The organism is Deltaproteobacteria bacterium (genome assembly GCA_029858205.1).
Taxonomy (GTDB): Bacteria; Desulfobacterota; GWC2-55-46; order GWC2-55-46; family DRQE01; genus JAOUFM01.
This window is the reverse complement of the sequence record JAOUFM010000007.1, coordinates 1-104427: the sequence shown is the minus strand read 5'-3', so window position 1 is coordinate 104427 and position 104427 is coordinate 1. Positions and strand designations below refer to the sequence as shown.

General features: G+C 52.6%; 90 protein-coding genes. 19 read left to right on the top strand and 71 right to left on the bottom strand.

Annotated features, from left to right (window positions below):
* Positions 1-60: 60 nt before the first annotated feature.
* From OEV59_07125 to OEV59_07110, 4 genes are all read right to left on the bottom strand, one after another.
* Positions 61-1161 carry a type IV pilus twitching motility protein PilT gene (locus tag OEV59_07125; GenBank protein MDH4227510.1) on the bottom strand — a complete coding sequence of 367 codons (1101 nt, stop codon included), beginning with the start codon at positions 1159-1161 and terminating at the stop codon, positions 61-63.
* A gap of 117 nt (positions 1162-1278) precedes the next feature.
* Positions 1279-2985, bottom strand: a complete 1707-nt coding sequence (gene pilB / locus OEV59_07120; GenBank protein MDH4227509.1) for a type IV-A pilus assembly ATPase PilB — start codon at positions 2983-2985, stop codon at positions 1279-1281.
* 212 nt (positions 2986-3197) lie between these two features.
* Positions 3198-4115 carry a UDP-3-O-acyl-N-acetylglucosamine deacetylase gene (gene lpxC / locus OEV59_07115; protein MDH4227508.1) on the bottom strand — a complete coding sequence of 306 codons (918 nt, stop codon included), beginning with the start codon at positions 4113-4115 and terminating at the stop codon, positions 3198-3200.
* 260 nt (positions 4116-4375) lie between these two features.
* On the bottom strand, positions 4376-5719 hold the full coding sequence (locus OEV59_07110; GenBank protein ID MDH4227507.1) for an FG-GAP repeat protein: 1344 nt from the start codon (positions 5717-5719) through the stop codon (positions 4376-4378).
* 112 nt (positions 5720-5831) lie between these two features.
* Here OEV59_07110 and OEV59_07105 point away from each other — a divergent pair, with 112 nt between their 5' ends.
* Complete coding sequence (locus tag OEV59_07105; GenBank protein ID MDH4227506.1) at positions 5832-7022, top strand: class I SAM-dependent rRNA methyltransferase; 1191 nt, start codon at positions 5832-5834, stop codon at positions 7020-7022.
* 588 nt (positions 7023-7610) lie between these two features.
* Here the strand turns inward: OEV59_07105 and OEV59_07100 are convergent.
* Genes OEV59_07100 through selA form a run of 3 tightly spaced genes read right to left on the bottom strand, consistent with a single transcriptional unit; the run spans position 7611 to position 13146 of the window.
* Entirely contained in the window at positions 7611-8519 is a 909-nt protein-coding gene (locus OEV59_07100; protein ID MDH4227505.1) for a DUF3108 domain-containing protein, read from the bottom strand.
* Between the two features lie 23 nt (positions 8520-8542).
* Entirely contained in the window at positions 8543-11752 is a 3210-nt protein-coding gene (locus tag OEV59_07095) for an EAL domain-containing protein (GenBank protein ID MDH4227504.1), read from the bottom strand.
* Between the two features lie 32 nt (positions 11753-11784).
* Positions 11785-13146 carry an L-seryl-tRNA(Sec) selenium transferase gene (gene selA / locus OEV59_07090; GenBank protein MDH4227503.1) on the bottom strand — a complete coding sequence of 454 codons (1362 nt, stop codon included), beginning with the start codon at positions 13144-13146 and terminating at the stop codon, positions 11785-11787.
* Between the two features lie 119 nt (positions 13147-13265).
* Here selA and OEV59_07085 point away from each other — a divergent pair, with 119 nt between their 5' ends.
* Both OEV59_07085 and mazG read left to right on the top strand, forming a co-directional pair.
* A complete protein-coding gene (locus OEV59_07085; GenBank protein MDH4227502.1) occupies positions 13266-13475 on the top strand; it encodes a hypothetical protein in 210 nt (69 codons plus the stop codon).
* A 76-nt stretch (positions 13476-13551) separates the two neighbouring features.
* Positions 13552-14355 carry a nucleoside triphosphate pyrophosphohydrolase gene (gene mazG, locus OEV59_07080; GenBank protein ID MDH4227501.1) on the top strand — a complete coding sequence of 268 codons (804 nt, stop codon included), beginning with the start codon at positions 13552-13554 and terminating at the stop codon, positions 14353-14355.
* Positions 14356-14514: 159 nt separating this feature from the next.
* On the opposite strand, the gene murJ is transcribed toward mazG, so the two are convergent.
* Entirely contained in the window at positions 14515-16098 is a 1584-nt protein-coding gene (gene murJ, locus OEV59_07075; GenBank protein ID MDH4227500.1) for a murein biosynthesis integral membrane protein MurJ, read from the bottom strand.
* A 106-nt stretch (positions 16099-16204) separates the two neighbouring features.
* On the opposite strand from murJ, the gene rpsT reads away from it, so the two are divergent.
* The gene (rpsT, locus tag OEV59_07070; protein ID MDH4227499.1) at positions 16205-16474 is read left to right on the top strand and encodes a 30S ribosomal protein S20; all 270 of its coding nucleotides are present in this window, start codon (positions 16205-16207) and stop codon (positions 16472-16474) included.
* 68 nt (positions 16475-16542) lie between these two features.
* On the opposite strand, the gene holA is transcribed toward rpsT, so the two are convergent.
* From holA to leuS, 3 genes are read right to left on the bottom strand one after another with little or no spacing between them, the layout of a single operon-like run.
* Positions 16543-17544: a DNA polymerase III subunit delta gene (holA, locus tag OEV59_07065; protein MDH4227498.1), complete on the bottom strand. Its 1002-nt coding sequence runs from the start codon at positions 17542-17544 to the stop codon at positions 16543-16545.
* Positions 17545-18057 carry an LPS assembly lipoprotein LptE gene (lptE, locus tag OEV59_07060; GenBank protein MDH4227497.1) on the bottom strand — a complete coding sequence of 171 codons (513 nt, stop codon included), beginning with the start codon at positions 18055-18057 and terminating at the stop codon, positions 17545-17547.
* The gene (gene leuS / locus OEV59_07055) at positions 18054-20618 is read right to left on the bottom strand and encodes a leucine--tRNA ligase (protein ID MDH4227496.1); all 2565 of its coding nucleotides are present in this window, start codon (positions 20616-20618) and stop codon (positions 18054-18056) included. Before leuS ends, lptE begins: the two co-directional genes overlap by 4 nt.
* A gap of 171 nt (positions 20619-20789) precedes the next feature.
* On the opposite strand from leuS, the gene OEV59_07050 reads away from it, so the two are divergent.
* Positions 20790-22373 (top strand): hypothetical protein, encoded by a 1584-nt coding sequence (locus tag OEV59_07050; protein ID MDH4227495.1) that lies wholly within the window; start codon positions 20790-20792, stop codon positions 22371-22373.
* Positions 22374-22391: 18 nt separating this feature from the next.
* The gene (locus OEV59_07045) at positions 22392-23891 is read left to right on the top strand and encodes a lysozyme inhibitor LprI family protein (protein ID MDH4227494.1); all 1500 of its coding nucleotides are present in this window, start codon (positions 22392-22394) and stop codon (positions 23889-23891) included.
* A 44-nt stretch (positions 23892-23935) separates the two neighbouring features.
* On the opposite strand, the gene OEV59_07040 is transcribed toward OEV59_07045, so the two are convergent.
* From OEV59_07040 to OEV59_07020, 5 genes are all read right to left on the bottom strand, one after another.
* Complete coding sequence (locus OEV59_07040) at positions 23936-24451, bottom strand: hypothetical protein (protein MDH4227493.1); 516 nt, start codon at positions 24449-24451, stop codon at positions 23936-23938.
* A 49-nt stretch (positions 24452-24500) separates the two neighbouring features.
* Positions 24501-25706, bottom strand: a complete 1206-nt coding sequence (locus tag OEV59_07035; protein ID MDH4227492.1) for an ATP-binding protein — start codon at positions 25704-25706, stop codon at positions 24501-24503.
* 242 nt (positions 25707-25948) lie between these two features.
* The gene (locus OEV59_07030; protein MDH4227491.1) at positions 25949-27163 is read right to left on the bottom strand and encodes a hypothetical protein; all 1215 of its coding nucleotides are present in this window, start codon (positions 27161-27163) and stop codon (positions 25949-25951) included.
* A gap of 34 nt (positions 27164-27197) precedes the next feature.
* Positions 27198-28889: a proline--tRNA ligase gene (locus OEV59_07025; GenBank protein MDH4227490.1), complete on the bottom strand. Its 1692-nt coding sequence runs from the start codon at positions 28887-28889 to the stop codon at positions 27198-27200.
* A 35-nt stretch (positions 28890-28924) separates the two neighbouring features.
* Positions 28925-30850 carry a SurA N-terminal domain-containing protein gene (locus OEV59_07020; GenBank protein ID MDH4227489.1) on the bottom strand — a complete coding sequence of 642 codons (1926 nt, stop codon included), beginning with the start codon at positions 30848-30850 and terminating at the stop codon, positions 28925-28927.
* Positions 30851-31073: 223 nt separating this feature from the next.
* Between OEV59_07020 and OEV59_07015 the strand changes: the two genes are divergently transcribed.
* From OEV59_07015 to alaS, 12 genes are all read left to right on the top strand, one after another.
* Positions 31074-32108: a rod shape-determining protein gene (locus OEV59_07015; GenBank protein ID MDH4227488.1), complete on the top strand. Its 1035-nt coding sequence runs from the start codon at positions 31074-31076 to the stop codon at positions 32106-32108.
* A gap of 32 nt (positions 32109-32140) precedes the next feature.
* Positions 32141-33049 carry a rod shape-determining protein MreC gene (gene mreC / locus OEV59_07010; protein MDH4227487.1) on the top strand — a complete coding sequence of 303 codons (909 nt, stop codon included), beginning with the start codon at positions 32141-32143 and terminating at the stop codon, positions 33047-33049.
* Positions 33046-33537, top strand: coding sequence for a rod shape-determining protein MreD (mreD, locus tag OEV59_07005; protein ID MDH4227486.1), 492 nt, complete (start codon positions 33046-33048; stop codon positions 33535-33537). Before mreC ends, mreD begins: the two co-directional genes overlap by 4 nt.
* A complete protein-coding gene (gene mrdA, locus OEV59_07000) occupies positions 33534-35546 on the top strand; it encodes a penicillin-binding protein 2 (GenBank protein MDH4227485.1) in 2013 nt (670 codons plus the stop codon). The genes mreD and mrdA overlap by 4 nt, the downstream gene beginning before the upstream one ends.
* Positions 35539-36630, top strand: coding sequence for a rod shape-determining protein RodA (rodA, locus tag OEV59_06995; GenBank protein ID MDH4227484.1), 1092 nt, complete (start codon positions 35539-35541; stop codon positions 36628-36630). The genes mrdA and rodA overlap by 8 nt, the downstream gene beginning before the upstream one ends.
* A gap of 47 nt (positions 36631-36677) precedes the next feature.
* Positions 36678-37115 carry a phosphatidylglycerophosphatase A gene (locus tag OEV59_06990; GenBank protein ID MDH4227483.1) on the top strand — a complete coding sequence of 146 codons (438 nt, stop codon included), beginning with the start codon at positions 36678-36680 and terminating at the stop codon, positions 37113-37115.
* Complete coding sequence (locus OEV59_06985; protein ID MDH4227482.1) at positions 37112-37588, top strand: nicotinamide-nucleotide amidohydrolase family protein; 477 nt, start codon at positions 37112-37114, stop codon at positions 37586-37588. Before OEV59_06990 ends, OEV59_06985 begins: the two co-directional genes overlap by 4 nt.
* Positions 37589-37594: 6 nt before the next feature.
* Positions 37595-38167 carry an RNA 2',3'-cyclic phosphodiesterase gene (gene thpR / locus OEV59_06980; protein ID MDH4227481.1) on the top strand — a complete coding sequence of 191 codons (573 nt, stop codon included), beginning with the start codon at positions 37595-37597 and terminating at the stop codon, positions 38165-38167.
* 43 nt (positions 38168-38210) lie between these two features.
* Positions 38211-39269, top strand: coding sequence for a recombinase RecA (gene recA, locus OEV59_06975; GenBank protein MDH4227480.1), 1059 nt, complete (start codon positions 38211-38213; stop codon positions 39267-39269).
* Between the two features lies 1 nt (position 39270).
* On the top strand, positions 39271-40476 hold the full coding sequence (locus OEV59_06970; GenBank protein MDH4227479.1) for a type IV pilus twitching motility protein PilT: 1206 nt from the start codon (positions 39271-39273) through the stop codon (positions 40474-40476).
* A gap of 69 nt (positions 40477-40545) precedes the next feature.
* Positions 40546-40986 carry a recombination regulator RecX gene (locus OEV59_06965; protein MDH4227478.1) on the top strand — a complete coding sequence of 147 codons (441 nt, stop codon included), beginning with the start codon at positions 40546-40548 and terminating at the stop codon, positions 40984-40986.
* Positions 40987-41007: 21 nt separating this feature from the next.
* The gene (alaS, locus tag OEV59_06960; GenBank protein MDH4227477.1) at positions 41008-43659 is read left to right on the top strand and encodes an alanine--tRNA ligase; all 2652 of its coding nucleotides are present in this window, start codon (positions 41008-41010) and stop codon (positions 43657-43659) included.
* Positions 43660-43756: 97 nt separating this feature from the next.
* Here the strand turns inward: alaS and OEV59_06955 are convergent, their stop codons facing one another.
* The 35 genes from OEV59_06955 to OEV59_06785 all read right to left on the bottom strand — a co-directional run bounded on the left by OEV59_06955 (position 43757) and on the right by OEV59_06785 (position 77656).
* Entirely contained in the window at positions 43757-44482 is a 726-nt protein-coding gene (locus tag OEV59_06955; GenBank protein ID MDH4227476.1) for a tetratricopeptide repeat protein, read from the bottom strand.
* Positions 44483-44596: 114 nt separating this feature from the next.
* Positions 44597-45361, bottom strand: coding sequence for an outer membrane protein assembly factor BamD (locus tag OEV59_06950; protein MDH4227475.1), 765 nt, complete (start codon positions 45359-45361; stop codon positions 44597-44599).
* A 135-nt stretch (positions 45362-45496) separates the two neighbouring features.
* A complete protein-coding gene (gene ahcY / locus OEV59_06945) occupies positions 45497-46756 on the bottom strand; it encodes an adenosylhomocysteinase (GenBank protein ID MDH4227474.1) in 1260 nt (419 codons plus the stop codon).
* 60 nt (positions 46757-46816) lie between these two features.
* Positions 46817-47977 (bottom strand): methionine adenosyltransferase, encoded by a 1161-nt coding sequence (gene metK / locus OEV59_06940; protein ID MDH4227473.1) that lies wholly within the window; start codon positions 47975-47977, stop codon positions 46817-46819.
* Positions 47978-48136: 159 nt separating this feature from the next.
* Positions 48137-49915, bottom strand: coding sequence for a phosphoenolpyruvate--protein phosphotransferase (gene ptsP / locus OEV59_06935; GenBank protein ID MDH4227472.1), 1779 nt, complete (start codon positions 49913-49915; stop codon positions 48137-48139).
* Positions 49915-50181, bottom strand: coding sequence for an HPr family phosphocarrier protein (locus tag OEV59_06930; GenBank protein ID MDH4227471.1), 267 nt, complete (start codon positions 50179-50181; stop codon positions 49915-49917). Before OEV59_06930 ends, ptsP begins: the two co-directional genes overlap by 1 nt.
* Before the next feature lie 19 nt (positions 50182-50200).
* A complete protein-coding gene (locus OEV59_06925) occupies positions 50201-50674 on the bottom strand; it encodes a PTS sugar transporter subunit IIB (GenBank protein MDH4227470.1) in 474 nt (157 codons plus the stop codon).
* Positions 50671-51078 carry a PTS sugar transporter subunit IIA gene (locus OEV59_06920; GenBank protein ID MDH4227469.1) on the bottom strand — a complete coding sequence of 136 codons (408 nt, stop codon included), beginning with the start codon at positions 51076-51078 and terminating at the stop codon, positions 50671-50673. Before OEV59_06920 ends, OEV59_06925 begins: the two co-directional genes overlap by 4 nt.
* A gap of 42 nt (positions 51079-51120) precedes the next feature.
* Positions 51121-51981 carry an RNase adapter RapZ gene (gene rapZ / locus OEV59_06915; protein MDH4227468.1) on the bottom strand — a complete coding sequence of 287 codons (861 nt, stop codon included), beginning with the start codon at positions 51979-51981 and terminating at the stop codon, positions 51121-51123.
* Positions 51978-52949, bottom strand: a complete 972-nt coding sequence (gene hprK, locus OEV59_06910) for an HPr(Ser) kinase/phosphatase (GenBank protein ID MDH4227467.1) — start codon at positions 52947-52949, stop codon at positions 51978-51980. Before hprK ends, rapZ begins: the two co-directional genes overlap by 4 nt.
* 41 nt (positions 52950-52990) lie before the next feature.
* The gene (locus tag OEV59_06905; protein MDH4227466.1) at positions 52991-53470 is read right to left on the bottom strand and encodes a PTS sugar transporter subunit IIA; all 480 of its coding nucleotides are present in this window, start codon (positions 53468-53470) and stop codon (positions 52991-52993) included.
* A 64-nt stretch (positions 53471-53534) separates the two neighbouring features.
* Positions 53535-53879, bottom strand: a complete 345-nt coding sequence (gene raiA / locus OEV59_06900; protein MDH4227465.1) for a ribosome-associated translation inhibitor RaiA — start codon at positions 53877-53879, stop codon at positions 53535-53537.
* Between the two features lie 124 nt (positions 53880-54003).
* The gene (gene rpoN, locus OEV59_06895) at positions 54004-55455 is read right to left on the bottom strand and encodes an RNA polymerase factor sigma-54 (GenBank protein ID MDH4227464.1); all 1452 of its coding nucleotides are present in this window, start codon (positions 55453-55455) and stop codon (positions 54004-54006) included.
* Positions 55456-55467: 12 nt separating this feature from the next.
* Positions 55468-56187: an LPS export ABC transporter ATP-binding protein gene (lptB, locus tag OEV59_06890; protein MDH4227463.1), complete on the bottom strand. Its 720-nt coding sequence runs from the start codon at positions 56185-56187 to the stop codon at positions 55468-55470.
* Positions 56159-56749 carry a hypothetical protein gene (locus OEV59_06885; protein ID MDH4227462.1) on the bottom strand — a complete coding sequence of 197 codons (591 nt, stop codon included), beginning with the start codon at positions 56747-56749 and terminating at the stop codon, positions 56159-56161. The genes lptB and OEV59_06885 overlap by 29 nt, the downstream gene beginning before the upstream one ends.
* Before the next feature lie 14 nt (positions 56750-56763).
* On the bottom strand, positions 56764-57351 hold the full coding sequence (lptC, locus tag OEV59_06880; protein MDH4227461.1) for an LPS export ABC transporter periplasmic protein LptC: 588 nt from the start codon (positions 57349-57351) through the stop codon (positions 56764-56766).
* Between the two features lie 110 nt (positions 57352-57461).
* The gene (locus tag OEV59_06875; protein MDH4227460.1) at positions 57462-58001 is read right to left on the bottom strand and encodes an HAD hydrolase family protein; all 540 of its coding nucleotides are present in this window, start codon (positions 57999-58001) and stop codon (positions 57462-57464) included.
* An 8-nt stretch (positions 58002-58009) separates the two neighbouring features.
* Positions 58010-59320, bottom strand: coding sequence for a hypothetical protein (locus OEV59_06870; GenBank protein ID MDH4227459.1), 1311 nt, complete (start codon positions 59318-59320; stop codon positions 58010-58012).
* Positions 59321-59367: 47 nt separating this feature from the next.
* Positions 59368-61437 carry a DUF1926 domain-containing protein gene (locus OEV59_06865; protein MDH4227458.1) on the bottom strand — a complete coding sequence of 690 codons (2070 nt, stop codon included), beginning with the start codon at positions 61435-61437 and terminating at the stop codon, positions 59368-59370.
* A gap of 33 nt (positions 61438-61470) precedes the next feature.
* Positions 61471-62748 (bottom strand): (Fe-S)-binding protein, encoded by a 1278-nt coding sequence (locus OEV59_06860; GenBank protein MDH4227457.1) that lies wholly within the window; start codon positions 62746-62748, stop codon positions 61471-61473.
* Positions 62749-62751: 3 nt separating this feature from the next.
* Positions 62752-64164, bottom strand: coding sequence for an FAD-binding protein (locus OEV59_06855; protein ID MDH4227456.1), 1413 nt, complete (start codon positions 64162-64164; stop codon positions 62752-62754).
* A 20-nt stretch (positions 64165-64184) separates the two neighbouring features.
* Positions 64185-64853, bottom strand: a complete 669-nt coding sequence (locus OEV59_06850) for a response regulator transcription factor (protein ID MDH4227455.1) — start codon at positions 64851-64853, stop codon at positions 64185-64187.
* 25 nt (positions 64854-64878) lie between these two features.
* A complete protein-coding gene (locus tag OEV59_06845; protein MDH4227454.1) occupies positions 64879-66135 on the bottom strand; it encodes an insulinase family protein in 1257 nt (418 codons plus the stop codon).
* Positions 66136-66219: 84 nt separating this feature from the next.
* Positions 66220-68316 (bottom strand): polyribonucleotide nucleotidyltransferase, encoded by a 2097-nt coding sequence (pnp, locus tag OEV59_06840; protein ID MDH4227453.1) that lies wholly within the window; start codon positions 68314-68316, stop codon positions 66220-66222.
* A 147-nt stretch (positions 68317-68463) separates the two neighbouring features.
* On the bottom strand, positions 68464-68730 hold the full coding sequence (rpsO, locus tag OEV59_06835; GenBank protein ID MDH4227452.1) for a 30S ribosomal protein S15: 267 nt from the start codon (positions 68728-68730) through the stop codon (positions 68464-68466).
* 98 nt (positions 68731-68828) lie between these two features.
* On the bottom strand, positions 68829-69551 hold the full coding sequence (gene truB, locus OEV59_06830; protein MDH4227451.1) for a tRNA pseudouridine(55) synthase TruB: 723 nt from the start codon (positions 69549-69551) through the stop codon (positions 68829-68831).
* A gap of 5 nt (positions 69552-69556) precedes the next feature.
* Positions 69557-70525, bottom strand: a complete 969-nt coding sequence (locus tag OEV59_06825) for a bifunctional oligoribonuclease/PAP phosphatase NrnA (protein MDH4227450.1) — start codon at positions 70523-70525, stop codon at positions 69557-69559.
* A 5-nt stretch (positions 70526-70530) separates the two neighbouring features.
* The gene (rbfA, locus tag OEV59_06820) at positions 70531-70905 is read right to left on the bottom strand and encodes a 30S ribosome-binding factor RbfA (protein MDH4227449.1); all 375 of its coding nucleotides are present in this window, start codon (positions 70903-70905) and stop codon (positions 70531-70533) included.
* Positions 70902-71222, bottom strand: coding sequence for a DUF503 domain-containing protein (locus OEV59_06815; protein ID MDH4227448.1), 321 nt, complete (start codon positions 71220-71222; stop codon positions 70902-70904). Before OEV59_06815 ends, rbfA begins: the two co-directional genes overlap by 4 nt.
* 49 nt (positions 71223-71271) lie before the next feature.
* Entirely contained in the window at positions 71272-73608 is a 2337-nt protein-coding gene (infB, locus tag OEV59_06810; GenBank protein MDH4227447.1) for a translation initiation factor IF-2, read from the bottom strand.
* A 45-nt stretch (positions 73609-73653) separates the two neighbouring features.
* Positions 73654-73905: a YlxR family protein gene (locus OEV59_06805; GenBank protein ID MDH4227446.1), complete on the bottom strand. Its 252-nt coding sequence runs from the start codon at positions 73903-73905 to the stop codon at positions 73654-73656.
* The gene (nusA, locus tag OEV59_06800; GenBank protein MDH4227445.1) at positions 73905-75224 is read right to left on the bottom strand and encodes a transcription termination factor NusA; all 1320 of its coding nucleotides are present in this window, start codon (positions 75222-75224) and stop codon (positions 73905-73907) included. The genes OEV59_06805 and nusA overlap by 1 nt, the downstream gene beginning before the upstream one ends.
* Positions 75225-75245: 21 nt before the next feature.
* Positions 75246-75710: a ribosome maturation factor RimP gene (locus tag OEV59_06795; protein MDH4227444.1), complete on the bottom strand. Its 465-nt coding sequence runs from the start codon at positions 75708-75710 to the stop codon at positions 75246-75248.
* Positions 75711-75844: 134 nt separating this feature from the next.
* The gene (locus OEV59_06790) at positions 75845-76897 is read right to left on the bottom strand and encodes a CapA family protein (GenBank protein MDH4227443.1); all 1053 of its coding nucleotides are present in this window, start codon (positions 76895-76897) and stop codon (positions 75845-75847) included.
* Between the two features lie 75 nt (positions 76898-76972).
* Entirely contained in the window at positions 76973-77656 is a 684-nt protein-coding gene (locus tag OEV59_06785; GenBank protein ID MDH4227442.1) for a class I SAM-dependent methyltransferase, read from the bottom strand.
* Between the two features lie 155 nt (positions 77657-77811).
* Between OEV59_06785 and OEV59_06780 the strand changes: the two genes are divergently transcribed.
* The gene (locus OEV59_06780) at positions 77812-78432 is read left to right on the top strand and encodes a hypothetical protein (GenBank protein ID MDH4227441.1); all 621 of its coding nucleotides are present in this window, start codon (positions 77812-77814) and stop codon (positions 78430-78432) included.
* 29 nt (positions 78433-78461) lie between these two features.
* Here the strand turns inward: OEV59_06780 and OEV59_06775 are convergent, their stop codons facing one another.
* From OEV59_06775 to OEV59_06680, 20 genes are all read right to left on the bottom strand, one after another.
* Entirely contained in the window at positions 78462-79073 is a 612-nt protein-coding gene (locus OEV59_06775) for a peptidylprolyl isomerase (GenBank protein MDH4227440.1), read from the bottom strand.
* Between the two features lie 55 nt (positions 79074-79128).
* Positions 79129-80556: an HD domain-containing protein gene (locus tag OEV59_06770; GenBank protein ID MDH4227439.1), complete on the bottom strand. Its 1428-nt coding sequence runs from the start codon at positions 80554-80556 to the stop codon at positions 79129-79131.
* 56 nt (positions 80557-80612) lie between these two features.
* The gene (locus OEV59_06765; GenBank protein ID MDH4227438.1) at positions 80613-82409 is read right to left on the bottom strand and encodes a tetratricopeptide repeat protein; all 1797 of its coding nucleotides are present in this window, start codon (positions 82407-82409) and stop codon (positions 80613-80615) included.
* Positions 82409-83248 (bottom strand): lipoate--protein ligase family protein, encoded by an 840-nt coding sequence (locus tag OEV59_06760; protein ID MDH4227437.1) that lies wholly within the window; start codon positions 83246-83248, stop codon positions 82409-82411. The genes OEV59_06765 and OEV59_06760 overlap by 1 nt, the downstream gene beginning before the upstream one ends.
* Positions 83249-83265: 17 nt before the next feature.
* Positions 83266-84600, bottom strand: coding sequence for an acetyl-CoA carboxylase biotin carboxylase subunit (gene accC / locus OEV59_06755; protein MDH4227436.1), 1335 nt, complete (start codon positions 84598-84600; stop codon positions 83266-83268).
* Positions 84601-84689: 89 nt separating this feature from the next.
* A complete protein-coding gene (gene accB / locus OEV59_06750; protein MDH4227435.1) occupies positions 84690-85142 on the bottom strand; it encodes an acetyl-CoA carboxylase biotin carboxyl carrier protein in 453 nt (150 codons plus the stop codon).
* Positions 85143-85158: 16 nt separating this feature from the next.
* Positions 85159-86238 (bottom strand): Xaa-Pro peptidase family protein, encoded by a 1080-nt coding sequence (locus tag OEV59_06745; GenBank protein ID MDH4227434.1) that lies wholly within the window; start codon positions 86236-86238, stop codon positions 85159-85161.
* A gap of 16 nt (positions 86239-86254) precedes the next feature.
* Positions 86255-86620, bottom strand: a complete 366-nt coding sequence (locus OEV59_06740) for a roadblock/LC7 domain-containing protein (protein MDH4227433.1) — start codon at positions 86618-86620, stop codon at positions 86255-86257.
* A 19-nt stretch (positions 86621-86639) separates the two neighbouring features.
* A complete protein-coding gene (locus tag OEV59_06735) occupies positions 86640-86846 on the bottom strand; it encodes a hypothetical protein (GenBank protein ID MDH4227432.1) in 207 nt (68 codons plus the stop codon).
* Between the two features lie 68 nt (positions 86847-86914).
* Positions 86915-88018 (bottom strand): 3-dehydroquinate synthase, encoded by a 1104-nt coding sequence (gene aroB, locus OEV59_06730; protein ID MDH4227431.1) that lies wholly within the window; start codon positions 88016-88018, stop codon positions 86915-86917.
* Between the two features lie 25 nt (positions 88019-88043).
* Positions 88044-88550 carry a shikimate kinase gene (locus OEV59_06725; protein ID MDH4227430.1) on the bottom strand — a complete coding sequence of 169 codons (507 nt, stop codon included), beginning with the start codon at positions 88548-88550 and terminating at the stop codon, positions 88044-88046.
* A 39-nt stretch (positions 88551-88589) separates the two neighbouring features.
* Positions 88590-89783 carry a chorismate synthase gene (gene aroC, locus OEV59_06720; protein ID MDH4227429.1) on the bottom strand — a complete coding sequence of 398 codons (1194 nt, stop codon included), beginning with the start codon at positions 89781-89783 and terminating at the stop codon, positions 88590-88592.
* Between the two features lie 61 nt (positions 89784-89844).
* The gene (gene pilQ, locus OEV59_06715) at positions 89845-92526 is read right to left on the bottom strand and encodes a type IV pilus secretin PilQ (GenBank protein ID MDH4227428.1); all 2682 of its coding nucleotides are present in this window, start codon (positions 92524-92526) and stop codon (positions 89845-89847) included.
* A gap of 49 nt (positions 92527-92575) precedes the next feature.
* Complete coding sequence (locus OEV59_06710; GenBank protein ID MDH4227427.1) at positions 92576-93118, bottom strand: pilus assembly protein PilP; 543 nt, start codon at positions 93116-93118, stop codon at positions 92576-92578.
* Positions 93119-93124: 6 nt separating this feature from the next.
* Positions 93125-93793: a type 4a pilus biogenesis protein PilO gene (locus OEV59_06705; protein ID MDH4227426.1), complete on the bottom strand. Its 669-nt coding sequence runs from the start codon at positions 93791-93793 to the stop codon at positions 93125-93127.
* 11 nt (positions 93794-93804) lie between these two features.
* Positions 93805-94356: a PilN domain-containing protein gene (locus OEV59_06700; protein MDH4227425.1), complete on the bottom strand. Its 552-nt coding sequence runs from the start codon at positions 94354-94356 to the stop codon at positions 93805-93807.
* Positions 94353-95420, bottom strand: coding sequence for a pilus assembly protein PilM (locus tag OEV59_06695; GenBank protein ID MDH4227424.1), 1068 nt, complete (start codon positions 95418-95420; stop codon positions 94353-94355). The genes OEV59_06700 and OEV59_06695 overlap by 4 nt, the downstream gene beginning before the upstream one ends.
* An 18-nt stretch (positions 95421-95438) precedes the next feature.
* Positions 95439-95636 (bottom strand): helix-turn-helix domain-containing protein, encoded by a 198-nt coding sequence (locus tag OEV59_06690; GenBank protein ID MDH4227423.1) that lies wholly within the window; start codon positions 95634-95636, stop codon positions 95439-95441.
* 243 nt (positions 95637-95879) lie between these two features.
* Positions 95880-97271, bottom strand: a complete 1392-nt coding sequence (locus OEV59_06685; protein MDH4227422.1) for a pilus assembly PilX N-terminal domain-containing protein — start codon at positions 97269-97271, stop codon at positions 95880-95882.
* Between the two features lie 56 nt (positions 97272-97327).
* Positions 97328-104374 carry a hypothetical protein gene (locus tag OEV59_06680; protein ID MDH4227421.1) on the bottom strand — a complete coding sequence of 2349 codons (7047 nt, stop codon included), beginning with the start codon at positions 104372-104374 and terminating at the stop codon, positions 97328-97330.
* Between the last annotated feature and the right edge of the window lie 53 nt (positions 104375-104427).

Genomic DNA, 104427 nt, shown 5'->3' with positions numbered 1-104427 from the left:
TTGAAAGGGCTGATATGTCGGCATATCAGCCCTTTCAAATCAAATATACGTATAGTGCTTTTACGGCCTTTTGGGAGGGGCAGAACCAGGCATGCCGGCCTTTATCAATCCGGCGTTCATCAGCATGGTTCTTAACTCGTCGGGGTCCGAACTCCTGCCAAACGCGTCGTCGAGCGTTATGGATCTCTTCATGAAATGATTCACCAGCGACTGATTGAGCGTCTGCATGCCGAACTTAGACTGCCCGACCTGCATCTGGGAATATATCTGATGTACCTTGTCTTCGCGGATAAGGTTCCTTATTGCCGGATTAGGCACCATGATTTCCAGTCCCATCACGCGGCCCTTGCCGTCGGCCTTGGGGATAAGGATTTGCGACATAACACCCTCGAGCACGAAAGAAAGCTGCGCCCTTATCTGCGGCTGCTGGTGCGACGGAAAAACGTCGACAACCCTGTTTATGGTCTGCGCGCAGGAATTCGTGTGCAGCGTGCCGAAACAAAGGTGTCCGGTCTCTGCTATTGTCAGCGCCGTTTCTATCGTTTCCATGTCCCTGAGCTCTCCAAGAAGCACGACGTCAGGGTCCTGCCTTAGAACCGACTTTATGGCCTTCTTAAAGCTGTGAGTGTCGGCGCCGACCTCTCTCTGATTGATAAGAGACTTCTTGGACTGGTGTATGAACTCTATAGGATCTTCGATGGTGACGATGTGGTCTGGCCTCTCCTCGTTGACCATGTTTATCATGGCCGCAAGGGTCGTGGACTTTCCGCTTCCGGTCGGGCCTGTAACAAGCACGAGCCCCCTGGGCTTTCTGGCAAGCTCCTCGACAACAGGAGGCAGATTAAGTTCCTTAACGGTCTTTATGGTGAACGGAATGGCCCTGAAAACTCCGGCAACAGCGCCGCGCTGCATAAAGACGTTACCCCTGAACCTCGAGAGCCCCTTTATGCCAAACGAAAAGTCGAGTTCGTTTTCCTCTTCGAACTGGTGCTTCTGGTTATCCGAAAGTATCGAATAGCAAATCTGCTTGGTCTCTATCGGGGATAACGGTGGGGTGTTTAGCATCGGGTTCAAATGCCCGTTTACCCTCATCCTTGGCGAAGAACCGGTGGTTATATGCAGGTCGGAGCCGCCTTTTTCTATAAGCAGCCTGAGAAGCATCTGTATGTCCAGCTTCTGCGGTGGCGGAGCCGGAGCTCCTGCTGCCGGCGGTATTCCCATGCCCTGATCCATTTATCTTACCTTCCTTTGTGTTATTTACCTTCCAGACAGCAAGCCTTAATCGGCCATCGTAACCCTTATTACCTCTTCCATATTGGCAACACCCTCTGCCACCTTGCCAAGACCGCTCATCCTTAGAGACTTAATGCCGTCCTTTATCATCTGCCTCTTGATCTCAGCGGTAGAGCCTCCGTTCAAAACGAGCTCTTTTAAATTGTCGGTAAACGGCATGACCTCGTAGAGCGCGATCCTGCCCTTGTTGCCCGAGCCTCCGCACTCGGCGCATCCCTTGCCCTTGTAACACTGTATGCCCTTTGCGACCTGGTCCGGAGTAAACCCTATCTCGAGAAGCGTGTTCTTTGGAACATCGACAGGCTCTTTGCACGCAACGCATATCTTACGCGCGAGCCTCTGCGCGAGTATCAGGTTACAGGCCGAAGAAACGAGGAACGGCTCGATACCCATGTTTAGAAGCCTGTTGACAGTCGACGGAGCGTCGTTTGTGTGAAGTGTTGAGAGCACCAGGTGCCCTGTGAGAGCGGCCTTGATGGCGATTTCCGCTGTTTCGTAGTCCCTTATCTCGCCGACCATGATGATATCGGGGTCCTGCCTAAGAAAGCTCCTAAGGGCGGCTGCGAAGTTAAGCCCTATGTCGTCGTGCATCTGGCACTGATTTATGCCCATGAGGTTGAACTCGACCGGGTCTTCGGCGGTGGAGATGTTCTCGGTGACCTGGTTAAGCTCGGAAAGAGCCGAGTAAAGCGTCGTCGTCTTTCCGCTTCCGGTCGGGCCGGTAACGAGCACGATGCCCCAGGGCTTATGTATGGCGTGCTTAAAGTCGTCAAGAGCCTTTTGCTCGAACCCGAGCTTGGTCATGTCGAGTTGAAGGTTGCTCTTATCGAGAAGCCTAAGACAGACCTTTTCGCCAAAGAGTGTCGGCAAAACAGAGACGCGGTAGTCCATCTCCTTATTTTTTCCGAGTTTAAGCTTGATTCTTCCGTCCTGCGGAAGCCTTCTCTCTGCTATGTCAAGCTGGCTAAGGATTTTTATTCTCGACACTATGGCGTTTCGAAGCTTCATCGGCGGTCTCATTATCTCCGAGAGAACGCCGTCTATCCTAAGCCTTACTCTGAAGGCCTTTTCATACGGCTCGATGTGTATGTCGCTCGCCCTCTTTTTGATTGCGTCGGTGAGAATGAAGTTAACGAGCTTAACAACGGGGGCGTCGTCGACTTCCTTTGCAAGGGCCTTGACGTCCACGTTGTCCTCGTCCTGGACAACGTCTATGTCGCCGTCGAACTCGTTTAGCACGTCGTCCATGCCGATTTCTTCCATGGCAGGGGCAGCATAGGCTGACTCTATGGCGTCGAGGATGGCGGTCTCGGAGGCAACAACGCTCTCGACATTGTAGCCTGTCAAAAACTTTACGTCCTCGATGACGAATATGTTCGAAGGATCCGCCATGGCCACTACAAGGGTGGCGCCGGTGCGGCTTACGGGAAGTATCTGGTATTTTTTACAGACGTCCTGCGGTATGAGCCTTACTATTTCCTGGTCAAGCTCGGTTGTTGCAAGGTCTATGGACGGGATTCCGTACTGCTTACTAAGGAAATTCGTCAGGTCCGCTTCCTTAAGGTACCCGAGCTTCGTAAGATTATAGCCGAGGCGCCCTCCGCTTTTCTTTTGCTCATCTATGCCCTTTGCAAGTTGTTCCGTGGTAATTATTTTCTCTCTTACCAGCAATTCGCCTATTCTATCGGACATATTTCGGACACCTCTTTTTATATAAGATATAAGGTAAGTTAAAGGCTAGGCGCAGACACATGGTGCTAATCATTATAATATTACAGGAAATCAGCCGCGGGTGTCAAGCTAATTGTCCTTGTTTTCCCTTGTAAATCCCGACGATATACGAAGGAATGCCAATCTCTGACAAAAAACGTCCGCCTTGGCGGACAAGGCCTAATAAATGGGAATCAGGCATTTACTACGGCAGCAGGCGGCGGGTGTATTATGGAATTGTCGTCCCTTAGCTCCACGTACTCCCAGTTTGCCGGTGTAGCGGCTATTGCTGTAGCGAGCTTTGCATTAAGTCCGTGGCCGGACTTATAGGCCTTTACCCTGCCTATAAGCGGATACCCGGCAAGCGAAATATCGCCTACGAGGTCAAGCACCTTGTGGCGGACAAACTCGTCCGGGTAGCGAAGCCCGCCATCGTTCATTATGAGGTTCTCGTCTATTACAACGGCATTGTCGAGCGTGCCGCCACGGGCAAGACCGTGTTTACGAAGCATTTCAACGTCCTTAAGAAAACCGAAGGTTCTCGCTTCCATAACCTCGGCCTTGAAACTCTCTTTAGTAAGGTTTAAATAACATGTCTGGCGGTCCAGGCTTCTGTGGTTAAAGTCCATGGTGTACTCGATTGTGAGAAGCTCATCCGCCTCTCTCTTTCTAAACGGCAGTATGCACACAAAACGGTCACCGTCGTCTATGCGTATGGCCTTTTTGATGCGTATGAAGCGGCGCTTTGCGTTGAGCCTTCTTAGCCCTACTCTCTCGATTGCCTTCACTATGTCGGCCGAGCTGCCATCTAGCACCGGAACCTCTGGCGCGTTCACCTCGACAATGGCATTATCGACGCCGGTTGCGTAGAACGCCGCGAGCATGTGCTCGATAGTCGAAATAGTAGCGTTGCCGATACCTATTGTGGTTGCGTAATCGGTCTTCAAAATGTTCGTATAGTCGGCCTTTATAAACGGGCTTTCCGGCAGGTCTACGCGCTTAAAGACTATGCCTTCGGTATCGGACGGTAGCACTCTCACGTGCGACAAAGCGCCTGTATGAACCCCTACGCCTGTGAATTCTATACTGTTTGCAATGGTATGCTGATACATAGTATCTATATTATAGCAAACTTCGTGCCACATAGCAATTCTTTTAAAAATCAAGCAGTTATAAAATAATTCTCATATTGCACTGTATCATAAAAACCACACAAAGGACTCCCATTCTCTTTTTTGCAACATGGTGTTCTGCCATTCCCTTGCCCTAAAAAACAAACAGCTGCGGCCTTATCAGGTCGCAGCCGGAGATGAAAAAGTTTTTCACCTACACGGGATTTTCCAGGCAGACTTCCCTTGCAACGCAACGCGGCTTAAAACCCTACCACATACGCCGAGCCGTTCCATTTATACACATAAGCAGAGCCCTGATCGGTATTCGTGCCAACATCATCTAAAAACGCGCCGACAACAATAATAGAGCCGTCGGATGATGCAGAAACCGATATACCTAAACTACTTCTCATAGCGCCATCAAGTGGTGTAAGCTTGACCTCTGACCATGACTCTCCGTTCCATTTATACACATACGCCGAGCCTTGATTTTTATTCTCTCCCTTGACAAAATAAGGCGCACCAATAACAACTATAGAGCCGTCTTGCGATATAGAGACCGACATACCGAATCTGTCGTATTCCTCCCCACCAGGTGAAGCAATCTTTGTTTCCTGCCAAGAGTTTCCTGTCCACCTATATACATACGCTAACCCCGAATTGCCATTATCGTCGCTCATTGGTGCGCCTACAACAACCATAGTGCCGTCGGACAATACCGAGACCGAACCACCAAACGAGTCATACGCTGCGCCGTCCGATGCCGTAAGTTTGGTCTCATTCCACGAACTTCCATTCCATTTATACACATACGCCGAGCCCTGCTCGGTATTCGCGTCAACGTCGTCCGATGGCGCACCGACAACAATAGTAGAGCCGTCGGCTGACGCATAGACCGATACACCAAACCAGTCGCCTTCATCGCCATCAGACGCAACAAGTTTAGTCTCATTCCACGAACTTCCATTCCATTTATACACATACGCCGAGCCCTGATTCACATTAACGCCAACATCACCCTTATACGCACCGACAACCACCATAGCACCATCAGAAGATACCGCAACCGACCAGCCAAAATAATCCACCGCAGCGCCGTCCGATGCCATAAGCTTGGTCTCATTCCATGAACTTTCGTTCCATTTATATACATACACGGCGCCGGAGTCACGGCCATTAATGTCATCTTCATGCGCACCAACAACAACCGTAGAACCATCGGAAGATACAGAAACCGAATTACCAAACTGATCGCCTCCACGGCCATCCGAGGCAACAAGTCTTGTTTCCGACCACGAGCTTCCATTCCATCTATACACATAAGCCGAGCCCTGATCGGTATTCACGTCAACGTCGTCGAAAAGCGCGCCGACAACAATAGTAGAGCCGTCGGCCGACGCAGAAACCGACAGACCGAACCAATCGTTTGCCGAGCCATCCGAGGCAACAAGCTTGCCGGGATAAACCATCGACACAGGCTTATCCGCGCAGGACGGCAACACCATGCACAGCAGCGCCAAAACAATACACTCAAGACCAAAGGACTTTTTCGCGTTCTTCACAACCCCCTCCTTTGCAACATGCCGCATTCCACGCATTTTCATTATCTCGGCATACCACCGCACTTACCACGGCAATTATACTACTCCCAAGCCTTCCGGCGAAGCAAAATATTTTCGCAATATAATGACAACGTATGATAGAATCCTACAAACAATGAACGCGAAAATAAAAATAACCGACAGGTGCGCAAAAAGGCTTAAGGCAGGGCATCTCTGGGTCTATGATAACGAAATCGCAGGAATCACGGGCGGCGCCCTTACCGACGGAGCAGACGCTGACTTCGTGGACTCGCGGGGAAAGTTCATAGCCAGGGGCTACGTAAATAGGAAATCCAAGATAGCCGGACGAGTCCTGACATTCAGACCCGAAGACACGGGAGAAAAATTCCTGAAAACAAGAATCGAGGCTTCAATAAAACGCAGAGCAGACCTCGGCTACGATGTTCTAAAAGGCACGTACAGAGTGGTATTTAGCGAAGGAGACCTGCTCCCGGGGCTCATTGTCGACAAATACAAAGACGTCGTCGTAATACAGCTACTTTCGCTTGGCATGGACGTGCGTAGAAGCGCAATCGTCAAAATACTAAAGGACATATTCTCGCCTGCTGCGATAATAGAAAAAAGCGATTCATCTGTGCGCGAAAAAGAAGGGCTAAAGACCGTAAAGGAAGTCGTTTACGGCACACTGCCCTCTCCTCTTATATTGGAGACCGATGGCGTGTCCTTCGAGGTCGACCCGCTAGAAGGGCAAAAAACAGGGTTCTACCTTGACCAGGCTGAAAACAGGCGCGTCATCGAGCCGTATGTTAAGAATAAGCGCGTGCTCGACGCATTCACCAACACAGGTTCGTTCGCAATATACGCCGTTAACTACAACGCTACGTCAGTTGACGCAGTGGAGGATTCGAAAAAGGCATTCGAGGGGCTAAAAAGAAACGTCGCGCTAAACAAGATGGACAGCGCTATTAACTGCCTTCGCGCCGACTCCTTCGACCTGCTACGCGAAAAAGCGGCTGCAGGAGAAAAATACGGCGCAGTAATACTCGACCCGCCGTCGTTTTTAAAGACCAAAGATAGGCGCGAAGGCGCATTACGCGGCTACAAGGACATAAACCTGTACGGCTTGAAACTTCTGGAGGACGGCGGCTTTCTAATCACTGCCTCGTGCTCGCATAACGTAACGCTTGGCGCGTTCCTGGACGTATTAAACGACGCTGCCTCTGACGCGGACTCGCTGCTCGACATACTCGAGATGCGGACACAATCAAAGGACCACCCGGTGCTATTATCCATGCCCGAGACGCATTACTTGAAGTTCGTTATTGCGAGGAAGATGGGGAGGTAATATTACCTCCCCCATACACTTCCGCCGACCTTTTCAATCGTCCTGCCGCCAAAGTAGAACACGATAACCGTCTGCATAACGTCTTTATGCAGCTCGGTAAAGACTACCTGCCCAAACCCGAAGTACGGGGCAAGGAGCGTAAGAGTCTATGCCTTGCTTGGTGTCCAAGAAAAACCTCCACAGATGCCGATTGTAGTGCGTATCATGCACATTACAAAAATCATCATGAAGATAAACAAATGTCCTGCAAAACGTTACCCTGCTTGAGCATAAAACCAATACGCGGCTGTGCATTCAATAGAAACCGCTAAAATCACTGTATTTAAGGATTTTTCGACGTTAAAATGTTTTATTTCGCAAGCAAACTTATTTTTTAGCTACCGACTGAAAACAGCCGTCATATTCAATTTTCGATTGCTTATATTATATCATTTATTTATGTGTGTGTAAAGCACATTCTTCGAAAGCGCCCCGTGGACTACAAAGCCGGAGTATCCGGCTCCACTCCATAAAAAAATGCCGCTGCCGGCGGCACCCAGCCGGCAGCGGCGCAACATGGCGCCGCAACAATGTAGAAAAAAAATAACTTTACTCGGAAGGTTTTCCCGAAACGGCCTTCTTGGGCCTGGTAGCGCCGGTAAGCGCGCCCTTTACGTCGCCAAAGAGCATTATGTCCTTGGCCACGGTGGCCTTGGGGGCCATGGCAGGATCAAAGAGTATCTCTATATTGCCGGAAGAAGAATCGAGAAACTCCTTATCGAGCTTCACGTAGGCGTAGTACCCTTCTCCGTTAGCCTTTAAATAACGCGCATCGTAATCCTTGGACGAAATAAGGCTTAGCAAAAGCTCTATGTCCTCGCCGTCCTTCTTCCTTGGAATGGTCTTTATCCTGTACTCGGAGCCGGCCTTTATGGGGCCGTAGACGCCGTAGCGGAAATTATAGAAAGCGCAAAGCGGATCGTCGAAGGATTCGCCTTCCTTAAACGTCAGCACAAACGACCTTCTGTGCTCGCCGTTCTTCCACTGGTCTACCTGGACGCTTCGCTTAGCATAATCGAATACAAAGGTCTTTTTCGTGAGCTTTGAGCCGAGTTTGGTAACCTCTTCGTACTCAAGCGTCCTGAAACGCCTGCCTCCGTCGGTTTCCTCTAAAAGCGCTGTAAAAGTGTCCTCTCTGTGCCTAAGCCCCGGAACCCAGGAAAGCACACCAGTTGTATGCGCCGAAAGAACGGCCTTGTAACGGCCATTTCCAACGGAAGATATGCCTACAGAGGCCTCGGCTGCCTTCTTGAAATACCAGAAGCTTACGCGGTAGCCGTAGAGCTCGCCGTCGTAGGCATCGCCTATGGAAGACACAGCAGGCTTTGGCGCTGCCGCAGGCGCAGCGGCAGCCGTCGCGCCCGAGCCGCGCGTAGAGGAAGGAACACCGACCACCAAAAGAGCTGCTGCAAGAAACGCAGTGGCGGCAAACCTGTATTTACCTGAAAAAAAAATCATGCGCATCCTTCCCGGAAATGCCTCTAATCAAGGTCCTTGAACGGAGCCGGACGCCCGACATGATAGCCCTGGGCGTAGTCAACACTGAACTCCTTCAAAAGGTTAAGAGAAGCCTCGTTCTCCACGAACTCGGCTATGGTCTTTACGTTCATGCCTCTGGCGATTTCGGCAATGGATTTTACAAGAAGCTGGTCTTTGGGAGAGGTGTCGAGTTTTCTTACGAACGAGCCGTCTATCTTTATGTAACTCACGTTCAACTCCCTGAGATAGGCAAATGACGTGAAGCCGACGCCGAAATCATCGAGCGAAAAATGGCAACCCACGCTCCTAAGGTCGTCTATAAAGCCTTTGGCGAGCTTAATATCCTGCACCATGGCCGTCTCGGTTATTTCAAACACTATGCACGAAGGATCTACTCCTGACTTCTTTATCGTTTCTTTCAAATAAATAAGCGTCTCCTCCTCGCCTATCATGCGGCCAGAGAGATTTACCGAGAACGTGACCTTGCGCCCGGCCTTGTTAAGTTTAAGCATGGTGTCAAGGGACTTCTCAAAGACCATGTTGTTGACCTGCGCTATAAGGCCAAAGCGCTCGGCCGTGTCTATGAACTCGCCAGGCATGACTATGCCGCCGGAAGCATCGCGAAGCCTCGCAAGCGCTTCGTAGTGCGATACCTCGCCGGTCTCGATATTCATTATGGGCTGGAACCAGGGCTCGAAGCGGTTATTGTCAACGGCCTCGATTATCATGTCTTTACGGGTAAGCCTGTCACGCATCTGCTCGAGAACTCCGTCCTCTTCCTTATACAGACGCGCTCTGTTCCTGCCAAGCTCCTTTGCTCTATAACACGCGGCATCGGCCTTGGAGAGGAGCTTTCTTGCGGAATCGCCGTGGCTCGGATAAAGCGCGCACCCGATGCTTGCAGTGAGTTTGCCGGATATCTCGACAGGGTTATAGTGCTCTATGCAGCCTCTAAGATATTCGGCGGCAGCAACGGCCTGCGCCTCGCCAAGCCCTGGCAAAAAGACGGCGAACTCGTCGGCGCTGAGCCTCGAGAGTATTACGCCGCTCGATACGTCCTTAACGAACGGGAACTCCTGCGAGGTAAGCTTATTCTCAACAAGCCTTGCTATCCTTACGAGCACGGAATCGCCCATGCCGTGGCCGTAGGTGTTATTGATGAACTTGAACTGGTCAAGGTCGAATATCATGAGAACCCCGACGCCTTCGGGGCCTTCGGCGCCGTCGCCAAGCGCGAGCCAGGAATCCACTATATGTATGAAATGCTGCCTGTTATAGAGGCCTGTAAGCTCGTCATGATAGCTAAGGTAGCGCATCTTTTCCTCGGCCTGCATCCTGTCGGTCACGTCTTCCTGTATGGCGAGGTAATGCGTTATAGCGCCCTTGTCGTCCCTTATCGGAGAGATGATGCTCGATACCCAGAAGTACTCGCCGTTCTTCTTCTTATTCTTAAAGACGCCGCGCCAGGTCTTACCCGAAGATATGGTATTCCAGAGTTTCTTATAATCCTCGGCCGATGTGTCGCCGGAGGCAACGATAGTCGGATACTTTCCGATACACTCCTCCCTCGAATACCCGGAAATGTTTTCGAAGGTGGGGTTCACATACTCAATTTTGCCAATCGAATCTGTTATGAACACAAGGTTGATGCTCTGCTCTATGACCATAGTGAGCTTTTTAAGCTCGTACTCGCTTCTTCTGGCTTCTGTAACGTCCTGCACAGTGCCGGTCATCTTGACGGGCTTGCCATTATTAAACGTTACCTCGGCTTCCTCATGAACAATCCGCTCTTCACCGGTAACGGTTATAAGTCTGTGGTCTATAGAGTACGGCTTTTCGTTGGCAAGCGCGGCATTTACGGAATCTATGACATATTGCCTGTCGTCCGGGTGCACTCTCTCGAGAAACGCGTCGTAGGTCTCCTTGAACTCGTAGGGATCTATGCCAAATATACGGTATATCTCAGGGGACCAGTGAAGGTCGCCTGTAACGATATTCCAGTCCCAGTTGCCCATGTGCGCAACGCGCTGCGCGTTAAGCAGGCTTGCCTCGCTTTTCTTTATCTCCGCGGTGCGCTCACGTATGTCGACTGTCATGGAATTAAAGGCATCGACAAGGCGTCCGATTTCGTCGGACGTGGTCACGGGAAGCGCGATATCGTAATCGCCTTTTGCAAGTTTCTCGGAAGCGACAACAAGACTGTCGAGCGGGCGTATAACATACTTAAGGAATAAATAATAAAGAAGGAACATCAGGAGAACGGCAATAAAGGCGGCTATCAAAACGCTTCTAAGTATCTCGTTAATCGGCCTAAGTACCTCGCGCTCGTCGATTTCGGTAAGGAGCGTCCAGCTAAGCTCGGGCAGGCACATGGAAACGCCGCCGACACGCATACCCCTGTAATCGTCGTAGTACCCCTTCATCTCCTTCGACTCGTTAACGCAGGCATTGACAGGCAAAGTATCGACCTTAGCCTTTAATATGACGTCTGGCAGAAACCGCGAGCTCGTTAGAAAATGCTTATGGTCGTCAACAAGATATATCTCAAGGGTTTCCCTTGACCCTTTGCCGTAGCTTATGGCGCCGTGCCGGGCAAGAAAAGCTCCGCTTACAAGGGAATCGAGCTCATCGAACTTTATATCGTTTACGAGCACGCCTATTACAGCGCCGGTGTCGACATCTCGCACAGGGGTCGCAACTTCTATATTGGCAATGTCTTGCCCCTCGCCCCCGTGATGGTCTTCGAGAAATACCGTCCGAACGACACCTTTCTTAAATACGTCTTCGTCAAAATAATTTTTCCCGACATTTCGCTTGTCGGTCGAGGCAACGACCCTGCCCTTCAAATCAAGCACGTTTATATAGAGGAGCGTCTTATCGAGCACTATTTTGTTTTTAACAAGGTGCGCGGAAAGTGCGGCCCCTGAGCCGCCGCGCTTTAACTCACGCCGTATGAGGCCGTCGCTTGCGAAGTCCTCGGCCCTTCGCTTGCTCATCTCTATAAAAGAATACACCAGGGCCTCGTAACCCTCGGCAGTTACAAGGAGCTCTTCGAGTGTGGTATTAAGAAGCTTTTGTTTTGTGCTTGTATAAGTATAGAGAAAGGCGACGGCCATCGGCAGCAGCAGTATGAAAACCGCTATAAGGGCCTTTCTTGCCAGAGAGTCTCCGTATTTCCACATATCCCAATCCTCGATAATAATCGCTGTCACTAATCAGCGTCAAAAATACCAGGCCAATAAAATTACGAAGGGCAAACGTCGGTTGCAGCGTCAACGGTTCTCATATCAAGCATGAACCTGTCTTTATGTATACGGCCGACTATCGGGGTGGCAGCGCCCAAAAATAGCGCGGACACCGCGCCTGCATTCTTCTCCGGGTGCGTCACTATAACCACCTTCGTCGGTATCGTGTGCCCTGGAAGAGAGCCGCTCCCGACCTGGCTCTCCGAGTCCTCGACAGTTATAGAGTACGAAGCCCCGAGCTTCACCTTTATGAGGCCTGCTGCCTCGATGGCCAGTTTCCCGATATCATCCATGCTTCTCGAAAGATACTTAAAGGCCGGAAGCCTTTCCTTCAACGTCTCGGGCGAAAGATAGAGCCGAAGAGTAGCCTCAAGCGCTGCGATAGTAAGCTTATCAAGCCTCAAGGCGCGCTTCAAGGGATTCTTCCTTATCATGTCAACGAACTTCTTCTTTCCCACTATGAGCCCTGCCTGCGGGCCTCCGAGAAGCTTATCGCCGCTAAAGGTTACGATATCTGCGCCAAGAGAGACCCTCTCCTTTACTATAGGCTCCTTCTTAAGGCCGTATGCCGATATGTCGACAAGAGAGCCGCTTCCAAGGTCCTCTACAACGGCAATATTACGCCTCTTGCCTATGTCGACAAGCTCACCCAGCCCGACCTCGGAGGAAAAACCTACGATATCGAAGTTGCTCTTATGCGCCTTGAATAAAAGCGCGGTAGAGCCGGTTATTGCCTCTTCGAAGTCCTTCTTGTGCGTCCTGTTGGTGGTGCCGACCTCTTTAAGTATACACCCGCTTTTTTCAATTACCTCCGGAAGCCGAAACGAACCGCCTATCTCTATCAGCTCGCCCCTGGATATAACGACCTCGCGGCCCATGGCAAGCGTATTTAGCGTTATAAGCACTGCAGCTGCGTTGTTGTTGACCGCGCAGGCAGCCTCGGCTCCGGTAAGCTCCTTTAAAAGCTCCTCGATACGCGAGTCACGCTCTCCGCGAGAGGCCCTGCCGATGTCGAACTCGACGTCCACCGGGCCCGAGGCTGCAATCGTTAGCGCCTCGACCGCCTCTTTTGCAAGGATTGCGCGGCCAAGGTTCGTGTGCAGCACCGTGCCGCTCGCGTTAATAACGCGCCTTAAGGTGTCGGAAGAAAGCCTCTCGACGCGTTCCTTGACAAGCGCGCCGATGACAGCATCGGAAACGTCGGTAACAAGGCCGCTTAGAACGCCTGCCCTAAGGTGCTCAAGTGCTTCCCGGACAGCAGCCGTAAGCACACCCCTGCCAACCGTCGCCGAATAAGAGGACGACAACGATGACAGCACCTTCTCTACAGAGGGAAGCTCCCTTAAAATGTCTTTTTTCATGGGATATAAAAGAAAAACCGGCAGATAAAATAATCCGCCGTACCGCTTGGAATCATACCACATAGTAAGCCTCGCCGCAATAGTTTGATTTCCCCGGCGCTTTATGCCATAATAGGGTCATGAAGAAAACACTTTGCGCATTTATACTATTGGCAGCCGTAACAATCTTTATTACCGGATGCGGAGATAAAAAGGAAAAGCCCTCCGGCGAGCCTACGGGCTCTACAACAGGCGTTCCGAACTATTCCGGCGTAATGGAGAAGGTTCACGATAAGGCCGGTAAGGTAAATGAAAGCGTTGAAAAGAAAGATGCCTTACTAAAAGAGTAACAAAGACACTCCTTTAACATTTATATACAAATCGCAACCGCTCAAGACCGCCCAAGCAAAAAGCCAATAAAAACAAATGGATGAGCTAAAACTCAAAGAACTCGTATCACTTATGGCAAGGCTTAGGGCCACGGACGGCTGCCCCTGGGACAGGGAGCAGGACTTATCCACACTCATCCCCTTTATAATCGAAGAAGCCCATGAAGTGGTGGCAGCAATAGAGTCAGGTTCAAAGGATGCGCTAAAAGAGGAACTCGGAGACCTGTTATTTCAGGTCGTATTCGCGTCACAACTTGCAAGCGAGGCAAATGAGTTCACAATAAAGGACGTTATCGAAGAAAATATTTCAAAGATGACGCGCAGACACCCTCATGTGTTTGGAGATGCAAGCGCTGAAACGTCAAAAGAAGTACTTTTAAAATGGGATGAAATAAAAAAAGCCGAGGAAAAGAAAAAAAATCACGGCGGATACCTCTCGAATGTGCCGGAAACCCTTCCCTCACTCCTTAGAGCGCACAAAATAAGTAAAAAAGCCGCGAAAACAGGCTTCGATTGGAGATCCACCGAAGAAGTCATGGATAAGCTCGAAGAGGAATTAAACGAGTTCAAAGACGCGCTAAAACGCAAAGATACGAAGAATGTGGAGGAAGAACTCGGAGATATTCTCTTCGCGCTCGTCAATGTTGCAAGGTTTGTCGAAGTAAATCCGGAAGAAGCGCTTAGAAAAACCATCGGAAGGTTCATGTACCGCTTTCATTTCATAGAGAAATCGCTCGAAGAGAAAAATAAATCGCTCTCGAACTCCTCTCTAGACGAAATGGAAGCGCTTTGGAATGAAGCAAAGCAAAAAGAAAAAAACAAAGCTATTTCGGACGGTTAAAAGGTTCTCCCCAAAAGCTGTGGAAAAGCTGTTCAAAACAACCCATGACACAACCATATTAAAAACGTTTTATCAAGGTTTTTGCAAGAATGCTTATTTTTTGGGCAGTAGTTAATCTATAAAAATCAAGCTGTTAGCCTGTTTTTCATGCGTTTTCAATTACAGCCGGATTTTCCCTTGCAGCGCCTTGGCTTTTTCCTTTAGCAATCCACAGACAAAATCGAACTCGCGCACCTTAAATAACGCCGACATGGCCGCGTAAATGCCTATTCCAAGCGCTATAGCGCCTGATAACAGCGCGGTCTTGCCGAAAAACGACAGCGCATGCCAGTCGAACATAGCCGTAAAGCGGTACACAGCCACCCCCATAACCACGGAAGCAAGCATCGATACACCGAAATCCCTCCAATCCGCCACGTTAAAGAAGGCGCCAAGACGTTTATACAGCACAAGGGCCAAGAGAACCGTATTAAAGAACGCGGAAAGCGATGCTGCAAACGCAAGTCCGCCGTGCTTTAAGGGACCTACAAGGGCGACACACATTGCAATGTTGAAAATAAAGGCGAAAAACGACAGTATCACAGGCGTCTTCGTGTCCTTTAACGAATAAAACACGGAAACAAGCACCCTCGATATGGCAACAGGCACTATTCCAACTGCAAAAAACAGAAGCGCTACGGCCGTCTGCTTCGCGTCATACGGGCTAAACTCGCCTCTTACGAACAAAATATCGGTTATCGGATACGCAAGCGCCATCAGCCCGGCCGTTGCGGGAAGGCAGATAAAATTGGACAGCTTTACAGCATTGGAAAGCGCGCCGGAAAACGCAGCGGCGTCGTTACGCGAGGCGTGCATAGACAATGCCGGCAGGGCAGCGGTTGCAAGGGATACGCCAAACACGCCAAGGGGCAGCTCCATAAGGCGTGTTGCATAGTACAGATACGACACGCTTCCCTCGCTAAGGCCTGAGGCAAATCTTAGTATAATTACTACGTTTAGCTGGTAAATACCCAATCCTATTGCAGAATATATGAGAAGCTTGAGAACCTTCCATACCCCGGGATCCCTAAACGCAAACGCTATCCCCGGCAGCATCCCGAACTTCTTTAGGTACGGCAACTGCACAAGAAGCTGCAGCAGCCCGCCAACGAGCACCGAAGCGGCAAGCGCGTGCGCCGGGCTCTCCACAAACGGCGCAACTATCAGGACAGAGCCTATCATGGAGATGTTCAATAGCACCGGCGATATCGCAGGCGCAAAGAAGTGCCTTAGCGCATTGAGAACTCCCATGGCCACGGCCATAAGGCCGACAAACACCATGTACGGGAACATTATCTGCGTAAGGCGAACCGTAAGACCGAACTTCTCCGGGTTATCCGCAAACCCGGGCGTTATAAGGCGCACAAGCGGCTCGGAAAACCATATGCAAAGCGCGGTAACAACTACCAGGACAACGAAAAAGAAGGTCGTAAACCTCGAAACAAAGACCCTGGCCTCCTCCTTCGAGTTCTTTTCGATATAATCGGTAAATACCGGCACAAAAGAGCTTGTGAGCGCGCCCTCGCCAAGAAGACGGCGTAGAAGGTTGGAGACCGGAAGCGCCGCTAAAAAGGCGTCCGCAGCCATGCCAGCGCCGAAAAACCACGCAATCACCGCATCCCTCACATACCCGAGGACGCGGCTAAGCATAGTCGCACTGCCGACTATGCCGGCTGCCTTCACCATGCGCCGCTTATCGCTCATCTAAACTCCCCTCTTTTAAGCAAAACCGGCCAACATACCGAAGGCCTTGACAATATTCGAAAAAAATAATATCATAATAGCTTAACAAATACCGGAGGTATATAGCTTGGCAAACAATAAATCAGCAATCAAGAGGCACGCGCAGAGCATAAAAAGGAACTCGAGAAACTCTGCCTACAAATCCCAGATAAGAACCGCTGCCAAAAAGGTCGTGGATGCCGTCAAAAACGGCGACTCGGACTGGGCAAAGAGCAAGCTCGCGGAGGTGCGCACCCTTCTCGACAAGTCCGTTACAAAAGGCGTTCTTCACAGAAACAACGCCTCGCGCCGCATCTCAAGGCTCGTGACCGCAGTCAACACGCTTGGCGCAAAGTAATTAACCGCACGGCCATGACAACCTGAAAACGCAAGCCCCGTAAAAGGGCGCTTGCGTTTCTTTTTGCTTTAAGCGCGTCCACCTGCCACTGCTACGCCGCGCCCGGAAGAAAGGGCCAGGGCCATGTAACTCATCGCCACAGGCCCGGGAAGCTTGTCATTCGACTTTACTCCCAAAATAACCTCCCTTAGCCTGACCAAAAGGCCCAGAAGCTCGGCCTCGCTCGCCTGTTTCGACAACTGCAGATAAAGCGGGATATTATCGAGTGGCACCTTTGCCTCCCTCACTATGCCCCACTTATCCAATCCGCGCGCAGAGGCCGCAGCGGTCCTCAACACTGCCCTTATCTGCCAGGCCATGGCCCCGACAACAGCAAGCATGTCCTCATCGACAAGCGTGAGCGCGATTCTAAGGGCAGCCTTTCTGTCCTTTCTTATCACCGCAGAGGCAAGGTCAAAGGCGCTTGCCTCGTTAACGCCAACGACAGAGGCGGCGACATCGGTATCCCCTATCGCATCCGCATCGCCAACGAAAAGCACGAGCTTCTCAAGCTCTCCTTTTATATCGGCTAGCCGCGTCCCTGTTGCGTTTAAAAGCCTCTCAAGCGCCGGGCTTCCTATGGTCTTGCCCCTCTCCTTTAGAAACGCCGTCACCCACTTATCGAGGGCCGGGCGCTTTAGCTTCATGCACTCTTTCGCATACCCCTTTTCCTTTATAAGCGCGTGCAGGGCGGACTTCTTCACCCTTAGATACTCATCATCGGAAATAAGCACGAGGCAGGTGGAGGCAGAAGGCTTCTCAAGATAGCGCATGAGCGGCTCGGTCTGCTTCTCCTTTAGCCCCTCGGCCCCTGTAACGACTATCATGCGCATCGAGGAAAAGGCCGGCATGGTGTTGGCAACTGCCACTACCTCGGACATATCGAGGCCCTTCACCGCGTATTTGTTGAAATTAAGCGAGGCCATGGGCCCCGCGAGCACGGCTTTCTTTACGGACTCAACCGTCTCGGTCTTAAGATATTCCTCGTCTCCGAAGAGATAGTATACGGGCTTTATGTTCTTAGTATCCATTTAAAACCTTACCGAGAACCTTTCCCTTATAAGCCGCGCCATCTTGTGCGCGATTTCCCTGAATGCCTCTGTTTCGTTTTCCCTGGTGGCCGTGACGTTAGAGGTATCCACCTTAAAGTCCTCGAAGTCCTCGAAGGCCTCATCCCAAAGAGAGGCGGTCTCTCCCTTTTTAACGAGCCTTACCGAGGCCGATACAGTAAGCCTGTACTCGCTTACAACGCTATTCTCGGTAAATGCAACTGGAGTTAGTCTATAATGAGTTATCACGCCATCGAGCCTTGCATCGGCATTCTCGGTATCCGTAACCTTTATCATGTTCACAAGCTCGTCTGCAACACGTGTTGACAATATGCCCTCGATACCAGCCCTGAAGGTCATATTCCCAAACACAGGCACAGCTACCGAGCGTATCCCCGCTCCAAGGGGCTCGGGCTTGACGGAGGCAGGGCCGTAGCCGCAGCCGGCGATAAAAAAGAGCGCCGCCAGTATGACGATGTTTTTTCTGAAAATCACGCTACCACCATGTTAAGGAGTTTATTTGGCACGTACACGACCTTCCGTAGCGTCTTGTCTTTTATATGTGCGCCTATTTTGTCATCGGCAAAGGCAGCCTCTTTCGCAGCCTCCTCGCTAGCACCTGTAGGAAGAGAGAGCTTGCCGCGAACCTTGCCGTTTACCTGCACAACCACCTCTACCTCGTCTACTTCGAGAGCAGCCTCATTATACGACGGCCAGGCTGTCTCGTACACGCGCTTATTGGCGCCAAGCACTGCCCAAAGCTCTTCGGTAACATGCGGCGCGAACGGAGAGAGAAGAAGAATAACGGCATCGAGCGCAGCCCTAAGCACTGCCTTTTCCTCCACACTTTCCTTACCAGCCTCCCACTGATAAAGCAGATTGACAAGCTCCATAATGGAACTGACCGCCGTGTTGAAATGGTATCTCTTCTCTATGTCCTCTGTGACCTTCTTTATTGTCTTGTGTGTTGCGTGGTGCACGGTCTTAAGATATCCGGAAAGCTGCCCTGAACCGGCGTAAGGCCTGACTCCCTTTACAGTTGCCGCATTATCATTAACAAGCCTCCATACCCTGCCTATGAAGCGCGAGGCTCCGTCAACGCCGTCGATATTCCAATCAAGGTCCTTCTCAGGAGGAGCGGCAAAGAGCGTAAAAAGGCGTGTCGTATCAGCGCCGTAGCGCTCGATTATGCCGTCTGGGTCTACCGTATTCTTTTTACTCTTGCTCATCTTCTCGACAGCGCCGTAAGTAACGGCCTTGCCGCAGTGAGCGCATTTATCGTCTTTAACCTCGTCAGGGCTCACGTACCCGTGCTCAGGGCACTTGGAGGTCCGCATGCAGACCATGCCCTGGGTTAGAAGGTTCTCGAAAGGCTCATCTGCCGTATGAAGCCCAAGGTCTCGAAGCGCCTTTGTAAAAAACCTCGAATAGAGTAGATGCAGCACTGCGTGCTCTATGCCGCCGATATAGCGGTCAACGGGCATCCATCTCTTGGCCGAGTCCTTTGTAAAGGGTAGCGTTGTATCCTTTGGCGAAAGGTAGCGGAGAAAATACCACGACGAATCGACGAACGTGTCCATGGTGTCGGTCTCTCTTCTCGCGTCACCCTTGCATTTGGGGCATTTTGCTTTGACAAAACTCTCGTGCGCCTCAAGCGGAGACCTTCCGCTTCCCGTAAGTTTCACGTCTTCGGGCAACACTACAGGCAAGTTTTCGTACGGAACGGGCACTGTGCCGCATTTGTCGCAGTAAATAAACGGTATGGGGCAGCCCCAGTAACGCTGACGCGATATGCCCCAGTCGCGAAGCCTTCTGGTTATTGTCTTTACCCCAAGCTTATTTTTCTCAAGGTGCTCGACTATTTTTTCCTTTGCAGTATTGCTATCAAGCCCGTCAAAGCCCTTTGAATTAACCATCACGCCTGGCTCTACATACGCCTCGGTCATCTTTGCTACCTCAAGCGTCTTGCCCGGAGGATTAATCACAACCTTTATGTCGATATTGTATTTCTTCGCAAACTCGAAATCACGCTGGTCGTGCGCAGGCACTGCCATAACAGCCCCTGTGCCGTATTCCATCAAAACGAAGTTCGCGGCGTAGACAGGAATCTCAGCTCCTGTAAGAGGGTTCTTACAAAACGCGCCCGTAAACACGCCCTCTTTCTCAGCTACACCTTCCCTGTCCCGCATTGTTTCGTTCCTGATTCTCTCGACAAAGGCATTAACCTCTGCCTTCTTATCAGCAGTTGTTATCCGACTAACAAGCGGATGTTCCGGGGCAAGGCTCATGAAGGTAGTGCCAAAAAGCGTATCCGGCCTTGTTGTGAAGATCCTGATTTTCTCGCTGCTTCCAACTACCGGAAAGTCAACCTCAGCGCCGATACTTCTGCCTATCCAGTTACGCTGCATCACAAGAACTTTTTCCGGCCAGCCCGGAAGCTTTTCAGTATGGTCAAGCAATTCGTCGGCGTATTCGGTAATCTTAAAGAACCACTGCTCGAGCTTTTTCTGCTCGACAGTAGACTCGCACCTCCAGCAAAGCCCTTCCTCGACCTGTTCGTTTGCGAGCACGGTCGAGCACTTGGGGCACCAATTGACGTTAGAAAGTTTCTTGTACGCAAGACCTTTTTCGTAGAATTTCAAAAAAATCCACTGATTCCACTTATAGTAATCGGGCAAACAGGTGGCGACCTCTCTCTCCCAATCGTAGCTAAGGCCCATGCGCTTTAGCTGCTTCTTCATGAAGGCTATGTTTTCGTGCGTCCATTTGGCAGGATGCACCTTGTTCTGAATGGCCGCGTTCTCTGCAGGAAGGCCGAAAGAATCCCACCCCATTGGGTGAAGAACGCTTTTACCGCGCATGTGCATAAAGCGCGCTATGACGTCGCCTATCGTATAATTACGAACATGCCCCATGTGGATCTTCCCGGACGGGTACGGAAACATCTCAAGGACGTAGTACTTATCGCCCGAGTCCCTGGTGGCAAAGGCCTTGTTATCGGCCCATGTCCTTTGCCATTTCTCTTCTATTGCCTTGTGGTCGTATCTTTCGGTTATTTCAGCCATCGTTAGCGCAAAACTCCTTCAATGTAATCAATTAGACTTTTTAACACATAACCGCTTGATTATCAAATGGAAAACCGGGCAGCACGGCCTGCTCTCCATCCTTGACCCAGAGGCAAACAAAAGATTATAATTACTGCGTCTCTAATCCAAGGAGGCCTCTTCGTGAGATACCTATCTATTCTGACTTTTCTTATTACACTATTCGCTGCCGCGCCCTCGCACGCGGGGCTGTACGCAAAGGACTTCAACAAATGGGAAGACTCCTGGAGCTTCGACGAAAGCAGTTGGGACTACGTATACTACGGCGAGATAGCTATAAACAATTGCAAAAATAATATCTGCGACTTCGAACTAAACTCCGCATCCGGAACTACTGCGCCCAGCTCATGCGAAATACACGACGGACGCATTCAAATCAATGGAAATAAAGGCAAGCTTATAGCCTTTGACAAAGACGAGGAATATATCGAGGGATATTTCACAGACAACATAAAAACACACGTCAGCGAATGCCTCCAATTCGAACTCGACGAAGAGAATGCGGTTTTAAAAGTGCTGTCCGACGCTTACTGCCTGAAGTTTTTTTGCGGGGCCAGGACATCTATAGCTTCGCAAAACTACACATCGAGGTTCTTAAAAAAGAAGAGCGAGGAAAACAAAACCTACAAAACAAGCTATAAGTGCGAAAACCTCTCGGACTGGTTCAAGATAATGGTTTGCCAGGACGAGGAACTGGCGTACCTCGACTTATTATTAAAGGAAACTTACGACTACAGAAAAGCCACTACCGGAAAAAAAGACATGGCTGAGATGGACACATGGCTTCAAAACTACAGCAGCGGCAAAGGTTACGATAAAGACTACATAGACAAGATATACAGGCTTGCTGCCGTCTCCACTTATTTGACCCACTCGCAAAAGCCGCAGGAAGCGGTTATAGCCAAATCCGGCGGACTCAACACGCTATGGTGGATTTACACCGACAATGCTTACGGCAACGTCTACAAGGCCGAGTGGAAAGACTACACGCCCTATGCCGGAAATATCGACCTAAAACCAGGCGAGGTCGGGTTCCACCGCAGCTTCGGCATCGACAACTGCAAAAACAACACCTGCGACTTCCATATACAGATCGAGATGGAAGGCCTGCCGAGCAGCTACGAACTCCTGTTCGAGGGTTTCGGCACAATAAAGGCCGAAACCACAAAAACAGCCGTGGCAACAAATATAATTTTCAAGAATAAAAACATCGCCACAAGCAACACCTTAGGCACCCCTGATGAGCCCGACGCGCCGAATGAGCCCGACGCGCCCTGGAATCACTTCCGGTCGATAACGGAAACAACATGCTCTTTCGAGTTGATAAATTTTCCGACCGTCGATAAACTCGTAATACGGCAAACACAGCCTTCGGGATGCAAAATACCGGAATACTTTTTCACCCAATTAAAATCCAAAGCCCGTGAGGACTTCCTGTTATTCAACACCAGCTACGACTGCTACAAAGCAGGCAATCTTGCCGAAAAGACCGTTTGCGCCGTGGAAACGCTGGCGAACCTCGACCTTGAGCTTGCAAAGCTCTACAAGGACGCATCCGCCATATCGCCGCAGATAAAAGCCTCGCAGAAAGAATGGATAAAAAAGAAAAACTCGTGCAAGGACAAAGAAAGCTGCATAGAGTATGAGTACAAGCGCCGCATCATAGATTTGTATAAAATCATACGGACAAAGAACGCAAAAAAATAACGCCCCGGAGAGACATCGATGACAAAACTTGCCGCTGCCGTGACTTTTCTTATTACCCTGCTTACCGCCCTGCCCTCGCATGCGGGGCTGTACTCAAAAGACCTAAACCTCTGGGAAGGCAAGTGGGAATTGTCAGATAGCGGCAGGGAAAACTCCGGAACAATAGACATACAGGGCTGTAAGGATAATGTCTGCAGAATCGACGCTGGCGTGTACCACCAGGGGCCGATGACGCAGGATTCGTGCGAGTTCTACGGCGCAAAGCTCTCCATATCCGGAGCCAAGGCATCGCTTACCGCGCTCGGGGACGGGCAGACAACTGCCAAAGATAATAACAACAAAGACATCCCTCTTGCCGAGTGCGTAAGCCTCCGGCTAAACGAGGAAAAAGGCCTCATCGAGCTCATAATCAGCGAAAACTGCTTGCCCGAGGCATTTTGCTCAAAGCCTGCAAAGGCAAGCCTGCATTCGGGGAGCTTCAAGGCAGCGCACTTTCTGGCGACAAAGGACAGAGCGACACATAAGGCAAGCTATAAGTGCGAGGACCTCACTAAACACATGGACATCCTGATATGCACGGACAAGGAGCTTGCATCGCTAGACTCGGAGCTTAATGAGGCGTATAAATACGCAAAGGACTCGGGTAAGGACAACGCCTCCTCTCAAAAAGACTGGCTAAAGAAACGCGACTTACTCTACTCTCACGACAACGCAAAAGAGAAAATAGCGCGCTCATACGCAGACAGGATATATGAACTCCAAAGCAGAGCGCCCTACAAAGCACCGGCAGCCGAAAGCGCTTCGCCAAACGACAAGACTGGCGCGCTTGCATGGATAGGCACAGGCTCCGTGGCTGCAGCAGAAAAAGAAATCCCAAACGAAGGAACATACGACATCACAAGAGAGATAACCATAGACAACTGCAAGGGAAGCGTGTGCGAACTTAGCATGACCATATACATGTCTGCATCTGGCGTGTACTCCGGAGACCCTGCCCCGGCATTCTCGGCAACCGGTGTTTTTACGCCGGAATCTCCTGATAAAGGCACGGCAAAGAACCTGAAGTTCACAAAAATATATTCCGATACCGCGCTTCCTTTGCCGGAACTAAAGAATGCGACGTGCGCGCTCGTACTCGAGCACTTGGCTGCCACTAAAGAAGTATCGGTAAAGGCAGCGCCCAAGCCCGCATGTATACTGCCGGAATACCTGCTCGCAGGCCTTGGAGCAGCGAAAAGGGAGGCGGTAACCTTCTACGCGCCGGGCTACGATTGCAGCAAGGCTTCGACAATCGGGGAAAAGGCCGTGTGCACAGATAAAACACTTGCGAGCCTGGACATGGAACTAACCACACTCTACAAAAAAACTTCCGCATCAAAAGACGTAAAGGCCGGACAAAAGGCATGGATGGCCAGGAAAAACGCCTGCGGCGCCGATAAAAACTGCCTCGGATACGAGTATAAGCGGCGCATAATAGAGTTATATAAAGCGCTTAGGGCAAGCGGCGCAAAAAAATAGCGCCCTCCTCCGCACGGAGGAGAGCGCGAAAATTATTCTAAAGTCTACTTCTGCTCTGCCTTTATTCCGGCAATTGCCGCTACCCCCGTGAGCAACAGCCCGATTACGATAGAGAAGCCGCCAATCATCGAGAAGTTCGAGGCCCAGTACATGCCAAAGACCGAGGCAAGGTAAAGAACACCGGAATGAAAGAGCGCGCCGATAAGAAACAGTATGCAGAGCACGGTCTTGAACTTAGCGTCTATATCGAGCTTCATCACAACAAGCCCTGCAACGATATTTAGAAGCGCTTCGAGGTTGCCGTGCGCGTGAGCAGCGCTGCCGACAAACCCGAGCTTGTTTACCCCCTGCAGATAAACCACTATCGACTCGAAAGCCGATGTAGCGGCCCTGTCGCCGCCTGTCTGCGCGTAGGTCTCTACGGCGTCGGAAGCGGATTTTAAAAGCCCTGCATTGGCGCCCTTGCCCTTTACAAGGACTAGGGGCCCAAGCACTGCCGTGCAGGCAAAATAAAAGAAACCGAATACGATGTTGATCTTACCGTTGAACCAGTTTTTCATAATGTTATTTTAGCACAAGTTTTCCGGTTGGCAATAGAATATAGGAATGCTACCTCATCCCCACCCAATTACCGTTTTCATCATAATTATAGGAACGGTCAAAGCCGCATGCGTTCCAAACGGAATCAAAAATAGGACGTAGGGCTTTTGCTGTTATATTTTTATCCAACAGAGCTTCATAATCCTCAACAAAAATCTCAGGCAAAACCAACAAATCACGGTCAATAGGATTGCCACCACTCAAACGATAATCAACCGACAAACAAACACCATGCACTCCTATAATGGTGACAAACATCACTAATGGGCCTGCTATTCCTAACGCCTTCAACACAGTAATATATCTTATAACACCTTTAATAATATATTCCTCATACGCAGTGCCTGGAATAAACCACTTGCCGTCTTTCTCTCTTGTTAAATCCGCACAAACAGATTCCACCAAACCATTGCGAAAAAGCAAAGCATACGATTCCGCTGCCGACCGCCCCTGACGATACTCCAAATTACTACCAGCACTGTTATAAGTAATAAAACCATCTAAATTGTACATATTGCTATACCCGCTACTTCCAATAGGTGCCATTACTGAAATCGCCTTTTCTTTCAAAACAGACACTTCAAAACATCTACCTGTTGTAAAAGAATCTACTGGCAAAATGTGCAGCACTAGCTTGGCGCCCTCTATCAATCTCACAGCGGACTTATTTGCAATAATTTTCCCCAATCTACCATCTTTAAAACGCCTTATCTTCTCCGGCACCGCTTCGGAAAGTAAAAAAGACGCTCTAATTTCTGAAACGTCCATCTGATGCTTTCCGGCACTATTTCTAACAAAAAACCGCGTTGAGCCGCCGAAATCAACCATATGAGGCGCATTCCAACTATTCGGCACACGAATCAAAAGTATCGGGCCTTTTGAGCCGCCTTCGATTAACCTCATCCTTAAACCCTGCACTCGAGGTTTAAGACATGTTCGGACAATATTTTCCAGGCGACTCTGTTCGGCGTCGAGATTCCCCTCTAAACCCAACATCTCCTGGGGAAGTCCATCGGTTTCCGAAACACCGTATAACAAATCTCCTCCGCCTGCATTTGCAAAAGAAGAGATATCAGCCAAGAATTCCTTTTTGTCGCTATCGGAATTACCGGGCAAAGTCTGTTTGTAGTCGATAGTCCGGCATTCGCGCACCTTATTCTCGATGAGCGATTCGATATCGGCTTTCGAAATAGTATCGATGGATTTAGAAATCATAGCGCTGGTTCCACAGGAACAGGGAATGCCCTCCCGTTCGTTCTGTTGTGTATCATACAATAGCAACAACCTGATTTGTGTATAATAAAATACGTTTTATTATACACAACAACTCCCAAGACCTATCAAAAAGCTCCGGATGCGAGGCGCCGAGGAGCGACGAATGAGGCGTATTCCGTATATACGCCGCAGTGAGGAGCGACGAAGGCAACAAAGCAGACGGACTTTTGGAGAGGTCTTGCCTACTTCGCGCCCCTCTCCTTTAACCATTCCTTATGTTCCCTGCTCTTGACAAAGCCGGAATAGACCTCGATGTCCTTTAAATCCTTCATCTCTATACCAAGATTCCTCTCGATAGAGAGCAGCAGGCGTTTTGTTTCCTTATAGTCTTTTTCTTCAAGCGACAGAGTAATCAGAAACCAGTACGCGTCCTCGAGATACATGTCGTTTTGAAGCGCCCTGCTCGCATCGGCCCTGGACTTAACCTTGTCGCCCGCGTCGTAGTATATCTTCCCCTTCACGAGCGAAAGATACGGATCCCCGCCAAGCGACGCGTCCAGTCGCTCCGCGCACTTAACGGCATCGGCGTACATGCCCTTTGTCCAGTAGTAATCGAGAAGCAGCACATCCAGCGCAGGGTCTTCGGGGTAAAGTTTCATGAAACGCTCTACAGTCGAACCGTACCCCTCGCTGTCCTCGAGCGCGATAAGCAGCCTCAGACGGTGCATGAGGAAGTTCTTCTCATCCCTTAACTCCACAGGAAGACCATCGTGTATATCCAGCGCGGCCTTGAAGTTGCCTAACTTGGTCTCATCGAACATCTTCGTAATGGGGCCAAGGTGCTTGATAAACTCGCTCTCCTTACCGGCAAGCTTCTCAAACGAACTCTTATTATCCTCGTATATCATGGGTGTGACGATGCGGCGCACGGACTCGCTTATCCTCTCGCCTATGGCAGCCACATATATATCCGCTATCCTTATCTTGCCGGAGGAATCCTCTACGAGGTAGAGCTCGTGATAGTTTAGGCCTCCGCTTGAATCTATCAGCCTGAAAAGGGCCGTTGGCGCAGCGCCCGGGTTCCTAAACCTAAGAAACCTGTAGCTGCCGCCTCCACCGGGGAAAAACCTCTGGCTCCATGGAGACTTCGCGAGCCCTCGCTTGAATCCTTCGCCAAAGCCGCCTCGAAACTTCTCGCTCGGCTTAAAGCCCTTCATCGCCTCCGTGAGGATTGCTTCCACATCGACGCGTTCGTCAAAAAACTCGCCTCTACCGGCGGTTACCGCATCCTCGAGGGCAAATACGAACTCGATGTGCTTATTGCCCTGCGCGGAACCGGCGGCAACGGCAAACGGCGCGGCAAGACATAGCGCTAACAGCGCGCCCAAAACCGCGGCTATGGACAAAGATATAACCCTCACGCACACCTCCGGGCAGTGCCTTCTTGATGTTGTCACGTAAAATTCCGGCATAACGCCGGCAGATAACGGCTTATTTCGAAGCCTCGGCAAGTACACCATCGAGCTTGACAAGACGCGGAGCGGCATCTCTCCTGCCCTTCATCTCGACGGAGCCTTCCTTAAGCGTCTTTGCGCTGACCGTAATACGCAGCGGTATGCCGATTAAGTCCGAGTCCTTGAACTTTACCCCTGCTCTCTCGTCGCGGTCGTCATAGAGAACGTCGAAGCCTTCTTTTTTAAGGTTTTCATACAGGGCATCCGAGGCCTTTTTCGTTTCCTCGTCGTTCACGTTCACTGGCACAAGGTGCACATCGAACGGAGAAAGCGGCTTTGGCCAGATTATGCCCGCATCGTCGTGGTTCTGCTCTATGGCAGCTGCCGCAGTCCTGCCAATCCCTATGCCGTAGCAGCCCATGATAATCGGCCTCTCAACGCCTTTTTCATCAAGGAACTTAGCACCCATTGACACACTGTACTTTGTCCCGAGCTTGAATATGTGGCCGACCTCGATACCGCGCCTTATATCGAACGAACCCGAACACCTCGGGCACGGATCTCCTGCGACCGCTATGCGAAGGTCAACATACCTGGCCTTAAAGTCGCGTTCAGGGGTGACGTTCCTTAAATGGCAATCCGCCTCGTTAGCGCCAGTAACGCCGTCCTCTATATCAAGCACGCTATAATCGGCATAGATATCGGCCTTTAATCCAACAGGCCCGGCAAACCCCGAGGGCGCCCCTGTTACCTTCTTTACCGTATCCTCGTCAGCAAGCGTAAGGGTCTCGACTTTGAGGAGCCTTTTGAGCTTGTTTTCGTTGATATCAAGATCGCCGCGCACCAGGGCAACAACACTTCCCTTGTCATGGGAATATATAAGGGTCTTTATGAGGTTTTTCGGTTTAGTCTTTAAAAACACTGCGACTTCTTCAACTGTCTTTTTGCCTGGTGTTGCTACTTTTTCAACTGCCCTGGCGCTCTCCTGCCTGGGCTTCATATCCTTTGGCGCCCTTACCTCTGCCCTCTCTATATTGGCAGCGTAGGAGCACGCGTTACAGCTCGCTATGGCGTCCTCTCCTGTATCAGCCAGCACCGTGAATTCATGCGAAAAGGAACCGCCTATGGGCCCTGTCTCAGCCTCAACAGCCCTGAACTCGAGGCCGCAGCGCTCGAATATGCGGCAATACGTATCGTGCATATTCTTATACTCGCGCTCGGCACATTCGTCGGTAGAATGGAACGAGTACGCGTCCTTCATTATGAACTCTCTGCCACGCATAAGGCCAAAGCGCGGGCGTATCTCGTCACGGAACTTGGTCTGTATCTGATAGAGGTTCAACGGAAGGTCGCGGTAAGAGCGGACTTCATTTCTTACCATGTCGGTGATTATCTCCTCGTGCGTGGGGCCAAGGCAGAAGTCCCTATCGTGGCGGTCCTTTAGCCTTAGAAGCTCCTTGCCGTAGAAGCCCCACCTGCCGCTCTCCTGCCAAAGCTCTGCCGGGAGCACCACAGGCATCTCGACTTCCTGGGCTCCGGAGCGGTTCATCTCTTCCCTTACTATCTTCTCGACGTTCTGTATGACGCGAAGCCCCATAGGCAGCAGGTTATATATGCCTGCCGCCACCTTCCTTATCATGCCGGCCCTGACCATGAGCTTGTGGCTCACGACCTCGGCATCGGAGGGCGACTCCTTAAGTGTCGGTAAAAACATCCTCGTTACTCTCATCTATACCATCCCCTCGCAAAGCCAGTAAAGTCGCGCTACAGGTAGTTCTCGTTCACCTTTATCTTTGCCTTGGCCTTTGCATCCTCGAGCCACTTGTCCATTGCCTCTTTCTTCTTAACCGTCAGCAGCCAATCGGCAACCGAGGTCTTCTTTGCCTCGAAGCCGCTCATGTCAGCTGCCTTCGCATCGCCGAAGGCAAGCACGTAGAACGACCCTGCCGACTCAATGGGCTCGCGGTAATAGGGGTTCTCCTTGCTAAGCGCAAACAGGTCGTCGTTTCTTACGCCCGATAGCTTAAGCTCCGGTATCGCGCCCTTTGAGTACGACGTATATGCCGTCTTCCCGGACTTAAGGCCAAGCTTCTTTGCTGCCTCGTCAATGCTCATACCGCCCTTTAAAAGCTCCAATAACTCGGAAGCCTTTGCCGAAGCGGCCTTTACTGCCTTCTCGGCCTTTGCCATGTCCTTTACAGAGGCCATTATATCCTTTATAGGCGGCACGTGGCGGTCTATCCTGTCGAGCACCTTAGCCACGTAGAGCCTGCTGCCCTCGTCTATAATGCCTGTCACAGCGCCCTTGTCCGTCATAAATACTGCGTCTGCAATGCCCTTGTGCTTTAGTAGTTCCGCATTAGCGTCATTCTCGGTTATAAATCCTGTTTCTACAACAACCGCTCCTCGCTTTGAAGCCTCGGTCTTTATCTTTGCAACGGACGACTCGGCCCTTAGCACGCCGGCAATCTCCTCTACAAGCCTGCCAGCGGCATCCGTTGACTTTATGGTCTTCAATACCGAGCCTATTTCAGCCTTAACACTATCAAAGGTCTTTACGCTCTCCTGCTTTATGGCCTCGAGCTTTATCACATGCAGCCCGAAGTCCGTTTCCACGACAGGGCTTGTCTCGCCTATCTTAAGCATGCTCACGGCATTGGCAAACGGCGCAACCATCTGCTCGAGCCTGAGGTACCCGAGGTCACCGCCCTCGGCAGCGCTGCCGGGGTCGTCGGAAAACTCCTTTGCAAGAACAGCGAAGTCCTCGCCCTTTTTAAGGCGCTCGACGATGCCGTCCATCTTAGTTTTCTTTGAAGCCTTGTCCTTTTCATCCACCTTGCCAGAAGCGTCCCTGTTGACCCTCAAAAGAATGTGGCGGGCCTTGAACTCCGCGGGCAGCCGGTACTTCTCGATATTCTCGGTATAATAATCCTTCATATCCTTATCTGTGACTTTTACAGACCTTGCGGCAACGGCCTTGTCTATAGACGCGTACACGGCCTTGACCTTGTCCGGAACCATGAAGGCATCGCCGTTTACCTTTAGATACTCCGCGGCCTCGGCATCGGTAACGGTCATCTGGGACTTAAAGCCAGAGGGCGCGGCCTCTGCGTACTTAAACGATATCTCGCGGTTCTGCTTACCGTAGAGCGTCTTCACATCATCGTCTGTCACCTTTATGTCTGCGATAACGCGCTCCCTTAACTTCCTGATGATAAGCTCCTCCTTAACGCTCTCCTCATAGTCCTCGGGTTTTACGCCACTTGAAGAAAGTATGTTCAGATAGAGGTTCAGGTCATAGGCGCCGTCCTTCTGAAATATCTGGTTCTTCATTATCTCGTTTCGAACATCGTCCCTGCCGGCCTCGACACCTTCCTTCTTGGCCATGGTCAGTATGAGTGTCCTGTTTATGAGCATGTCGCCGACGGTTTTACGCAAATTGAGCTTTTCGAGCATCTTCGAGTCGAGCTTGTCGCCGTACATGTACTTATAATTATCGAGCTCTCTTTTGTAAGCCGCGTTATAGGCCGAGGCCGGTATCTTAACGCCGTTGACTGTTGCAAAGAGCGACTTCTCGCTATCCACGTTGCCGGGCGGCCCGAGACCAAAGAACAAAAACACAAGTATTATGACCGCAAATACAACGAGCAGCAGCGTTGAATTGCGCCTTTTCCGCATAAATTCGAGCATTTATCAAAAACCTCCTTGAGATATTTTACAATCCTTCACAAAAGCACCGCCAAAACAATACGCTTCGATACCATGCGCCGTGTTCCGGGGTTTTGGACAAGGCAGTATGTTAATAGATTTTCTACATAAATTCAACCATTTTGAAAAATTTTCCGCTTGCCAAGCGCCGAACCAATCTGATACGATAAAGAAATATTTCGGGTAATAACCTACAAGGAGAACCATGTTTAACTATCTACTCGGTCTTTTCTCAAACGATCTCGCAATAGATCTTGGCACGGCAAGCACCCTTATATTCGTAAAAGGCAAAGGCATCGTGATAAACGAGCCCTCGGTCGTTGCCGTTAAACGCAGCGAAGGCGGCGCCAAGAAAGTTCTCGCGGTCGGCAAAGAGGCAAAGGCTATGCTCGGAAAAACTCCTGGCAACATCTCTGCCATTCGCCCCCTAAAGGACGGCGTCATCGCCGACTTCGAGGTAACGGAAGAAATGCTAAAGTACTTCATCGCGAAAGTGCATAACCGGCGCCTTCTCGTAAGGCCGCGCATCATCGTCGGAGTGCCATCCGGCATAACGCAGGTAGAGATGAGGGCCGTCAGAGAATCGGCGTACTCGGCCGGAGCCGGTGAGGTCTACCTTATAGAAGAGCCAATGGCCGCCGCAATCGGCGCCGGGCTGCCAATCACCGAACCATCCGCCAACATGATAGTCGACATCGGCGGCGGAACCTCCGAGATAGCTGTCATATCGCTCTACGGAATAGTCAGGGCGAAGTCGCTTCGCGTCGGAGGCGACAAGTTCGACGAGGCCATAGTGCAGTATATCAAGAGAAAGTTCAACCTCGCCATAGGCACCGGCGTAGCGGAGACGATAAAGATGGAGTACGGCCTGTGTCTTCCGGAGGACGAGGTCGTGATGATGGAGATAAAGGGCTCGAACCTCGTAACCGGCATACCGGCGACGATAGAGATATCCTCGCACGAGATACGCGAGGCACTAAACGAGCCGCTAAATGCCCTGGTCGAGGCCATAAAGCAGGTGCTGGAGACCACACCGCCGGAACTCGCCGCAGACATGGTGGATAAAGGCATCGTGCTTGCCGGAGGCGGCGCTCTCATGAAGAACCTTGACGTGATACTCAGGGACGAAACAAAGCTGCCCGTGACAATAGCCGAGGACCCGCTCACCTGCGTTGTCAAAGGCGCCGGAAAAGCCCTCGATGACATCAAGCTTATAAGGGAAGTCACAATTCCCAACTAAAAGCAATGCTTGCCTACCTCAAGAGATACCATGTGCTTTTCGTATCGGTATTTCTATCGCTGATATCGCTCCACATGGTAACGACCTCGGAGCGTGGAACTGGCGGCGAGAGAATCGTCGGCACGGTCATCCTCGCCGTATCGAGGCCCATACAGCAGGTAAGCTCTTCCACCGGCAGCGCCATAGCCGGCGTATGGAACGGTTACATATACCTTATTGGCCTAAGAGACGAGAACGCCGGGCTAAAAAACAAAGTCGACGAACTCACCGCAGAAAACAACGCGCTCAAAGAAACCCTCATCCACGCAAAGAGAGCTGAAGAGCTCGGCATATACTCGCGCGGACTGCAGGAACAAACCACTGCCACTGTCACAGCCGATATAGTGGCATTTAGCGGCCTTAACCTGGGCGGCGGCTGGGCAAGGACGTTCCTGGTAAACAAGGGCATCAAAGACGGCATAGACACGGACATGGCGGTAGTAACGCCGGAGGGCGTCATCGGCCGCGTGGTAGAGGTAACGAGGTCTACGTCCAGGGTACTGCTACTGACGGACCCGCGGTCGAACATAGACGTAACCATCCAGAGAACCCGCGTAAAGGGCGTTGTCGAAGGCGACAACACAGGGGCGCTTCGCTTAAATTACGTAAAAATGCTCGATGACGCGGCCAAGGACGATGTCGTTATTACCGCAGGGCTCGCAGGCATATACCCAAAGGGCCTTATCGTAGGAAAGGTAGCGGAAGTACGGGAGTCCGAGGATAAGTTCTTCAAGAACATAATCGTCAACCCGGCGGCAGACATAACCAAAATAGAAAGCGTGCTCATAATAACCAGCCGCCAGAGCCTGCCACTAAATACCGAGGAGAAAGAGAAAAAGGCCAAAAACAAGGGGCAAAAGCCCAAGCCAGCGCCGCAGCCGCCTTTGGGGAAAAAGACATGAAGGACTACATAACATACATACCGGTAGCGCTCGTGTTCCTCTCCATAAAGACCACGATTGCGCCATCTATACCGCTGCCAGACGTCGTGCTCCTCTCTGTCTTCTACACGGCATATAACCGCCCGTCCGCATCGGGCGCGTTCCTCGCCTTCTGCCTGGGCTACATCGAGGACACGTTCTACGGCAACGTAATCGGCTCCACCTCCTTCGCCTTCGCCGTGCTCTACGGCGTCACGTACCTTATCAGATTGAAGCTGCGCTTCGAATCAACGCCCGTGAAGGCCGCGGCCTCGGCCGTTGCCGCGCTCTCAAAGGGCATATGCACGCTCCTGGTCCTTAACTCTATCGGCATACAGGCAACATCGTTTCTGCTCCACACGGTGCCGGTAGCGGCCTTTACCGGCATACTCGCGCCCTTTATCTTCAACCTCTTCGACAGGCTCCCTGCGCCAAAGCTCTACGGCCATACGAATAAGGACTCCATATGAGCGGATTCATCGGAGAAAAGGATCCGGCAGAGCTAAGAGCAAGAACAGTCTGGGTAACAGGCCTCGTCATAGCCGCGTTCATAATCATCGCCGGAAGGCTCTGGCACCTGCAGCTTATGAACTCCGACTACTTCGGCGACCTCTCCATGAACAACAGGATACGCCTCATAAAGAACTACGCGGCAAGAGGGATGGTCTACGACGCAAACGGAACGCTTCTTGCCGAAAATAAGCCTAGCTTCACCCTCTACGTCGTACCCGAAGACGTAAACGACATGGACTTTACGCGCACTTTCCTCTCAACGCGCGCAGGCATAGACCCTAAATACCTGGACGACAAAATCGCCAAGGAAAAGAAAAAGCGCGCCCCCTATAACCCCATCAAGATAAAAAGCGACATCGGATGGGATGAAATGGCTGCCATTACCATGCACGAGTACGAGCTGCACGGCGTGTATGTCGAGGCCGAGCCGAGAAGAACCTATATCGAAGGCGCAGAGGCCATGGCCCACGTGCTGGGCTACGTCTCCGAGATAAACTCAACCGAGCTTGTCAGCATGAACGCGGACGCCGGGGGTGTCTACGCGCCAGGCGATTTCATAGGAAAGTTCGGCATGGAGAGCTCCTTCGAGGCAACGCTAAAAGGCGTGCACGGCGGCAGACAGGTCGAGGTCGACGCGCACGGCCGCCCGATAAGAACGATAAAGAAGATTGCCCCCTCGCCCGGACACACCGTGCGCCTTACCATAGACTACCCAACACAAAGGGCCGCGTGGGAAGGCCTTGGAAAAGAGCGCGGAGCGGTCGTTGCCATAGACCCGAAAAGCGGCAGGATTCTTGCGCTAGTTAGCACGCCGTCGTTTCCTCCTGACCTGATGTCATACGGCATATCCGAAGAAGACTGGAAAACGCTTACCGAGGACGAGGCAGACCCGCTTACGAACCGGGCGGTACAGGGCTCTTACCCCCCTGCCTCCACTTTCAAGCCGGTAACCGCGCTCGCAGCTCTTGAAACAGGCACTATCAAACCCGATACAAAGATATATTCAGGCGGCTCATTCAGGTTCGGCAACAGAGACTTCAGGGACTGGAAGCCATCCGGGCACGGCTCCATCAACGTGCACAGGGCCATAGTGGAATCCTCCGACACATTCTTCTACCAGGCAGGGCTTAAGACAGGCGTCGACAACATAGCTAAATACGCAAAGGACTTTGGGCTTGGCGAAAAAACCGGCATCAAATTAAGAGGCGAACAGGTCGGGCTCATACCGACCAAAGACTGGAAGATGAAGACCTACGGCAAGCAGTGGATAGAAGGCGAGACCATTCCCATAACCGTTGGACAAGGCTACGTGCTCGCCACCCCTCTCCAGCTTGCGATACTCTACGCTGCCATAGCCAACGGCGGCGACGTCTACGCCCCCGGGTTCATCGAGAGCATAGAGTCAGTTAACGGCGAGGTCATAGAACAATTCATGCCAAAAATACGGCGCACACTGGACGCATCCCCGGAAAATATCGAGGTCGTGAGAAATGCGCTCAGAGGCGTTGTAATCGAGGAAGGCGGCACAGCAGGCTCCATAAACGACCCCTCTCTAAAGATAGCCGGAAAGACCGGCACAGCGCAGGTAAGAAGAATGACCGAAAGAATCCGCGACATATCTAAAATAGCATACAAGAACCGCGACCACGCGCTCTTTGTCGGGTTTGCGCCGTTTGACGACCCGAAAATCGCCGTTGCCGTCATCGTAGAGCACGGAGGGTTCGGAGCAAGGGCAGCGGCCCCTGTTGCGCTAAAGGTCATACGCGCGTACCTTAAAAAGGACGCTATAACCGAACAGGCAAAACCGGTAATTCAAAAAACGGAAAAGACAGCGCCTTCGAAGGCTACGGCGCCTGCCCAGGCCGAAAATACCGCGCCCGCAGACAAAAAACCGGCCGAAGGCACGGCAGCGCCTGAGGCGGCAGTGCTGCCGGAAAAAAAGAAAACGGAAGAAGCGCATGATTGACCGCCGCCATTTGTCGCAAATAGACTTTTTTCTCGTTGCCGTGACCTTCTCGCTCGCCGTCATCGGGCTCTTTAACATCTACAGCGCAACGAGGCTCGAAGACACTCCTTTCTACGCAAAGCAGCTTACGTGGTTCATAATCGGCCTTATCGTTTCGCTGCCGCTTATCCTCATAAGCTACTCGACAATCGAGAAGTTCGCGTACCACATCTACGGCATATCAATTGCAAGCCTCGTTCTGGTGCTCATCGCCGGCACGAGAATAGCAGGGGCAAAGAGGTGGCTCTCGCTCGGGTTCATGAACATACAGCCCTCGGAACTGGCAAAAATCGCCCTCATAATAGCGCTTGCAGCATACCTCTCCAAGAAAAAGGCCGACAGATGGGGGCTCGGCATAAGGGAACTCATCATACCGGGGCTAATATTCATCGTGCCGTTTCTTCTCATAGCAAAGCAACCAGACCTCGGCACAGGGTTAATACTTGCGGCAATAGCCGTCTCGATGATACTCATAGTCAGGGTAACCTGGGTAGCACTCATCCTGACATGCGTGTCCATGGCCGCATTCATACCATTTGCATGGCGCTTCCTCAAGGACTATCAAAAGGCGCGGCTTTTAAGCTTCATAGACCCGTCCATGGATCCGCTGGGCTCCGGATACCACACATTCCAATCCAAGATTGCCATAGGCTCCGGCGGCTTCACCGGCAAAGGTTACCTGCAGGGCACACAGGGCTCGCTATACTTTCTGCCCGAACACCACACGGACTTCGTCTTCCCTGTCTTTGCGGAAGAATGGGGGTTCCTGGGCGCAATCGTCGTCATGTTCCTTTTCATGGTGCTCATACTTCGCGGCATAGACATCGCAAACAAATCAAAGGACCGCTTCGGCTTTCTCCTGGCATTTGGCTTCACGGCTTTGATATTCTGGCACGTCACAATGAACGCCTTCATGGTCATCGGGTTTTTGCCGGTCGTTGGAGTGCCCATGCCGTTTCTAAGCTACGGAGGGTCGTTTCTCCTCTCTACAATGATAGCTATCGCGCTCTTAATCAACATCCACATGAGGAGGTTCATGTTCTAAAACATGCCATGACCGCCCCTATGAACACGCCAAAAAATCGCGCCATAATGTTTTTCGCATCGGGCACGTACCTGGGATACATGCCTGTGGCCTCCGGCACCTTCGGCACGCTCTGGGGCATACCGGTATTTTTCGGCATATCGAAGCTCGTAACCCCGGCTGCGGTTGTCGTGGTAGCTGCGATCATTATCGTCAGCATATACCTGGCAGACGAGGCCGCAAAGCTGCTCGGGAAAAAAGACCCCGGCAAGGTCGTTTGCGACGAAATAGCCGGGTTTGCCGCGGCAACCCTGTTTATCCCCTTCAACTTGACCAACGTAATATTAAGCTTTATTCTTTTCAGGTTTTTTGATATCCTTAAACCCTACCCCGTGGGCCTGCTAGACAAGCGGGTGCCGGGGGGATTGGGAATCGTTTTGGATGACGTGGCAGCAGGGATATACGCAAATATACTTGCCCAGGTCGTCATAAAATACGTTTTATGAGCGCACGCGAGGCAAAGATACTGGCAAAGATAATGGCTGCCTCCGGAGAAACGCTTGCGCTGGCGGAATCGTGCACAGGCGGGCTCATCGGCGCCATGCTTACGGAAGTGCCCGGAAGCTCAAAGTGGTTTCAAGGCTCGATAGTGGCATACGGTAACGGCGTAAAGACAAATATCCTCGACGTAAAGGCTTCGGTAATAAGAAAAAGCGGCGCGGTATCAGAGCAAACCGCAGCGCTTATGGCAAAAGGGGCGCTAAAAAAACTGAAAGCCGGCTACGCCGCGGCTGTTACCGGCATCGCAGGCCCTTCTGGCGGCACAAAAGACAAGCCCGTAGGAACGGTATATATAGCAGTTTGCGACAGAAAAAGGCTTCGCGTCCAAAGGTTCAACTTCAAAGGCTCGAGAACGGCAATCAGGAAAAAGACCGCTTCAAAAGCCGTTTGGTTGCTTAAAAAGTTCATAGCCGGCTAGGTAGTTTTGGCAAAGATACGGGCCTTTATAGCGATAGAGATACCGGAAGAAACAAAAAAAGGCCTGAAGCGTCTTCTTGAGACACTTAAAACGCTCTGCCCTATCAAGGCAATATCATGGTCGAAGCCGGAAACCATGCACGTTACGATAAAGTTCCTCGGCGACATCGAGGATGCTGACATAGAGAAGATATCGCGAACACTGCAGGAAGCGGCAAAACATGCGACGGAGTTCGATATCACGGCCAAAGGAATCGGCGCATTCCCCTCGCCCAAATCTCCACGGGTAGTATGGGTGGGCATAGACGGCAGCGGGGCGCTAAAAAGCCTGCATGCCGCGATTGACAAAGGGCTTGCCCAACTGGCAATCCCAAAGAACGATAAACCGTTCTCCCCTCACCTGACGCTTTGCAGGGTCAGGGAGAAAGCGGCTGGAAAAGGAATACGCGAGGCAATCGAAAAACCGGACGTAAAGTTCGAGGCCGCGTGGAAGGTAACGGAAATAACGCTCTTTAAAAGCGCGCTGAAACCAGACGGCGCGCTGCACACGCCGCTTAGTACCGTAAAGCTTGGAGGATAGAGACTTGGCAAAAGAAACCAAAAAAAGCGCCGGAGAACAACCAATGTCAGCAAAACAGCCGCAGCAGGCAACCGCAGCCCAAGCGTCCACAAAGGGCAAGGCCATAGAGCTTGCCATAACGCAGATTGAAAAGCAGTTTGGCAAGGGCGCTATCATGCGCCTTGGCGAAGGCGTACAGACAGCAGAGATAGCGACCATACCAAGCGGCTCGCCTTCCCTGGACATAGCGCTTGGCATCGGCGGAGTGCCGCGCGGAAGGATAGTGGAGATATACGGCCCCGAGTCGTCCGGCAAGACAACCCTTACGCTCCACATAGCCGCCGAGGCGCAAAAAACCGGCGGCACCGTGGCGTTCGTGGACGCGGAGCACGCCCTTGACATCGAATACGCGAAAAAGCTTGGCGTCAACCCAGACGAGCTCCTTCTCTCGCAGCCGGACACCGGAGAGCAGGCCCTTGAAATAGCGGACATGCTCGTTAGAAGCGGCGCAGTGGACCTTATAGTAATAGACTCGGTAGCAGCACTTGTGCCAAAGGCCGAAATAGAGGGTGAGATGGGAGACTCCCACATGGGGCTCCAGGCACGCCTTATGAGCCAGGCCCTTAGAAAGCTCACCGCGACCATCAGCAAAAGCAAAACCTGCATGATATTCATAAACCAGATACGCCATAAAATAGGCGTGTTCTACGGAAGCCCGGAAACGACCACCGGAGGAAATGCCCTTAAGTTTTACGCGTCGCTTAGAATGGACATCCGTAAGACCGGGCAGATAAAGAACGGCGATGAAATCATCGGCAACAGGACGAGAGTAAAGGTGGTAAAGAACAAGCTTGCTCCGCCTTTTAGAGAGGCAGAGTTCGACATAATATTCAACGAGGGCATATCCAAGGAAGGCGACCTTATAGACCTCGGCGTAGTCTCTAACGTCATCGAAAAAAGCGGCTCCTGGTTCTCCTACGGCAGCGAACGTATCGGCCAGGGCAGAGAGGCCGCAAAGACGTTTCTAAAGGAAAACCCGCAGAAGGCAAAAGAGCTCTCGGCAAAGATATTCGAACACTTTGGCATAGGCAAACCTACGACCACAAAGAAGGAGGAAAAATAAAATGTCTACACCGGCCCCTATCGATTTGGCATCAATCCTTAACCAGGCCGTCAAGGAACAGGCCTCTGACGTGCACATAAAGTCCGGGCTTCCGCCCATCATGAGGGTTTACGGAAAGCTCATCCCTCTAAAGAACCATCCGCGGTTGTCGCCGGAAGACGTGCTCCAGGCGGCGATGAAGATAATGAACGACACGCAAAAGGAAGTCTACAAAAAAAGCCACCAGGCAGATATCGCGTACAGCGTTCCCGGGCTTGGAAGGTTCAGGGTTAACATATTCCAGCAGCGCGGCGCGGCTGGAATAGTGCTAAGGGTCATCCCGGTGCAGATACTCACCTTCGAAGAGCTCCATCTGCCCAAGGTGCTCGAAAAAATCGCGCAGGAAATGCGCGGCCTCATTCTCGTAACCGGCATCACCGGAAGCGGAAAGTCCACCACCCTCGCCTCCGTGCTCGACCACATAAACAACAACCGCTCGTGCAACGTCATCAGCATCGAAGACCCCATAGAGTTCCTTCACAGGGATAAACGCTGCATCATAAATCAGAGGGAAATAGGCGTTGACACCAACAGCTTCGCAGAGGCGCTAAGAGGCGCGCTAAGACAAGACCCCGACGTCATCATGGTCGGAGAGATGAGGGACGTGGAAACAATAGAAATCGCCCTCACCGCGGCAGAGACAGGGCACCTTGTGCTCTCAACGCTCCACACAATCGACGCGATGGAAACAGTAAACCGCATAGTCTCAGTCTTCCCTCCGTACCAGCAAAAGCAAATAAGAATACAGCTTGCCGGAGTCCTAAAGGCCGTCATCTCGCAGCGCTTGCTGCCAAAGGTGGACGGCACGTCGAGAGTTCCGGCAGTCGAGGTTCTGGTCAGTACATCAAGGGTCAGAGAATGCATCGTGGACAAGGAGAAAACAAAGGAAATCCACGACGCCATATCAAAGGGCTTTACCACGTACGGCATGCAGACATTCGACCAATCTATCATGTCGCTTCTGAAGAAGGGACACATCGACTACGACGAGGCCATTAGACAGGCAACCAACCCCGACGACTTCGCCCTCAAATTCAAGGGCATATCCGGCGGAGACGATTCGAGCGTTTGGGGTGAGGGCGGCGGAGAGCCAAGCGGCGGCACCGGCGGCGGCACTGCCGGCGGCGGCACAGGCGCTGGCGGCTCCTCGGGTATCGAACGCTTCTAAGGCATGCCGCGCGCTAAGTCTGACGGCGCCGGACGGCCAAGGGTATCGGCCTTTGACAGTGCGCTGAGAATGCTAGCCCTTAGAGCGCACTCAGAGGCGGAAATACGCGAAAAACTCGTAAAAAAGGGCTTTGACGGCGAAGAACAGGATACTGCCGTCAAACGCCTCAAGGAACACGGCTACATAAACGACGAAAACTTCGCTCTAAACCTCGCCTCAAGCAGACTACGCTCGAAAAACTGGGGCATGCTCAAGATTCAGGCCGAGCTCAGGCGCAAAGGCGTTGCCGACGAGACAGTAAAGACCGCGACCGCCTCGATTGGCAAGGACGACGAGCTCGCTTCGGCGATAGAGGCTGCCGGGCGGTACAGAAAAAAGAACGCCAAACGGGCACGCGAAATGCCCGAGAGGGAATTTGAGATGCGCACAGCAAGGTTCCTTGCCTCGCGCGGTTTTTCGTACGACGCCATAAAGGCGGCAATAAAAAGCAGCGCCGACGACGGCGAATAAAAGACTTACGGTGGAATAAGGATGCGAGCAAAAGACATTAGAAGGAAATTCCTCGAATACTTTAAGGACAAAAACCACTCTCCCGTAGACTCATCTGCCCTTATCCCGGAAGCAGACCCGACACTTCTCTTTACAAACGCCGGCATGGTGCAGTTCAAACGCGTCTTCACCGGCGAGGATAAACGCCCCTATACGCGCGCTGCAAGCTGCCAGAAGTGCGTGCGCGCCGGAGGCAAACACAACGACCTCGAAAACGTCGGAAGGACCGCGAGGCATCATACATTCTTCGAGATGCTCGGGAACTTCTCCTTTGGCGACTACTTCAAGACCGAAGCCATAGAGTATGCCTGGGAATTCCTTACAAAGGAAATGAAACTTCCCTCCGACAAACTCTACGCAACGGTATTTACCGAGGACGACGAGGCAGCGGAAATCTGGAAAGATAAAATCAAGCTCCCCTCCTCTAAAATAGTACGGCTTGGCGAGAAAGACAACTTCTGGAGCATGGGAGATACAGGCCCCTGCGGCCCGTGCTCGGAGATACTCATAGACCAGGGGCAAGACATAGGCTGCGGCAAGCCGTCCTGTTCCGTCGGATGCGACTGCGACAGGTTCCTTGAGATATGGAACCTCGTGTTCATGCAATTTAACAGGGACGAAAAGGGCGCCATGACGCCGCTTCCAAAACCCAGTATAGACACGGGAATGGGGCTTGAAAGGCTCTCTTGCGTCGTGCAGGGAAAAAAGAGCAACTACGACACAGACCTCTTTGCGCCTATAATAGCGGCAATCGAAGATGCATCAGGCGTGAGATACGGCAAAGACAGCGAAAAGGACGTGTCCATAAAGGCAATCGCAGACCACGCAAGGGCAACGGCATTCCTTATATGCGACGGCCTGTTGCCGTCTAACGAAGGACGCGGCTACGTGCTTCGCCGCATAATGCGCAGGGCCATACGCCACGGCAGCTTCCTCGGATTAACCGAGCCGTTTCTCTACAAGGCCGCTCTCGCTGTCATTGACACGATGAAGGACGCGTACCCCACTCTTGGCCGTTCAGTTGAAATAATAAAGAACGCGACGGTTAGCGAAGAGGAACGTTTCCTCGAAACCCTCGAGCGCGGGCTCTCGATGCTTAACGAAGAAGTAGCCTCAATGAAAAAAGCCAAAAAGACCGTTGTCGACGGCGCCTTCTCTTTTAAGCTCTACGACACATACGGCTTCCCCATAGATCTCACCGCCGATATAGTCAAAAAGGACGGCTTCTCGGTCGACGAGGACGGCTTCACTACAGAGATGGAAAAGCAAAAGGAAATGGCCAGGCAGTCGTGGAAAGGCATGGCCGAGGGCTCGGTTGGCGAGGCAGGCTACTCTGTGCTCGTAGAAAAAGGCCTTACCTCCGTGTTCACGGGCTACCACATGGACGTGACATCAAGTAAGATAAGCGGCATTCTCAAGAACGGCGCTCTCGCGGAAAGCGCCAAGAAGGGCGACAAGGTGGCAATAACAACGCCGGAAACCCCCTTCTACGCCGAAGGCGGCGGACAATCAGGCGATACGGGCGTAATCATAGGCAAAGGCTTCAGTATACGCGTGCTAGACACCAAAAAGGCATCGGAGAAGCTGTTTGTCCACATCTGCACAGTTGAAGAAGGCGCTATAACCGCAGGGTTGGACGCGGAGCTTATCCCTGACCTCGAAAAACGCGCAGCAACCTGCAGAAACCACACTGCCACGCATCTTCTGCACTCGACACTTAGAAACGTGCTCGGCAAACACGTAAGACAGGCAGGCTCGCTCGTCACCCCCGAGGGTTTCCGCTTCGACTTTAACCATTTTTCGCCTCTAACGCGCGAGGACATACGCGCCATGGAAGAGAGAATAAATGCCGTAATACGCGAAAATATTCCGGTAACGACCGAGATACTTTCCCACAAGACGGCGATAGAAAAAGGCGCCCTCGCCTTTTTCGGTGAAAAGTACGGGGACACAGTTCGCATGGTCACCGTGCCAGGCGTGAGCGCCGAGCTTTGCGGCGGCACGCACGTTGCCATGACAGGCGACATAGGGCTCATAAAAATAACCTCCGAGGGCTCGGTTGCATCAGGGGTAAGGAGAATCGAGGCCACTACAGGCGACGGCGCGATAAAGTCGTTTAACCTCGCCGAGGACACGCTAAACGAAATAGCAGCCGTGCTAAAGGGCTCCAGGGCCGACGTTAAGGACAAAGTCTTAAAACTCATCGAGTCGCAGCGGGAGATCGAGAGAGAGCTTTCATCTATAAAGAGCAAAAAGGACTCGGGCCTTGCCGATACGCTAGCAAAGAGCTCTATCGATGTGCTAGGCGTAAACCTCGTTGCCGCTGTCGTTGAGGCCGACGCAACAGAGGCGCTAAGAACCATTTCCGACGCGCTAAAGGCCAACGCAAAGCAAAGTGTCGTTGTGCTTGCGGCTGCAATAGACGGCAAGGCAATGCTGCTTGCATCTGTCACACCCGACATAACAAAGCGCATCAGTGCCGGAGAAATAATAAAGCGCCTTGCCCCGATGATTGGCGGCAAGGGCGGCGGAAAGCCAGACATGGCGCAGGCCGGAGGTAAGGATACAAGCAGGATTACAGAGGCCATAAAGGCCGCAAAGGACACGGTCGAAGAACTCTTGAAGGGCAAATAGCACAGCCCCCCCTGCCAGACGCCGCATTGCATCCAATAAAAAAGGCCCTGTCTCTTTGACAGGGCCTTTAATTCTTTTACTATCCAATACGCCGCGCTTACTTCTTTTTCTTATCTAGCATGGCAAGGTACATATTGGCGAGCTTGTGGCCCGGGTTCTTGCTAAGCACCTTTAGCCACTCCTCCTTGGCGCTACCCTCGTCTCCGGAGGTATAATGCGTTAGCCCAAGCTGCACGTACGCAGGCCAGTACTCTTTTCTGATATCTATGGCATCCTTGAAGCACTTTATGGCCTTCCCTATCTCCTTTGTGTCCCTGTAAACGGTACCGAGGGCGACCTTTATATCCACAAAATCGGGTCGAAGCTTAAGCGCCATGCCGTACTCATAAACAGCCTCGTCGTAACGCCCTACGTCCTTATAGATGTTACCGAGCTCAGCGTGCATGTTCGCGAGCTTGCCCTTCACGTACGGGTCAAGGTATGCGTCCTTATCCTTTGCGCTTTTATCAGGTTCCGCTACAGAGGTCTTTGCCAGGGCATATACCTCCTGCGCCTTGTCGAACTGCCCGAGCTCGTTATAAACAACGGCCAGGTTAAGAGACGCTTCGGTATAACGTGGATTTAGCCGGATGGCCTGGGAAAAGGCCCTTATGGCCTCGTCGTTGCGGTTTGCGTTATAGTAAATGATGCCGAGCATGTTATGGATGTCGGCAAAGGTCGCCTTCTCCTTCACCACCTTTTCAAGGTGCACAAGGGCTTCGGCGTAGTTATTTTCCCTGAATGTTTTCTTGCCAAGCTCGTAGTGTTCCTGCCAATCTGCCATCTCAAAGCCCCCTAAGTTGGAATTTTACCGACGTAGCAAGCACGCGCCGGCAGGAAACCTTAAAATACCACAATAAACTCGGTTACGGCAAGCACAAATGCCACGCGGTCAAGGCTAACTTCCCTGCTGCGCCGATATCCTGTTTCTTGCCTTTGAAACATAGCGGCTCTCAGGGTATGAATTAACGAGAGATAAATACGCCTCGTCGGCAAGCCTTGTTTCCCCGAGTTTGCCATAGGTCTCGCCTATGAAGAAAAGGGCCGAATCCGAAAAACCCGAATCCGGGTACTGGTCAAGAAGATACCCGAACCTCAAGAGAGCGCCCTTATAGTTTTTTGCCTTTAGATAAAACCTGCCTACGATGAGCTCGTTTTCGGCAAGACGTTTCTTTATAAATACCACCATGTCAGCGGCCTTTGGCGCGTACACGCCGCCAGGATAATCCCTGGTAAGGTCCTCGAAGGCTATGAGGGCCTTTTTCGCTGACGCCAGGTCGCGGTCAACGGGCCCCATCTCTAGAAAATTGCTCATGCCCTTCTGAAATAGCGCGTACTCGGCCCTCGGGTGCCCGGGGTGCATGGAGTAGAAGTTCGTGTAATAAAGGGCCGCGCTCTCGTACTCCTCCTTGGTATAATACACGTCCGCAAGTATGAGCATGGCCTCGACTGCCTCTGGGCTAAGCGGGTCGCTCTCGAGTATGGCCTTGAAGTTGGTCTCCGACTCCCCGTACATACCGGCAAAATAACTGCTCATACCCTTTTCGAAATACACGGGCGCCGGCAGATACGCGTCTTTCTTCGGGGCGCACCCCGAAACCGCGCCAACCGCCAGAACTATCAATATGAAAGCGAGCTTTTTTTTCATGGTGTCTATACGCATACGGGCCTTTGTGCCAACGCGCGGAAGCCGCGCGTACCGTGCAAAAGGCCCGTTATATTCGATTATCCGGCCTATTCTTTTATTATATCAAAAACAGCCGGCATTGGCAACGGCTGCAAAAAACGCCGCCAATTGCTATGTGCCCATCTCCCATGACGCGAGGTACTTTTTCTGCTCGGCCGTGAGAACGTCTATCTTTACGCCAAGCGTTATGAGCTTCATCCTGGCGATTTCCTTGTCTATCTCCTCGGGAACGGTGTAGACTTCACGCTCGAGCTTCGCGCCCCTCTGGACAAGATACGCAGCGCTCATGGCCTGGTTGGCAAAGCTCATGTCCATGACACTTGCCGGGTGGCCTTCGGCGCTCGCAAGATTAACAAGGCGGCCTTCTGCAAGGACGTATATGCGCTGCCCTTCCTTTATCACATGCTCCTCGGTAAATTCGCGTATCTCTCTCCTCTTTTTCGTAAGCTTTCTAAGGCCGTCAAGGCCTAGCTCCACGTTAAAGTGACCGGAGTTCGAAACGATTGCGCCGTCCTTCATCTTGGCAAAGTGCTCTTTGCGTATTACGTTGATATTGCCGGTGACCGTGCAGAAGAAATCCCCTTCCCTGGACGCGTCGGCTATGGGCATTACGCGGAAGCCGTCCATTACGGCCTCGAGCGCCTTTATCGGGTCTATCTCGGTTACGATGACGTTTGCGCCCATGCCTCTGGCCCTCATCGCCACACCCTTGCCGCACCAGCCGTAGCCGCACACGACGAACACAGAGCCTGCAAGAAGCCTGTTAGTAGCCCTTATGATGCCGTCTATGGTGGATTGTCCGGTGCCGTAGCGGTTGTCGAAGAAGTGCTTGGTGGCGGCGTCGTTAACGGCGATTACCGGGAACTTGAGTAACCCCTGCTTTGCAAGGGCCTTGAGCCTGATGACTCCGGTAGTCGTTTCCTCGGTAGAGCCGACGATATTGGCTGCTTCCTTTTTCCTTGTCGTATGAAGAAGGGAGACAAGGTCAGCGCCGTCGTCCATCGTGATGTTGGGCTGCTTATCTAGCACTATGTTCAAGTGCTTGTAATATGTCTTGTTGTCCTCGCCCTTTATGGCGTAGGTGGATATGCCAAAATGCTTTACAAGGGATGCGGCAACGTCGTCTTGCGTGCTAAGCGGGTTGGATGCGCAAAGAGAAACATCTGCGCCTCCGGCCTTTAGCGCTATCATCAGATTGGCCGTCTCGGTCGTTACGTGAAGGCACGCGGCTATCTTTACGCCCTTCAACGTCTTCTTGGCGGCAAAGTTCTTCTGTATGCGCCTGAGTACCGGCATGTCCATCTCTGCCCACTCGATCCTCTTTCTGCCCTTATCGGCAAGCTTCATGTCCTTTACGTCAAACTTTTTCATCGTTCCTCCGAAATGTTTTTTTATAAATCCGTCAAACGGCCCGCGCGCGGGCCACAGTTCCTACTTAAGCCCTGCGTCTGCCTTAAGGGCAGCGGCCTTGTCGGTCTTTTCCCAGGTAAAGCCCTCTTCGTTCCTGCCAAAGTGGCCGTACGCCGCGGTCTTTCTGTATATCGGCCTAAGGAGATTGAGGCCGCTGATGATGTCTGCCGGCTTCATTTTAAAATGCTTACTTACGAGCTTCTCTATCTTATCGACCGCCACCTTCTCTGTTCCGAAGGTATCGACCATGACGCTTACCGGGTCAGCCACACCGATTGCGTAGGCAAGCTGCACCTCGCACTCGGAGGCAAGCCCTGCGGCAACGATGTTCTTTGCAACGTATCTTGCCATATAAGAGGCAGAGCGGTCGACCTTAGAGGGGTCCTTACCAGAGAACGCGCCGCCGCCGTGGCTGCCGTGGCCGCCGTAGGTGTCGACTATGATTTTTCTTCCGGTAACGCCGCAGTCGCCGTGAGGGCCGCCTATCTCGAAACGCCCGGTCGGGTTGATGTGATACTTGGTATCCTTCTTTAAAAGGTTTGCCGGGATGACCTTCTTCACTACCTCTTCCATCACGCCTTCGATTAAATCCTTTTGCGATACCTCGGGCGTGTGCTGCGTGGAAACAACGATTGTATCTACAGACACGGGCCTCGAGTCCTTGTACTGTATGGTCACCTGGCTCTTGCCATCTGGCCTAAGATACTTAAGCACCCCTGTCTTTCTTGCCTCCGCAAGCCTCTTTGTAAGCCTGTGGGAGAAAACGATCGGCATCGGCATCAGCTCTTCGGTGTGGTCGCATGCGTAACCGAACATGAGCCCCTGGTCTCCGGCGCCCTGCTCCTTTTCCTTACCCTCGTCTACACCCATGGCAATGTCAGGTGACTGTTTGCCAACGGTAACGATAACGCCGCAGCTCTCGTAATCAAACCTCATGCCCGAGCCTTCGTAGCCGATTTCCTTTATGGTCTGCCTCGCGACTTCCTGGTAGTTTACCGTCGTCTTGCTGGTGATTTCGCCGGCTATTACTACAAGCCCGGTCGTAACAAGCGTTTCACAGGCAACACGGCTCTTGGGATCGCCCGTAAGGTGCGCATCCAGGACCGCGTCGGATATCTGGTCAGATACCTTGTCAGGATGCCCTTCTGTAACGGATTCGGATGTAAAAAGATACTCACTCATTTGGTGTCATTCTCCTTAATTGTATTATCGTAAAGACCTACGGAATTCAATATTATTGAATATTTTCGGGTATTTGTCAATATTTTTCAGGTGATTTCAGGGGATAAAAAGAACCAGTGGGGTAAGGATGGGCCGCGCACGGCAGGGCCCTGGGGCCGCCTACATCATGTACTCTTCCTTATAAAAGTCCGCTAGATGCGACACAAGGCATGCCTCTATCTCCTTTGCGGTCTTCATGGCAAATACCTTGACGGTAAGCTCCATGGACTCGCCGTAACTTACCGAGCGGATAAGCTTTTTGACCTTCAAAACCGAAAAGGCGTTCATGCTGAGCTTGGTTATGCCCATGCCCAGGAATAAAAGCGCGTACTCCGGCTCCCCGGCCATCTCGCCGCACACGCTTACCTCTATGCCGCGCCTCTTGGCGGCATCGACAACACCCTTTATCAACCTGAGTATTGCAGGATGAAGCGGCTCATAGAGATACGCGACATGCTCATTTACCCTGTCTATGGCTATCGAATACTGCACCAGGTCGTTCGTGCCAATCGAGAAGAAATCGGCCTCCTCGGCAAGTATGTCGGCTATGGCAGCGGCAGACGGGACCTCTATCATTATACCGACCTCGACCTTTTCATCGAAACCGTGGCCCTCGGCGCGAAGTTCTTCTCTGGCCTCGTTTAAAACAGCCTTGGCCCTCATAAGCTCTTCAAGCCCCGATATCATCGGGAACATTATCTTTATCTTGCCAAATGCGCTAGCCCGAAGTATCGCGCGAAGCTGCGTCTTGAATATCTCCCTGTGCCTAAGGCTAAACCGTATGGCGCGAAGCCCAAGCGCAGGGTTGGTCTCGCCGAAATCCTCGCCGTGCTTCAATACCTTGTCTCCGCCGACATCGAGCGTGCGGATAACCACCGGCCTGCCCTCCAGCTTCTTTACAACGTATCTGTAGGCCGCAAGGTGCTCCTCCTCTGTAGGAAGCTCCTTTCTGTCAAGATAGAGAAACTCCGTCCTGTAGAGCCCTATACCGTCAACCCCGTGCTCAACGAGCGATGATATTTCGTCTACGATTTCCATGTTGCCCTGTATGCTTACAACCTTGCCGTCGGTTGTTTCGGCCGGCAAATCGTTATACTGATGCAGCATCTGCTGGTACTTCTCGTACCTCTGGCGCCGCTTCCTGTATACGGCCGTAATGCTCTCGGAAGGATTGACTATGACAGTGCCGGTGGAGCCGTCCACTATCACGGTATCACCTGTTTCGGCAAGCCTGGTAACGCGCTCGAGCCCGACTACGGCCGGTATGTCGAGGGCTCTGCCCATGATGGCCGTATGGGAGGTCTTTCCGCCGACATCGGTCAAAAAGGCAAGCACCTTGCCCTTTACCATCTGTGCCGTGTCGGTCGGAGAAATATCGTGCGCTATGACGACAACCGGCGAATCTATGGACGCTATGCCGTGGTACTCTTTTCCCGAGAGGTTCATGATTATCCTGTCGACGATGTGCGCTATATCGGAACTGCGCTCCTTGAAGTACTTGTCGTCAACGCCCTCGAATATTCTGAGTATGCCGTCGAGCACGGTCATCAGGGCCCACTCGGCGTTCTTTCTCTCGTTCTTTACAAGGCGCACGGTGTCGTTGATGAGCGTCTGGTCGTTTATCATCATTATGTGCGCGTCTATTATCGCAAGATGCTCTTTTCCAAGGGCCTCTTTAGCAAGAAGCTTTCTGACGTCGTTTAACTGTACCTTGGACTTCTTTATCGCGTCCTTGAACCGCTCGACCTCGTCCTTCACTGCCTCCGGCTCGACATAGTACTGCTGCACGGCATCGCCCCTGCCGGAATCGATGACATAGGCCTTGCCTATCACTATGCCTGGCGAAACGCCAAGCCCCTTTAAAAGGGAAACCTCTTTTCTATGTTCCTGCTGCGTCATCAGTCCTCGCCAAAACCGCTTTCAACGAGCGCGCCGACTGCGGCTATCGCCTCGTTCTCGTCCTTACCATCTGCCTTGACAACGATATCCGTGCCGCATGCCGCGGCCAGAATCAGTATGCCCATGATGCTTTTGCCGTTGACCTCGTGGTCGCCCTTTTTAACGAATATCTCGGAGGAATACTTGCCCGTGAGGTTCACGAACTTGGACGCGGCCCTTGCGTGCAGCCCCAAACGGTTCTTTATCCTGAAGGTCTTCTCTACCATATCTAAACCGAACTGCGCCTTAACGCCTCCTCGCGATATAGGGCACAGGCTCCTTTCCGGGCAAAGCCCGAATGTCTATTTCGACCCCCATCCCCCTAAGCTTTTCTATGATGGCATCATCCGACTCATTTAACATGACAGAGCGGCTAAGGGCTCTGCCGTCTCTGTTGTGATGAATGTTGCCGATGTTGATGGACTCAAACCTATACCCTTCCTCGTAGAGTTTCAATGCCTCGCCAAGATCGTTTAGTATCAGTATGGCCGTGCCGGAATCGAAGTCCCCGGCCTTGAAATGCTCTACAACCTCGCGCGCGGTAAAGACCTTGAACTCGATGCCCTCGCCCGAGCAGACGTGTGTTGCGGCCTCGACAAAAACCTCTTCTGGCTCGTACTCGGAGACGAACACGACGCTGCTGGCCTGCACATGAGGGACCCACGCGCATACCACCTGTCCGTGCACAAGCCTGTCGTCCACCCTCACAAGCGCTATCATTTTCCCGCGCCTCCCAGAACCCCGCTCGCAAGCACTATGCTCTTCCTGCCGTGCTCCACAAGCGCAGAGGAAAACTCCTTCAGGCTCCGTCCCTTTCTCGCCGTTAGAAACTTTATCATAAGCGGAAGGTTTACCCCTGTTAAGACCTCTATCCTGCCCTCCTCATGGAGCGTAAGGACGATATTGGCGGGAGTGCCGCCAAACATGTCGGTAAAGACCATTACTCCGGAGCCCGAATCAACGGACTTTATGGCAAGCGATATCTTGGCCTTCAGTTCATCGAAGGATTCGTCCCCCTTAACGCCTATCGCAGCGACGTTCTCGGCCGATTCAACTATCGTCCTCGCGGACTCAAGCAAAGCCTCGGCAAGCGTTCCATGCGTAACTATGACAGCGCCTATCATCGACGACTCCTTCCGAAGATGCTTCCTCTTAACACAAACAATCTATTCCTTATCAATATCCCTGTGCCGCTTCTTTAGCACAAGACGCTTATCCGTAAACCTTTCCAGAAGCTCCTCGACTATGGCAACGGAGCGGTGTCTGCCGCCGGTACACCCGATGGCAACGGTAAAATACGACTTGCCCTCGGACATGTAAAGTGGCACGAGATAATCGAGGAACCAGGCAAGCTTCTCGAGAAACGACACGGTCTCTTCCTTCGAGCGCAGGAACTCTCTAACCTCGCTGCTTACGCCGTCAAGGCGCTTAAGCTCGTCCACGAAGAACGGGTTTGGAAGAAACCTCGCGTCAATCACCATGTCCGCGTCCGCCGGTATGCCATAACGGTACCCGAAGGACAATAGGTTTAGCGTCATGCTGGCGCCGGTGCCCTGGCCTCCGAAAACATCCTTAATATGGGCCGTGAGCTTGTGGACGTTGAAACCGGTCGTATCGATTACCCTATCGGCCCTCGAGCGTATGTCCTTTAAAAGCTCCCTCTCTATTTTGACGCCGTCTAGAGGGCTCGTCTCGGAGAGCGGGTGCTTTCTTCTGGTTTCGCTAAAACGCCTCACGAGTATATCGTCGGAGGAATCCAGGAACACGAGCTCGCTCGAATACCCGGCCTGCTTTAACTCTCCAAATATTACGGGAAAGTCCTTCAAAAACTCCCTCTCCCTTACGTCCACTACGGCTGCGACCTTGGTTATCTCGGTAGTCTGCGAAAGTATCTCAAGAAACTTCGGCAAAAGAGTCACCGGCATATTGTCGACACAGAAAAATCCAAGATCCTCGAGCGCCTTCACCGCCGTGCTCTTTCCCGAGCCCGATGGGCCGCTTAGCACGACGAGCCGGAGCTCCTTCATTTTACGCCCCTCTTCGCTCGTTTACCTGGGGCCTTCTTCACCTGCGCAGGCTCGGCAGGCGGCAGGCTCATCAGGGCCTCGAGCCCGGACTGCATGCCCATTAGCTTTAGAATCTTATTACGGGCCGCGACCTCGACTATCGTCGCAACACTTCGCCCGGGGCTAACCGGTATCTTAAGATACGGCACCTCGACACCAAGAATGTCCACGGTCTTATCCTCGAACCCGAGCCTCTCGTACTCCTCGCTTGCGTTCCACTCAACAAGCTCGACGACTATATCCACGGGTTTCTTGTCCCTTATGGCCGTTATGCCAAAAAGGTCCTTGATGTTCACTATGCCTATGCCGCGTACCTCTATATGATGGCGTATCGCGCCTGATGCCGTGCCGTAGAGCATGGCCGGGTACGCTCTCTTTATCATTATCACATCGTCGGCAACGAGCCTGTAGCCCCTGGAAATAAGGTCGAGGGCGCACTCGCTTTTACCAATGCCGCTCTTGCCCTTTATGATGACGCCTATGCCGAGCACGTCCACGAAAACGCCGTGCATTATGGTCGAAGGAGAAAGCTTTTCCTCGAGCACTTTTATAAGGTTTTCTATGAATACGGACGAGGTAAAAGGCGTTACGTAGAGGGGAATTGCTTCCTTGTCGGCGAGCTTCTTGATCTCGGCATTGGGCTTAAGGCCCTTTGTTACGACCATAGCCGGCACGTCCGCGTCCGAGAATATCAAAAGCGCGCGCCTTAGTTCGGCCGGCTTAAGTTCGCTCAAATACGCAAGCTCGGCCTCGCCTATTACCTGTACGCGCCCGGGGATGAGCTTGTCCTTTATCTTACCGGTCAGGAGCAGCCCGGTCTTTTGCACGCGCGGAGCCAGTATTTCCTTATCAAGCCCCTTTGCTCCGCCAACGAGCTCGAGCTTGAGAGACTTCTGCGAGGAAAGTTCCCCTACCTTTACACCCTTCATCGACGTAAACGCACCCCTTACGCGAAATACGCGGCCAACAACTACAGGGCCGCGCTTTTAAAGAGTTTCACCTCTGCCTCGGCTATGAACTGCCGCATCGCTGCCGCAGAATCCGCCTTGATAAGCCCTTCCATTACCCCTGGCTCCTTAAGAAGCCTCGACAACGAGGAAAGGGCCTTTAGTATAACGGCAGTGGAATTCTCCGGCGCTGCCACGAGAAAAATCAGGTGCACAGGGGCGCCGTCGGCCGCCTGAAAATCAATGCCCTGCCGGCTTCTGCCAAGCACGATGCAAAGCGAATCGAGCCCCCTAACCTTCGCGTGCGGCAGCGCAACGCCGTGCCCTATGCCCGTGCTTCCGAGCCTTTCACGCTCAAGAACACAACCCAGAAGATACGCCTCGTCGATGCCCGGGACCGTGCCCGCCAAATGCCCGGACAGCTCCGCAAGCGCGCCGCGCTTATCGGATGAAAAAAGCCCGGCAACGATATTCTCTACGCGCAGTATATCCGATACCTTCATAAACCGGCGCTCCGTATCCTTTGCGGTCAAGCGCTGCGCCGCCGGCACTACAAGCGAAAGAAACTCAGGCCTCTTCTTCCTCTTCGCCGCCCTCTGCGTACTTGGGGCTCTCGCTCTTGTGGTGGTCCTTGACCTTTTCCTTGTGCTTCTTTACCTGACGCTCGACTTTATCGAGCGCAGTGTCTATCGCCGCATACATGTCGTCGGTCTTCTCTGTGGCCTTTACGGTGCAGTGCTTGGCTATGACCGTGACCTCGGCTATGTGCCTTATCTTTTTTTCGACGGAGAGAAACCAATGTACCTCTATCGGCTCGACGAGATACTTAGCTATTTTCTCCGACTTCTCCTCCGCGTACGCCTTGAGGGCGTCGGACGAGTCCATGTGCTTGAACGTTACGCTTACGTGCATGATTACATCCTCCGGTTATTTTTGATCGCTGCAAAAACAAAAACCGCACGGACAAAGCATCGTGTGCCCGTACGTCTTAATTTTTAACCCGAAAACGCCATGGAATCAAGACAAATAAAAACAATTACTTCGTCTGCCGCTCTCTTCTGCCGGAGGTGGAAAGAAGCCCGAGCTCTTCTCTGTACTTGGCAACGGTCCTTCTCGCAAGCTCTATGCCCGACTTTTTGAGTTCCTCCGTCAGCTGCTGGTCGCTAAGGGGCCTGGCCCTGTCCTCGGCGCCGATTATCTCCCTTAAGCGTTCCTTCACGTACTCGCTCGACACGTCTCCGTCAACAGAGGACGACCCGGAAGTGAAAAAATACTTAAGCTCGAATACGCCTCTGGGCGTGTCAACGTACTTGTTGGTGGTAACGCGGCTCACCGTCGACTCGTGCATCCCTATATCCTCGGCAACGTCCTTCAGTATCATGGGCTTTAGGAACTTTAGCCCCAGATCGAGAAAGTCCGTCTGGAACTTGACGATGCTCTCGGCCACCTTCTTTATGGTGTTTTGCCTCTGGTGGACGCTCTTTATGAACCACATGGCGGCCTTCATGCGCTCTCTTACGTAGCCGCGCGCGTCCCTGGCCTCGCCCGAGCCGTCCGCGTCTTTTTTAAGCATAGCCCTGTAATAAGCGCTGACCTTGAGCTTTGGCAGCCCGTCGTCGTTTACCATGACGACGTACTCGCCTTCTACCTTCTTTATGTATATGTCCGGGATGACGAGCCTCTCATCGCTTTTCCCGAACCCGGAGCCGGGCACCGGCGTCAAAAGATCGCTTATCACCCTGCCGGCCTCAACCACCCTCTCGACACCAAGCTCCATTGCAGAGGCGATGGCCTTGTAATTCCTGGAGCCCAGCAAATCAAGGTGCTTATCTATTATCTCCTCTGCCACGATGTCCCTGGCCGGAAGCCTTCTTGCCTGGATGCGAAGGCACTCCCTTAGCGTCATCGCGCCGACTCCCGGAGGATCAAGGGCCTGTATGCGGCCTATCATGTCCTCGACTGCAGCGGCATCGGCCCCGGTCGCAGCCGATATCTCTGCTATGCTTTTCTCCCTTATCTCCTTATCGGTGAGCCCGACCGCGTCAACGGCCCTCAGATACCCGTCGTCCTCGATGCACTCGATTATGTACTCGGCAAGCGCGCTCTCTTCATTCAGGCAATAATGTATCTGCCAGAGAAGATAGCCCCGAAGGTCGCGCCCTGAGGTCGCGGCCTTCTCGACAAAGTCCTCGTCGTCGCCGTCCTCAACACCAAAATCCATGCCCTGGGAGCTGTCGTCGCCGTAGCCCTCGAGGTAATTCTGCCAGGACTCGTCCATCTTCGATGCCGCGTTCTCGGTATCCTCGCCGGCCGCAGTCTCCATGTCCGGGGCAGAGTCCTCGAGCACCGGGTTCTGCTCTATCTCTTCGCGTATCGCGTCCACAAGCTCCATCCTCGACAACTGAAGAAGCTTGATTGCGAGCCGAAGCTGCGGCGTCAGAAGAAGCTTTTGCGAAAGCCGCTGTTCCTGTTTTAGTCCGTATGCCATAGTGTTTTGCGCCTAAAGCCTGAACTTGTCGCCAAGGTACGCATCGCGCACGCGCCTGCTCTCTACAAGCTCTAAAGGCGTGCCGGTCTCGAGTATCGCGCCCTTGTCGATTATGTAAGCCCTGTCGCAGATACCAAGCGTTGCTCCGACGTTATGGTCGGTAATGAGTATGCCTATGCCGCGCTTCTTAAGCCCTATGACCACTTCCTGTATGTCGGCAACGGCCTTCGGGTCTATGCCGGAGAACGGCTCATCCAGAAGAAGAAACCTAGGCGAATTGACAAGCGACCTGGCTATCTCCACCCTTCGTCTCTCGCCGCCGGAGAGGGAATAGGCCTTGCTCTTTCGTACGTGCTCGACGCCAAACTCCTTTAGAAGGCGCTCAAGCATCGTGGCCTTGGCCGCCGCGCCGTCAGGCAAAAACTCTATAATGGACTTTATGTTGTCCTCGACCGAAAGCTTCCTGAAGACAGAGGGCTCCTGCGCGAGGTACCCGACACCGAGCCTTGCCCGCTCGAACATCGGAAGCGCCGTAACGTCGTTACCGTCGAACGACACATTCCCAGAATCGGTCTCAACAAGGCCTACGGTTATATAAAACGATGTCGTCTTGCCCGCGCCGTTTGGCCCGAGAAGCCCTACGACCTCACCTTCCTCTACAGAGTAGGATACGCCGTCGAGAACCTTGCGGCCGCGGTAAGACTTAACGAGACGATTTGCACTTAATTTCATCACCGGACTGTTTGCCCTGGCAGCTTTTTTTACGCGGCATCACCATCATCTTGACCTTCTTGCCGCCCGCAGCCTCGACCTTCACATCATCGGTATCGAGGTCGAATGTGATGGTTTCTCCCCTGATAACCGTGCCGCACTGCGAGGCCATGGCATTGCCGCTAAGCTTAAGTATCCTTCCCGCCTTATCGTAGCGCGCGCTATCGGCCTTTGCCGCGCGCGTGCCCTGAACAAACATAACGCCGCCCGAGGCGTTAATCTCGCTTACCTCGCCGGCCTTGAGATAAATGAACTTGAGTTCCTCCGAGCACATTTGAAAACCGGCATCGAGAAGCACGTTGCCGATGTAGACGACTTCCTTGCCGCCCTTTATCATCTTCATGGAATCGGAAGTGATGGTTGCACCTATCGCGGTTTTGCTCGAAGCGCCTTTGGCGCCATCGGCAGGCGCGGTGGCCGCGGTTTTCTTTGCACCGTCCTTGTCGCCGGCAAAGGAAACGCCCTCCTGCATAACACAGGCCGCGATAAACGCCAATACGGCAATATACAACAGACCTCTCATTGGCAAAGCCTCTCCTATATGGACACGTTCTTTAAAACGGTCTTTATCTTTTTCGAAAGATTAATACTCCCGGCCGCGATGTCGGCGGTCAGCCCCTCTCCTTCGGTTACCATGCCCTTTTTCGACTCTATCTTCACGGCCCCTGGCATCTCGGCCGTCTGCTTCTCTATCTTATATGTAATCTCATTAGAGTACACGGTGTAACCGCTCTCGTCGTGCATGTTGACCTTGCCTGTCACTTTGAGTATGCCCTTATCTTCATCGTACGAGCCCTTGGCGCCGTTGATGAAGAAATTATTGCCGTCCTTGGACGAATACCTGAATTCTACGGCCTGGAATGTTATAGCGTTCGAGCCCTTTTCCTTAACAGCCTTGGTTGAGCGCATCTCCCACTCTATCTTGCCGCCCGATACGCTTGTTAAACGCATCTGGTCAACGGCATCTCCTGTGAAATCCTTTATGCCAACGGACACGGGCGCAACAGGCTTAGTAACGGCCGCCTGCTTTCTCTTTTGAAAGAAATACAGCGTGGACATGGCCGTCAGGCCGATGATGGAAAATCCAATAAAGAGGATTAGAACGGAACGGTAGTTGACCTTCATAATGTTTGTAGAACTAAGAGGCCGCCTTCCTTCTTATAAAATAAATTAGGGAGAGGCCAGACTCTCCCTTCCCTCAATTATAGCACCTCAAAGCATCGTAGTAAAGGTATTTATACCCCGTAGCGCTTCATCAGGCCGCTCCAAAGGCCTTGTTTTTTAAGGATAATTTCAATTGCCTCCCTTACCGCCCCCTGCCCGCCGCAAAGCTTTGTCTCATAAAAAGCAATCTTCTTTACCTCTGCCACCGCATCGGCGACGGCAACCGGAAATCCAGAAGAAAGCATTGCCGGAAGGTCCACCACATCGTCACCTATGTAAGCGGCCTCGTCGGAAGTAAGCCCCTCTTTTTTCAGTATCTCGGCAAACACCGTAAGCTTATCGCTCCTGCCCTGGTAGACATGGTCGATTCCGAGTTCCTTTGCCCTTCGCTCGAGCGCTTCGGAGCTTCTGGTGGTTATGACAGCGCTCTTTAAGCCTGCCATCCTAAGAAGCTTTATTCCGTGGCCGTCCTTTACGTTAAAGGCCTTTATCTCGAGCCCGCCTGAGCCGTAGGTAATGCGGCCGTCGGTAAGGACTCCGTCACAGTCCATGACAAGGAGCTTTATGGACTTTATTTTTTTCCCTATTGCCAGAGCAGTCTTTTTAGGCATACACAGCCTTATCCTTTCTTAATCTCCTGGATGTATATCTTATATTTCCCTTCCTTATCCTTTGCCGCCAGCACGCGATATAACCTTCTATCCGCAAGCACATACATGCCGTCATCAGCCTCAAAAAACAAAACGCCCTTATACTCGCCGATACCCCATATATTATAATCCGGTTCAAAAATTATTTTACCGCCTTTCTTATACTTCAACTTTAGCACAGCTACCGGATATTCAGCCTCATCTGACCTTACCGAGGCAGCAGCCCAGATATCATCACCAAGAACATGAAGAGCGGTTATCGAATACGGCGAAAACAGTTTATCGTACCATACATCATACTGCATCTCTTCAAAATCAAAATTACCTATCGAACTTACACTGACCTCACCTTCGGAATTATAAAAACTAGTGCCAAACCACATCTTAGAACTAACAACATGATACCCACCAAATCCATGAGTCGACATACTAAAATCATCCAACCCGTAATCCTGCTCCGGATATATCCGTTTATATTCCTCCTCGGAAGGTAACGGTATTTTATATTCCGTGCGTACACCACTCACCACCTCTATAATATTAGACGGGGTACGACCATACGTCCCAATCGAAGTTCGGAGCCTGTATTCATGCTCCTTGCTATTTTTATTCACAGCATACAGCACTTTTTCGTTATCACCGTCGACAGAAACAGCACCATTCGTACTGGATATTAGTATATCCTTTAAACTAGAGTCCTCAGACAAAACAGCCTCAACAGTGTGCCCACTGAACTCGAAATAAACCTTATCCCCGATTCCCTTTACGAATTTTATCGGCAAATCAGGAAGCTCCTGCTCAGCCACTACAGTCCTGCTTTTCGGGTCTATCAAATACTGATACCGGCCATAACGCACACCATAATCACCCTCAAACAAATCCGATATGACCACCTCGGAAGACGCATGGTTGACATGTAACAAATTACTATCATTATAAAAATGTTTAAATGCCAATGGCACGCGGAATGAATCGTCTTGGGAATCATAAAACCATGCCCCCCAAGCATGGCATTCGGAATCATTAATATCTTCCTGAAAGACGTCGATCTCTATTACTCCATACCGCCCGCCCTTTTCAAGCGCCGCACTCTTTATTATCACATACCCGTCCCTACGTACCTTAAACCGCGTTCTACCACGATAATCCGGCTCCTGCACCCCATTTTCAGAAACAAACTTTTCGAATTCCACTAATTCCGCTATTCCAAAATTCTTTACCGTACACTGCCGCGGCTCCACACTGAGTCTGTCTGGAACCATCGATATGTATACGAACACACCCAACCCAACAAATAACAACGCAAGCAAGACGAGAATACGCGTTCTCATAAGCTCTCTATGCGGATTGAGACTTTCAGGTTGGCATTGCTGTTTTCAGACAGGGAAACTCTTGAGGTAAGCACCACGCTCGAGCCCTGGTATATGCGCTCGAAGCCTGCCTCGGACAAAGACACCGTCTCTATGGGATAGCGCCAGAGCGTAAAGGGCTTGTCGGCCTTGAGCGTTATCTTTATTTTCGCATACCCGTCGATTAGGGAAACCGTATTGATTCCTTCCGCTACACCCGAGGACGCGAGGTTTCTATCTACTCCGTCAACGCCGTCTATCTCATATGCGCACACAGGGCCAGCGCATCCGGGCATGCAGAAGTTGAACTCAAGGGCCATCAGCGCCTCGACCGAGCCCTTGCCCTTTGGCAAGGCAGAGCATAAAACATCGAATGAATCGTCCTTCGTTACCTCTATCTTCTTAACTACCCTCACAGGAAGCCCAAAGACCTCGCCGTCTTTAGTAAACTCAACACCCGTGTCGGTCAGCGTATAATCGTGGAGCGCGTCGAAAAACCCTGCGCCGTCAACCACTGCGGAAGACCGGAAGTTATCGAGGCTCTCGTTCATGCCAAGGAAGTATTGCCTCAAAGAGGCGCGCCTTGCGTTATCATAGACAAGTTTCTTCTCAAGCCCCTCTTCCTTTACAAGCACCATGTCGTGGATGCTCTTTGTTGAGTCCATCACGGTAGAGGTATTGCCGTGCTTTAGTTTCTCATGGTAGCCTTCGTAGTAGCGGCTTAGCACGTTCATGACGTTTACCGAAGCCGGGCGAAAATCCAGCTCAACAAGAGAGCCGCCGCGTCTCGGGCTAAAGAACATATTCAACTTAGGCGTCCGTATTATTATCTCATCGTGTGTGTCGAGGTCAAGGTCAACTGTCTCTGTAAAAGGCTCGCTACCCTCCCTCACTGCAAGCTCCTCGGCCTTTATGATATTTTCGTAGGCAGCGGTCCTAAGATGCGGCAGATAGAGCCCGCCGAACACGCCGTGCCAGTAGGGGTCGTTACTCTGCGCCATATAGAGAAACTTTCTTGCCTCATCGTATGTCTTCGCCTTTTTCGCGGCATTGACAGCTTCGCTTGCCATCAGCATGCGCTTGTGTATCCAGTCGGCCTCGCTGTACTTGGCGAAAAAATTCCTCCACATCCCGCCCTGCATATAACGAAGCATCCGCTCGCCGTCGTGGCGCGCCTTGACCTCTTCTCTAAGCACCGCGTACTCGCGCGATGCCGAAGGCGGAAGCGCCCACTCGCCCATCTCCATGTACGAGGTCGTCGGAAGATATACTCTGCCCTCTGGCTCAGCAGTATCAAGGCACGCTGAAAACGAAGCGGTCTCGACAACGCCGCTCTCTAACACAGACAGGAACCCCTCGAACCAGCCGTTCTCGTATACCCATTTATATGTATTTGGCCAAACGCCGAACTTCTCGCCGTCGTCTGCAAATACCGCGATGCCGCCCTTTTGCCGCTTTGCGCTAAAAAACTCGTGCAGCTTCTCGGGCTTTTCAAACGGTATCAGGTACCGTAAGCGCTCGCTTCCGGGAAATACCATGGTCTTCTTGCCGACGTCTTCGGTGACGTAGTAGCCCTTAAGCTCCTCGGCATTCAATCCTGATTTTACAAAATGGTAATCATCTACCACCACGTACTCGAGCCCTGCTGCCTCGATAGTTGCCGGAAGTGTCGGGTCCCATACCCTCTCGGCCAGCCAGATGCCGCGCGGCACTTTGCCAAAAAGCGACTCTATCCTCTCGTTCATCATCTTTAACTGCCCGATGCGGTCATCGAACGGAATAACGGCTATTACAGGCTCATAGTATCCGCCGCCGACCATCTCGACCTGCCCTCTCGATACCATTTCGCGAAGCATGTCGATATAAGCGGGCTTATGTTTCACGAGCCAGTCGAGAAGATACCCGGTGGAATGATAAGAGAACTTTACCTTGGGATGAGCGTAGAGACGCTTAAGGAAGGGCTCGTAAGAACGGTCAAAGGCCTCCTCGATGACATTCAGAAAATTGCCCACCGGCTGGTGGTTATGCACGCAAAAAACGAACTTCAACGGTTCTCCTTAAAAAACTCGCTGCTGCTTTTTTCAGAGTAGCTCTACAACGTGAACGACCTCCACATCAACGCCGTTTCTATTGAGCGAATCCTTAAGCTGAACGATGCACCCCGGGCATGCCGTTGCCACCACCTCTGCGCCGGATTCCTTTATGCTCTCGGCCTTTTTACGCCCTATCTCAACGGAGGCCTCGTAGTTGCTAAACGCCAGTCCGCCCCCCAGGCCGCAGCACTTACACGGGTTCTTCATTCTCGTGTACACTGCCCCGGACTTGTCTATCAGGTTACGCGGCTCATCGGCGATATTCTGATAGCGTCTTAAGTGGCACGGGTCGTGATACGCGACCTTTTTACCTTTACCAGCGCCGTTTACAGACGGTTGTATCCCTATGTCACGGTCCAGGAATTCGGTTATATCGCGCACCTTGGCGGAGAATTCGAGGGCCCGACGCCGCAGCGCCTCGCTCTCGTTTCTGAGCACGTCGTTAAACATCTGCTTTAGCGCGTGGCCGCAGGTGGCGCACGAAGTTACCACGTAATCATACTCTCCGGCACCAAAGGCCTCGAGGTTCTTTATGACAAGGTCTTTTGCAGTTGCCTCGTCGCCTGCCGAGAGCGCTGGCATGCCGCAGCAAAGCTGCTCGGATGGAACAACTATATCCACTCCCGCGGCCTTAAGGGCCTTTAAAGTTGCATCCCCAATCCCGGGCAAAAGGTAATTAACACCACAACCGGCGTAGAAGGCCGCCCTTATGATGCCGCTTCTTTTCTTCTTTCCTGTTTCCTCGAAGGAAAGTTTCCTTACCTCCGGCTTTTCGAGAAAGAACTCGCGCGCTATCTCAGGGACAAGACGTCCTCCACCTATTAACGGCAGAGCAAAGCGGCTTATGAGGCCGTTCTCCCTTTCCGAGGACTTAAAGAGCACGCCCTGGAACATGGACGCTGCCTTCATTACCGTCGGCATCACCCACGAAGAGTTTACGACGTTCTTTAATACCATCGATGCTGCAAGCGAGAGCCCCTCTCTCTCCACACTCTCGACCCTTCCGGCTATGACAAGAGAAGGCACGTCGACATCGTTTGGACAGTTATACTTGCAAGAGCCACAAAGAGTGCAGTCCTTAAGGTCTTTTACGTAAGCCTTTGTAAAGCCCTGCTCTCCCGAAAACCTGGCCTCGACAAGCGTTACCCTGCCCCTTGGCCCGGAGGGTTCCTTGCCGAGCACGGCGAATGTCGGGCAAGAGCTCTTGCATGTGCCGCAGCGCACGCACCTGGCTGCTTCTTTAAGTATTTCATCCACGTTCATCATCTATCAAACCGCCTTTGCCCGCGCCGCATCGGGAAGGAAAATTTTACCCGGGTTAAGCACGTTGTTCGGGTCAAGGGCCTTTTTTATCCTCTTCATCGCATCTATCGTGTCAATGCCAAGCTCCATTGGCAAAAACTCGGCCTTTGCAGTGCCTATGCCATGCTCTCCTGTGATGGTGCCGTCCAGATGGAGAACAAGCTCGAATACGCTCTTAACGGCCTCTGCCCCGCGCCGCGCCTCGTCGGCATCAGAGCCGTCGATCATGACGTTTACATGGATATTACCGTCGCCCGCGTGGCCAAAGCACGCAACAAGCACCTTCTTTGCCTCTGCTATGGTCTCGACCCCTTTTATAAGCTCAACAAGACGCGACCTCGGCACAACGACGTCCTCATTTATCTTGGTCGGCTTAAGCTTGTTTAACGCCGGGGAGATGGACTTCCTTAGCTTCCATAAATCCTTCACTTCATTCTTGTCGGCTGCGACCCTGAATTCAATTGCTCCGTGCGCCTTTACCTCTCTCTCAATCGCCGCAACGTCGTCTTTTACAGAGCTCTCGCTGCCGTCCGCTTCCATTAAAAGCGCTGCGCCAACCCCTTCGAGCCCTGTGCCTGAATTGGCCGCAACGCACCTGATGGAGGCAGAATCCATAAGCTCCATCATCGACGGCACTACCTTTGCCGACATTACCGCTATCACGGCAGAGGCAGCGTCCTCCACGCGCTTAAACTTCGCAAGCATTGTCTTTCTTACAGGCGGAAGCGCCGTTAGCTTCAGATACGCCTTTGTTACGATGGCAAGGGTACCTTCGGAGCCTACGATGAGCTTGGTTAAATCGTACCCAGCCACACCCTTTAGCGTTTTTTTAACGCCCGTGCGAATTATTTCGCCTGTTGGGAGCACGGCCTCGAGCCCTAGCACATAGTCCTTTGTAACGCCGTACTTTACGCACCTTGGGCCTCCGGCGCACTCGGCGATATTGCCGCCAATTGTCGAGAAGTTCGAGCTCGTGGGGTCTGGCGGATAGAAAAGGCCGTTTTTCTCGGCCTCGTCTTGCAGGTCTCCGGTAATGACTCCCGGCTCGACCACTGCCGTCATGTTGGCCTTGTCTATTTCTATAATACTATTCATGCGCTCAAGGGACAGGACAACGCCGCCACCGCCGTTTATCGAGGGCACGCTTCCTCCGGTAAACCCGGTTCCCGCGCCCCTGGGTATGACGGCAAAGCCTTCCTTGTTGGCAAGGCGCATCAAACGCGATACGTCCTCGGCATCCGCCGCGAACACAACGGCGCCTGGCATGTGCTTTTTATTGGTTGCGTCAAAGGAATAACAGAGCAGGTCTTCCCGTAGAAAGGACACCTTGTCTTTGCCAACGGCCCTTTTAAGAGCTTCTTTTACGCTTTCGGTCAACATAGCCCAAATCCCCGCAAGAGCTACTCGCTCTTGATAACATACCCCACGCCCCTCACAGTGTGTATCAATCTCTTAAAAGGCGGCTTATCGAGCTTATTTCTCAAGTGGTTTATATAAACGTCGACTACATTCGTCTCGGTATCGAAACTCTGCTTCCAGACATTCTCGGCAATGAGCGTTCTGGAGAGCACGCGGTTCGGGTTCCTAAGCAGATATTCGAGCAGCGCGTACTCCTTTAAAGTAAGCTCTATCTCCTGGCCTGCCCTTACTGCCTTTCGCGTCACAGGGTCAAGGCTCAAGTCCTCGAACTTAAGCTCGGCCATGCCTCCTGCGCCGCGCCTCGAGAGCGCCCTTACTCTTGCAAGAAGCTCCTCGAACGCAAATGGTTTGGTAAGATAATCGTCTGCGCCAAGGTTCAATCCTGCTACCCTGTCCTCGACAGTATCGCGCGCAGTCAAGAGTATTATGGACGACTTTACCTTCTTCTCCTTTAAGGCCTTTAGCACATCGAGCCCGCTCTTGGAGGGAAGCATTATGTCTAAGACTATGACGTCGTACTCGTTGGTTTCAGCGTAGGACTCGCCCTTAACGCCGTCCTCGACTGCGTCCACTACGTAGCCCTCCTGCTCGAGCCCGCGTTTTATGAAGCTTGCTACTTTTTTCTCGTCTTCGACTACGAGTATCTTCATGATGCCTTGCCCTCCCCCCGGAGTTTTAACGTTTAAGAGCCTTTGGCAAAGACTTACTGTCCACCTTGCCAAGCGCTACAAGCGTCACGGCCTTTGGCGAGAATATCGAGGCTGCAGCGCGTTTTAGCCCGGCGGTTGTCACCGAGTCTATGCCTTTTACTATCTCCCTGACCGGCACCTCGCGGCCAAAACACATTTCGTCTCTCGCTATCTTGGTCATTCTGTTGTCACTTGTCTCGAGCCCCAGGAGCATGCCGCCCTTTAGCTGCTCCTTCGCGCTATCGAGCTCGGCCTTTTTAGCGCCCTTTACGAGGAGCGCAAACTCCTTTAGTATAAGCTCAACCGTCTTGGCGAAGTTCTTCGGAGAAGTTCCTGCGTAAACAACAAGCGCTCCCGTGTCGTTTAAAAGGTTCAGGTACGAATACACCGAGTACGCGAGCCCGCGCTTTTCCCTTATCTCCTGAAAGAGCCTGGAGCTCATGCCGCCGCCAAGTATAGTGTTTAGAAGATAGAACTTATACCTGTCCGGGTGCGTCTGCGAAGGGGTGGGCACGCCGAGACAAAAGTGCGCCTGCTCAAGCTTCTTCTCCGTGACCTTTACCGTCCTTGCCGGAACGGGCATATCGAACTTTTCCCTGCCGCTTCGCCTGCTAAACCCCTTAAAGGCCTTATCTAAATATTTTACCACATTTTTGTGCTTAATTCCTCCGGCAGCGGCTATAAAAACATTTGGCGCGGCATAGTGGCGAAGAAAATACTCCCGCACGCTTTCCCTGGTTATTGCCGATACAGTGGCAGCGGAGCCAAGCACCGGGCTTGCCGCAGAGCTTCCCTTCCACATCTCGGAGGCAAGCATGTCGTGTATGATGTCGTCCGGGGTGTCCTCGACCATCTTTATTTCCTGCAAAACCACCATGCGCTCCTTTTCGAGCTCAGCAGGGTCGAACACAGGGTTCAGGAAAATATCGGAGAGAAGGTCTATTGCCAGCGGAAGGTCCTTATTCAAGACCTTGGCGTAAAAGCAGGTATACTCCTTGCCGGTGAAGGCGTTAAGCACGCCGCCAACCCCTTCTATCTCTCGTGCGATGTCGAGTGAGGTCCTTCTTTTGGTTCCCTTGAAAAGGAGGTGTTCGATGAAGTGCGATATGCCCTTATCGGCAGCGCCCTCGCTTCTCGAACCTGTCTTTACCCAGACGCCGATTGTGGAACTCTCCACATCCGGCATTTCCTCGGTAATGACCTTTATACCGCCGTCAAGAAGGGTCTTTTTGATGCGAGACATGGCGCACCTTTGGGATGGAGATATATTTGAACGGTTATGCGCGCCGCCACTTGTGGCGGCGCGCCGCTAAGCCCTGAAAAAAACTTACTTCTGGCCCTCTTCGAGAGCGTCCTTCCTGGATAACCTTATCTTTCCGGTCTTCGGGTCTACCTCAAGGACCTTCACGAGGCACTCATCGCCCTCTTTTAGAACGTCCTTTACTTCCTTCACTCTCTCGTGCGCGAGCTGAGAGACATGAACGAGACCGTCGGTGCCCGGGAATATCTCGACAAACGCGCCAAAGTCCATAATCTTTCTGACCTTGCCAAGATATACCTTTCCTATCTCGGGCTCCTGCGTAAGCTGCCTTATCATGTCCACTGCCTTCTGCGCGGCAACGGAGTCAACGGATGCGATATTCACCTTTCCGGTGTCGTCGATGTCTACCTTTGCGCCTGTAGCCAGCACTATGCCCTTTATGTTCTTCCCGCCCGGCCCGATGACGTCCTTTATCTTCTCGGTCTTGACGTATATGGTGGTGATGCGCGGAGCATATGCGGAGAGCTCTGCCTTTGGCGTAGATAGAGCAGCGTTCATCTTGCCAAGTATATGGAGCCTTCCCTCTTTTGCCTGGTAGAGGGCTTCTTTCATTATCGCGGACGTAACGCCGCCGATTTTAATATCCATCTGAAGCGCGGTGATGCCCTCGGTGCTTCCGGCGACCTTGAAGTCCATGTCGCCAAGATGATCCTCGTCGCCAAGTATGTCGGAAAGGATGGCGTACTTGTTGCCTTCCTTTATAAGGCCCATTGCGATTCCCGCAACGTGGCACTTCATCGGCACTCCGGCGTCCATGAGAGATAGAGACGCGCCGCAAATAGAGGCCATGCTCGATGAGCCGTTACTTTCGAGTATGTCGGAGACAACCCTTATGGTATAAGGGAAATCATTGCCGTTATTAAACGGTATTGCCTTATTAACGGCCCTTTCAGCAAGAGCGCCGTGCCCTATCTCTCTTCTTCCCGGGCTTCTAAGGAACTTAACCTCTCCGACCGAAAAGGGCGGGAAGTTATAGTGCAGCATGAAGCGCTTATAGTCCCATCCGGTGATTGCGTCGATCTTCTGCTCGTCGTCCGAGGTGCCAAGTGTCGTCACGACCATTGCCTGCGTCTCGCCCCTTGTAAAGAGCGCGGAGCCGTGGGTCCTTGGAAGAAGCCCTGTTTCGCAGGTAATGGGGCGGACGTCCTTGGTGCCCCTGCCGTCGACCCTTACCGAATCGGCAAGTATCATCTCGCGCATCATGTTATACTTCAAATCCTCGAGCGCGCCTTTTACCTCGCCTATTTTATCTGCAAAATCGGCGCTCATGGCCTCGACAACCTTCTTCTTTACGTCGCGAAGCTTGTCGTAGCGGTCCTGCTTCACAGGCGTTCTGAATGCGTCGTTAAGCCCGGCCTTCGCAAGCTCTCCAACCTTCGCCACTATGGCAGCGTCCTTCTCGGGGCTCTTGAACTCGAGCTTCTTTTGCGTGTTCTCGGCGATTATCTTCTTCTGGAACTCGAGTATTACGTTTATATTGTCCTGCGCGTAATTTAGCGCTTCGAGCATCACGTCCTCGCCAACGAACTTTGCGCCTCCCTCGACCATGTTTATGCCGTTTGCGGTTCCTGCAACAACGAGGTCGACGTCACCTTCTTTTTGCTGCTTAAGACCGGGGTTACAGACGAGCTTGCCGTCGATTCTTCCGACCCTCACAGCTGCCATCGGCCCGTTAAACGGAATGTCCGAGATGCACAGAGAGATGGAGGCGCCTATGGCAGCCGCTATCTCAGGGTCGTGCTCGGCGTCAACGGACATGACAGTTGCAAGCACCTGGGTTTCATGCGCATAGCCCTCTGGAAAGAGCGGCCTAAGCGGCCTGTCTATAAGACGCGAACAGAGCACTTCTTTTTCGCTCGGACGGCCTTCCCTCTTAAAGAACCCGCCTGGTATCTTTCCGGCAGCGTATGTCATCTCGGTATAGTTGACGGTTAGCGGCATGAAGTCAGCTCCAGCAACAGGCTCCGGAGCCCTGCACGCGGTCACGAGCACGACAGTATCGCCGTAGCGAACCGTGCATGAGCCGTGCGCCTGCCTTGCCATTTTTCCTATTTCTACGAAGAGCGCTCTGCCTCCGTAATTTACCTCATATACCTTTGCCATTTTGTATTCCCCTCTATTAAGTTGTTTGAAATTATTTTTACAGGCCCCCGCCGGGAAAAACACAAAAAGGCTCGTCTGGCGCGCCCAAATAAACCAAAAGGCGCCTGCTACGTGACGTAGGCGCCTTCTGGTAGCGCGAAACGGGCCTTACTTTCTTATCCCCAAATCGCCTATTAGTTTTTCGTACCTTGACGGGTGCTGCTTTTTAAGATAATCGAGAAGCCTTCTTCTCTTGCTAACCATCTTGAGAAGGCCCCTTCTCGAATGGTGGTCGGATACATGCACCTTAAGATGCGTATCAAGGTAACTGATTTTCTCGCTAAGTATTGCCACCTGAACCTCGGGCGAGCCCGTGTCCTTGCCGTGAGTCCTGAACTTCTCAACAACCTCTGTCTTTCTTTGCACCGTAAGCATTTTCCTTTCCTCCCGTTACCCTTTCCGTTTTATTGTTTGTTTTGGTATTTTTAATAATAGCACTTAACCGCCTAATATGGAAGCAAAATCTGGCGGACTTAAGACGCCCCCTGAACCCGTTTTACGCCGTCCACCTTAAGCCCCGAAAAGGCCTCGAGCGGCTTTATCGCTGCAATCAGCGCATCCACGCCGGCATCCATGGACACGGCATCGGCCATTGAAAAGGCCCCGCTCCTTACCCTTTTAAGCTCGGTAAGATGCGCTCCGACACCAAGCCTTGCTCCGATATCGTGGCAGATAGAGCGCACGTACGTGCCCCTCGAACACGCCACACTAAAAGACACAAACGGCGGCGCAAATGACACAAGCTCTATGGAATGCACGGTCACGGCCTTGGGCTTGCGCTCAACGGTGACGCCCTTTCTCGCAAGCTTATAAAGTGGCACACCGTTTTGCTTAACCGCCGAGTACATCGGCGGGGTCTGCTCCTGCTCGCCAAGAAATCCGCTTAACGTCTGTCTTAAAATGGCCTCTGTAACCTTCGATATATCGGCTGCGGCCCCGGCGGCAGCGCCCTCTGAGTCGTAAGTATCGGTAGAAAAACCAAGCCTCATCACAGCCGCGTATTCCTTAACGCCGCCCTGAAGGGCCTCCGAGAACTTGGTGGCTCTGTTGATTACAAGCGGAAGCACCCCTGTTGCAAGAGGGTCAAGCGTGCCAAGATGCCCTACCTTCTTTACCCCGAGCGTGCGCTTGATGCGCTGAACCACGTCGTTGGAGGTAAGGCTTACCGGCTTATCTATCACTAACACTCCGTCCATGCGCCCTACCCCTGCTTCTTTAAAATATCCTTCACAGCGTCGACGACCTTTATAACAGTCGGCTCGACTTCGCCCTTTATCGTGAACCCTGCGGCATTGGCATGCCCGCCGCCGCCAAACACCTGCGCAAGGGAAGAGATGTTAACCTTGCCCTTTGACCTCATGCTTACCTTCTGCTCTCCGGGGGCGTTCTCCCTGACAAGCACGCCGACCTCAACGCCTTTTATGGACCTGGCGAAGTTCACAAAGCCGTCGACTATGTCCTTTGTCGCGCCGACTTCCTTTAGCATCTTAAGTGTAACGCAAAGCGAGGCAACCTTGCCGCCCTCATAGAGTTTAAGAGTAGAGAGCACGCGCGAGAGCATCTCAAAACGCTCTTTCGGATATTCTTCATATAGATATCTCGACGCCTCCCAGGGGCTTGCGCCAAGCTCAACAAGCTCTCCTGCCCTCTTAAAGGCCCCGGGGGTTGCCGAATCGTACCTGAAAGACCCGGTGTCGGTGTGTATGGCAACGTAAAGGTTCGTTGCGATTTCCTTGGTTATCTTCGCCCCTGCCTCTTTAAGAAGGTCGTAGACCATCTCTCCTGCAGCACTTGCCTTTGGGTCGATGATATTTATCTCGCCGAAGTTATTATTGGTCGCGTGGTGGTCTATGTTTATTATCGTGCCCTTGCCTTCGAACTCGACGAGCCCGTCGCCAAGGCGGTTTAACTGGCCGCAATCAACGGCTATGGTGCAGTCAACCGGCTTCTCGCCTTTTAACGAGTGCACGATGATTTCGTTACCCGGCATGAAGTTACAGAGGTCCGGAAGCGGGTCCTCGAGATACGGCACCACTTCCTTGCCCATTCCCTTCAGGGCAAGAGAGAGACCCAGTAAAGAGCCCACGGCATCGGGCTCGGGGCTCACATGCGAAACAACGATAAAACGCTTGGACTTGTTTATTTCCTCGATAACCTGCTTATACGACATCGCCATCACTCGTTCTCCCGCTCTTTGGCATCATCGCTTTCCTTGACTTCCTTTAGCACGCCCTCGATTCTTTCGGCATACGCAAGAGATGCGTCGTACTGAAAACTTACGGCCGGTATGTACTTTAGCCGAAGCTTCCTCGCAAGCTCGCGCCTGACGTACGGGGCCGCGCTCTTTAACCCTTCAAGCGTTGTGTCCGCGTCCGAGCCCTCGCCTATGACGCTAAAGAACACTTTCGCGTTCTTTAGATCCGGGCTCATCTTTACGCGCGTGATGGTGGTAAACCCTATACGCGGGTCCTTAAGCTCTCCCCGCACGAGCATGGACGCTATTTCTTCCCTTATCTGGTCGCCTATTCTTTCAACGCGGCTGTGACTCATCCGATACCGCCTTCTTCGCTCAAAGGAACAGCGACGTTAATAAGCTCTATCTCCTGGCTCACGACCTCGGCCACGTGCATGGACTCTATGAAGTTTAGCACGTTATCGAGCTGCGAGTTGACGTGGGACGCGTCCGTGCCAACGACCGCAACCCCAAGCTCGGCGCGCTGCCAGAGGTCGTTACTGCCGACCTCCGCAACCGAGACGTTGAAGCGGTTCCTCAAATTGTCGGTGAGCTTCCTTAGCACCATGCGCTTAGCCTTTAGCGAATGGCTGTCGTGAATAAGAAGCCCTATGTGGCAAACCCCGACCTTCATTTTTCAAAAAAAATAACGCTGCGAGCCCTGCTGCCGAGGAGAGTACTGCCTATAGCTTCGCTGCCTCTTCCTTCAATTCATACACTTCGATAATGTCGCCGGCCCTGATGTCGTTATATCCCTCTATCGCAAGACCGCACTCGAAGCCGCCCTGAACTTCCTTAACGTCGTCCTTGAATCTCTTAAGAGAGCCTATCCTGCCTTCGTATATGACGACACTGTCGCGCACAAGCCTTGCCTTAGACGTCCTGGTGACCTTGCCTTCGAGCACGTAGCAGCCCGCAATCACGCCGGACCTGGAGAGCTTGAAGACTTCTCTTATCTCCACCTTGCCAAGCGCTTCCTCCGTCACTATCGGCGCAAGGAGTCCCTCCATGGCCTTCTTTATGTCGTCTACGATATTGTAGATGATGTTATAGAGCCTTACATCAACGCCTTCTTTTTCGGCAAGCTGCGCTGCCTTGCTCTGCGGCCTGACGTTAAAGCCTATGATTATGGCACCGGATGCTGCGGCAAGCATTATATCGCCATCGTTTATGCCTCCAACCGCCGTGTGTATGACCTTTAGCGTGACCTTGTCGCTCTCTATCTTCCCGAGCGCCTCTCTTAGCGCCTCTATCGAGCCCTGCACATCGGCCTTCAAAACGACGTTAAGCTCCCTGACCTCGCCCCTGCTTATCTTGTCGTAGAGGTCGGTGAGGCTCACCTTCGCGGTCTTCATCCTGTCGGCTTCCTGCACCTTCCTTAGCCTGATTGCCGCTATCTGCTTTGCCGTTGCCTCGTCCTTAACAACCGAGAATATGTCTCCGGCAAGCGGCACGCCCGGAAGCCCGAGTATTTCTACCGGCATCGAAGGGCCTGCCTCGTTAATGCGTTTGCCCCAGTCGCTTACCATGGCCCTTACCCTTCCGGCGTAAGCTCCTGCAATGCAGGCATCCCCTACCTTCAACGTGCCGTCCTGGATAAGAACGGTCGCCACCGGGCCTCTGCCCTTATCGAGCTTTGCCTCGACGATTACGCCTCTTGCGGGGGCCGCCTTGTTGGCCTTAAGCTGCAGCATCTCGGCCTGGAGAAGTATCAGCTCGAGAAGCTCCTTTATTTTGATTTTCTTCTTCGCAGATATCTCGATGAATATCGTCTCGCCGCCCCATTCCTCGGACACGAGGTTATACTCGGTAAGGGACTGGCGAATCTTCGCCGAATTGGCATCGGGCAAATCTATCTTATTGATGGCGACGATTATAGGCACCCCAGCCGCCTTTGCGTGGTTAATCGCCTCGATTGTCTGCGGCATAACGCCGTCGTTGGCCGCGACAACAAGAACGACGATATCCGTGACCTTCGCGCCCCTTGCCCTCATCGCGGTAAATGCCGCATGGCCCGGGGTATCGAGGAACGTGACGTCGCCTTTATCCAGATGCACATGATATGCGCCGATGTGCTGCGTTATGCCTCCGGCCTCGCCGCTTACGACATTGGTCGTCCTTATGGCATCGAGAAGAGAAGTTTTACCGTGGTCAACGTGGCCCATTACGGTAACAACAGGCGCACGGTGCAGACGCTCGCCATCGGCCGTTTCCTCGGCTCCAGATATTAGGAGCGTTTCCTCCTCAGGCTCGGCCTTCTCGACCTCGAAACCGAAGTCGGTGGCAACGAGCGCGGCGGCGTCGAAGTCTATCAACTGGTTGACGGTGGCCATGATGCCAAGCCCCATCAACTTCTTTATGATCTCGCTCGACTTTATGCCGGTCTTTTGCGAAAGCTCGCTGACACTTATGGCATCCACCATCTTCACAACGCGCTTCTCGGCCTTGGTGACCGTTATCTCGGTCTTCTTCATCGGCCGCGCGCCTGCGTGCGCATGCGTTGCGTGGGAGCCCTTTTTCTTCGTATCGTGGAAGGACTGCTTGGCCTTCTTGAAAGGCTGCTTGGCGTAGAAAAGCATCTCACGCTTGTCTTCTTTGCCAAAGACCTTTACCTCGCGCTTCTTGCCGTCCTTGCCGCCGTCATCGCCCTCTTCCTTGGCCTTTTTCTCTATCACTATCGGGCCGCTTGGGACCTCGGGCTTAGCGCTCTCGCCAGGCGGCGTAAGCGGCAGCTCAAGAGATTCTTTCCCTATCTTTTTGGAAGCAGCCTTCTTGCCGCCCTTCGACGGTTTGGCCTCGCCAACAGCCTCTTTTACGGCAGCAGCAGCCTCTGGCGCAGCCATAACAACAGGCGCGGCCTCCTCGACCTTCGGCGGCTCTTCGACATGCGGCGGTTCCGGAGCCTGCTCATCAGCAGCCGAAGTGCGGCGGCGGATAATCTTCTTCGTCACTCGAACGCCGGCTATGCTGTCGGCCTTTTCCTTCTTGTCTTTTTCTTTTTTCTCTTTTTCTTTTGCCATATCGTATGCGCCGTCCGCCAAAGAATGCGTGACACTGCGCCTGATTTACTTAAACAGCTTCAAGAACTCTTGCGTCGAAGGCATCTTGAGAGAATTTGCCTTGAGCGCCCTTGCAAACGCGCCTTTTTTGTCAATTGCAGAAGCGGCGCACTTTTTATTGCCGCACACATAAGCGCCGCGCCCGTTACCAGGGTCTTTCCCAGTAACCATGCAAAGCGCCCCGTCCTTGACGACAAACCTTACGAGCAGCGCCTTTTCAAATGACACGCCGCACCCGAGACACTTTCTTGACGGCATTACTCCCCTGCGGCAGCCTTTGCAGCCGCGAATATCGTCTCAGCCTTTTTCTTGCCTATCCCCTCTATAGCTGAAAGCCCCTCAACGCCGGCATGCACTATATCGTCTATCGAATTAAATCCGGCGGCCCTTAACGCATCAACGGTCTTTGGCCCGACACCTTCGAGGGAGGCAAGCTCCTCTGCTGCCTTTGCCTCGACCTCTTCTTCCTTCTGTCTTGCCTTTGCAGCGGCCTCGACCTCAATCTTTAATCTCTCGTCAGGGGTAAGCCCCTCTCTCGGGCCTTCCTTGGACTGGGTCTCGGTTCTGATGTCTATCTTCCATCCTGTAAGCTTTGCTGCAAGCCTGACGTTTTGCCCCTTCTTGCCTATTGCCAGAGACAACTGGTCGTCCGGGACAATGACCTCAAGCTCGTGCTCCACGTCGTCTACGAGCACCTTCGATATCTGCGCCGGAGATAAAGCGTTCTTCGCAAGTATTGCCGGCTCCTCCGACCAGTGTATGATGTCTATTTTCTCGCCCTTAAGTTCCTGCACAACGGCCTGCACGCGCGAGCCCTTTACTCCAACGCACGCGCCCACGGGGTCGACGTCCGCGTTCTTCGAATGAACCGCTATCTTTGCTCTCTCGCCCGCTTCCCTGGCAGCGCCCTTTATCTCAACGATGCCCTCGTATACTTCCGGCACCTCCATATGAAAAAGCTTCATCAGGAAGCCCGGGTGCGTCCTCGATATCACGACCTGAGTGCCTCTTACTTCGCTCCTTACGTCTATGACAAGGCCCCTTATGCGCTCTCCTGTGCGGTAGTTCTCTCTTCTTACCTGTTCCTTCTTCGGGAGCACGGCCTCGGTTCTTCCAAGATCCACCACCATATCGCCGCGCTCAAAGCGCTGCACTATGCCGGTAATTATCTCGCCCTTTTTGTCGTTATACTCCTTAAAGACCATGTCGCGCTCGGCCTCGCGGACCTTCTGTATGATTATCTGCTTCGCGGTCTGGGCATCGATTCTTCCAAACTCCTTTGCGTCTATCTTTACGCCAAGACTGTCGCCAAGCTCGGCGTCCGGGTCGTCATCCTTGGCGTCGTCTATGGATATCTCGTGGTCGGGGTCGTTGACCTTCTCTACAACGGTCTTGAAGATGAAGAGCTCGATTTCTCCGGCGTCTTCGTCGTAGTGCGCCTCTATGGCCTTGTTCATGCCAAAGCGCTTCTCCGCGGCCTTGAGCATGGCGCTTTTTAGCGCCTCGATAAGAACGTTCTTATCTAGCCCCTTATCCCTTCCTACCTGTTCAATTATGTGCGCAAGATTTAGTACCATTTCAGAGTCCCTCCAAAAAACTTACAGTTCGATTTCAAGCCTCGCCTTCTCTATATTAGAATATTCCAGCTTCCAGAGCCTTCCTTCCGAATCCTTAAGCGTTACGCCGTCGTCTGAGGCCGACTCTATGGCGGCCTTGAAGTTCTTCCTGCCCTCGAGCGCTATCTTTGTTTTAACCTTTACCTTCTTGCCAACGGCAGCAACAAAATCCTTGGGCCTTTTAAGCGGCCTGTCGAGCCCCGGCGAAGAGACCTCGAGAGAATAACGCCCGGATATGCAATCCTCGACATCCAAAAGCGCGCTAAGCTCTCTGCTTAAGCGCCCGCAGTCGTCGACGGTGATGCCCTTTGGGGAATCGATATAGACCCTGAGTATCCAGCCGTGCTCGCAAACGAACTCCACGTCAACGACCTCGAGCCCGAGTTCCAGGGCTACCGGCTCGGCCAGATTCATTACCTTTTCCTCAACAACCCGTGGCTTAAACATTTTGCGTCTAAAAAACCTTTAAAAACAAGTGAATATAATATGCGGACAAAAAACCGTAAAAACAAAAAAGTGGGCAGACGCCCACTTTCAATACTATAATCTAACACATAAGCCTGCTTAGCGCAAGGGAAAAATTAATCCTTCACCACGACCGGCACAGCAGCATCTGCGCCCGGCAACGCGGCGTTAACAGGCTGTATGGCCTTTTCCGGCGCGCCTCTATACGGCACTATCTGAGCCTCCATCTCGGCAATGGCGGCAGCAGCGGCCGCGCCCTTTAAAATAACCGGTTTAAAAAACACCTCGCGGTTATCGACATTCAACGGTATGGCCTCGATATCCTTTATGCGCATGGGGCCTCCGCCGTCGTTTGTAAATACCACCTTGGCAATAGCGCCGCCAAGGGCCCTATTTGGCGTCATGCCGAACACAAAATTACCGAGGCTATAGAATATGACACCGCCCTTGTACTTCTCGATTGGCTGCGTAACGTGCGGGTGATGCCCTATGACAAGGTCTGCGCCGCTATCTATCGAAAGATGCGCAAGCTCTATCTGGTAGGGCTTTGGCATCCTCACGCGCTCTGCGCCCCAGTGAAATGTCACAACCACTATGTCGGCGCCGTCTCTCCTCGCCTTCTTTATGTCGCTCTCGATATTGGCCTCTACCCCAGAGGCAGTGCCTGCGCGTTTGGCGGTTGCGTAGAACTCGAGCGGATATGTGCGCGAATACGAAAGAACTGCGACCCTTACGCCGTCCTTCTCGAATATCGCCGGCCGCCTGGCTTCTTTTGAATCAAGCCCGGCCCCCGCACGCGCGATGCCTGCGGCATCAAGGGCGGCAAGCGTGTCTCTAAGCCCAGGCTCTCCAAAATCCATCATATGATTGTTGGCAAGGGTAGCAACGTCTACCGAGGCGCTCTTTACCGACTCAATTGCATACGGCGGGGCCTTTATGTGAAACTCTTTTTCTATATACGTCTTGGAATGGTTGGTAAGCGGGCTCTCGAGGTTCATGATAACGGCATCGGCGCCGTTTAGTATGCCGGCCACGTTCTCAAAAGGATACGCCGGCCCGTATTCGTCAAGGTACGGCACAAGGCGGGTGCCAAGGTATGTATCCCCTACCGATACGACAACAAAGTCGCGCGCAGAAGATAACGACGGCAAAAAGAATATGCAAAACACAGCAAGAAAAATTCCCCGGCAAAACGCCGCAAAACACCTCGTAACGGCCCCATCCACTCTACCCATGTCTTTTCTCTACGCTCCTTTTCCTGCTCCAAAAAGTCTCGAAAGCTTATTTAATTTCCTGTCCACCCACTTAAACCTGCTTCTAAACGAAAGAAGCCTGTAGTGCAGGCTTCCAAAATCGCTCTCGGAAACATCGGCAGCCCTTTTACCCGATACCATGCAGTAAAGGTTCACCTTAGACATATCGGCCGCCTTATAATCCGCAGGCTTTCTAAGCATTACGAAGACGCCGGGCTGTTCGGTGTCGCTCTCTATACCAAGCACCTCGAAGTCCGAGAATATGGCGCGCATGTCTTCTGGCTCAAAGCGCCAGAAGTCGTGCGGAAAGGCGTGGTACGGAAATCCATATGAGCGCGTGGTAACGAGTAGAAAGCCGCCCTTCTTACAGAGCTGCTTTAAATTAGAGAGCGCGCCGCGCCAGTCCCTTACGTGCTCTATCATCTCGGTCGATATTACTACGTCGAAACTTTCCGCGCCAAACCTCGCTACGATATCCTCGACGCGGCAGACAACGTCCACACCAGGACCCTTTTCTATGTCAACGCCTATATACTCGGCAGGGAGAAGCGGCGCGGCTATGCGCCTTAACGAGCCGTTCACGTCGTAAGAGCCGACCTCAACAACCCTCTTACCCTTTATTATATCCGGCGTAAGCTCCCGTTTTCCGAACTCCATGCACGCGGCGTGACACATAAACAAAACTCCCCTTTCTTGAATATACAATTTTATCCCATCGGGCTCGTTGTTGTCAATGGTGCGCGGCACCTCTTTTCTTGCAATCACCGCGCCATACTGATATACTCACAAATCCGGAAACGGAAAAAATACAGAGGAAAAACGAATTACCGATGAAGTTCGACACCAAACGACCGCCAAAGGCAATAAACATTCGTAAGATAAAGATTCACCGGGTTGATGAGGATATATTCCTGCAAAAAGGGCTGTTCGGAGACGGATGCTACGGCAGCCCGTGCGACGACATGTGCTGCCGCTACGGCTGCGACGTGGACTACTCCACCCTGAAGGTCATCCTTAAGAACAGAAAAAAAGTCGAAAAGCTCATCGGCGCGAGAATCGAGGACTGCTTTTCGACGCATGTCAAAGTGGACGACGACTACATAGGCGGAGCGTACGCCGAAACGCGCGTTAGAAAAGAAGACAACATCTGCGCCTTTCATCTGCGCGGAGAAAAGGGCTGCGCGCTGTTCTATCTCTGGAAGATAAAGGGCGTATCCAAGCGCATAATACCGACGATATGCCGCACATACCCAATAACATGGCACAGGGGATTTCTGACAATAGACAGGCCGCTTAGAAAACAGTGCAAATGCCTCGAAAAATACGGCTGCAAGAAGACGACTCCGCCATCCCTCTACGACACGCAAAAAAAGGAAGTACACGCGCTCTTCGACGTGCCCAAGGAGCTTCTAAAGCCAACAGCGCCCAAAACGAAAAAAGGCCGCCGCTAAAAGCGGCGGCCTCTCAAAACCCCTATCCTCTACTCGAACTTTCCGTCGTTTGGCACTATCTTTACTTTCATTTCTATTCTCTCGTGCGGAAGGTCGCGCCCGTCCCTTGATGCGGACACTATCTTGTCGGCAACTTCCATGCCCTTTATAACCTTGCCGAATACGGTATAGTTCTTATCCAGGAACTTCGAATCGCTAACCACTATGAAAAACTGCGACCCTGCGCTATTGGGATCATTGGCCCTTGCCATGGACAATATGCCGCGCGTGTGCGAGATATCGTTGAACTCGGCCTTTATGGTGTAACCCGGGCCGCCGCTGCCATAGGTCATGGAGTTGGTCCCCTTGGTGTTCGGGTCTCCGCCCTGTATCATGAAACCCGGGATAACCCTGTGAAAGAGCGTGCCGTCATAAAACCCCTTCTCCGCGAGGTCAACGAAGTTCTTCACATGCCCCGGGGCCTTTTCAGGGAAAAACGCCATTTCTATATTACCGAACTTGGTCTCGATTACTGCTTTTACCTTGGTATAATCCACTGTCTTATTCTCCGTCTTTTTATTTGTTTCTCCGGCAAAGCCGCTACCCTGCATAACGTAAACCATTACCGCAAAAAACAGCGCCGCAGATATAACTCTAAGCATCAAAAAGTCTCCTTTCACATATTTAAGGCTATTGTCCGACATTTCGAGAGAAAAATCAACCCCGAGAACTACCGCGCTCTCCAAGCCATTTTCTCACATACGCTGCCGCATCCCTTTTGCCAGTCACATCGCCGGCCATCACGGCGCGCTCGACCTCGCGAAGCACCGCGCCGACAAGCGGCCCCTCCTCTATAGCGAAAAGCCGCATGACATCTTTGCCGCTAAAGAGCGGCTTTACACTTTTTGTCCTTACAGAGGCATTGAACTTAAAGAACCCGGCAACAGCGCGCTTTAGCCCTGAGCTCTCCGAGCCCCTTGTCGCCCTCGCATCGCATAGCGCGAGGCCAAGGAGCATAAGCGGCGCGTCCTGTATTCCTTTTACCTCAGCCGCCTTTATGAAATGCGCCTTTACGCGGTTAGACGGCTTTTTTATGTCCGCGTACACGAACGTCCTGTGATGCTCCCTGGTAAGCGCCGCAACAGCTCGCACGACCTTCGAAGGAAAGCAGAGCCTCTTTAAAAGCCCCTTGACGAGCTTCTCTCCAACGCGATCGTGCCCAATAAAACGAAGCCTGCCGCTCTCGCGCTTCATCGTAAGGGGTTTCCCTGCGTCGTGCAAAAAAGCGGCGAGCCTGAATACAGATGCGCCGCTTATACCCGGCGTAAACTCGGAGGTAAAGAACTTGCCAAGCTTCGTGCCTGCCCTGGCAAATTTATCGGACGAGATAAACTCATCTGCCTTATCCATGACACTTAGCGAATGACCTATGATGTCGTAGCCGCGAAGTTTTCCCCACGCCGCAAGTTCCGGCGCGAGCGCTTCCATAACGCCCGTTGAAAACATCTCTCTAATGGCAGCGGATGCACCTGGCTCGGAAAACATCTTTACAAGCTCGTCCCTTTTTCTCTCGCCAGAGGCATTGCCTACAAGCACAGCCTTCTTTTTTATCAGGGCCTTTAACGAAGCGCCCTGCCCAAACCCGTGCGTAACGGTAAACCTGTATGCGCGAAGCAGCCGCAACGGATCATCGTCGAATATGCGCAAGGAAACCGGGGCTAACGTGCCTGCCGAGATATCCCTTAGCCCTTTAAACGGGTCTAGTATCTCTATCTCTTTACCTGATACGTCGAAGCAAACCGCATTGACCGTAAAATCCCTTTTTTTCAAATCCTCGCGTATGTTCCTGCCCTTAAAGCGCGAGGCGTCTACGGTAAAGCCTCTCTTATTCACGATTCTGTAGGTATCGGTGTCTGAGTCCATGAGAAACAAAGCCCCTCCAACACGCCTCCTCATCTCCTCCATAAAACCCTTGACGTTACGCTCAACGGCAAGATCGGCGTCCGAGCCGCCCCTCTCCATCACTATATCTCTAACCGAGCCTCCGACAAGATACACGCGGCCAAAGCGGGCCGTTGAAGCGGTCTTAGCGGCCTCCCTCAAAATAGCGTTTTTCCTGATAGCGGCGCCAAGGCGTTCCGGCACAAATAAAAAAACCGGCTCGCGCCGGCTGCGTTTTCCAACTGTAGCACGCTTCTTCGTCAAACTATCTCAACCTCCACGAGATCGTCTTCCTCGTTTGGAATATTACTTTTACCCTCGATAAGTTCCCTTATCTTCTCGGAGACATTCCTGTAATTCGGGTCCATGGCCTCGACGCTTCGTAACATCTCGACGGCCTCGTTCTTCCTGTCGCCCGCGGCATACGCAAGCCCGAGCTCGAACATGATGCCCTTTTTATCCTCTTCGTGAAGGCCTTCGACCTCAAGGGCCTTGTTATAATACCCTACCGCCTCGTCTATTGAGCCCGAAGCAACAAGGCACATGCCGAGCCTGGAAAAGGAATCTAGCGCCTTGGTCTTGTCCTTTGCCGCGATCTTAAATTCGCGGATGGCGTCGTTATAAAGCTCCATCTCCATGTACGCGATTCCGAGGTTATAGTGCGTCTCTGTGTCTTCCTTGCCAAGCTGCTCGCCCATGCCGGCCTTATACTCCTCGGAGGCTCCGCCTGAGCCGGAATCCCACGGCACATCCATATCGCTTAACATATCGTCTATGCCAAGCTCCTTTTGAAGATCAACGAGCCCGTCATCAAGACTTTCTTCGGCTGACGCAACAGGAGCTTCCTCTTCCATCTCGACTTCAATTGCCGAGCCCTCTTCCTCCACTTCGATGGCCTCAGCCTCCTCGACCTCGGCAACCTCCATCTCGTCCTCGGACACGACCTCGAGTTCTTCCTCTGTCTCCATTTCAATGGCTGTCGGCTCTTCGACCTCCATCTCGACCATCTCTTCTTCCGGCTCCGGAGCAGGCGCAGGAGCGGCGAGCGCGTCCATATTTATGTCGAGCAGCGGCTTTTCCTCTACAGCCGGGGCAGGCGCGGCCATCTTCGGTGGCGGCGGAGCTGCGGGCCTTGAAACTACCGGCGGCGGCGCGGCTGCAGGCTTTGGCGCACCCATGTCGCCGAGCCCGAAATCGGGCAAGTCCAGAAGCGGCGGCAATTCGCCCGGAACACCGGGCCTTGGCCCTCCGGGGGCGCCGCCAAGCATATCCGGCTTGGATGTATAAGCCTTCGCATCCCTGTGACCCGGATTAATCTTAAGTATGTCCTGAGCTGCTCGCGTAGCAGTCTCGGTATCGCCCTTTTCCCTGGCAACCTCGAAAAGCTCCTGAGAAAACCTCAAGACCTTCTCCTGGTCGCCCTTTTTCCTGAATATGGAGATAAGCCCGTCAAGCACCATGGGCTCCTTGCGCTTGGACTTGTAAATATCCACATAGATACGCTCGGCCCTGTCGTCTTTTCCCTCTTCAAGGAGCTTGCCGACGACTATCTTGTACTCGGCCATGGCTTCTTTGTCGAAACCCTGCTTAAGGTGCGTATCCGCAAGCTTTAACCTCACGCCCATATTGTCCGGGGCGATGCCGGCCATCTTTTTTAGAAGCTCGAATGCCTCGGCAGTCCTGCCCTTCTTTTCATAGGCCCCGACTATATAGCTGTATTCGGTTATCGCGTCGGCGATAAGACGCTGTTTGGTGTAGAGTTCGGCAAGCTTGTTATGAATCTCGAGGCTCGTGTCCTCGAGCTTTAGTATCTGCTTAAAAACCGCGATTGCCTTCAGGTAAAAGCCCTTGGCAGTGTGTACCTTGGCGACCTCGGTATATTCCTTTATGGCCTCGGCCTTTTTGTTTAGTTTCGCGTATATGTCGCCAAGCTTAAGGCGCACGGAAACATCGGAGGGGTCCTCGGCAAGCGCTGCCGCAAACTCGACCACTGCCTTGTCAAAGTAGCCCTTTTGAAGCAGCTTTTGCGCCTTATCTAAAAGTTTATCCTTCTTCATCAGGCTCCAAATCCAACGACATCGGTATTCCGGCAGCAAACAGCCGCGGCGCCAGACAACACACGTTCGACAATCATCTTCTCTTTATCCAGCAAAGAACCGGCACAGAAACCTGCGCCGAGCTCTTTTTCAAAACCTTTTACCAGCGCGGCCGCGACATCTGCGCGAGATGCGCGCGAAAATTCCAAGACAGAACCCACCTCAGCAGAAGAACCGGGGCCGAAAACAGCATCGAAAAGCAGGGTGTCTACGGACATGATTATAGAGCCGTGCTGCAAAAACGCGCCCTTAATTCTTCTCTGCGCGCTGCCAACAAGCTTTCTGCCGGCAACCGATATCTCGAAAAAAGAAGCGGCATGGAAACACGACTCGCCAAGCCCTTCTTTTGCCTTTTTCTTCTCTCGAACCCCTTCGGCCTCGACTCCCAGAGACTTTAGCGCAGAGACAAGCGCTTCACAAATCACCCTGTACGCGCCCTGTATGCCAAGAGAGTGCAGCCGGTGCGCGTCATTACAAACAACCGCGTAGGTGACCTCTGCCTCCCATGCGCCGTGAAGCACGGCACGCCCTCCGGTCGGGCGTCTTGCCACCTCTATGCCCTTGCCTTCGAATATCGCCGCATCCTGGGCGTAGCCTATCGTCAAAACAGGCCGCTCAAAACCGTAAACACGCAGTGTCGGCGTAAAATTCCGGTCTACGGCCGCCGCCTCGAGCAGCGCTTCGTCGACCGCCATATTATACGCCCCGCCGGCCGGAGCGTCAAGTATCAATCTCCATACGGAAGAATGCGCCAGCATATTAAAATAATACAGGATTGCCCGGCTTTTTACAAGCCCCAATATGGAACACTCCGGTTTTAGGCGTACTTGGAAAGAAAATCGATGTGCGTATTGCCGTCTATGAAGTCGTGGTCCCTCATAACGGTCAAAAGAAGAGGTATGTTGGTCTTTATGCCGCCCACATGGAATTCCTCGAGCGCCCTGGTCATTCTCTTTATGGCGTCTATCCTGGTCGGGGCATGCACGATGAGCTTTGCAAGCATCGAGTCATAGTGCTGCGGCACGACGTACCCTGCGTATATGGCCGTATCCACCCTCACGCCCGGGCCTCCGGGGATGTAGAGCTCGGTAATTTTTCCAGGGCTTGGCATGAATGTGACAGGGTCCTCGGCGTTTATGCGGCACTCGATGCTGTGGCCCTTGAGCCTTACGTGCTTTTGCTTGAACTCGAGCCTGTGTCCTGCTGCCACCATTATCTGGTGCTTTACTATGTCGACGCCGGTGACGAACTCCGTTACCGGGTGCTCGACCTGCACCCTCGTGTTCATCTCCATGAAGTAGAAGTTCTTGTCCTTATCCATAAGGAACTCTACCGTTCCTGCGTTCGTGTACCCGATAGACTTGGCAAGCTTCACAGCCGACTCGCCTATCTTGTCCCTTAGCCTTTCGTCGACGAACGGGCTCGGGGCCTCTTCTATAATCTTCTGGTGGCGCCTCTGTATGGAGCATTCCCTCTCGCCAAGGTGCACGATATTTCCGTGCTCGTCGGCAAGGAGTTGTACCTCTATGTGACGCGGCTTTTCGCAGTACTTTTCTATAAACACCTCGCCGTCGCCAAATGCCGCCAGGGCCTCGCGCTTGGCCATATGGAATGCGCTCCCAAGGGCTGCCTGCGAATGAACGAGCTTCATGCCGCGCCCTCCGCCTCCGCTTGAGGCCTTTATTATGACCGGGTAGCCTATTTTATCGGCTATCTTCACGGCCTCGGCCTCCTCGGCAACGCCAACGCCGCTCCATCCGAGCACCGGGACCTTGGACCTCTCGGCCTCCTTCTTTGCCTCTACCTTATTTCCCATAAGCCTTATAACCGATGACGTAGGGCCTATGAACTTGACCCTGCACTTCTCGCAGACCTCGGCAAAGGCGCTATTCTCGGCGAGAAAACCGTAGCCCGGATGCACTGCCTCGGCATCAACCACCTCAACAGCGCTTATAAGGCTCGATACGTTAAGATAGCTGTCCTTACTCTTGGCAGGGCCTATGCAGATAGCGCCGTCTGCAAGCTTTACATGCATCGAGTCCTTATCGGCCTCGGAGTACACGGCAACGGTCTTTATGCCGAGTTCCTTGCAGGCCCGGATTATCCTTATCGCTATCTCGCCCCTGTTGGCTATGAGGATCTTGCTAAACATCGTTTAAAATACCGCCTCCGGCGCGTACGCGCCTTGAATATTCAAAATAACTTCTCTTGATTAATGCGTCAGGACTGAAAAACCCGTTCTTAGGCCGGCTCGACCTTAAAAAGAGGCTCGCCGTACTCAACGGGCTGGCCGTTCTCGACAAGTATGGCCGTTATCTTGCCCGATACCTCGCTCTCGACGTCGTTCATTATCTTCATGGCCTCTACTATGCAAACAACCTGCCCCTTCTTTATCACGCTGCCGACATCCGCAAAGGGGTTGGCATCCGGAGAAGGCGCCCTGTAGAAGGTGCCGACCATCGGAGAGGTGACAAACAGCGCGTTCGATTTTTCCTCGGCCTTTGGCGTAGAGACCAAAGTCTCGGCCTTCGGGGCTGCCGCTATAGGAGCGGCAACAACCGCAGGCACGGCTGCCACGGTTCCTGGAACCCCGCGCTTAAGCTTCACCTTGCCTCTGGAATCCTCCAGCTCGAGCTCGACTATATCGGTGTTTTTTAGGAATTTATACAGGGCCTTTATGTCGTTTATATCCATCGTTCCTCCGCGTTATCTATCGCAATGTCTTTAATTCTTTTTTCCCTTCGGTAAGGACCTCTGGGCCGTGTTTTCCGACAAGCACCATGTCTTCTATCCTTACGCCGCCAAACCCCGGGATGTAGATACCGGGCTCAACCGTTATGACCATGCCCTGCTTAAGTACCGTCTTGCTTTTTGGCCCAACTGACGGGTCTTCGTGGATATCGAGCCCTACTCCGTGCCCGGTGCCGTGGCCAAAATAACTTCCAAAACCCTTTTTCTCTATATACGCCCTTGCAGCCCTGTCAACCTCGCTTGCAAGAGAACCTTCCCTGACAACGTCTATCGCCTTATCATGCGCGTCCTTAACTATTGAGTATATCTCGCGCTGGCGTCCGGTGGGCTTGCCGGTCACATACGTCCTTGTCTCATCGGACTTATAACCGCCAAGGCTCACTCCCATGTCCACTATCACGAACTCGTGCCTTGCTATCTTCTTACCCGTTGCCGTGCCGTGCGGCATCGCGCTTCTTTTACCGGAGGCAACGATGGTTTCAAAGCTCATTGCATCGGCGCCCAGGTCTTTGACAACCCTCTCTATGCCGAGCGAGACATCGCGCTCTGCCCTGCCTACCGCACCCGTCCCTTCGACATGGGCGTAGCCCTTCTCAGCAACCTTTATCGCAGCACGTATGGCAGCGAGTTCTTCTTTGTCTTTAACCGCCCTTAACCCCTCAACCGGCCTTTTCACCGGCACGAGGCTCGTGCCCTTGAACGCCTTCTTCATGCGCCGGTATACTTCGTAGCTCACCGTAAGCGGCTCGAAGCCAAGGCGCCTTATCTTCGACTTCTTTAGAAGCAGCGCGAGATCTTCTATATAATTGGAGGCTATGCGTATCGCAAAACCCTTTGCCTCCTGCCTTGCCTGCAGCGTGTAGCGAGAGTCCGTTATAAGCAGCGCCGTATTTTTGGAGATAAGCGCAACGGCATTTGAGCCTGTAAAACCGCTAAGATACCTTACATTCGTAAGCGAACTTACGAGCAGCGCATCGAGCGTATCCTTGCCGCCCGTTAAGCCTTTCTCCCTTAGCGCCTTTATCCTCTTCAGGGCCACGGAGCTTACCGGCGGCTTACGCAGCCAGCTCCTTTGCGACGTTTTGCGCGGCCCTCTTTAGATAGTACTTTGCCTTGCCGACGTTACCCTCTGGCGTAAGCGCGAATACCGCGAAGTACTCGGGCGATACTATGCGGATAACGACCTTCAATCCGCCGGATGTTATGACAAGCTCCTCTATGCCGCCAAGGCTTAGCACTTCGGCTGCCTTCTTAAGCTCCACCATCACCTTGCCGTACTCGACACCGAGGGACTCAAGGTCGCATGTGCCCCCGGCCTTTACATAATTTTGCAGCGGTATGCCGTCGTTTGCCATTATGGTGGCAGCAACGCCTCCGTTTACCCTATCAACCATTTCCTTTAATACGGCCTGAAAATCCATGTCCCCACCGCCTAACCGTTTAAGAGCCCTGGCCTTTTGCCCTGCCGCGCGCCAGTGTGTTCAAACCGTCTATCTTGGCCTTAAGAGACTCGTCCGCAGGGTTAGAGTCCAAAAGTATCTTATAAATCGCAAGGGCGTCCTCATGCCTGCCCTGCTTCTCAAGCACATCGGCCATAGTGCGGGTAAAGAATATATCGTCCTTTGCCTCTACGGCCTGTTTTACCACAAAAGCCCCCTCATACATCAAGGTATTCGAGAAAAGGGCCCAAGTCAAGGAAAAACTGCATTTTAAGGCTAAAAACCCCTAAAATTGGCTAAAAACCCCCTTATTTCAGCTTCCCCGGCCTCCTGTAAAACCACCTTTCCAAGGGCCTTTACCAGCACAAAACGTATGGCCCCGGCCTTGACCTTCTTATCCAGGCGCATGTACTTAAGTAGCCCCGTGGCTGACACGCCCTTACGGGAGGTAGGCAACCCAAGGGCCTTGGATAACCCTACTATACGCTCAACAGTACCTGTTGTCGTAAGCCCTAAAACCCTTGAGAACTCAGCTGCCATGACCATGCCTATTGCAACTGCCTCGCCGTGCTTATACTTCTTATATCCAGTGGCAGCCTCTATGGCATGGCCAAATGTGTGGCCGAAGTTTAGTATGCTCCTTATTCCGCTCTCTCTTTCATCCAAGCCGACTATCTCGGCCTTTACAGCGCATGACCTTGCTATGGCGTCGATAAGAGCGGGCGAGGAAGCGGCATTCGAAGCCCCGAGTGTTGCGGCGTTATCATCGAGAAACGAAAAAAAGCTTTTATCGCGTATGACGCCGTACTTAACGACCTCGGCAAGCCCTGCCTTGAACTCGCGCTTATCAAGGGTTGAAAGTGTCGCGGTATCTATGAACACGGCACTTGGCTGATAGAACGCGCCGATGAGGTTTTTACCGAGCCTGTGGTTAACGCCTGTTTTTCCGCCAACCGAGCTGTCGACCTGGGATAGAAGAGTGGTTGGCACCTGAACGTATGGCACACCGCGAAGATAAGAAGCAGCGGCAAACCCTGCCATGTCGCCGATAATGCCGCCGCCAAGGGCAATGACAGCAGAGGTCCGCTCCATCCTGTTCTTAATGAGACAGTCGTATATCCTGGAGACAGAAGAAAGCGATTTATACTGCTCTCCGTCCGGAAGCTCGACGGTTACAACCTTGAAGCCTGCGGCCTTCAAGGACTTGATGGCCCGCCCGGCATAAAGCGCGCCGACCTTCTTATTTGTCACAAGCGCGCACGAGCCCGCGAACCCGAGTTCCTCCATGCCCTGTCCAAGCGTATCGAGAAGGCCGCTACCTATGAGTATCGAGTACGAACGGTCTTCTCTTTTGTCCAATTTTACCTTTATCTTTTCCATGTTCCTCTCACAAATAAAAAATGCGCTACCTGCCGATATAGCGCCTTATTTCGCTTATAACCTCATCAACGCTCTTGCTTGTGGTATCTACAACGATATGGGCGTCCAGGTAAGCTTCTTCCCTTGCATCCAAAAGCTCCGTTATCCTTGCCCTCACATCATCTGGCGAGCCCTTCAAAAGCGGCCTTTCGTCGTTTCTGCCAACGCGCTTTAGTATGGTCTCGACAGTTGCCGTAAGACAAACTACCGTGCCGCGCGTTTTTGCAATCGCCCTTGACTCGGCGGTAACGAGCGCGCCGCCGCCTGTAGAGACAACGGCTCCGTCGCCCAAGAGCGCATCTTTTAGCGCTTCCCTTTCAAGCGCCCTGAAGGCCGCCTCGCCCTCAGAGGCAAAGATATCCTTTATCTTCCTGCCTGCGGAAGCCTCGACCATATCGTCGGTATCAACGTGCCTCATGGAAAGGACCGCGGCAAGACGCCTTGCCACGGTCGATTTTCCGGTACCCATGAAGCCAGTAAGTATAAGGTTCATAAGTTCAAAGGCGCAAAGCGCGCAGCAGCAGAGAGCAGTCTAAAAGCCGGAGAGCTGCTTAAGATAGCCCTCGTAATTACGCGAAAGCTCCTTAACAGAGTCGCCCCCGAACTTTTCGACAAAGGCTGCGGCTATTGTGAAGGCAGAGACCGCCTCGGCAACCACACTTGCCGCAGGCACGGCGCAGATGTCGCTTCTCTCTATACTTGCCTCGTAAGGCTTCTTCGTTATCATGTCAACCGAACGAAGCGGCTTATAAAGCGTCGGAATGGGCTTCATCGCGGCACTCACGCGTATGTCCTCGCCGTTACTCATGCCGCCCTCTATGCCGCCGGCGTTGTTCGTTGGCCTGAAAAACGCCTTCCCGGCAGGCCACCAACCGCGCTTCTTTTGCGCCTTACGGTACATTATCTCATCATGCACTCTGGAGCCCGGAGTAAGCGCCGCCTTAAACCCCATGCCCACCTGCACGCCCTTTATGGCCTGTATGCTCATGAGCGCCATGGCAAGCATTGCATCGAGCTTTCTGTCCCAGTGCACGTGGCTTCCAAGCCCAGGGGGAGCTCCGGTTATAACAACCTCGAACGTACCGCCAAGGCTGTCGCCTGCCTTTCTAACCTCGTCTATGCGGCCAATCATCTTCTTCGAAGCCGCAGCGTCCGGGCACCTTACCTCGGAGCCTTCGGCAGCCTCGTGCAGCGCATCCGGGCGCGAAGAAAGCTTTTTCCATGAGCACTCAACGCCGCCTATGGACGTGACATAGCTATAGACTTCGATGCCGAACTCTTTTAAAAGTTTCTTCGCAACAGCCCCGACTGCAACCCTTGCGGCCGTCTCCCTTGCGCTCGAGCGTTCGAGCACGTTCCTTACGTCCGTGAAAAAATACTTCATCGCTCCTGCAAGGTCAGCGTGCCCGGGCCTTGGCTTGGTAACGGCCTCTACCGCGCCCTTGACGGGCCCCGAAGCCATTTTCTCCGACCAATTGGCCCAGTCCCTATTCTCGATTAGCATGGCAAGCGGAGAGCCAAGTGTAGAGCCGTGCCGAACGCCTGAGATGTACTCTACGGTGTCCTTCTCTATCTTCTGTCTGCCGCCCCTGCCGTAACCGCCCTGGCGCCTTGCGAGATCGGCATTTACGTCCGAGGCCGAAAGAGAAAGCCCGGACGGCATGCCCTCTATAGTGGCAACGAGGCACTTGCCGTGCGATTCACCTGATGTAAGGTATCTAAGCATTTTTCGTTTGCTCCAAAAAAAATGCACCCCGCAGGGTGCATTTTAGGTTTTAAGCGCGCACTTAGTTTATCTGCGAGTTAGTCACTATGGTCGGCGTTATGAATATCAGCAACTCCTTTTGCGACTCGGTAACAAGCCTGTTCTTAAATAACCACCCTATAACCGGGATGTGCATGAAAAACGGCACCCCGCTACTGTTGCTATTGGAATCGGTCACGACAATTCCGCCTATAACGGTTGTCTCTCCGTCCCTGACAAGCACCTCGGTGGAGGCCTCTTTCTTGTTTATACTTGGTTCGCCGCCGCCGCCTCTGTAGGAACCTATGGAGTTGCTGCTGGCTTTTATCTGCATCGAGATGCCGCCATCGGGCGTTATATGCGGCGTGACGGTAAGGCTCAAATTTGCGTCGATAAACGAGGTCTCCGTGCCGCCTGCCGATGTTGTGGCAAACGGAATGGATTCGCCCTGCTCTATCTTGGCCTCTTTATTGTCGAGCGTAATAACGCTCGGCTTTGATATCGTCTTCACTGTGCCGTTTCTCTCGGCAGCCAGGAGCGTAATATCCAAGTCAAGGGGGTTTGCCCCTATAAGTTTGCCAAGAGCAAATGCAAACTGTCCGGTAGTTCCAACACCGCTTGTCGCGTCGACAGAAACGCTCTCGGTAGTAGTTATCCTCGGTGTCGGAATAGCGTTCGGGTTAGGCGTCTGCTGTGTCACATTCCACTTAACGCCTATTTCCTGTGTAAACGAACGCTCGGCGTAAATTATCCTGGCCTCTATAAGAACCTGAGGTGTAGGAATATCGACTCTCTTTATATAATCCTTAACATTGGCTATGGCAGACGCTATATCCCTCACAACGAGCGTATTGGTACCTTCATGCACAGTTGTAGTGCCGCGCGGGCTAAGAAGCTCCTTTACCTGCCCGGAAAGATCGGACGCCTTGTCGTAGCTTATGCGTATATACTCGGTCAAAAGATCCTCTATTTTCTCTTGCGAGGCTTTTGCCTGCTGCGTAGCCTCTACTTCCTTTCTGGCCCTTTCAACGGTAACAACCCTGATGATGTTGCCGTCCTGTATTTTCTCAAGCCCCTTACTGGCGAGGATAAGGTCGAAGGCCTGGTCCCACGGCACGTTCTCGAGACGCATGGTTATTGTGCCGCTTACCTCGTCGGCCGCTATTATGTTCATCTGGCTCACCTCGGCAATAAGCCTCAGCACATCCCTTATCTCGGCCCCGGAGAGGTTCAAATGCACCTTGGATCCGCTATATTTCTTCTTGGCCTCTATTTCCTCTTCTTCTTTAACAACATCCTCGACGGTAAGCGGGAAATCAAGGACGAGATTCCTGCTTGTCTCCTTGATGCTGTACTGCACAGGCTCTTTGAACTTGATATATACCCTGACGATATTAGACGGCGCGGTAGAGTGCTGATAGGCGCTAACAGACATCAGTTTCGTGCCGAGTTCACTAGCGTCCATCGTCACCCTGAGATCCTCGGGTATATATGCCTTCTTGAAATCAATATACAGGGACAACCCGTCTTTGGAATCCCTGACTTTATATTCCGGTTTGGATGTGCCTTCGATATTGACCATTATCCTTTTCTTAAGCTTCTTTACATCAACCCTTCTAACGTTAAACTTTCCCTCATCATAATCCTCTAAAACGGTAGTCTCAGCCGCTATAACTGCGCTTGGCACCTCGCCTTTTGGCTTCTTCGGCGCAGACTTAGGCTCTGCTACCGTCTCCAACTCCGGCTCAGGCTTCGCCAACGGCTCCAACTTCGGTTCCGGCCCGGTCGTTTTTACAGGTGACTTTCTCTCGGAAAGAGCCGCTATGGCCGCGGCATCGCCGAAACCAAACACCAACGCCGCGCCCTGCTCGGAAATATTATATGCCGGCATAGTCTTTCCGACAGCATCAAACACGAACCTTACCTTGTCCGCATGAGCGCCTATCCTAACGTTCTTTACATAACCGCCCTTTACGGCAAGTTCCTTCTTCTTGACATCGGAACCGACCGACAAAACATCGACAACAAGCCTTGGCGGGCCGTCTAACGTGAACGCCTTGTACGTGCCGGCAAAGGTGCCGTTGCCGGTCACGCTGACAAACGTTACCCCGCCCTCGGCATACGATTCGACCTTCGTTATCTTCTCGACCCTGGGAAGATCAGGTTCCGGTTCCGGTTCCGACTTCAACACAGACCCCGTTGTAGATACAGGCACAACATCTTCCTCGGCTGAAGGCACGACTGTCACCATAACACTTTTTTCGCCGTCCTCGACCTCGTGCTTCATGTTAGGCTTTAGCCCTATCTCTATCCTTGCTATGGTCTCTGTTCCGGACGGATACGACGATGCGCTTATGCTGCTGATATATTGATTGTTTATCTCCATAGACGGAGAAATATCATCGAGGCTAACGCCCGGAATATCCACAACAGCTCTCGGGGGATCGGGCAGCCATATAACGGTATAAGGGAGGTCGCCATCGCCCTCTATAAGGACGGTTGCCCCATCCTCGCCAACGACATCCACGGCAACTATCTTTGTGCCTGTCGACAGCGCAGACTCATTTATGTCGGCCTCCGTTGTTCCTGCCTCTTGGGCCGCCGGTACTGCCGCGCCTTCATCGGGCTTGACCGTCTGCTTGGGGGCGCATCCGCAAATAACGGCCAGCGCCGCAAGCGCCACAACAGGCATCGACATCTTTTGGAATATCCTATCTATAATCATACATACCTCCCGTCAAACAAAGGTGAACAGGGTAACACTGCAGCCCCGCCTACTTTTTAAGTTCACTGCCCTTTCCCTTCTCACTCTCCGCCGCAAGCAGCTCTACGTCTACACGCTCGCCGGTCACAGGGTCTTCCTCGGAGACAACTATGCCATTATCGTGTATCTTAACGATATAGCCATCTCTAACACCTATCCTGTCCTTTTTCCTAACAGTGTAGGTCTTGTTATCCTCGGCCCTGACCATGGCAATAGATTCCCTGCCGCCGGTACCTATCACTATAGCGATTATCTTTAATGTCGAAAGTTCGTAGTTCTCAAGCGGCACCTTGTCGCGCTCTTCCTTATCCAGACTTTTTTTCCCGGCATAGGGGCTCCTGAACGGATTGCGTATCTTCAGGACGTAAGCCTCGGGAGGCGTATTGTCTTCCTCTACCACAATCTCTATCTTCTTTTCCTCTACCGGCTTAACCTCCGCCTTCTTTAAACTCGTAGTATCGTCGTCCGTCTCGTTTTTCGGACATCCGGAAACTACAAAGGGAAGCGCTGCCAGCACCGCAACCATCGCTATGTTTTTTAAAGTCTTATCCATGGCATCCTATTTCTTTGCTGGAGCAGCAGGCGCGCCTTTTGCTCCGGCTGCCGGCGTCTCCGGCGGCCTTTCGCTCTCCGGAACAAACCTATATGTCAGCGCCGTAAAATCCGATTTAAGCATCGGTATGTCGGCCTTGGGACTGTTGTCGCCCTTTATCGTAAGTCCTACGACATTGACTATCCTGTCAAACTTCGCTATCTTGGCGCAAAACGCATACATGGCCTCGAAAGACCCCTCTACCTGCATGCTGACCGGAACCTCGGAATAAAAACCTTCCGGCGTGCTCTTCTCCGGCTGCGGCCTGAAAAGCTTTATGGAAAGCCCGGACTTTACCGCCGCATCGCCAATCTTCTCGAGAAGCTGCGGTATTTCCTTACCGTTGGGAAGCTGCTTGAGCGCAAGCTGTAGCTTCATATCGAGTTCTTCTTTTTCTTTTTTAAACTTCGGGATATCGGCCGCTATCTTTCTTTGCTCCTCCACTTTGGCGGTCAATTCCACGAGATTGACCTCAAGTTCCTTCTTCTTAACAATGGTGGGATAAACAAGCAAATACCCTATAAGGCCGGCAACAACAGCACACGCGCCGCCAAGCATGCCGAGCTTGGTCTTAAGCGGCATTCTGATTACACTATCAAACTTCATTAGCTGCTTGATTTTATCCTCTAACCCCATGACCTCTCCGCCTATTTCCTGTAAAGATCAATCACATAATTGAAAAACGCCTGCTGCGAGCCTTTATGTATCACACCGCCCTTGCTGGCGGCCTCGAAAAGCTCCACCTTCGCGAAAACGCCGGTGTTCTCAAGATTCCTCATGAACTCGGAAACAACTATCTCCGATATCGCCATACCCTCTATCCGCACAGAACTACCCTTGTCTGTTACGTTGATGACCCAAGCGTAATCCGGCACAGTCTTGCTGAAAAGCTTATACATATCTATCGGGCCTGATCTGGCCTTGGAAAGCCTGTCTACCACATCAAGCTTACCCTGTACTTTGTTCTTTTCCGCAATTATATTCTGAAGTTCTCCTGTCTTGGCCTCTAACGCAACCAGCTCGGCATTGCCCTTCTCTATATCACCGTTAAGAACCGAGACCTTTGACCTGAAAAACACGTAAACGCCCATACTTAGAATAATCACAAGGATAAGCGCCGCCCCGGCAGCCATACCGTGCAGCATGAGAGATTCCTTCTTTTTAGCCGCCCTTACGGGAAGAAGGTTAATCCTTATCATCTGTCGCCAAGCCTCCTCGTGGCAAGCCCTATGGCAACGCCGAAATACGGCGCCATCTGCTCAAGCTCTTCGGCATTGAACTTCTTGGGATTGGCATTAATCCCGCTAAACGGGTTTATGGTCTCGACCGGCAGTGCGGCCTTCTCCTGAATGACTTCCTTAAGTCCGATGGTCATCGCACCGCCGCCGCAAAGAAGTATCTTGTTGATTACCATGCCGGGATTGCCGGCAAGGAAAAAGTCAAGGGACCTTCTGATATCCATGGCCATACCGCCGGAAACCCTCTCCATAACTCCGGGAAGCTCCGCCCTCGGAACGCTGCCCTCAGCCTTGCCGGTCTTTATGTCCTCGGCCTCTTTGAAGTTCACGTTCATATTCCTTTGTATTTCCTCGGTAAACTGATTGCCACCTGTGGGGTTCGACCTCGTGAATATGGTCTTGCCGCCGGATATGACGCTTATGGTGGTGATACTCGCGCCTATATTGACTATCGCAACGTTCTCATTAGGGGCAAACGAGTACCCTATCTCCATCATGTTCTCTATGGCAAAAGAGTCCACGTCCATGATGACCGGGTTAAGTCCGGCCTCTCTTATGACGTTGACGTAATCGTTAATAACGTCCTTCTTCACTGCCACGAGCATGACGTCCATCTGGCCGCTTCCCTCGGTATCTTCGCCAAGTATCTGGAAATCTATATTAACGTCGCTCATCGGGAAGGGTATGTACTGCTCGGCTTCCCACTGTATCTGCTCGGATAAATCGGCCTCGGTCATGGCAGGCATGCTTACCCTCTTTATGATGACCGAATGTCCCGTGAGCGCGCTGACGGCCTCGGTCGCGGCAATCCCCTGGGACTTAAGAAGCTCTGTGATTGCGTCCTTAACGGTCATTGAGTCTATTATGGAGCCGTCGACTATGGCCTCGGGCGGAAGATAAGTTATACCGAGCTTCAAAAGCTCCCAGCCCTTCTTGGCCTGCTTAAGTTCGGCAAGCTTTATCGAGCTCGATCCTATGTCGAGCGCGACAACATCCTTCTTTTTAAAAAACGGAAGACCCAGCATATTCAGTCCCTGTCCTCGTCAGTCCGTAAAAACACGGCCCTTTTCCGAAAGTTTGAGTCCAAGCGCCTGTATTATCTTTCTCTTCGTGTCCACGCGGCAGGTATATCCTTTTTCTATTCTGTCGATGGTAAGCGGCGATACTCCTGCCTTCCTCGCGAGCTCCGACTTGCTAAGAAGCATCCCTTCCCTTATCTTCTTCAAATTATTCGCCTTCATAGTAAGCTGCACTTTTATCCCGCTAAAAGTTTAAGATCCACGCAGCACCCTGCATCACAATGACACATCCGGCGCCTCCGATGCCATATTGTCTTAAGTTATAACATAACAATCTAATTTGTCAAGTTTTTTTTAAAAATAACTATAATTATGCTAAATTATATATACCAAGGCATAAAAAAGGCCCGATTTTACGGGCCTTTTCTCGCATACAAAAAATATGGGGCTATCGCTGCCTACGGCCTATAACCTGGTCCAACGAAGCGTTCTCGGCATTCCAAGCCCTATGCCGACACTCGCGGCAACATCTCGGCTTCCGTATACGTTTAGGCTTCCGGTCACCTGTACATCTGCCTTGACCATTGACTTGGAAATATTATCGGCAGTGTTGTTGCCCTCTATCATAAGCGTACCGAACACGGTCGCCGTACCCGAAACACTCAAGTTGCCCATTACGTATATCATGCCTTCCCAGGTAAACTGTCCGGCTATCTGCAAATCCCCCTTTACTATCAAGAGCCCTCTTCCATAACTGCCTGCCTGAAGACCGGCTGCTCCGACACCGGCTGCACCGTTATCTATGTAAACAATCTTACCTTTGTTGGCATCGTTGTCGCAAATATGCGGATTGGGGTCGGACGTGGTGGATGAACTGCAAAGACTGCCCCAGATACCGGTGGGGTTATAAGTGGTCGTGTTATTTCCTGTCTGCATATTATAGACATCGGCATAGTTCTTGATGGTATCGAGATCCATGCCGAGATATTCATTCATATCGCCCTTTTTATAGCCCCAGTTAGGAAAACCAGATGACACGTTGGTGCACTGGGTGGCCGGACATGTGTTTGGGTCCGTGCACGGACATCCACTGACATAGGCCGCGTACCCCTGTTCGTAACCAAGCTGAGTGCCGACCTTTCCGGTAATCTTTGTCGCGCTCTGTACGCCTATCTCACCCTCTGTAAAAAGAATGGTATCGCCAGGGGGCATCATGTTAATGAAGGACTCAACCACGTGCGCCGATATAACGGCCTCGGTGCCGCCTCCGGTCCTGCCCTTTGATATTATGGTATATACCGGAAAAGCAGTCGTGCAGTTGGTGGTAGCGCCGGAAAAGCCGAAGTCGCGGCAGAAAACCACGGTTTCGTCATCGAGATTATCGCCCTTACGCCACGTGTCCTCGTGCTCGATGGTGTACCTGACAAGAACCTCGTAGGTGCCTGAAGGAATAACGCCTCCGACCGAAGGCACAGCACCGCCGCTTATGCCAGCCGATGTGAAAGAACCTTTTGCCGGCTTGCTAAGCGCGCTTCCCGGATACGTGGTGCTCGGGGTGAACTTTGTGCCGCCAACACGGTCTGCCCTCTCAGTGGTACTCTCGCCGACGTAGCGCGCATTGGTCTTTGGAAGGGAAAGCCTCGCTATGGCCTCGTAGACCCCGACCTCAGCAAGATAAAACGCCGTCCTGCCTTCCTTCTCGTTCCTGGCTATCATCAAATCGGTCGTGGAGGTGGTGACGGCCATCATGCCGATAGCGGTCATCGCGGCCATTATGATAAGCGTCAGCACAAGGGCAAAGCCCTTTTCGTCCTTGCCGCCCCTGAACCTTCCTATTATGCCTTTAAGGTTTTCCATATTCCCACTTTTAATTATACCCCAAAATACGCTGCTTTTTCAAACCGGCACAGATCTTACGGATAGAGCATGACCTCGTTGGTCGAGCCCGAGCACAGGTCGCGTACTACTATCTTATAGTTCCTCGTATCGCCCCAGCTTCTCCATGTCCAGTACGGCATCTCCCACGGCCCGTTAATGCCCGGCGTAAACAGGTTTGTGAGGCTCAGGGCCTTGCTTACAGGGTTATAATTGCACGCCACAAGCCCGCTTCCATTCGAATACGTTGCCGCGCACGTTCCTGTGCCGGAATTATACGTTATATAACCGTCGGTATTCCAGCAACCTATGCACCAAGTCGGCTCATACATAACCTCGATAGACATATTGTTCGGGTCATAGTTCAAATCGAGGTCGTAATTAAAGCCTATACTTGTCATATAGGTTATATTTATGCTCCACCAAGCATCCCAATAGGTGGTAGTGGTCTTGGACACGCCTGTAGGCATTGCTATGGCCTTTGTGGCCGGGCACGATGCCGGCTTCTCTATCCTGTAAGGCGTGTTCTGCCAGTTGCTCCACATGCCACAGTAATCCTGGGTCTGCACGTTTGCGTTAAGGAACGTATTTACAGGGTACGGGTTCATGTCTACCACAAGCGTATTTGTCGGTTCGGCAATCCAGCCACCCCAGCCGCCTACCCACGCCCATCCGGCAGTCTGAACATCGTAACCCACCATGCTCTGCGTAACGTCGCCGTCAATAATCCAGCTAAGGGTCGCCTTGCCGGCACCATCAACGAAGTTTGGCGGGTTACTGCCGTACATGTCTGTATAATTCCAGACTGGACTCGGAGCGCTCGGGCTAGAGTCGCACGAATCCTTCATTATCACCGACGTTACCGGCGAATCCAGGCCCTCTGCGCCGCAGGCGTCGACTGCCCTTATCTTGAAGGCCAGTTTCTTAAACGGTACAACAGAACCCACGTTCACGGTGGCGCTATTGCAGGACCTGCACGCAGTTGCCACAGGGGTTACGCCCCAAGTCACGCCGCCATCCTCTGACATGTAGACATTATAGTTCGCCGTCGCTCCGAGGCTACCGGGCATCGGCCACCACAGTTTTACCTTGCCTGCGCCATCATCGTCTTTGGGCGGCCAATTCCACATGGCGTCCTGATGGTTATAATCAAGACTCATGACAGTCGGCAACGGCCCACCGCAGAAGCTCTGCGTATAGAGCGGGAACTCGGTGTTCTCCGCCGCGTTACAGACATTGGTTATGACGACCTTATAGTTATACATGTCGCCGCTGGCCGCTAGATACGTCGGATACTCGCCGCCCCACCAGCCGCTCCAATCAACGAACACCTTACCTCCCATGTCGTAGCTACAGTTATAATACCAGTCCGAGCACCAACCGAGCCATGCCGGGTCGTAGTATATATCAGAGTAATCCTGCCAGTTGCCTATATCGCCTATCCACTCTCTCTTGACAATTATGGATATGTTACCTCCATAATTGTTGATAAGATCGTAGTACATCACGTAGTCCTGTATGAACGTATCCGGACCTGAGGTGCCTGGTGTAAGGAGCGCGAGGCCCGCGGCCGGGTCAACGTTCTTCGGAGCGCTGCACGCACCCTTTGTAAGCCACGGCGTCCAGCTCGCAGTCGAGTATCCGCAGTAATCGACCGTTGTAACTCCACCGGATATGCGGTCATAACCTGCCGGGTTCATGCTTATGACCTCCTGCGTCTTGACAGGCGGCTCAAGCGGGTCATAACTGATGTTTGCGGACGGCGGCCAGCTCCAGGCCATATCGTATATCGTATACTGTATGTTGTTGACGTTGACAACGTCGCCCTCTGCTGTCCACGTAAGCGTTACATTGCCAAATGTATCAACATCGGCTCCGGGGTCATTGCCATACTTATCCGGGCCCCAGTGCGCATCCGGAGCAGGCGGAGCAGTACAGGTATCGGTGACTATATAACTAGTTACGGCATCACCTGCGACTGCGAAGCTTGCGGACTCTGCCCCTGTGCAAGAGTTCTTGGCCTTAACGTTAAAGTACATGGTCGTGTACTGCGGCAAGCTCGATACGTCCACCGCGACCTGGTTGACCGTATTCTGCGTAACGAGCGCCGGATTTATCAGCGTCCACGCGCCACCGACAGATGTCTTGTAATACACGTTATATGCGTCATTTGTGTCCATGACATTACAGTTCGGCCATGCCCAGCAGCTTATCTGGAGCTTTACCTGTCCGTTGCCGTTATGGTCGCGCGGCGGCCAGTTCCATCTCAGGTCGCTGTGGTTATAATTGACCCCGTCAACAGGCGACGGCAGAGGCGTTGTGCAACCCTGGTACTTAATGTACGTGGCGGTATTGACCCTCGAGCTCTCGAGGCCGCAGTAGTCAACGGCTGTAACGCCAAACTTAAACTTCTGCAGGGCTCCGGCAAACACGCCCATGTCTATCTTGGCGCTCGTAGGCGTCGGGAATGTAACTGACCACGGCCACCAGGACGACAAATCAGCGACCAATCCACCCTCATCTATGGCATAGATCTTGTACTGAACGACATCGCTCTCAGGCGCCGCGCTCCATGTAATGTAGGCAAACCCTGCATCGTCTCCCTTCGGCGGGGCCGAATGTCCGCCCGCATCAGGATGCGCCGGGTCGTATTTGACGTTGGTAAGGGCCGCGGGCTTAGCGTCGCAGGTATCCTTTATCATCTTCGACGTGGCCGGTGTAAGGTCAAGGTCGCTCTCGAGGCCGCAGTAATCGACTGCCGCGACCTTGAAGTACATCTCGTCAAGCGACGTAACGCCGGAGGTGTCCACATCAGCGCTCGTAGCGCCAGTCATCGAGACATTGGCCGTATAATCCGTCCACGAGGCCGCAGGGGCGGAAGCATTATTGCTGTGATACACCTTATACGTGCCGAGGAAGTCGTAGCTTCCAACCGCGCCCCAATTCAGCGACACCTTACCTGTGGTATCGGCGATATTCTTCGTCTTGCCGTTGTTGGTGTCGTCAATGGGGTTTCCAAACCAATTGCCGCTCGCGTCCGTATGCGACGCCCATATCCACGGCGATGTAGGCGGCAGCTCGTCGCAACTGTCCTTCAATATGTCGGTCGTCTCGTTCGAATTGACGCTCACAAGACCGCAATTGTTCACTGCGCGCACCGCAAAGCGTAGCATCTGGTACGGCGCGGTGGTGGAATTAAGGCTCACAGCCGAAGTTGTCAAAGACGCAATCGGATCGGCAAGCGCCGTGACATCATTCCAGGCAAATCCATCCCACGCCCAGACTGTATAGGTGTCGACACCTGCGGATGTGGACGGCGTCCAGCCAAGATGCACATGACCTGCTCCGCTTATGACGTAAGGCGGCACGCCTACACCGTCATTGTCGTCATCCTTAGGCACAGAGAACAGATTTATCTGGTCTGTGTACGTATACTGCAAATTAGTCGGCGCGTTCGGATTAATAGAGCAGATGCCCTTCACTATATACCTGTCGATGGCCATGGTGTTGTAATTCGCGCTTTCGCGGCCGCAGTAGTCAACGGCCTTTACGGCAAAATACATCTTTACGCCATCGGCAACGCCGCCTGCATCAACTGTGGCGCTCGTAGACGTAAGGGCCGTGACGCTCGGCGTGGTGGTGCCGTCTATCAACGTCCAGTCGATATTATTGTTCGAATAGTAGACCTTATAGCTGTTGGCCTCGACGTCCATGTTGGCAACGGCCGTCCATTCGATATATACGAGATTACCAGGCGCAACATCGCGCGGCGGATTGGACTTGCCACCGACGTCGACATAGGCGAGCGGGAACTGTAGACCAGTTGCGTTATCAGGCACGAGGTCGCAGCTATTCTTCCTTATATACAGGCCGCCAGAGTGCGCCGCGAAGTTCACGCTCTCATAGCCGCAGTAGTCGACCGCCTTAACAGCGAAGTACGTCGGGGCAAGCGATGCAATAGTCGATGTGTCGACAACGACGTCGGTGGTATTGGTGCTGCCGGTATTCACAAGCAACGTCCACGGAGCGGCATTGTTTGGCGAAATATAGACGTTATAGCTTACTACATCGGCCGGGGCTGCGGCAGACCAGCTAAGCGTCACAGAACCAGGGTCAGAGGCAACAGGAGCTATGTCAAGTGCCTGGCCGGCGTTATCATCGTCCTTCGGAGTGGACGGGCCGTTGCCGTTCTTATCGCTATAGTTGAACACGAGGTTCGCCGCGTTGCCAGGCACCGCGTCGCAGGTATCCTTAACAAGATACGTCGCAACCGCAGTCGCAGAGGCCGATTTTTCGCCTGTGCAGTAATTGATGCCCTTTACCGCAAAGGTCATTGGATCATATGACGAGACGCCGCTGATATTGAGATTGACCTCGTAGAAAGTATTCAAGAATACGTTGGCATCAGCATACATGGTAAATGCTCCTCCGGTGCTGAGAAGCACCTCGTACTTGTCTATGGACTTGCAATCCGCAGGAGCGCATACCGGCTCCAGGAACAGCTGACCTACCGTTGTCACAGGCAGCGCAGCGCCGTCATTGTTATCGTCCCTTGGCGGAACATTGCCCTTCATATCGACAGACAGCACAGAGTATTTAAGCGAATCCACATTAGGCGGCACCACCGAGAACGAGCAGCTTCCATACTTGATATAGCCGGTAGCAGCGGAATCGCCACTCTCGAGACCGCAATAGTCGACTGCCGTAACCACAAAACTATACTTATCGCCGGTTACCATGAAGGCCGGGTCTATGACAGCGCTCGTGGTCGCAAAGTTGCCCCTTAGCGTCCTGACGCCTCCGAATTTTATCGAATAAACATTGTAGCTAACCACGTCGTGCGGCGCGCCCATGGAATTGGTCCATGCAAGATGCACCTTGCCGTCAACTCCGGAGACGTCCTTCGGATTTGGCGCGGCGTTGCCATAGCTGTCGTTATGCGTATAGGCAAGGCCTGAGGGCACGCCCGGGGCCGCGTCGCAGGTATCCTTAATCATCTTGTCTGTAGCGGTCGTACTTAAATCGCTCCAGCGTCCGCAGTAATCCTTGGCCTTGACCTTGAAGTACATCTCGGTCAGCGACGTAATGCCATCGGTCTTGACATCCGCAGTGGTAGCGCCAGTTATCGTCACATTGGCTGTATAATCGGTCCATGATGCCGCCGGAGCCGTTGCGCTCTGCGCGTAATAGACCGCATACACGCCTATAGCGTCGAGGTCGCCTATCGCAGGCCAGCTAAGCGACACCTTGCCTGCAACATTGGACACAAGCGTTCCACTGCCGTTATTGGTATCGTCTACCTGGCCGATGACATTGCCCTTCGGATCCGTATGCGTCGCGGTCACAGGTGTTGGCGAACTCGGTATCAGGTCGCAGCTGTCTTTCTGTATGCTGGTGGCCGTAAGTGCCGAGTACGCCGCGCTCTCAACGCCGCAGTAGTTCACGGACTTGACCGCGAATTTGAACAGACCAAACGACGGGGCGGTCGTGGAATTTATCTTCGCCTCCTCGGTTGCCGGGAATGTTGTAAGTGTCATGACGTCGACATAGCTTGCCATAGCAACGTCGTACGCAAACACTTTATACGAGGCAGCGCCTGCGGCCGCATTCCACTTAAGGTACACGAAGCCAGGGTCGCCGCCTACGGCAGGAGCCACGTCGAGCGAATCTATCGGCAAGTTATTGTCATCATCAAACGGCGTGCCCAGATTTACGCCATCCGAATAATTATACACAAGCCCGGTAGGCGTATCCGGAATAGCGCTGCACACACCATATATCAGTTTCGGAGAGACAAGCTTACTTCCGTCCTTTAGACAATAGTCCACGTGCGCGACCGCGAAGTACATCGTATTGCCGGCAACAGGTGTCGCAGGCACAGCAACATTCGCAGGCGTTATATCGGTCACAAGAACCGAGGTCGTCGTGCCGGATATAACGAACGGACGCGACGGGTTAGCACCTGGTACCGGCAGAACTCCGGTATCCGCCGCTCCGGTGGCAATCTTGGTCACGTCGTACCAGGTAGCGTTATCAGGCGAATAGAAGACCTTATAGCCTATATAATCGAGCACGGCTCCGCCGGAATTCCACGTAAGATCCACCGTGCCTGTATTGGAAACATCAGTTGGAACCGTAAACTTCGGAGCAGCCGCTCCGGGGCCGTTGCCGCCGATATCCGTATGCGAGAATATCGTCGTATAGATACCGCCGGAAACAGCAGGCGTATGTATCGGAGCTGCGTCGCAGCTGTCCTTTATAAGTTTTCCTGTAACCGTGGAATTCGCGCTCTCAACGCCGCAGTAGTCGATTGCCCTTACCATGAAGAACATCGGATCCATGCCAGCCGCGCCCGCAGTCGTCACATCGGCAGTAGTAGCCGTTCCGGCAATGCTCATCACCGCTGAAGGCGTGCCAGGGGCCAGAGGCCATGTGGCAGGCTCCGTTTTCGACATATAGATGTTATAGCCTACAAAGTCCGCCGGGAACGCCGGGTTGGTCCAATTAATCTTAACACTCCCTGCCCCGTTATCATCCCTCGGGGTCGTGGTGCCGTTACCATTAGAATCGCTGTAATTATAGACCAGCGAACCATCGACAACTTTAGGCGGCTGAACATCGCAGGAATCCTTCATCATCTTCGGCGATACGATGAGCTTTGTAGCATCGTGCTGCAGACAATAATCAACATGCGCAACAGCGAAGTACATCGTCGTATCCGCAGCAGGCACTCCACCCGGGAACACGCCGGAGTTGAGATTCACGCTTGCCGGAGAGGCAGTGACATAGAACGGATACCCCGAGGCGCCTATCACGGCAACACCGCTGTTGGCAGCGCCTGTTACGGAATCAGTTACGTCAACCCAAGCACCGGCTCCTGTGGTCGAATAGAATACCTTATAGCCTATGTAGTCGCCGGGGCCGGCTCCGCCCGAGGCCCAGGCAAGACTGACTTTATTAAGGCCGTCATCATCCTTGGCCGGATTATTATTACCACCGGCATCTGTATGAGTAAGTATGGAAGTACCTACCGAGACCGCAGGCGTATCGGCAGGCACCACGTCGCACGAATCCTTCTGTACCACAGGGGTAGCCGCGCTAAGACCGCTATTTCTGCCGCAGTAATCTATCGCCTCCA

Bases quoted from the DNA above. Each gene is read 5' to 3' on its own strand.
- OEV59_07125 (MDH4227510.1), bottom strand. From the start codon at position 1,161: ATGCTTCTCAGGCTGCTTATAGAAAAAGGCGGCTCCGACCTGCATATA.
- pilB (MDH4227509.1), bottom strand. From the start codon at position 2,985: ATGTCCGATAGAATAGGCGAATTGCTGGTAAGAGAGAAAATAATTACC.
- lpxC (MDH4227508.1), bottom strand. From the start codon at position 4,115: ATGTATCAGCATACCATTGCAAACAGTATAGAATTCACAGGCGTAGGG.
- OEV59_07110 (MDH4227507.1), bottom strand. From the start codon at position 5,719: ATGAAAATGCGTGGAATGCGGCATGTTGCAAAGGAGGGGGTTGTGAAG.
- OEV59_07105 (MDH4227506.1), top strand. From the start codon at position 5,832: ATGAACGCGAAAATAAAAATAACCGACAGGTGCGCAAAAAGGCTTAAG.
- OEV59_07100 (MDH4227505.1), bottom strand. From the start codon at position 8,519: ATGATTTTTTTTTCAGGTAAATACAGGTTTGCCGCCACTGCGTTTCTT.
- selA (MDH4227503.1), bottom strand. From the start codon at position 13,146: ATGAAAAAAGACATTTTAAGGGAGCTTCCCTCTGTAGAGAAGGTGCTG.
- OEV59_07085 (MDH4227502.1), top strand. From the start codon at position 13,266: ATGAAGAAAACACTTTGCGCATTTATACTATTGGCAGCCGTAACAATC.
- mazG (MDH4227501.1), top strand. From the start codon at position 13,552: ATGGATGAGCTAAAACTCAAAGAACTCGTATCACTTATGGCAAGGCTT.
- murJ (MDH4227500.1), bottom strand. From the start codon at position 16,098: ATGAGCGATAAGCGGCGCATGGTGAAGGCAGCCGGCATAGTCGGCAGT.
- holA (MDH4227498.1), bottom strand. From the start codon at position 17,544: ATGGATACTAAGAACATAAAGCCCGTATACTATCTCTTCGGAGACGAG.
- OEV59_07045 (MDH4227494.1), top strand. From the start codon at position 22,392: ATGACAAAACTTGCCGCTGCCGTGACTTTTCTTATTACCCTGCTTACC.
- OEV59_07040 (MDH4227493.1), bottom strand. From the start codon at position 24,451: ATGAAAAACTGGTTCAACGGTAAGATCAACATCGTATTCGGTTTCTTT.
- OEV59_07035 (MDH4227492.1), bottom strand. From the start codon at position 25,706: ATGATTTCTAAATCCATCGATACTATTTCGAAAGCCGATATCGAATCG.
- OEV59_07025 (MDH4227490.1), bottom strand. From the start codon at position 28,889: ATGAGAGTAACGAGGATGTTTTTACCGACACTTAAGGAGTCGCCCTCC.
- OEV59_07020 (MDH4227489.1), bottom strand. From the start codon at position 30,850: ATGCTCGAATTTATGCGGAAAAGGCGCAATTCAACGCTGCTGCTCGTT.
- OEV59_07015 (MDH4227488.1), top strand. From the start codon at position 31,074: ATGTTTAACTATCTACTCGGTCTTTTCTCAAACGATCTCGCAATAGAT.
- mreD (MDH4227486.1), top strand. From the start codon at position 33,046: ATGAAGGACTACATAACATACATACCGGTAGCGCTCGTGTTCCTCTCC.
- mrdA (MDH4227485.1), top strand. From the start codon at position 33,534: ATGAGCGGATTCATCGGAGAAAAGGATCCGGCAGAGCTAAGAGCAAGA.
- rodA (MDH4227484.1), top strand. From the start codon at position 35,539: ATGATTGACCGCCGCCATTTGTCGCAAATAGACTTTTTTCTCGTTGCC.
- OEV59_06990 (MDH4227483.1), top strand. From the start codon at position 36,678: ATGTTTTTCGCATCGGGCACGTACCTGGGATACATGCCTGTGGCCTCC.
- OEV59_06985 (MDH4227482.1), top strand. From the start codon at position 37,112: ATGAGCGCACGCGAGGCAAAGATACTGGCAAAGATAATGGCTGCCTCC.
- recA (MDH4227480.1), top strand. From the start codon at position 38,211: ATGTCAGCAAAACAGCCGCAGCAGGCAACCGCAGCCCAAGCGTCCACA.
- OEV59_06970 (MDH4227479.1), top strand. From the start codon at position 39,271: ATGTCTACACCGGCCCCTATCGATTTGGCATCAATCCTTAACCAGGCC.
- OEV59_06965 (MDH4227478.1), top strand. From the start codon at position 40,546: ATGCTAGCCCTTAGAGCGCACTCAGAGGCGGAAATACGCGAAAAACTC.
- alaS (MDH4227477.1), top strand. From the start codon at position 41,008: ATGCGAGCAAAAGACATTAGAAGGAAATTCCTCGAATACTTTAAGGAC.
- OEV59_06955 (MDH4227476.1), bottom strand. From the start codon at position 44,482: ATGGCAGATTGGCAGGAACACTACGAGCTTGGCAAGAAAACATTCAGG.
- OEV59_06950 (MDH4227475.1), bottom strand. From the start codon at position 45,361: ATGCGTATAGACACCATGAAAAAAAAGCTCGCTTTCATATTGATAGTT.
- ahcY (MDH4227474.1), bottom strand. From the start codon at position 46,756: ATGAAAAAGTTTGACGTAAAGGACATGAAGCTTGCCGATAAGGGCAGA.
- metK (MDH4227473.1), bottom strand. From the start codon at position 47,977: ATGAGTGAGTATCTTTTTACATCCGAATCCGTTACAGAAGGGCATCCT.
- ptsP (MDH4227472.1), bottom strand. From the start codon at position 49,915: ATGACGCAGCAGGAACATAGAAAAGAGGTTTCCCTTTTAAAGGGGCTT.
- OEV59_06930 (MDH4227471.1), bottom strand. From the start codon at position 50,181: ATGGTAGAGAAGACCTTCAGGATAAAGAACCGTTTGGGGCTGCACGCA.
- OEV59_06925 (MDH4227470.1), bottom strand. From the start codon at position 50,674: ATGATAGCGCTTGTGAGGGTGGACGACAGGCTTGTGCACGGACAGGTG.
- OEV59_06920 (MDH4227469.1), bottom strand. From the start codon at position 51,078: ATGATAGGCGCTGTCATAGTTACGCATGGAACGCTTGCCGAGGCTTTG.
- rapZ (MDH4227468.1), bottom strand. From the start codon at position 51,981: ATGAAGGAGCTCCGGCTCGTCGTGCTAAGCGGCCCATCGGGCTCGGGA.
- hprK (MDH4227467.1), bottom strand. From the start codon at position 52,949: ATGAAGGGTGTAAAGGTAGGGGAACTTTCCTCGCAGAAGTCTCTCAAG.
- OEV59_06905 (MDH4227466.1), bottom strand. From the start codon at position 53,470: ATGAAGGTATCGGATATACTGCGCGTAGAGAATATCGTTGCCGGGCTT.
- raiA (MDH4227465.1), bottom strand. From the start codon at position 53,879: ATGCACGTAAGCGTAACGTTCAAGCACATGGACTCGTCCGACGCCCTC.
- rpoN (MDH4227464.1), bottom strand. From the start codon at position 55,455: ATGGCATACGGACTAAAACAGGAACAGCGGCTTTCGCAAAAGCTTCTT.
- lptB (MDH4227463.1), bottom strand. From the start codon at position 56,187: ATGAAATTAAGTGCAAATCGTCTCGTTAAGTCTTACCGCGGCCGCAAG.
- OEV59_06885 (MDH4227462.1), bottom strand. From the start codon at position 56,749: ATGAGAGGTCTGTTGTATATTGCCGTATTGGCGTTTATCGCGGCCTGT.
- lptC (MDH4227461.1), bottom strand. From the start codon at position 57,351: ATGAAGGTCAACTACCGTTCCGTTCTAATCCTCTTTATTGGATTTTCC.
- OEV59_06875 (MDH4227460.1), bottom strand. From the start codon at position 58,001: ATGCCTAAAAAGACTGCTCTGGCAATAGGGAAAAAAATAAAGTCCATA.
- OEV59_06860 (MDH4227457.1), bottom strand. From the start codon at position 62,748: ATGATGAACGTGGATGAAATACTTAAAGAAGCAGCCAGGTGCGTGCGC.
- OEV59_06855 (MDH4227456.1), bottom strand. From the start codon at position 64,164: ATGTTGACCGAAAGCGTAAAAGAAGCTCTTAAAAGGGCCGTTGGCAAA.
- OEV59_06850 (MDH4227455.1), bottom strand. From the start codon at position 64,853: ATGAAGATACTCGTAGTCGAAGACGAGAAAAAAGTAGCAAGCTTCATA.
- OEV59_06845 (MDH4227454.1), bottom strand. From the start codon at position 66,135: ATGTCTCGCATCAAAAAGACCCTTCTTGACGGCGGTATAAAGGTCATT.
- pnp (MDH4227453.1), bottom strand. From the start codon at position 68,316: ATGGCAAAGGTATATGAGGTAAATTACGGAGGCAGAGCGCTCTTCGTA.
- rpsO (MDH4227452.1), bottom strand. From the start codon at position 68,730: ATGCTTACGGTGCAAAGAAAGACAGAGGTTGTTGAGAAGTTCAGGACT.
- truB (MDH4227451.1), bottom strand. From the start codon at position 69,551: ATGGACGGAGTGTTAGTGATAGATAAGCCGGTAAGCCTTACCTCCAAC.
- OEV59_06825 (MDH4227450.1), bottom strand. From the start codon at position 70,525: ATGTCGTATAAGCAGGTTATCGAGGAAATAAACAAGTCCAAGCGTTTT.
- rbfA (MDH4227449.1), bottom strand. From the start codon at position 70,905: ATGAGTCACAGCCGCGTTGAAAGAATAGGCGACCAGATAAGGGAAGAA.
- OEV59_06815 (MDH4227448.1), bottom strand. From the start codon at position 71,222: ATGAAGGTCGGGGTTTGCCACATAGGGCTTCTTATTCACGACAGCCAT.
- infB (MDH4227447.1), bottom strand. From the start codon at position 73,608: ATGGCAAAAGAAAAAGAGAAAAAAGAAAAAGACAAGAAGGAAAAGGCC.
- OEV59_06805 (MDH4227446.1), bottom strand. From the start codon at position 73,905: ATGCCGTCAAGAAAGTGTCTCGGGTGCGGCGTGTCATTTGAAAAGGCG.
- nusA (MDH4227445.1), bottom strand. From the start codon at position 75,224: ATGGTACTAAATCTTGCGCACATAATTGAACAGGTAGGAAGGGATAAG.
- OEV59_06795 (MDH4227444.1), bottom strand. From the start codon at position 75,710: ATGTTTAAGCCACGGGTTGTTGAGGAAAAGGTAATGAATCTGGCCGAG.
- OEV59_06785 (MDH4227442.1), bottom strand. From the start codon at position 77,656: ATGTGTCACGCCGCGTGCATGGAGTTCGGAAAACGGGAGCTTACGCCG.
- OEV59_06780 (MDH4227441.1), top strand. From the start codon at position 77,812: ATGAAGTTCGACACCAAACGACCGCCAAAGGCAATAAACATTCGTAAG.
- OEV59_06775 (MDH4227440.1), bottom strand. From the start codon at position 79,073: ATGCTTAGAGTTATATCTGCGGCGCTGTTTTTTGCGGTAATGGTTTAC.
- OEV59_06765 (MDH4227438.1), bottom strand. From the start codon at position 82,409: ATGAAGAAGGATAAACTTTTAGATAAGGCGCAAAAGCTGCTTCAAAAG.
- accC (MDH4227436.1), bottom strand. From the start codon at position 84,600: ATGTTTAGCAAGATCCTCATAGCCAACAGGGGCGAGATAGCGATAAGG.
- accB (MDH4227435.1), bottom strand. From the start codon at position 85,142: ATGGATATAAACGACATAAAGGCCCTGTATAAATTCCTAAAAAACACC.
- OEV59_06740 (MDH4227433.1), bottom strand. From the start codon at position 86,620: ATGGATTTTCAGGCCGTATTAAAGGAAATGGTTGATAGGGTAAACGGA.
- aroB (MDH4227431.1), bottom strand. From the start codon at position 88,018: ATGGAAAAGATAAAGGTAAAATTGGACAAAAGAGAAGACCGTTCGTAC.
- OEV59_06725 (MDH4227430.1), bottom strand. From the start codon at position 88,550: ATGAACCTTATACTTACTGGCTTCATGGGTACCGGAAAATCGACCGTG.
- aroC (MDH4227429.1), bottom strand. From the start codon at position 89,783: ATGCTTAGATACCTTACATCAGGTGAATCGCACGGCAAGTGCCTCGTT.
- pilQ (MDH4227428.1), bottom strand. From the start codon at position 92,526: ATGATTATAGATAGGATATTCCAAAAGATGTCGATGCCTGTTGTGGCG.
- OEV59_06710 (MDH4227427.1), bottom strand. From the start codon at position 93,118: ATGGATAAGACTTTAAAAAACATAGCGATGGTTGCGGTGCTGGCAGCG.
- OEV59_06705 (MDH4227426.1), bottom strand. From the start codon at position 93,793: ATGGGGTTAGAGGATAAAATCAAGCAGCTAATGAAGTTTGATAGTGTA.
- OEV59_06700 (MDH4227425.1), bottom strand. From the start codon at position 94,356: ATGATAAGGATTAACCTTCTTCCCGTAAGGGCGGCTAAAAAGAAGGAA.
- OEV59_06695 (MDH4227424.1), bottom strand. From the start codon at position 95,420: ATGCTGGGTCTTCCGTTTTTTAAAAAGAAGGATGTTGTCGCGCTCGAC.
- OEV59_06690 (MDH4227423.1), bottom strand. From the start codon at position 95,636: ATGAAGGCGAATAATTTGAAGAAGATAAGGGAAGGGATGCTTCTTAGC.
- OEV59_06685 (MDH4227422.1), bottom strand. From the start codon at position 97,271: ATGGAAAACCTTAAAGGCATAATAGGAAGGTTCAGGGGCGGCAAGGAC.